Raw genomic sequence first — 85,198 nt, 5'->3', positions numbered from 1 at the left:
GACATTCCGCCTCCCGCAAACGCTTGGCTGATAGTCGTGAGCGCATAAGTATCTGCGTTGATCGGGCACGAACATTGCTTTTTCTTCGACTGCAAACGAACTCTCAAGAAGCAGCAAAAGGCACCAATGTTCAAACCAAAGGCTTTCATTCCGGCGCTGCTTGGGCTCGCGATCGTCGCGGCGCCGGCGCATGCGGCGGGCAATCTCGTCGCGGTGCTCGAGGCGGAAATCGTCACGCTCGATCCGCATTTTTCCACGGCCTATATTTCGCGCACGTTCGGCTACATGGTGTTCGACACTTTGTTCGCGAAGGATTCCAAGGGCGAGATCAAGCCGCAGATGGTGCAGGACTGGAAGGTCTCGGCCGATGGCCTGACCTACAGCTTTACGCTGCGCGACGGCTTGAAGTGGCATGACGGCCAGCCGGTCACGGCGGCCGATTGCGTGGCCTCGCTGCGCCGCTGGGGCACCCGCAGCGCGCTCGGCCGCCGCATCTTCGCCATCACGGCCTCGCTCGAGCCGACGGATGCGAAAACGTTCGTGCTGACGCTGAAGGAGCCGTCCGGCCTCGTCATCGATGCGCTGGGCAATCCCGTCAGCCCCGTCGCCTTCATGATGCCCGAGCGCATTGCCAGGACGCCCGGCGACCAGCGCATCACCGAGATCGTCGGCTCCGGCCCGTTCGTCTACAGCAAGGACGATCACCGCACCGGCGACCGCATGGTCCTGAAGAAATTCGCCGATTATGTGCCTCGCACCGAGCCGGCCGACTTCCTCGCCGGCGGCAAGCGCGTCAACATCGACACGCTCGAAATCCGCGTCATTCCCGATGGCTCGACCGCCGCCTCGGCGTTGCAGAGCGGCGAAGTCGACTTCATGCAATACGCACCGTTCGACCTGCTGCCGAGCCTTGAAAAGAATTCTCGCGTAAAACTCGTCAATTTCACCGGCGGCAACATGTTTGCGGGCGCTTATCGCCTCAACGCCGCATCGAAGCCGTTCGACGATCCCGCCATCAGGCGCGTATTGTGGAAGCTGGTCGATCAGCGCGAAGTGCTGGACGCGCTCGGCCTGGGGGCGAAATACGCGACGCCGTGCGCGACTTACTTCACATGCGGCACCACCTATGAGAGCAAGGCCGGCACCGAGGCGGCGGCCAATCCGTCGATCGAGGCGGCGCGTGCCGCGCTGAAGGCGACGAAATATGCCGGCGAACCGGTCGTCGTCATGCAGGCCAACGATCTCGAAGCCCCGCGCGTCTCGGCGCAGGTGCTGGCCGAGCGGCTGAAGCTTGCCGGGTTCAACGTCGATCTCCAGGTGATGGACTGGGCCTCCGTGCTGGCGCGCCGCGCCAAGAAGGAGGGCTGGAGCGTGTATGGCGTTCACGCCGGCGGCTACGATCTGGGCTCGCCGCTGACCAACGTCATGGTCGCCTTCAATTGCGCCGACTTCACCGGCTGGCAGTGCGACGCGCGCATCACGCCTTTGATGGAAGCCTTCGCCAAGGCGCCCGCCGAAGACGATCGCAAGAAGATCGCCGCCGAGATCCAGACCGTGATGTACGATCAGGCGCCGGCGATTCCGTGGGGCCAGTTCGCCCAGCCGGCCGCCTATCGCGCCATTTGGCGTAATCTGATCCCGTCCGCCATCCCGGTGTTCTGGAACGTTGAGAAGTAACGCGATGTACGATGTCATTGTTGTCGGCGGCGGCTCGGCCGGCGCCGCGGTTGCGGCAAGGCTCTCCGAGGATCCCGCAAGGCGCGTCCTGCTGCTCGAGGCGGGGCTCGACTGGCGCGCCGACGAGGCGCCCTGGGAGGTGATGACGCCGAATCCCATTCCGATCATCCACAAGCGCGAGTTCCAGGAGAAATGGCAGTGGCCCGATCTGCTGACGCGGCGGGTGGCGGGCCAGGAGCCGCGCTTCTACTGGCGCGGCAAGGGGCTCGGCGGCTCATCGATGATGAACGGCCAGATCGCGATCCGTGGCGTTGCCGACGCGTTCGACGAATGGGCGGCCAATGGCTGCACCGGCTGGTCGGCCAGGGACGTGATGCCGTTGTTCTCGGTGATCGAGGATGATCTGGAATTCGGCGGCGTCGAGGGCCACGGACGCGGTGGACCGCTGCCGGTCTATCGCGCGCCGCCCGAAAAATGGGGCCCGATCGATCGCGGCTTGCGCGATGCGGCGCTGGCGAGCGGCTACCCGTGGTGCGCCGACCTCAACGGTCCGGACGGCGAGGGCGTCGCCTGCTACCCGATCAACAGCCGCGACAGCCGCCGCATCACCACCAATGAGGGCTATCTGGAGCCCGCGCGCGGCCGCGCCAATCTGGAGATCCGTGGGCATGCGCTGGTCGACCGTGTGCTGATCAGCGACGGCCGTGCGACCGGCCTCCGCGTCCATGTCGAGGGGCAGGGCATCAGCGAGATCAGCGCACGCCAGATCGTGCTCTGCGCCGGCGCCATCCACAGTCCGGCGATCCTGCTGCGCTCGGGCATTGGGCCCGCCGACGAGCTGAAGGCGATGGGGATCGCGGTCGCGCAGGACCTGCCGGTCGGCCGGCACTTCTTCGACCATCCGCTGTTTCGCGCCACCATCCAGCTCCGCGAGGATCTCCGGCCGACCGATCAAGACACCCGCCACACCAATTGCTGCGTGACCTATTCCTCGGGCCTCGCCGACGGCGGCAAGCGCGACATGATCCTGATCGCCTTCAACCACCGCGGCATCGGCGTGCCCGGGGCGATCGGCGCCGGGCTGTTCAACGCCTACTCTCGTGGAACGCTTAAATTGGCCTCGATCGACCCCGCGATCGATCCAATCGTCGAGGAGAACATGCTGGCCGATCCGCGCGACATGCTGCGCATGATGGATGCGGTGAAGCGATTGGCCGTCATCACCTCCCAGCCGGCGCTTTCCGGCATCGCCGACTGGATCCGGCTGACCGACACCGATCTGACGCTGCCGCAAGCAGCGGCGCTGCCGGATCACGAGCTCGATGCGCTGCTGCGCCGTGAAACCGGCGACATCCAGCACGCCGCCGGCAGCTGCCGCATGACTGGCTTCAAGGCGGCCGATGGCGTGGTCAATCCCGACGGCACGGTGAAGGGCATCGCCGGCTTGCGCGTCGCCGACGCCTCGATCATGCCGTCCGACTGCCGGGCCAACACCCACTTCACGACAGTGGTGATCGGCGAGGCGATCGCGCGGATGATGATGCGATAGCCGTCGCGCGGGTAGCAGCCGACCATTGCTCACCCGCGCCGATCGAGATCGACCTTTGCTAGGGGACTTATCCCGCTTTCTGCTTCGCCCTCGACGGATGGCACAAGGTTCGCGGCGAGAAAGTCCACGAAAGCTCTGAGCTTGGGAGCGAGTTGCCGGCTCGACGGCCACAGGACCCGTAGCGGTCCCGAACGATCGGTGTAATCGTCGAGCACGGGGACGAGCAGACCTTCGCGAAGCTGGCGGTTGATGGCGAAGTCCGGCAGGTAAGCGATGCCCATGCCCTGTTCCGCCATATAGATGAGCGGCTCAAGCGTACTCGCCACGACCGTTTTTGGCAGCTCGCTCTCGATGTCGGCATGCTCTCCCCGCAGCGGCCATCGCTCGAACCTTCGGCTGGTCGGAAACATGTGGCGCAGACAGGCATGAGCCTTGAGGTCGTCGGGGGTCTGAGGAACGCCTTTGGCCGCCAGATAGGCCGGCGATGCCACCAGGCGTCGGCGATACATGACCAAAGCCCGGGACATCAAGCGCGTGTCGCCGGCGTCGGCGAAGCGCACGACGGCGTCGAAGCCTTCCTCGATCACATCGACGACCCGATCGCTGAAATCGAGATCCAATGTTATGTCCGGATATGCCCGCATGAACGCGACCAGAGTGGGCATCATCAGCATGCCGGCCAATGGCAGGGCGACACGCAGCGTGCCGCGCGGAGTTTCGTGCGTCTGCGACAGCTCAAGCTCGGCCGCTTCAATCTCAGCAAAGATGCGACGGCAACGCTCCAGAAACCGGGCACCTTCCGCGGTGAGCGTGATGCTGCGCGTGCTGCGATGGAGAAGGCGCACGCCGAGCCGTTCCTCCATCCGCGCTACCGCCTTGCCGATCGCTGACGACGACACGCCAAGCTGCCGTCCTGCGACCGTGAAATTTCGGGCTTCCGCCGCCCGTACGAAGGCATTGAGCGACCCCAGACTGTCCATAGGCGAGCCTCCATTTCGGACATTATAGTCCGATATGTTTGGAATTGCGGCCCAATTTTCAAAACGTTCAGGTGCGCTCATCTTCGGCCCAACGCCGCGGTCTCTTTCTGCTCACTCAAGAGATGGAGACGACGGGCGGTCCAGGGCGGAGGGAGCCACCTCTGCTCAAAATCTTGCTTTTTCAAGGAGATAGTCATGTCATCGTCAGTCGTATTGATCACGGGGGCCCTCACTGGCATCGGCCGCGCTGCAGCAGTCGCGTTCGCAAAAGCAGGCCATCGCGTCGTTGTTTCCGGCAGAAAGCCGGATGCCGGGGAGGCCTTGGTCCGCGAACTCCGTGCGTCCGGTGCCGAAGCCGAGTTCGTCCAGGCCGACGTGCGCAAGGAAGACGATGTCCGTCGCCTTGTCGACCGCACGGTCAAGCGCTTCGGGCGTCTCGACGTCGCGGTGAACAATGCCGGCACCGAAGGCAAACCGGGCCCGATTACGGACCAGACCGCGGAAAGCTACGCCGCGACGTTCGACACCAATGTTCTCGGCGTGCTGCTGAGCATGAAGCACGAAGCCCGCGTCATGAAGGGACAGGGCAGCGGCAACATCATCAACATCTCCTCGACCTACGGGCATGAGGGCGCGGCTGGAGCGTCCATCTATGTCGGCAGCAAGCACGCCGTCGAAGGCATCACCAAGTCGGTGGCGCTCGAACTCGCGAAGTCGGGCGTCCGTGTGAACGCCGTGGCTCCCGGTCCGACCGACACCGGCATGTTGACCCGCTTCACCGGCACGCCCGAGAACAAGGCGGCTCTGGTGACGACCGTGCCGATGGCCCGCCTCGGCCTCTCGGAGGAGCTTGCCAATGCGATCGTCTTCATCGCGTCGGAAGGCGCCTCATACATCACCGGCCATGTCCTCCAAGTCGATGGCGGCAAGAGCCACTGACTGTCGGGGCTTTCCATGACCCAACACAATCACCAGACCGCTCCCACGCGGTTCATCGAGGCCAACGGCACCCGCTTCGCCTATCGCCGCTTCGGCAGGGCAGGTGGCGTGCCGCTGGTCCTCAACCAGCATTTCCGCGGGACCATGGATCATTGGGACCCGGCCGTCACCGACGGTCTGGCCGGGAACCGCGAGGTGATCCTCTTCAACAATGCGGGCGTCTCGAGCAGTTCAGGCCGGGTCCCGACGAGCTTTCAGGAAATGGGTGCAAATGCGATCGCCTTCATCAAGGCTCTCGGGCTTACCAAGGTCGACGTGCTCGGCTTTTCCATCGGCGGCATGGTCGCCCAGGAAATTGCAATCCAGGCTCCCGATCTCGTTCGCCGGCTCATTCTTGTCGGGACCGGGCCGCGTGGGGCTGACATGGCAACGAGCAGATCAGCAGAGATATTCGCCGCCACCTACGACTCGCCGGAGTATCTCTGGCTCGCCGTTCACTTCTCGCCGTCCCCGTCGAGCCAGGCCGCAGGCCTCGCCTTTCTGGAACGCAAGCTTTCCCGCGACGATCGCGATCCCGAGGTGAGCGGAGAAGCTGCATCCGCACAGCGCGAAGCCATCGGCAAATACATCGCGCCGGCTGAGATCGACCGTCTGAAAAATATCCGTCAGCCGACGCTGATCGTGCAGGGCAGTGACGATGTCATCATACCTACGGTGAACTCTTACATCCTGCAACAAAACCTGCCGAATGCGCAGCTGATCCTTTATCCRGATGCAAATCACGGGTCGTTCTACCAGTACCCGGAACTCTTCGTGTCGCAAGCCGACCAGTTCCTCAGATCGTCACTGCAAGGCGACGATGCGAACCTGCAACCCGCCGAGCGGCTGCCATTCCCCTCCATCGTCTCGGGAGGAATTTAGCTGGCTGGGACACGGAGCTAGATCACCCCCGCCAGCCGCAGCGCCACGCCCGCCGCGCAACTGCCGGCCAGCACCGTCAGCATGCCGAGCTTGAAGCGGAAGATCGCGGTGGCGGCCGCGATCGACAGCAAGAGCGCTGGGACATCGACGCTGGTCAGCACCGGCCTGTCGAACGCGAACGGAAAAGCGTGCACCGGCGCGGTCTCGCGGAACAGCGTGTGCAGCGCGAACCAGATCGAGAGGTTGAGGATCACGCCGACGACGGCGGCCGTAATCGCGCTGAGCGCGCCGGCAAGGCCGATGTTGCCGCGCAGCCGCTCGATATAGGGCGCTCCGACGAAAATCCAGAGGAAGCATGGCGTGAAGGTCACCCAGGTCGCGAGCAATCCGCCGAGCGTCGCAGCTAACATCGGCGACAGGCCGCTCGGGTCGCGGTAGGCCGCCATGAAGCCCACGAACTGGAGCACCATGATCAACGGGCCCGGCGTGGTCTCGGCCATGCCGAGGCCGTCGAGCATCTCGTGCGGCTTCAGCCAGTGATAATGCTCGACCGCCTGCTGGGCGACGTAGGCCAGCACCGCATAGGCGCCGCCGAAGGTGACCAGCGCCATTTTCGAGAAGAACAGCGCGATCTGGCTGAACACGTTGGCCTCTCCGAACGCCGCGAGCAGCGCGATCACCGGCACCAGCCACAGCGCGAGCCATATCGCGCCGACGCGGACCGCGCGCGCCAGGTCGGGGCGGACGTGATCGGGCACGGCCTCGCCAAGCATGCTGTCGATCGCGGCGCTGCTGCCGCCATGGCCGTGACCGGCCGGCGCGAACTCCGGGCGGCCGCTTCGTGCGCCGGCATAGCCGATCAGGCCGGCCGCGATGATGATGATGGGGAAGGGCACGGCGAAGAAGAAGATCGCGACGAAGGCGATCGCGGCCAGCGCGATCATGATGCGGTTCTTCAGCGCGCGCTTGCCGACACGCACCACGGCTTCGACGACGATGGCGAGCACGGCGGCCTTCAGGCCGAAGAACAGTGCCTCGACGAAGCTGACATTGCCGAAGGCGGCGTAGACGTAGCTCAAGCCCATGATGGCGATGATGCCGGGCAGGATGAAGAGCCCGCCCGCCATCAGACCGCCGGCGGTGCGGTGCATCAGCCAGCCGATATAGGTCGCAAGCTGCTGCGCCTCGGGTCCCGGCAGCAGCATGCAGTAGTTCAGCGCATGCAGGAAACGGCCTTCGGAGATCCAGTTCTTCTCCTCGACCAGGATGCGGTGCATCACCGCGATCTGGCCCGCGGGGCCGCCGAAGCTCAGCACGGCGACCCGGAGCCAGACACGAAATGCCTCGTTGAAGCTGATGCCGTGACCGGCATCAGCTCCGTCCGCCTGAGTGGCGCGGGTATCCATTACGCCTTCACCTTGTTGGTCGGCCAGTTGTGGGTCTCGGTGGTGGCGTCCCGGCACCAGCGATAGAAGGCGTCGTAGAGCAGCATGCCGGCCTCGAGCTGTTCGAGGTCGTCATCATACATCCGCGACAGCCCGAGCGAGGCCGCGAGCAGGCCGGGCGCCTCGGGGGCGAGGTCCGGCCGCGCCGTGTCGGCCCCGCGGACCAGGGTTGCGAGCCGCTGCAGGGGCGGGATGGCGAGGCCGAACTCCTCGACCATGACGTCGAACGTGCAGAGCGGGCCGCGATGGCTCCAGAACACGTTTTCGACATCGAAGGGCGCCGCGTTGAAGCGCTCGCCGACGGCGACCACCTCGGAGGGTGCCACGAACAGGAACACCGCGTTGGGGTCCACGAAGCGGCGGATCAGCCAGGGGCAGGCGATGCGGTCGACCTTGGGCCGCGCGCGCGTTACCCAGACGGTGCGTCCCTTGGCGTCGCGCGGCGGCAGCTTTGTTGCATCGACCAGCGGCAATTTCGCCGCCTTCCAGCCCTCGAAGCCGCCTTCCAGCGCCTCGGCCTGCGCGCCGAGTTGCCTGAGCCAGGCCGCGGTGCCCTGTGCGAGCTTTTCGCCGCGCAGGCAGGAGACGATCGCGGAACGGCCGGCGAATTCGCCGCCCCAGTCCGGAACGTTGTTGTGGCTCAGCTTGATCGAGCCGGGGATCAGCCGCTGGTCGGCGGCAAAATCCTCGTCCGTGCGCACGTCGATCAGGGCAGGGGCGTTCGCCGTGCCGATCAACCGTGCCAGCTTGTCAGATGATATCGTCGCAAAAGAAGACATGATGCGCCCTCGTAAAAGAACAACGGGACGCGATTCTTGGGCTTGTCGCCTCGTGGGGAGATCGCTCAATCCCCATGAGGTCGATTACAACGAAACCGCGCCGGACTGTCAATCGCCTCGTGCCACCGATTTTGCCCACACGCTCCGCAGGTCTATATTGCCGGCCAACGGACCTGACCTTTCGGAGCCCCCCGATGCATTCACATTCCATCGACCAATGGACCCATGACCATGCCTTCCTCGGCGAGAAGCACGAGGAGAACGAGCGGCGCACCTGGTTCGTGGTCATCCTGACCCTGGTCATGATGGTCGGCGAGATCGTGGCCGGCTCACTGTTCGGGTCGATGGCGCTGCTAGCCGACGGCTGGCACATGGGCACGCATGCGGCAGCGCTTGGCATCGCCGCGTTTGCCTACCGCTTCGCCCGCCAGCACCTCGGCAATGCGCATTTCACCTTCGGCACCGGCAAGTTCGGCGACCTCGCCGCCTTTTCCAGCGCGATCATTTTGGGATTGATCGCGGTCGAGATTGCCTATGAGAGCGTGCTGCGGCTGTTCACGCCGGTGCCGATCGTCTACGGCGAGGCGATCGCGGTGGCCGCCCTCGGGCTGTGCGTCAACCTCGCCAGCGCGTGGCTGTTGCGCGGCAGTCACGATCATCACCACCACGGCCATGGGCATGATCATGGGCATGATCACGACGACGATCACGACCATCACCACCATCATCACGACAACAATCTCCGCGCCGCCTATGTCCATGTCATGGCGGATGCCGCGACCTCGGTGCTGGCGATCGCAGCGCTTGCCGTCGCGATGTATTCGGGATGGGTCTGGGCCGACCCGGCCGTCGGGCTGATCGGCAGTGCCGTGATCGCGAGCTGGGCGTTCGGCCTGATCAAGAGTTCAGGCGCGGTGCTGCTCGACGTGCGCGCCGATGAGAAGCTGGAGCGGGTCATTCGCGCCCGCATGGAGGTGGGCGACGACCGCGTCACCGATCTGCACCTCTGGCAGGTGGGGCCCGGGCATTGCGCCGTGCTGGTCTCGGTGGTGTCGGACCAGCCGAAGCAACCGGCGGTCTACAAGAAGCGCCTCGCGGGCCTGAAGGGGCTCAGCCACGTCACGGTCGAGGTCGAGACCTGTCCGCATTGAGATCGTCCGCGGGAATTCCGCGGACCGGCCGGGGTTGATCCCCGGTCTTCGTCGCGCACGGCTGTCACAAAGGAATAAGAATCATGCCCCGGATCAAGCTCGCTCTCGCCGTCGTCGCACTCGCTCTGTCCGGCCATGCGGCCGTGGCGCAGTCGGAGAAAGGCGGCGTCGAGAAGCTCTATGTCCTCAATTGCGGCGAGGGCACCGCCGGCGATATCTCGCGCTGGACGCCCGGCCTGAACGAGGGCAAGACGATGGACTTCGTCGACAGCTGCTATCTCATCAAGCACAGCAAGGGCTGGTTCCTGTGGGACACCGGCATCGCCGATTCCGTTGCGGCCATGCCCAATGGCCTCGCGCCCGCCGATCCCAAGGCTGTCACCTGGCGGCGCCCGAAGACGCTTGCCGCCCAGCTTGAGCAGCTCGGCGTCAAGCCGGTCGACGTCAAGGCGATGGCCGTCTCGCACACGCATCCCGACCACACCGGCAATGTCGAGCTGTTTCCACAGGCCACGCTCTACGTGCAGAAGGCCGAATATGACTGGCCTGGCGCCAACAATGAGCCGCGCTTCAAACCCTCGCATCCCGTCGAGCTGCTCGCGGGCGACAAGGACGTGTTCGGCGACGGCAGCGTGACCATTCTGTCCACGCCCGGCCATACGCCGGGACACCAATCGCTGCTGGTGAAACTGCCGAAGACCGGCGCGGTGGTCCTGTCCGGCGACGCCGTTCACTTTAGGGATAATTGGGACAACCGCCGCGTGCCCAGCATGAACGCCAACAAGGAGCAGAGCGCGGTCTCGATGCAGAAGATCGCCGACACCCTGGCCAAGGAGAAGGCGCAGCTCTGGATCAACCACGACAAGGCCCAGCGCGACAGCCAGAAGATGTCGCCGGAGTTTTACGACTAGCCCGGCATTGTTCTGCTGCCACGTCCCTGCTGCCACCATGCTGGCAGCAGGGACGTGCTAACCGCCCCGGCAAGCTCCGCGACAGGAGACGATTGTGGGGGAATGGCTCGGGGTTGCGATCGCGCTGGCGTCCAGCAGCCTTGGCGGTACGGCGGCGGCGATCACGCGCTATCTCGTCGGCGGCGCCGATCCGGTCCTGCTTGCGATCCTGCGCTGGGGGATCGGCTTTCTCTGCCTGCTGCCGTGTGCGCTTCTGCTGGGCGTGCGCTGGCCGCAGCGGCCGGATTGGCCGGCCGTGGTGTTGCTCGGCATCTGCTTCTTCGGTTTGTTCTTCATCCTCTACAACATCGCGGTGTCCTACACGACCGCTGCGCGGGCCAGTCTCGCGCTGGCGACGCTGCCGCTCCACACCATGGTGGTCGGTGCGATCCTCGGCGTAGAACGGCTGACCGCGCGCAAGATCGCGGGCGTCGGCATCGCCGTGCTCGGCGTGGCGGCGGCGCTCGCCGCGGGCCTGGCGCAGAGCCCGCCGGGGGCCTGGCGTGGCGAGCTGATCATGACCGGGGCCGTGTTCTGCATGGCGTTCTACAACGTGCTGTCCCGCCCGCTGATGCAGCGCTCGAGCGCGCTCGGCTTTCTCACGGTCGGCATGGGCGCGGGTGCCGCCGTGCTGGTGCTCGCGGATCTGGCCAAGGGCAGCTTTGCCGCGCTCGATCACTTCACGACGGCGCAGTGGGGCGCCGGCATCTATCTCGGCATTGGCGGCGGTGCGCTCGCCTTCATCCTCTGGGTCATGGCGCTGGCGCGCGCGACGCCGACCCGGGTCGCCAATACGATGACGGTCAATCCGATCGCCGCCGCCTTGCTGGCGGCGCTGCTCGTGGGTGAGCCGATCACGCCAAATCTTCTCATCGGGCTCATCGCGGTGTTCGCCGGAATCTGGATTGCGACCGGCGAAACGAAGACGGCGTGACCAGCTCCGCACAGCGCGACAGTTTGAAATTGTCGCCGGCAATTTACCGATAGTTCACGTCACACGCCGCCGTTCGCCGTGCCGTCCAATGCAGGTGGAAGCGGAGTGCGGGCGTTGCCGTGCCTATAGTTTCAGCAAGGCAGTCATCAGCGATCCGACAGGCATGCCGTTCGCAGAGGCGGGTCATGCATTTCTGAAATCCCGATCAGGCCTTCACTTAAGCGGACTTTAAAGAGTCGGCCGCTATGCATGCAAACGTGCATAACTCAACAGGACGGCAAGGATATGCGTAATGCGATGGGACGGCGTCAGTTCTTGTGCGGTTGCTGCGCGGTGCTTGGAGCTGCGGCACTGCCGGGACGCGTGAGCGCCGCGGGCGATCCCGAGATCGTCCCGATCGAGTTTGCGAGCTTTCACGACCAGACGTTCAGCAACGAATATCTGCAGTTCATGAATGTCACGATCCCGCCCGGACAGATCGCCGCCTATCACCGGCACACCAGGGACTTTGCCCAGGTGTACATGGCCGTCTCGGATGCCGAGGGCACGCCGCTGGGAGGCAAGCCTGTCATCACGCCGCGCAAGGTCGGAGAAGTGCTGTTCACCAACTACACGAAGCAGCCGGTGGTGCACCAGGTTGCCAATGTCGGCTCCAGCGATTTCCGCATCATGGGGTTCGAGTTGTTCGACTCGCAGCCTGGCCGCTTTTCACCGCTCGCTCGCCCCGAGCCCTACGTCTCGGTCATGGACAACCACCGAGTCCAGGCCTGGCGGTTGATCCTGCGGCCGGGTGAGGTTGCGGCACCGATGCAGCAGGCGGCGCCCGGCGTACGTATCGTCGTGCAGGGTGGCGTGCTGGTCGAGGGCGTGCAGGGGAAGCCGGACCACAAGCTCAACCTGAAGTATGGCGATTTCGCGTGGCAGAATGCGGGTCCCGTACGGACGATGCGCAACGCAGGCCAATCCACCGTCGAGCTTGTCGAATTCGAATTGAAGTGAGGCGCGGCATTCGGGCGAGGGGAGCGTTCCTGCTGAGCGGGCAGCCCTCACTTCCTGGGTTCTGATGCGAATGAGGAGTGGGGCGTGTCTATCAAGCGGTCGGGAATTGCCATTGCAGCGCTGATGTCGGGCGTCGTCGTCCTGACGTCAGGCCTTCAACTGAGCGAGCGCTGGCGCGCTTACCAGAACGCCATCGCGGCGCACGCCCTGGAGACCCGTCTGGCTGCAGGCTTCGATGCCGTCGGCAGCCTGACCATCGAGCGTGGTCCCGTCAATCGGGCGCTGCTCGGGAAATCCGCCGCGGACGATGCGGTGCTCAAGGAGTTTGCCGCCAATCGCCGAACGAGCGATGAGGCACTGGAGAAACTGGAGACGCTTGCCCGCGGCGATGCTGACTTGACGCAACGGGTCAAGGCGGCCGCAGCAAAGATCGCCGCCGCGCGTGAAGAGGCCGCGTCGCAGTGGCAGAAGCCGCTGACTGAGCGTCCCGGCGGCATCGCTGCCAAGGCGATGCGAGACTATGCCGAGGCGATGGCGAGCCTGAATGAACTCCTGGAGTCCGGCATCAAGGCGACGATGCGGCTGAGCACCACGGCGGGAAACCTGCTCGACGTCGCGCAGAAGGGCTGGGTGATCCGCCAGACCGCCGGCCAGGTCTCGCTGTTGATCTCGGGGCTCGTGACATCCGGCCGTCCGGCCACGTTGGCGGAGCGGGACGAATTGAGCGCCGCCAACGGCCAGATGACGCGGCTTTGGGCTGAAATCCTCGATCGCGGCGATGACGTTCACGCCCCCAAGAACACGCGGGCCAGCGTCGCCGCGGCCAGGGATCGCTATTTCGGTTCGGACAAGCCGCTACGCGACGGGCTGACCAAGGCCGCATTCAACGGCACCCCTTACGAGGTATCGGTGGATGAGTGGCGCAAGTCCGCCACGAGCGCGAACGCCTCGCTGCTGGGAATCCGCGATGCCGCCTTGCGCGACGCGCAGGCCGTGGCCGAGCAGGACGAAGCCGACGGGCTCGGCGGCATCTTGTTCGCCGGCGCGGCCATTCTGGTCGTTCTGGGATTGTCCGCAGCTTCGTCGCTGCTGCTCGTGCGCCACCTGCTCACGCCGATCTCGAAGCTGTCGGAGGTGATGACCCGGCTTGCCCGCAACGAGGAGGCCGAGGTGCCGTTTGCCGCCCGCAAGGATGAGATCGGCGGCATGGCTCTCGCAGTGCAGGTCTTCAAGGAGGCCATGGCCACCACCAATCGACTGGCTGGCGAACAGGCCGCCGAGCGGGTCGTCAAGGAGAAACGCGCTGCGCGTCTCGAAGGCCTGGTTCGCGACTTCGAGACCAAGGCGGGAGCAATGGTGGCGCTGCTGGCGTCGGGGGCGACCGAGCTCGAGGCGACAGCGCAATCCATGTCCTCGACCGCGACGCAGACCAAGGGGCGGGCGACCACGGTCGCGGCGGCTGCCGAGGAAGCGAGCGTGGGCGCGAGCACGGTTGCCTCCGCGGCCGAGGAATTGACGGCGTCGATCAGCGAGATCAGCCGCCAGGTCGCACAATCATCGACGATCACCGGCCGTGCGGTGGCCGATGCGCAGCGGACCGACAAGATTGTGCAGACGCTGGCGGAGGGGGCCGAGAAGATCGGCGCGGTGGTCACCTTGATCCAGGCCATCGCCGCTCAAACAAACCTGCTGGCCCTGAATGCGACGATCGAGGCGGCGCGGGCCGGCGATGCAGGGCGAGGCTTTGCCGTGGTCGCCTCCGAGGTGAAGATGCTGGCGACCCAGACCGGGACGGCGACCGCGGAGATCGGGGCCCAGATCGCGCAAATTCAGGCAGCCACCAAGGAGGCTGTCGACGCGATCCGCGGAATTACCGGGACGATCGAAGAGGTCAGCTCGATCTCGAATGCGATCGCGACGGCGGTCCAGGCGCAAGGCGTGGCGACGGCGGAAATCGCCCGCAACGTTCAGCAGACGTCGCAGTCGGTCAAGGACGTGACCGCGACCATCAGTGGCGTGAGCAAGGCGGCAACGGAAACGGGGGTCGCGGCGACCGAGGTGCTGAGCGCGGCAGACGGCCTGTCGCGACAGGCCGAGCAGCTGACAAGCGAGGTGGGCAGCTTTGTCGAGGAGGTCCGGGCCGCCTGAGGCGCGATGGCTTCAGGTTGAAGCGTCATGCGTTAGCGCGGTGTCGTGACCGGCGGCGGGCTCGTGTCCTGCGTCTTCTTCGGCTTCAGCGTGCCGGCATAGAACGAGAGCAGCCAGACCAGGATGATGGCGAGGAGATAGACGCCCCAGGCTTGCGGCGGGGTGGTCGCCCAGCGCAAGAGGCCTTTGAATGTGCGGGGCGGGCCGGTGTCGTCGCTCATGGCCCGCTTGTGCGCGAAAGCGGCTGCGCGGTCAATCCGGCCGCCGTTCCGCGCGGACGAGAAACAGCGCCGCCAGCGCCGAGAGGCTAAGCGCGGACGAGACGATCAGCACCTTGGCTCCCATCACGTCGATCAGCAGGCCGAAGGCCAGCGGCGCCACGGCTTGCGCCATCCGCGCCGGCGCGCCGATGATGCCGAGGCGATAGCCGAAATCCTTCGGGCCGAAGATCGACAGCGGCAGGGTGCCGCGGGCGATGGTCAGGATGCCGTTGCCCGAGCCGTGGAACAGCGCAAACGCGCTCGCCGCGGCGCCGCCGAAGATCGCCACGACCACTGCGCCGATCGGGTGGGTGAGGCAGGCGAGCCGCGTCGACCACAGCGGATGAAAGCGGCTGAGGAAGCCCGCCTCGAGCACCCGCGCGGCCACCTGCGCGGGGCCGATCAGCGCACCGGCCGCGATCGCCTCCACCGGCGTCGCGCCCGTGGTCTCCAGGATGCGCGGGAAATGCGCGGCCATCGCGCCGGTGACGGTCCAGACCGCGGCGAAGATGAAGGCGAGCAGGATCATGGTGCGGTCGAGCGGCACGTGCGGCTTCGCCGCCGTCGCCGCGGCCTGCCTGGCGCCCTTGATCGTCGGCAGCATGAAGAAGTTCAGCGGCAGGCCGATCAGGATATTGGCGGCGGCCCAGGCAAAGCAGGTGTCGCGCCAGCCGATATGGGCAAGGCCCCAGGCAGTGAGCGGCCAGCCGACGGTCGAGGCAAAGCCCGCCATCAGCGTGATGCCGGTGATCGAACGGCGCGCCTCGGTGCCGTAGATCCGGCCGAGCGCGGCGAAGGCGGCATCGTAGAGCCCCATCGCCATGCCGATGCCGAGCACCAGCCAGGCGATCGCCATCAGCGCCACCGATTGCGAGACGCCGAGCAGCACGAGGCCGGCGGCGATGGTCAGGTTCGAGGCCGACAGCACCTGCCGGCCGCCGACCAGATCGATCTGCCGCCCGATGCGCGGGCCGAGCATCGCCGAGATCACCAGCGAGGCCGAGAACGCGCCAAAGATCCAGTTCGAGGAGACGCCGAGGTCGCGCGCCATGGGATCGGCGAGCAGGGCCGGCAAATAGTAGCTGGAAGCCCAGGCCAGGGTCTGCGTGGTGCCGAGCGCCAGGATGATCGGAAGCTGGCGTTGGCTCATGTCCTCGTATTTCTGGTCTGCGGCGGGGTCATTGGTTGCATTTGCGGCCCGCGTGCACAGCGCGTCAACAGCGTCCGCGGCATATTCGATCTGCCGCGGGCGGGAGCCTCGGCGGTGCATGGTCCGCCTTTCGCTCGTCACGAATGCACGCCATAATGGCGCATGCAATTGACCTCGCGCCTCGCGCTGATGAACTGGCTGACCGGCCAGGGGCTCACGGGCCTGCCTGAAAACGAACTGCTCCGAGGGTTCTGCGAGCGCTGCCGCGCCGAAGGACTGGAACTCTCGCGCGGGCTGGTCGTCATCGACACGCTGCACCCGATCTATGAGGGCCGTGGCTTCCGCTGGAGCGACCGGCAGAGCAACGAGAGCGACGTGTTCGAATACGGCTCGACCGCCGAAGGCGATGCGGCCAAGAGCTGGCGCCGCTCGGTGTTCTTCCACATGCTCGAGCATGGCGACGACGAGATGGTGATCGATCTTGCCGACGCGCCGTCGCTCGATTTCTCGCAGATCGGCGAACTCGCCGAAAAGGGCCACCGGCACTATCTCGCCTTCGTGCACCGCTTCGGCGAGAACGGCGCGCTCGGCCTGATGGACTGCCTCTATTCCTGCTGGACCACGCGCCGCCCCGAAGGTTTCGGCGAGGACGGGCTCGCCGCGCTGCGCGATCTCGTGCCGGTGCTGGGGCTCGCGATCAAGTCAGCGCAGCAGATGGACATCGCGCGCACGCTCGGCCGGGTCTATCTCGGCCGCGATGCCTCCGAGCAGGTGCTGCGCGGGCGCATCTCGCGCGGCGTCACCGAGCGCATCAACGCCGTGCTCTGGTATTCGGATTTGCGCGGCTCGACCGGAATCAGCGAGAGCATCGGACCCGACGAGATCATCCCGTTCCTCAACGACTATGCGCAGGCCGTGATCGACGCGATCCACGACGCCGGCGGCGACGTGCTGAAGCTGATCGGCGACGGCGTGCTCGCGATGTTCTGGGGCGAGGATATGGCGGATGCGCGGCGTGCCGCGCTGCGCGCCGAGCATCTGTTCCGCAAGAACGTCGCGGCGCTGAACGCGCGCCGGGCGGCCGTCGGCCGTCCGACCACGTCGGCCTATATCGGCCTGCATGTCGGCGAGGTCCTTTACGGTAATATCGGCAGCGAGGACCGGCTGGATTTCACGGTTGTCGGGCCGACCGTGAACGAGGTCAGCCGCATTGCCTCGATGAGCCGCTCGGTCGACCGCGAGCTGTTGGCGTCGGCGGAGTTCTACAAGGGCCTGGACGCCGCCGGCCGCCGCTATCTCGTCTCCACCGGCCGCTATGCGCTGCGCGGCATCGGCCGCGCGCAGGATCTCTACACGCTCGATCCGGAGGTCGACGCGAGTGAACCGGTGACGGGGAGCTATGAGCGGTATCTGGCGGGGTAGCTCTCGCCGTCGTCCCGGCCTTCGGGACGACGGCGGAGAATTTTGCTAACACCGCACCGCCGCGCCGTCCCCCACCATCTCYGGCTGCCGGTCCAGCGCCACCGCCGGTGACAGCAGGATCACCAGCGCCTGCACGCCGAACACGGCTGCGGCGAGATACAGGCACGCTTCCGCGCTCCAGAAGCCGCCGACGACCGCTCCCAGCGCCGAGCCGAGCGGGCGGGCGCCGTAGCTCATGATGTTGATGGCGGAGACGCGGCCGAGCAGGCGCGGCGGCGTCACCGATTGGCGCAAGGTGGTGGTCGAGATCACCCACAGGATTGGCCCGACGCCGAGCAGGAAGAAGCTGAGGCCCGCGAGCCAGGGCGAGGGGACCAGCACTGTCAGCGCCATCACCACCGCGGCCACGAAGCCGGTGACCGGCCCAAGCCCCACAACGGTGCCAAAGGCGATTGCGCGCATCACCCGCGTTGCGAACAGCGCGCCGATCACCATGCCGACGCCGTACATCGTCAGCACGGCGCCGACGCCGGTCGCCGACAGACCGAGATGGCGTACGGCGTAGGGCACGAACACCGCGATCTGGAGGAACCAGCCGGTGTTGAAAATGAACTGGGTGATGAACACCGGCCGCAGCAGCGGGTGGTGGAACACGAAGGCCGCGCCTTCGCGGATGTCCTGGAACGGATGCCGTTGCGGCGCCGGCGTGCGGGCGGGCTCGTAGATGCCGGAGAGCAGCACCACCGCAATCGCGGAGAGGGCCGCGGCAAAGCCGAAGGCGAGGCTCGCGCCCCACCAGCCGACCAGCGCGCCGCCGAGCGCAGGGCCGCTGGCGAAGGCGATGGTGCGCGCGAGCTCGATCCGGGCATTGGCGGCCGGCAGCAGGTCCGAACTCACCAGCGAGGGCACCAGGGCCGGTGCGGCCACGCTGTAGACGACGGTGCCGCACACAGCGGCGAAGCCGAGCAGCGCCAGCAGCGGCAGATTGAGCCCGCCGAGCGCGAGCAGCAGCACGATCGCCGCGAGCGCGACCGCTCGCAGGGCCTCTGCACCCGCCATCAGCGAACGGCGCGAGATGCGGTCGGCGAGCAGGCCGGCCGGAATCGCGAACAGCACGAAGGGCAGCGTGAGGGCGGTCTGCAACAGGCCGGTCTGGCCTTCCGCGACCCCGAGCGTCAGCACCGCGACGATGGGGGCTGCGGCGAGCGCGATCTGCTCGGCCGATTGCGCCGCGAGGTTGGACCAGGCGAGGCGATTGAACGTCGGCGGGAGGCGAGGGGACGTTGGCATGGCTCATTTCCTGCAAAGTCGATCTGGCGCCAGTATCCGCTCCCCGGGACGCCCAAACCCACCCGCTTCCCGACAAGGGCCGCGACCGGCCGGCGACGGGGAACCGGCGCGGCTAGATGCAGTTGCAAATGAGTTGCAATAAGACCCGACTTCGGTATTCTGGCCTCATGGATGCCCGATCACCCGACCTCACTCGTGATGCCGCCGGCTGGCGCGTCGATGCCCCCACCACCAAGAGCCTCGCCGAGGTCAATGGCACGGTTGCCATTCCCGCCGCGGGCCACTGGGGGCGGCGGCTGCTCGCCTTTGTCGGCCCCGGCTATCTCGTCTCGGTCGGCTACATGGATCCCGGCAATTGGGCGACCGACCTCGCCGGCGGATCGAAGTTCGGCTACACGCTGCTCTCCGTCATCCTGCTCTCGAACCTGATGGCGATCCTGCTCCAGTCGCTGGCAGCACGGCTCGGCATCGTCACCGATCGCGATCTCGCGCAGGCCTGCCGCGCGACCTATTCGCCTGCCGTGAATTTCATGCTGTGGCTGGCCTGCGAGGCGGCGATCATCGCCTGCGATCTCGCCGAGGTGATCGGCACGGCGATTGCGCTCAAACTTTTGTTCGGCATTCCCCTGATCGGCGGCGCACTGATTGCCGCGCTGGATGCCTTCCTGCTGCTGATCCTGATGAACCGCGGCTTCCGTTTCCTGGAAGCCTTCGTCATTGCGCTGCTCGCGGTGATCGCGATCTGCTTCGGGGTCCAGATCGTGGCCGCAGCGCCTCCCGTGGCTGAAGTCCTGCACGGCTTCGTGCCGAAGACCGAGATCTTCACCAATCCTGAAATGCTCTACATCGCGATCGGCATCATCGGCGCCACCGTGATGCCGCATAATCTCTATCTGCACTCGTCGATCGTGCAGACGCGGGCCTATGAGCGCAACGACTCCGGCCGGCGCGAAGCGATCAAATGGGCGACGACGGACTCGACCATCGCGCTGATGCTGGCGCTGTTCATTAATGCCGCGATCCTGGTGGTGGCAGCCGCGACCTTCCACAACAGCGGCCATTCCGACGTCGCCGAGATCGGCCAGGCCTTCGAGCTGCTGTCGCCGTTGCTCGGTCTCGGCATGGCCTCGACACTGTTCGCGGTGGCGCTGCTCGCCTCGGGTCTGAATTCGACGGTGACGGCGACGCTCGCCGGCCAGATCGTGATGGAGGGTTTCCTCGACCTGCGCCTGCCGAGCTGGGCGCGTCGCCTGCTCACGCGCGGCATCGCCATCGTTCCGGTGATCGTCGTCACTGCGATCTACGGCGAGCGCGGCACCGCCGATCTCTTGGTGTTCAGCCAGGTCGTGCTGTCGATGCAACTGCCCTTCGCCGTCATCCCGCTGGTGCGCTTCGTCTCCGACCGCCGCAAGATGGGCCAGTTCGTGATCCCCGCGTGGGTCGCGGCGATCGCGTGGATCGTCGCGGGCGTGATCGTGGTTTTGAACTTGAAGCTGCTGGCGGATACGCTGTTCGGGTGAGGGCGCTTGCGGGTATAGCCGCTAGCAGAGCCCGCTCATGTGCTTGAACTTCCAGAGCGACGGCAATCCCTGCGGGCTGGTTTTCGGCACGTAGCCGCGCAACGTCGTCTTCGGCCCTTTCTGCTTGAACTCCTCGATCCCGCATGATGTCGGGCCTTCGTACACGCTCACTGTCACGACATAAAAATCGGGAAGAACGCCCTCGATCCGGGCGTCGGATTCGACGTCGGCGTTCGGGCGCCGCCATGTGTGAAGGATCTTGCGGCCAGGTTCGGGCTTGTCGAACAAGGGCAGGTCCGGCGCGAAGAGATCGGCGACCTCGCCAACCTTGACGACTGGCTGGCCGTAGTCTTTGAGGAACGTGAGAAGATTCGGGGCGGGAGGCGTCACCGCGATGCAGCGGCCAAAATACTCTTTGTGGCCGGCTTCACAGGCATGAGCATCGATGCTCGACGGGATGATCACCGAGAGTGCGACCATGACAGAACCTGCCGATGGCAAGCGAAGACCTCCGCTCGACGCACGACGTCGAACCACTGCCTCTTAATCCTGCGGCTCGGACGCAGCGTCGCCCTGTGCGTCGATGCGCAGCCAGCCTGATGGCGCGAGGCGCTGCTGCGGCAGGAAGCGGGCCTTGTAGTCCATCTTCTTGGAGCCATCGATCCAGTAGCCGAGATAGACGTAAGGTAGGCCCTGGCGGCGGGCGCGGACGATGTGGTCGAGGATCATGAAGGTGCCCATCGAGCGGCTGACCTGGCTCGGCTCGAAGAACGAGTAGACCATCGACAGGCCGTCGCTGAGCACGTCGGTCAGCGCCACTGCGATCAGCTCCTCGCCGCGGCCGGTGATGCCGCTGTCGGGACCGCGCTTGCGGTACTCGATGATGCGGGTCTCGACATGGCTGTCCTCGACCATCATGGCGTAGTCGAGCACAGTCATGTCGGCCATGCCGCCGTGGCGGTGGCGGGCGTCGAGATAGGCGCGAAACACCGAATATTGCTCGGAGGTCGGGACCGCGCTGCGCTGCTCGCCGATGATGTCGGCGTTGCGCGCGATCACCTTGCGGAAGTTGCGGGAGGGGCGGAACTCGTTGGCGATGACCCGGACCGAAACGCAGGCGCGGCACTGGTCGCAGGCCGGCCGGTAGGCGATCGACTGGCTGCGGCGGAACCCGCCATGGGTCAGCAGGTCGTTGAGGTCGCCGGCGCGCTCTCCCACCAGGTGCGTGAACACCTTGCGCTCATGCCGGCCCGGCAGATACGGGCAGGGCGAGGGCGCCGTGAGGTAAAATTGTGGGGTATCGCGCGAGTGCTGGGTCAAGGGACGTCGTGGGCCTCCAAAGTGAGTATCAGCATCGCGCTACGAAAGCTCCCGGTCAATCGCTCTGCTCGGCGGGGCAGATCGGTCAGTTTAGATGGTCCTGGTTGATAGGTCCTTGATCACCAGGTTCTGGCCGCTTCCGGCACGGGTGCGCGAACGGAATTGTTGACGATGACCGTTCCCAGCACGAAATCATGCAGCAGGCGCCGCCGGCCGTTGAACAGGCCGACCAGCACCACAAAGGGCGACAGGAACGACACCGTCACCCAGAACAGCACGGCATGGGTGGCGCCGAGCACGAAATAGCCGGGTGCGCCGTACCAGGTGCGCAACTCCAGGTCCATTACCCGCATCCCGATCGTCGCGGACGAGGGACCACCGATGCAGGCGCCGTAATAGACGATGGCCCAGACCACGGAAGCGGGCCAGGCGAGCCAGAACAGCGCCCAGCCGATGCCGAGCGTCACCACGCCGAACACGGCGATGAAGAGGTAGCCGAGGATGACCGGCACCGAGATCACGATCATGTCGATCAGGAAGGCGAACACCCGCCGCGTCGCCACGCCGCGGAACAGTTCCGGATGCAAATAAGGATCATAGGCATTCGGCGGAACCCCGCCATCATTGCGCCAGGCGCCCGCCTGGGGACCTGAATTGCCCGAGTCCGAATACGACATGGTCCGTCCTCCCCGAGGGAAACTCCCGTAGCAGGACATGGGAACAGGCCGTCCGCGTGCCAAGGGTGCGCCGACGTCAACAAGCCGAAATATTCCGGCGATTCGGGGGCGGGGGAGGCTCGTGGAAGGTGCGGCACTTCCACCGTCGTCCTGGCGAAAGCCAGGACCCATTACCCCAGGGAGAAGTTTGTCGAAGACTAGAAGTTTGATCCCTTCGCCGGTACGAATACCGCCCGCCATCGATGGATCACACGGTATGGGTCCCGGCCTTCGCCGGGACGACGTTGGGGTTTACCCCTGCGCTCGCAGCTTCTCCGCCGCCTTCGGCGCGAAGTAGCTCAGCACGCCGTCGGCGCCGGCGCGCTTGAAGGCCAACAGGCTCTCCATCATCGCGCGGTCGCCGTCGAGCCAGCCATTGCCTGCGGCGGCCGCGATCATCGCGTATTCGCCGGAGACCTGGTAGGCGAAGGTCGGCATCGCAAAGGTGTCCTTCACCCGCCGCACCACGTCGAGATAGGGCATGCCGGGCTTCACCATCACCATGTCGGCGCCCTCGGAAATGTCGAGCTCGACCTCGCGCAGCGCTTCGTCGGTGTTGGCGCTGTCCATCTGGTAGGTGCGCTTGTCGCCGGTGAGCGTCTTGGCCGAGCCGATGGCGTCGCGGAACGGGCCGTAGAAGGCGGAGGCGTATTTGGCCGCATAGGCCATGATCTGCACGTCGAGCAGGCCGGCGCGATCCAGCCCCTCGCGGATCGCGGCGACGCGGCCGTCCATCATGTCCGAAGGCGCGATGATGTCGCATCCGGCCTCGGCCTGCACCAGGGCCTGGCGCACCAGCACGGCAACCGTCTCGTCGTTCAGGATCCGGCCGTCGGCGATCAGGCCGTCATGGCCGTGGCTGGTGAAGGGATCGAGCGCGACGTCGCAGAGAATGCCGAGATCGGGAAACTCCTTCTTGATCGCGCGCACGGCCTGGCAGACCAGATTGTCCGGGTTGGTCGCTTCCGATCCTTCCTCGTCGCGCAGGGACGGATCGGTGTAGGGAAACAGCGCGATGCAGGGGATCGTGAGCTTCATCGCGCGCTCGGCCTCGCGCACGGCCTGGTCGACGCTGAGGCGGTCGACGCCCGGCATCGAGGCGATCTGCTCGCGCTTGTTGTCGCCGTCGATCAGGAACAGGGGCCAGATCAGATCGTCGGTGGTGAGCACGTTCTCGCGCACCATGCGCCGGGCCCATTCCGCCTTGCGGTTGCGGCGCGGCCGGACGGTCAGATCGAGGGCAGGGGAGGCTGCCGCACCGGGGCGAGCCACCTCGCGCAGTTCGATCGGACGTCCGTATTTGATCGCCATCACTCTTCCTCCGGCTGGAATTATTCTTATACCAGCTCGCATGGTTCCCGCCACCGCGGCTTGACCTGCCGCAAGGCAGAATTGAACTGACGGGGCAGCCGATTGATTTTGCGGGGAGAAGCAGCCAGAAGGGGGCCATGTCCGAGATATCAACCCGCGACGCGGCCCGCGACAGCGCCAATGCCAGGGACGCCGTCAGAGACAATGCCAGAGACAACGCAATGTCGGTGGCTGCGATCTCGTCGGAGCGCGCCGATACCGACGACAATGTCTGGACCCGCCGGCTCGTGCTGTTCCTGCGGGTGATGGCGCTGCTCTCGATCCTCAAAGGTCTCTATCATTGGGCGCAGGTGACCGGCTTCGTCGGCGGCGAGGACGAGGCGTTCGAGAACCAGTCGATGGCCTGGCAGGCCGCGACCGTCTACTTCGCCGTCATCGAGCTCGTTGCCGCCGTCGGCCTGTGGCTCGCGACACCCTGGGGCGCGGTGGTGTGGCTGACCACCGTGGTGTCGATGGCGGTGATCGAACTGATGTTCCCGGGCATCTACGGCGGCAGCCTGGTCGTCGTCGGCGTGGAAGCCTTCATGCTTGCGGCCTATCTCGCGCTCGCCTGGATGGCCGCGCGCGAGCGGCCGCCGTAGCGTGCGCACGCCTCTTGTAGGATGGGTAGAGCGAAGCGAAACCCATCATCGACGTACGCCTGCATCGATGGGTTTCGCTTCGCTCTCCCCACCCTACGATCTGTTCAACTCCGGGACACGCGCGCAGTTGTGCGCGGTTGGTTGACCGTTGGTTGCCTAAAATTTGCGGTAACTTTTCGTTGACTCCGTGCATTCCGCCACAGCTCTTACGCGCGCGTTTCGAAACGGGGCGGCCCTGTACTGGAATGCGACAGGGCCGGCGGACGGAGGGTGAACAGGACCTTGCGACGGTCAACAGACGGTTGCGAAAAGCCCTTGTGGCACAGGCTTAATCCGCAATTCACTGTCTTAAATTCATGATCTCTTTATTCTCTTATTTAAGCGGATCTTCAAACGGCCCCCTTAAGTTGCACCTATCAGACGGAGCACAAGTTTCGTCGAATAAGTGTCGATAAAAACGACAACAGGGGAAGTGTCATGATGAAAGCCGTCGCAACTGCGGCAGATACCGCAGAGCGCGTCTCCGGCCAGCAGGGTTCGGTGCAGTCGCTCTATCTGGAAGCTTTGACTCTGGTGGAGCGGCTGCATCGCCGGCTCCTCGATGTGATCAAGGACGAGTTCGATCGTCGTGGTCGCGCCGACATCAATTCGGTGCAGGCGCTCCTGCTCTACAACATCGGCGACAAGGAGCTGACCGCGGGCGAACTGCGCACGCGCGGTTACTATCTCGGCTCCAACGTCTCCTACAATCTGAAGAAGCTCGTCGAGCTCGGCTTCCTCGATCATCAGCGCTCGCGCGTCGATCGCCGCTCGGTGCGCATCCGCCTGACGCCGCAGGGCCAGGAAGTCCGTCGCATCGTCGACTCCCTCTACCAGAAGCACGTCAAGACGGTGGAGCAGGTCGGTGGCATCTCGGGCGAGGAGTTCTCGACCCTGAACAAGTCGCTGCACCGCCTCGAGCGGTTCTGGACCGACCAGATCCTGTATCGTCTCTGAGCCCTTTTTCGACGGGATCAAGGCCAAGCCGGCCCGCAACAAGACCGGCAAGCCTCCCGAACGTGCCTAACTTCCCCAAGCGCACCGGCCCGGCTCTGCCCGGACCGGTGCGTTTTGTCGTTTCGCGGCTGCGAGAAAATTCGCCGGCCGGGCGGAACCAGTTCCCCGCATCGCCGTTGTGTCTTTCGGATCGGAGGATGCGATGCTGGTCGAACGCGGGTTGCAGGCCATGAACGTCGAGCTCGTGAGCGATGCCTATGCCATCGCCGCCAACTACCTTCGCCGCTCCGGCGCGATCCCCGACACGCTCGTCACCAACGAGCGCCTGCTCGAAATCGTCATCAAGCTGCTCCAGCATGGCGAATTCAACAAGATCAGGCTCGCCAACAAGGCAATCGCCAGGTTCGAGGCGCAGGCCGAGACCCGAGCGGTTGCCTGACCGAAACGCCCGAAATCAGATGACATGAACCAGAGGGGTGACATGGAAGCCGCCATCGACCGCATCATGCAGACCTACGACCTGCTCGCCAACCGCTCCTCCGCGGCGAGCGCGGAGGCCCGCGCCAAGGTGACGAACTACCTCAACACGTTGATGGAAGCCGGCGAGAAGGACACCCACCGGTTGACGGTCTGCGGCCTGACCTATCTGCGCCAGCTCGACGGCAGCGTGGACCCGGTGAAGGCGGGGTATACGGGGTTGTAGCGGGGAGGCCGGCCACCACCGGCGGGCGCTCGCACAAATAGGTCCAAAGCGGGCCTTTCAGAGATCATCGGAGCGGGGCGGTCCATGGAGCGTCCTCGCCTAATCCTCCAATCCCCACCATATCTGGCATAAATCCTGTCCCGGACCCGCAAATGCTTGGCCGGGGGCGGGCGATGTGGTAGATCGCGCTCGCAGCTTCCGATCACCACACCAGACCCGCCCGCAGCCCGCCAAAAGGTTGCGGCGGTGGAGATATTCGCAAGATGACCTTCGCCAAAACCGCCTCCGCGCCCGATTCGTTTTTCACCGCCTCGCTCGACCAGGCCGACCCGGAAATCGCCGCCGCCATCAAGGGCGAGCTCGGCCGGCAGCGCCATGAGGTCGAGCTGATCGCCTCCGAGAACATCGTCAGCCGTGCCGTGCTGGAAGCGCAGGGTTCGGTGATGACCAACAAATATGCGGAAGGTTATCCGGGCGCGCGCTACTACGGCGGTTGTGAATGGGTCGACGTCGCCGAGAACCTCGCGATCGATCGCGCGAAAAAACTGTTCGGCGCGAACTTCGCCAACGTGCAGCCGAACTCCGGCAGCCAGATGAACCAGGCGGTGTTCTTGGCGCTGCTCCAGCCCGGCGACACCTTCATGGGTCTCGACCTCGCCGCCGGCGGCCATCTCACCCACGGTTCGCCCGTCAACATGAGCGGCAAGTGGTTCAAGGCCGCGCACTACACCGTGCGCCGCGAGGACCAGATCATCGACATGGATGCGGTGGCCAAGCAGGCCGAGCAGGTCAAGCCGAAGCTGATCATCGCCGGCGGCTCGGCCTATTCGCGCGCCTGGGACTTCAAGCGCTTCCGCGAGATCGCCGATAGCGTCGGCGCTTATCTCCTGGTCGACATGGCGCATTTCGCCGGCCTCGTCGCCGGCGGCGTGCATGCCTCGCCCGTGCCCTATGCCCACGTCACCACGACCACGACCCACAAATCGCTGCGCGGCCCGCGCGGCGGGTTGATGCTGTGGAATGACGAGACGCTAACCAAGAAGCTCAACTCGGCGATCTTCCCGGGCCTTCAGGGCGGCCCGCTGATGCATGTGATCGCGGCGAAGGCGGTCGCCTTCGGCGAGGCGCTGCGGCCGGACTTCAAGGTCTACGCGAAAAACGTCGTCGAGAACGCCAAGGCGCTGGCCGAGACGCTGAAGAGCCACGGCTTCGATATCGTCTCCGGCGGCACCGACAACCATCTGATGTTGGTCGACCTCAGGCCGAAGGGCCTGAAGGGCAACGCCTCGGAGAAGGCGCTGGTGCGCGCGGCCATCACCTGCAACAAGAACGGCATTCCCTTCGACCCCGAAACGCCCTTCGTCACCTCGGGCCTGCGTCTGGGCACCCCGGCTGCGACCACGCGCGGCTTCGGCGTCGCTGAATTCCAGCAGGTCGGCGGCCTGATCGCCGAGGTCCTGAACGCGATCGCGCAGTCCTCCGACGGCAAGGCGCCGCTGGTGGAAGCCGCGATCAAGGAACGGGTCAAGGCGCTCACCGATCGGTTCCCGATCTACCAGTAAGGCTGGGCTAAACGGATGCGCTGCCCGAACTGCAACAGTCTCGATACGCAGGTAAAGGACTCGCGTCCGACCGAGGACTCTTCCGTGATCCGCAGGCGGCGCGTGTGCGTCGCCTGCAATTTCCGCTTCACCACCTTCGAGCGCGTGCAGCTGCGCGAGCTCACCGTGATCAAGCGCAACGGCCGCCGCGTGCCGTTCGACCGCGACAAGCTGATGCGCTCAGTGTCGATCAGTCTGCGCAAGCGGCAGGTCGAGCCGGAGCGGGTGGAGAAAATGGTATCCACCATTGTGCGCGAGCTCGAGACCGGGGGCGAGGCCGAAATCTCCTCCGAGGTGATCGGCGAGACCGTGATGGAGCATCTGCGCACGCTCGACGACGTCGCCTATGTGCGCTTTGCCTCGGTCTACCGCAATTTCCGCGAGGCCAAGGATTTCGCCGACGTGCTCGGCGAGCTCTCCGGTGAGGAGGAAGCGCGGCTCGCCGCGATCCGCAAATGATCTTCCGCATCCTGGAAGATCAGTTCGCGCAGAAGGCCCGCGAGTCCAAGGACGCCGATCGCCGCTTCATGCAGCTTGCACTGGCGCTCGGCCGGCGCGGGCAGGGCCGCACCTGGCCCAATCCGGCCGTCGGGGCCGTCATCGTCAAGGACGGGGTGATCCTCGGCCGCGGCTGGACGCAAGAAGGTGGTCGTCCGCATGCGGAGCCTGAGGCGCTGCGGCGGGCCGGCGAGGCGGCACGCGGGGCCACGCTCTACGTCACACTGGAGCCGTGCTCGCATTTCGGCAAGTCGCCGCCCTGTGCGGACGCGGTGATCGCGGCCGGCATCAAGCGCGTGGTCGCGGCAATCGAGGACCCTAATCCGGACGTCGCGGGTCAGGGCCATGCACGGCTGCGTGCCGCGGGCATCACGGTGGATGTGGGCCTGTGCGCGGCGGAGGCCGCGTTCGACCACGCCGGCCATTTCCGCCGCATTCGTGACAGGCGTCCGCATGTGATCCTGAAGCTCGCGGTCTCGCCCGACGGCAAGATCGGCGCGGCCGGCGCCAAGCCGGTCGCCATCACGGGCGAAGCCGCGCGCAATCGCGTGCATCTGTTGCGCGCCCAGAGCGACGCCATCCTGGTCGGCATCGGCACGGTGCTGGCGGACGATCCGCTTCTCACCTGCCGCCTGCCGGGCATGGCGGCGCGCTCGCCGGTGCGCGTGGTGCTCGATCAGAGCCTTCGTATTCCGGCATCGAGCAAGCTCGTCCGCTCCGCGCGCGAGACGCCGCTCTGGGTGGTCGGCTCGGAGCTTGCGGAAGCCGCGGCCGCGACACGGCTTGGCGCTGCCGGTACGCAGGTCATCCGGGTGCCGCCGGGCAGCGCATCCGGGCTCGATCTTTCGGCTGCGCTGCATGCGCTGGCCGGGAAGGGCATCACGCGGCTGATGGTCGAAGGCGGCAGCCGCGTTGCGGCATCGTTCGTGGCGGGCGACCTGGTCGACGAGATCTGGCTGTTCCGCGGTGCGGACGCTGTCGGCGCCGATGGCGTGGATGCGCTCGATGCATTGCCCCTGTCGAAAATCACGCAGTCGCAGGCCTTCAAGGTTCATGCTAGCGAAACATTCGACAAGGATACTCTCACCATCTACGAGCGCGCCTAATGTTCACCGGCATTGTCACCGATATCGGCGAGATCGTCAGCCTGAAGCCTGTGGCGCAGGGGCAGCTGCATCGCCTGCGCATCGCCTGCCGCTATGATCAGACCACCATTGCCGACGGCGCATCGATCGCCTGCAACGGCGTCTGCCTGACCGTCGTGGCCTCCGGCGTCGAGGGCGGCAAAGACTCTTCTAAAAGGACTTGGTTCGATGTCGATGCCGCGGCCGAGACGCTGGCGCTGACCACGGCAAAGCGCTGGCAGGGCGGCACCAGGCTCAATCTCGAGCGCGCGCTGAAGATCGGCGACGAGCTCGGCGGCCACATCGTCGCCGGCCATGCCGACGGAATCGCGACCATCGTCAGTCGCGAGGACCTGCCGGACATGGCGCGGTTCGCGTTCAGCACGACGCGGGAGCTGGCGCGGTTCATCGCCACCAAGGGCTCGATCACGCTCGACGGCGTGTCGCTGACGGTCAATACGGTTGCGGACGTGACCTTTTCGGTGCTGATCATCCCGCATACCCTGAGCGTGACCACGCTGAGCGGCTGGAAGGCGGGCGACGAGGTCAATATCGAGGTCGACCTGATGGCCCGCTACGCGGCGCGGCTGACGGAGATGAAGTGACCGGCGCAGCCGGTCATTCCGGGATGGTCCGAAGGACCAGACCCGGAATCTCGAGATTCCGGGGTCGATGCTTCGCATCACCCCGGAATGACAGTTTAAAACTTGGCTTACCGATTGGCGGCGACTACATAACGCCGACCTCTGTGAAACGGATTTGATGATGGCAGACGCGCGGCGCGCACCCCTGAAGGACCAGACCGACATTTCCGGCGCGCGCGCGCTGATTGTCGAGGCACGGTTCTATGATGACCTCCAGGACGCCCTGCTGGAAGGCGCCGTGGCCGAGCTGAAGGCGGCCGGCCTGACGCACGACGTCATCACGGTTCCCGGCGCGCTGGAGATCCCGGCGGCGGTCGCCATCGCGGTCGATGCCGCGGCGGCCAACGGCAAGCCGTATGACGCGGCGATCGCGCTCGGCTGCGTGATCCGCGGCGATACCATCCATTTCGAGATCGTCTCGCAGGAATCCTCGCGCGCGCTGATGGACCTCGCGGTGGCGCGCAAGCTGCCGCTCGGCAACGGCATCCTCACCGTCAACACCGAGGCGCAGGCCTGGGCGCGGGCGCGCGCCAGCGAGCTCAACAAGGGCGGCGACGCCGCGCGCGCGGCGATTGCCATGCTGCGCATCAAGCGCCGTCTGGCGCAGGCTTGATCATGGTCGACAACAGCAAAAAGCCGCCGGCTGGCACAGAGAAGAAAGCGAACCGGCGCGGTGCGGCGCGGCTCGCGGCCGTCCAGGCGCTGTATCAGATGGACATCGCCGGCGCCGGCATCAACGACATCTTTGCCGAGTTCGAGAGCCACTGGCTTGGTAACGAGGTCGAGGGCGACACTTATCTTCCGGCGGAAGCGGCCTTCTTCCGCGACGTCGTCTCGGGCGTCGTGCGCGACCAGAAGAAGCTCGATCCCCTGATCGACGAGGCGCTGTCGAAAGGATGGCCGCTGAAGCGCATCGAGGCGATTTTGCGCGCGGTGCTGCGGGCAGGGGCCTACGAACTGGAACACCGCAAGGACGTGCCGGGCCGCGTCGTCGTGTCCGAATATGTCGACGTCGCCAACGCCTTCGTCGACCGCGAGGAGACCGGCATGGTGAATGCGGTGCTCGACCAGATCGGCCGCCAGTTTCGCGGCGACGAATTCGGGCGGGGGTAGTTATCCGCGAGGGCGGTGAAGTGACGCGATACGGCTGCCGCATTCTCTGTCGTCATCACCCGCGAAAGCGGGTGATCCAGTACGCCGCGACGGTCGTGGTTCATCACTGCCGTCTCGGCGTACTGGATCGCCCGGTCAAGCCGGGCGATGACAGCGGTGTGTTTGGCTGACGCTGATGGCAAACCCGCACGATCCCTCCGGCGAAGACTCCCTGATCGCGCGCTATTTCAAGCCGCTGGCGACCGATCCCGGCGCGCTGGGGCTGGTCGATGATGCCGCGATCCTGTCCTCGTCCGGCGACGACATCGTTGTCACCACCGACGCCGTCGTCGAAGGCGTGCATTATCTTGCCACCGATCCGCCCGACACCATCGCGCGCAAGGCGCTGCGGGTGAACCTCTCAGATCTCGCGGCCAAGGGCGCTGTACCCGCCGGTTTCGTGCTGACGCTGGCCCTGCGCAGCAGGGAGGATCGCTGGCTCAGGCCGTTTGCGGATGCGCTCGGTGAGGACGCCAACACCTTCGCCTGCCCGCTGCTTGGCGGCGATACGGTGTCGACGCCGGGACCGCAGATGATCTCGATCACCGCCTTCGGCCGCGTGCCGCAGGGGCGGATGGTCGGCCGCACCGGCGCGCGGCCGGGCGACCTTATCCTGGTGACGGGAACGATCGGCGATGCCGCGCTCGGCCTCGACGTGCTCACCGGTGGTGCGGTGGCGGATGCGCTGGCCTCCGATCCGATCGCGCGAGAGATGCTGGTCTCGCGCTATCGCGTGCCGCAGCCGCGCAACGTGCTGGCGCAGGCCGTGCGTGACCATGCAACGGCTGCGATGGACGTCTCCGACGGGCTCGCCGGTGATCTGACGAAGCTCTGTGCGGCCTCAGGCGTCTCGGCCACCATCGACGTGGCGCGCGTGCCGCTGTCCGCGGCGGCCGCCGGCCTCGTTGCGCGTGACATCGTTTGCGTTGAGACGCTGCTGGCCGGGGGCGACGATTACGAGGTGCTGTGCACCGTGCCGGCCGCGCACAGCGATGCGCTGATTGCCGCGGGGCGGGCGGTGGGGCTCGGCGTCACGGCGATCGGCACGATCGTGGCGGGCCATGAGCGGCCGCGCTTCCTGGACGGGCAGGGCAAGGAACTGGCCCTGAAGCGGCTTTCGTACAGCCACTTCTAGGAATTGCTCCAAACCGGCGCGCGAGCGCGCTCATAGACCAAGCCTAAATACCTGCCGAGATCGGCCTTTTCGGCCGCTTACGGCGTTGCACCCGCATGCTGATTTTGGCAAGGTTGTGACCGACCAGGGCCACCCCTTCAGGCAAGGAGCGGCCCTGTTCAATATAAAGGCGCCGCACCGCACGACGGAAAAACAAAGGCGCCGGGGGTACGTACATCAAGGATCTGAGGCAAAAAATCACATGACAGCATTATGGTTGATAGTGCTCTGCGGAGTGCTTTCCGTCGTCTACGCGATTTGGGCGACGTCTTCGGTGTTGAGTGCGGATGCGGGGTCGCCGCGCATGCAGGAGATTGCGGGAGCGGTGCGGGAAGGCGCACAGGCCTACCTGCGGCGTCAGTACACCACGATCGGTCTGGTCGGCATCGTCATCTTCGTGCTGCTTGTCTATTTCCTCGGATTCTACGTCGCGATCGGTTTTGCCATCGGCGCCATCCTGTCGGGGGCGGCCGGCTTCATCGGCATGAACGTCTCGGTCCGCGCCAATGTGCGCACCGCCCAGGCCGCGACGACGTCGCTCGCAGGCGGCCTCGAGCTCGCCTTCAAGGCGGGCGCTATCACCGGCATGCTGGTGGCGGGTCTCGCGCTGTTAGGTGTGACCCTCTATTTCGGCTTCCTGGTCTATTCGCTGAAGCTTGCGCCTGACAGCCGTGTCGTCGTCGACGCCATGGTGGCGCTCGGTTTCGGCGCTTCGCTGATCTCGATCTTCGCCCGTCTCGGTGGCGGCATCTTCACCAAGGGTGCGGACGTCGGCGGCGACCTCGTCGGCAAGGTCGAGGCCGGCATTCCCGAAGACGATCCGCGCAACCCGGCCACCATCGCCGACAATGTCGGCGACAATGTCGGCGACTGCGCCGGCATGGCCGCCGACCTGTTCGAGACCTATGCGGTGACCGCGGTCGCCACCATGGTGCTCGCCGCGATCTTCTTCGCCAAGACGCCGATCCTCATGAGCATGATGACGCTGCCGCTCGCCATCGGCGGCATCTGCATCATCACCTCGATCATCGGCACCTTCTTCGTCAAGCTCGGGCCGAGCCAGTCGATCATGGGCGCGCTCTACAAGGGCCTGATTGCAACGGGCGTCCTGTCGCTGATCGGCATCGCCGGCGTGATCTACACCCTGATCGGCTTCGGCAAGCTCGACGGTGTCGAGTACACCGGCATGTCGCTGTTCGAATGCGGAATCGTCGGCCTTGTCGTCACCGCGCTGATCATCTGGATCACCGAATACTACACCGGCACCGACTATCGCCCGGTGAAGTCGATCGCGGCGGCGTCGGTGACCGGTCACGGCACCAACGTGATCCAGGGTCTTGCGATCTCGATGGAGGCGACCGCGCTGCCCGCGATCGTCATCATCGCCGGCATCCTGGTCACCTACAGCCTTGCCGGCCTGTTCGGCATCGCGATCGCGACGGCCACCATGCTGGCGCTGGCCGGCATGATCGTCGCACTCGACGCCTTCGGTCCGGTGACGGACAACGCCGGCGGCATCGCCGAGATGGCGGGCCTGCCCAAGGAGGTGCGCAAGTCGACCGATGCGCTCGACGCGGTCGGCAACACCACCAAGGCGGTCACCAAGGGCTACGCGATCGGCTCCGCCGGTCTCGGTGCGCTGGTGCTGTTCGCGGCCTATAATCAGGACCTCAAGTTCTTCATCGCGGACTCCGCGCATCACACCTATTTCGCCGGCGTCAATCCGGACTTCTCGCTCAACAACCCCTACGTGGTGGTGGGCCTGTTGTTCGGCGGCCTGCTGCCCTACCTGTTCGGTGCGATGGGCATGACCGCGGTGGGACGTGCGGCCAGCGCCATCGTCGAGGAGGTGCGCCGGCAGTTCCGCGAGAAGCCGGGCATCATGCAGGGCACCGACAAGCCGGATTACGGCAAGGCGGTCGACCTGCTGACCAAGGCGGCCATCAAGGAGATGATCATCCCGTCGCTGCTGCCGGTGCTGTCGCCGATCGTCGTCTACTTTCTGATCTACGTGATCGCAGGCGGTGGCGCGGCCGGCAAGTCGGCGGCGTTCTCGGCGGTGGGCGCGATGCTGCTCGGCGTGATCGTGACGGGCCTGTTCGTCGCGATCTCCATGACCTCGGGCGGGGGCGCCTGGGACAACGCCAAGAAGTACATCGAGGACGGCCATTACGGCGGCAAGGGCTCTGACGCCCACAAGTCGGCCGTGACCGGCGACACCGTCGGCGATCCCTACAAGGACACGGCCGGTCCCGCGGTGAACCCGATGATCAAGATCACCAACATCGTGGCGCTCTTGCTGCTGGCGATTTTGGCGCACTGAGCAGCGCCGATGAGGCAAGACAAAACCCCGCGGCGAGAGCCGCGGGGTTTTTGTTTGGTGTCGTCATTCCGGGATGGTCCGAAGGACCAGACCCGGAAGCTCGAGATTCCGGGTTCGGCTCTTTCGAGCCGCCCCGGAATGACGCTGCGCGTCACTGCACGTCCATCTGCAGACCTTCCTTCTGGATGATGCCGGCGAACTTCTTCGTCTCGGCGTCCAGGAAGTCGGAAAACTGCTGCGGCGTGCCGTAGTCGGCGCGGGCCCCCATGGCGGCGATGTTCTTCTTGATGTCGTCGCGTTCGAGCATCGCCTTGACTTGAAGATTGAGGGCTTCGAGGACCGGAGCGGGCACGCCTTTCGGCAGGAACACGGAGAACCAGGACGACACGTCGAAATTGGCAAGCTCCGGCGCGCTCTCGCGCATGGTCGGCAGATTCGGCGCGAGGTCGCTGCGCTCGGCCGTGGTGACGCAGAGCCCGGTGAGCGTGCCGTTCTGGACCTGCGGCAGGCTCGGATAGAGATTGTCGAACAGGATCTGGATGTCGCCGGCGAGCGCGGCCTGGAGCGCGGGCCCGGCGCCGCGGAACGGAATGTGCGTCATCTTCAGCCCGGTGAGCTGCAGGAACCACGCGCCGGTGAGGTGAGGGCTCTGGCCGACGCCGGAGGAGGCGTAGCTGAGCTTGTCCGGATTGGCCTTGAGGAAGGCGATCAGCTCGGCGACCGATTTGATGCCGGTCTTCGGATGCGCCGAGACGATGTTCGGGATCCGGATCATGTTGGAGACGGGCTGCAGCTGGTCCGGCTTGTAGGTGAGGTTCTTGAAGATGCTGTAGGCGATCGCGTTCGGCCCGGGATTACCGATCAGGATGGTGTGGCCGTCAGGCTTGGCGCGGACCACTTCCGCCGTGCCGATCGTGCCGCCGCCGCCGGAGCGGTTCTCCACGACGGCCGACTGGCCCCAGGCGGTTTGCAGATGGGCGGCCAGCAGCCGGCCCATCACGTCGGTCGAGCCGCCGGCCGCGGCCGGCACGACGATGCGCACGTTTTCGGTGGGTTTCCAGTCGGCAAGGCTCGTGCGCGGCAGGATGGCTGCCGCCGAAAGGCCGGCGGCACCGGTGAGCACGCGACGGCGGGACAACAAAGTTCTGAGCACGAATCCACTCCCTGTTTCTTGCTTTGCAGGGAGCGTAGGGAAGGCGGCGTGCAACGGCAAGTCGCACGCGACGGCAAGTGCCGCGCGGGAGGCGGCACGACGCCGCAGGCTGAAGCCTTAGTTAAAGCTCAGCAGCTTGAACAGCGGGGTGAGGTAGCTCATCTCCTGGCCCGAGGTCGGCGTGGTGCGGCTGATGAAGTCGAAGATCTTGCCGTCCTGGAGGCCGTAATTGGCAAGCCGGCGCACGCGCCGGTTCTTGTCGAAATAGACCGCGATCACGCGCTGATCGACCAATTTCTGATTCATGAAGGCGACCATGCGCTCCGAGCGCTGCGAGATGTAATAGAACACCTCACCGTCGAGGGTCGCGACCGTGGAGGGCGTGCCCATCACGATCAGCACCTGGTCCTGGCTCGCGCCGATCGGAATCTGCTCGAGCGCGCCGGGCGGCAGGATGTAGCCCTTCTGGAATTGCTCACCGCCGCAGCCCGCGAGCGTCGCGCCGACCAGGGCCGCGGCCGCAAGCAAGCGCAAGGCGCGCCAGCGCGCGTGAAGGCCGTGCCGCTTGTCTGCGCGCAGGCTGGTCTGGTTCGATATCGTCATTGCGGAACTGATTCCGTCCCCTTGCGTCGCGCGAGGCGCTGAAGTACCGGGCGAGGGCTCTGAATGCAACACACGCGCGCCCGCTTGCGGAAACCACAATGCTTTGGCCGTTCAATCACTTCAGGAAACCCCGCCTAGCCCCGCGCGGCACCATTGAGACCATCTATGGCATGATCGTGACGCAGGCGCGAGAACCCATATTTTACCGCGACTTGGGCGTGCCCGATACGGTTAACGGGCGTTTCGACCTGTTGCTGCTGCATTTGTGGCTGTTGCTGCGGCGCCTGCGCACCGTCCAGGGCGGCGCGGAGCTGTCGCAGGCGTTGTTCGACCGCTTTTGCGAGGACATGGACGACAATCTGCGCGAGATGGGCGTCGGCGACCAGACCGTGCCGAAGCGGATGCGGGCCTTCGGCGAGGCCTTTTATGGCCGGGCGAAGGCCTATGACGAGGCGATGGAAGGTGGCGGCGAGGCGCTGGCATCGGCCATCTGCAAGAATATCTTGAATGGTGCCGGAATGGATCAGGCGCGGCGGCTCGCGGCTTACGCCCGGGCAACGGCGGCCGATCTGGCCGGGACCGGCGAGGCGGCGCTTCTGGACGCCAGTTTCGCGTTTCCACCGGCACCTCCCGAGGACGTCACGCCATGAACCGACCGACTGCCGAATCAGATCCCTGGCGCGTTCCCGTCATCGTCGCGCACATCCCGGACACCGGCCTGCACCGCGAGCTGGAGGCTTCCGCCGCCGAGCGGCAGGCGATGGCCGGGCTCGCGGGCCTGCGCGAAGTCCTGTCCGCCCGGGCCGCCCTCGATGTCACGCTGAAAAGCGGCGGGCGCATCCATGTCACGGGTCACGTCCGCGCCCGGATCGGCCAGACCTGCGTGGTGACGCTCGATCCGATCGAGAACGAGATCGAGGAGGAGATCGACCTGATCTTCGCGCCCGAGGCCGAGGCGCGGCGGCTGACCGACCTGATCGAGGAAGGGCAGGACGACGCGGAGCCGCCGGAGGTCGTCGATCCGCCCGAGGCGATCGTTGGCGGCATCATCGACCTCGGCCGCCTCGCCACCGATGCGCTGTTCCTGGCGATCGATCCTTATCCGCGCAAGCCCGGTGTCGTGTTCGAGACCGAGGTCACCGCCACCGATCCCGGGGATCATCCGTTCGCGGTGCTCAAGGCGCTCCAGGATAAGAAGAAAGACACATAGGCGGCTCTTCCCGGCGGGGTCGATTCCGCGATTGGGTGCGAGGTGGTTGCCTGGATGGTTTGAGAGGACATCTTATCTCTTTGATTTTTATACGTTTCACACCAATTCCGGCGTCTCGGGCCGGGTCGTCCTGAATGCAAAAGACTGGGGGCAAGAGGTTGTTTCGGGATGACAAAACGCTATTGTCGCGCCCCGGCCCGGGTGCGGCGTTGCGCCCGGCCGGTCGCCATGTCCATGGCGAACCCATTTCGCGGCCCCGCTCGTTGACGACCGCGCCAGACCAGGTTTCCGGGATTTTGATGCCAAGCAAGGTTCGCATTGCGCTTGACGCCATGGGGGGCGACGTCGGCGCCGCCGTGGTTATTCCGGGCGCCGCCATCTCGCTCGGCAGGCATCGCGAGACCGAGTTCCTGCTGGTCGGGGACCGCGCCAGGATCGAGCCCGAGCTCGACAAGCACCTCGCGTTGAAGGCGGCTTCCAGGATCCTTCATACCGACGTCGCCGTCAGCATGGAGGACAAGCCGAGCCAGGCGCTGCGGCGCGGCCGCAGAACCTCCTCGATGTGGCTTGCCATCGACGCGGTGAAGAAGGGCGAGGCGGATGTCGCGGTCTCCGCCGGCAATACCGGCGCACTGATGGCGATGTCGCGCTTCCACCTCCGCACGCTGCCGGGCATAGACCGTCCGGCAATCACCGCGGTGTGGCCGACCATGCGCGGCGAGTCCGTCGTGCTCGACCTCGGCGCCACCATCGGCGGCGATGCGCGACATCTGGTGGCGCTCGCGGTGATGGGCGCGGCCATGGCGAGCGTGCTGTTCAACAAGCCGCGTCCGACCGTCGGCCTGCTCAATATCGGGGTCGAGGAGATCAAGGGCCACGAGGAGATCCGCGAGGCCGGGGAAATGCTGCGCGCGATGAACCTGCCGCAGCTCGACTATATCGGCTTCGTCGAGGGCGACGGCATTGGCAAGGGGCTGGCCGACGTGATCGTCGCCGAGGGCTTCAGCGGCAATATCGCGCTCAAGGCCGCCGAGGGAACCGCACGCCACATCGCGGCATTGCTCCGCGAGGAGATGCAGCGGAGCTGGATGTCCAAGCTCGGCTATCTCTTCGCGCGCAGAGCCTTCCAGACCCTGCGCGACAAGATGGACCCCAACAAGTCCAATGGCGGCGTGTTCCTTGGATTGAATGGGGTCGTGGTCAAGAGCCACGGCGGAATCAACGCCGAAGGCTTTGCCTATGCAATCGATGTTGGCTATGAGATGGTCAAATTCGATCTCCTGAACAAGATCAATCAGATGCTTAACCGCGACGGGGGGGCGCTCAGTTCCGTGCCAACCGCGCCGGAGGATGTTTCGTGACCAAGATTCGTTCGGTCGTGCTGGGCTGCGGGGCCTACCTGCCGGAGCAGGTGGTGACCAATGCCCAATTGGCGGCACGCATCGACACGTCCGACGAGTGGATCGTGCAGCGCACCGGCATCCGCGAGCGCCACGTCGCGGCCGAGGGCGAGTTCACCTCGCATCTGGCGATCAAGGCGGCGCAGGCCGCGCTCACTGATGCCGGCGTCGATGCGCAGTCGATCGAGCTGATCGTGCTGGCGACCTCGACGCCGGACAACACGTTTCCGGCGAGCGCGGTTGCCGTGCAGCACGGGCTCGGCATCAATCACGGCGCGGCGTTCGATCTCCAGGCGGTCTGCTCGGGCTTCGTGTTCGCGCTAGCCACCGCCGACAATTTCCTGCGCACCGGCACCTACAAGCGCGCCCTGGTGATCGGCGCCGAGACCTTCTCGCGCATCCTCGACTGGAACGACCGCGGCACCTGCGTGCTGTTCGGCGACGGTGCCGGCGCGGTCGTGCTGGAGGCGCAGGAGCAGCCGGGCCAGGCGGCGACCGATCGCGGCGTGGTGACCACGCATCTGCGCTCGGACGGCCGGCACAAGGCAAAGCTGTTCGTCGACGGCGGGCCGTCCTCGACCCAGACCGTCGGTCATCTGCGCATGGAGGGCCGCGAGGTCTTCAAGCATGCGGTCGGCATGATCACCGATGTGATCGTCGATGCCTTCGAGGCGACCGGGCTCAATGCCGACGACATCGACTGGTTCGTGCCGCACCAGGCCAACAAGCGAATCATCGACGCCTCCGCGCACAAGCTTCATATCGCACCGCAGAAGGTGGTGCTGACCGTCGACCGTCACGGCAACACCTCGGCCGCGTCGATCCCGCTGGCGCTGGCGGTGGCGCGCAAGGACGGCCGCATCAAGCGCGGCGACCTGGTTCTGCTGGAAGCGATGGGCGGCGGTTTCACCTGGGGCTCCGCGCTGGTGCGCTGGTAAGCCACACTCGATAAAATTTTGCCCGAATCAGCGCGGATTATCGATGCTTCTGCATTGATGAGCGCTGTTGACCGTCGTATCGTAACCTCATAATTTCAGACAACAATTGTTCGCCGTGATGTGGGGCAGGGCGATGACCGATACAAGTAAAACCGTAACGCGTGTTGATCTCTGCGAGGCCGTCTACCAGAAGGTGGGCTTGTCGCGCACGGAATCGTCTGCGTTCGTGGAACTCGTGCTGAAGGAGATCACCGATTGCCTCGAGCGGGGCGAGACGGTGAAACTGTCCTCGTTCGGCTCCTTCATGGTCCGCAAGAAGGGTCAGCGCATCGGTCGCAATCCGAAGACCGGCACCGAAGTGCCGATCTCGCCGCGCCGGGTGATGGTGTTCAAGCCGTCGGCGATCCTGAAGCAGCGGATCAACGCCCAGCACCGCACCAATGGCGACGGCAGCAAGGTTCAACCGGAGGCGTAACCGCGCTCCAAAAGGATCAGGCATTTGGACAAGGCGCCGGATGCGTTCCGCACCATCAGCGAAGTAGCGCAGGAACTCGACATTCCGCAGCACGTGCTGCGGTTCTGGGAGACCCGATTCTCCCAGATCAAGCCGATGAAGCGCAGCGGCGGCCGCCGCTACTACCGCCCCGACGACGTCGACCTGCTCAAGGGCATCCGCCGGCTGCTTTACGGCGAGGGCTACACCATCCGCGGCGTGCAGCGGATCCTGAAAGAACACGGCATCAAATCGGTGCAGGGCCTGGCCGACAGCTCGGCCGCGGTCTCGTTCGGGGCGATCGAGGACGCCATCGGGGCGAGCCTGATGGAGCCCGAGGAGGAGACCGGCGTCCGCGGCGCCCTCGACAGCGACGATGACGACTACCAGGGGGAGGAGGAGGAAGGCATCGACTTCCGCTTCTCAGAGACCGACGACGAGGAAATCCTCACCACCTTCCGCAAGGGCGGCACCCCCGCCACGCCCGCCGGCCCCAGCGCGCTGGACCGGGAGCGGCTGGCACGGGCGCTCGCCGACCTCGTCGCCTGCCGGGAAATGCTGCATTTGGCGCTGAAGGACGGCTAGGGGCGGACCCTCGGCTTTGCGGGCAGTTCCGCGGGCGCAGGGCCGATACCGGCGGGGCCGAGACCAAAATGGTGTGCCTCGCCTTGCGCAACGCAGCGATCCTAGCTAATGGAACGACGTTCGGAGCGTGGCGCAGCCCGGTTAGCGCACTAGTCTGGGAGACTAGGGGTCGGAGGTTCAAATCCTCTCGCTCCGACCAAATTATCAAACATTGTCAACGCCGTTTCGGGCTGGCCGGTTTACACCGGTCCGCCCGTTTACAGGCGGTTTACAATTTCCGTTCGTCGCTCGTTCCGGAATCTATAAGGGCCGCAGCCCTTCTCTTGGTTACGCAACCGCCAACGCTCTTGTTTTGGCGCGATTGCCTTTGCCGGTCCCTGGGTGGGCCGGATGGTCGCCGACGAGTGTGCGGTACTTGGCGGGCACGCGAGCGATTGGCTCGGATGCTGGGACAGGTAACCGCCGGGGTGGCAGGAGGACCGGATCATCATCGCGGGCATCTCCACCTAGGAGCTGACAGTCGATCTCGCGAGCAAGAACTTCGGCAGCCAAGGAAGGGACGGCGTTGCCGAGCATCCGTTGAATATGCGTACGACCGCAATCGAACCGAAGACCATCCGGGAACGTCTGCAGACGACAAAGCTCTTCGGTCGATAGGCGCCGGTTAGTCCAATGGAATGGACCTATTGCGGGGCCTGGCTGCGCCTGAATAGTCCAAGATGGCCTGTCCTTCGCGAGCTTTAATAGGAAACTCCAATATCGAGTGCGCCACCCGAAAAGCGGCATTCCTGCGCCACGGCTTGTATGAAAGAGATAGTTCTCTCCCTCCGGGATGGTCGGTAACAGATCCGCCCACTTGCCAGTCATGGCGAGGGATTGATCGTTCGGCTTTTGCGAAAGATCGCCCAATGCGTCCCAAGCTGTCCGGTATGGCTCAAGGCCGACGTTGGCCTGGAGATCGTCAGTTGCAACATGCGTAGGTTCGGGAAACTTGAACTCCTTCCCTTCACGGCTTGCAACGATAAAGACGCGCTCGCGAAACTGGGGGACGCCATAGCTCGCGGCATTGATGACACGCCATGCTGGCCTGTACTTTGTCCCGGCTTCGCGATTGATTTTCTCGATGCCCCTAAGAATGCGGTTCAGCCCCTCACTTTTGCCAGAGTAAGCAAGACCGTAGACGTTCTCGAGAAGAAACGCTTTCGGTTTGGTATCCCGCAGCACGCGCAAATAGGCAGTAAGGGTGTCCGCGCGAGGGTCCTCTAGGCGAAGCGCATCGCCGTTTGCCCAATATCCGGATTTCGAGAATGGCTGACAAGGCGGACCGCCGATCAGCACGTGGGCTTCACCAACGCGAAGCTTTCCAGCCTTGAGAATGTCTCGGGAGGAAACGTCGTGGATATTACCCTCGATGACCGACCAGGCGCGATTCATACGGAGGGTTCGGCAGCAAGTAGCATCGAATTCGACCGCTACCCGCGTCTCGAAGCCCGCCGCTTCAAAGCCATAATCGAGGCCTCCGGCGCCAGTGAACAAGCTAATGACTTTTCGGATGTTCTTGCTCACAGCGGTTATTCTACCTATTGCCGAATCGGGCCTGAGAACGTTCGTAGAACAGAGGGCTTGTATTGTCAATACAAGCGGGCGCTAAGTGATCATCATCAAGCTGCGAGAGATGATGGCAGCACATAAGGTGCGGACCGGCGACAGCTTGACGTACGCTGTCCTTGCTGAGCGAACCGGACTTTCTCGCGCCACCGTCGAATCGATTGCCTCTCGTAAACGGTACAACGCCAGCCTCGCAACTATCGAGCGCCTCTGTGCCGCTCTTCAGTGCGGGCCTGGCGAGCTGCTCGAGATAATACCGGACGGGAGAGGGCGGCGGGCAAAGTAGGATGGTTATCGACAAGAAAAGAGCGAAGGAACTGCTGCTCGAAGAGGCGGCGCGAGCATCGTCCGGTTACATCGACCGAACATGGCAGGCGGAGGCTGAGGCGCTCTCGGAGCTTGCCAAACGCTATCGAACGCACGTTGCGGCCGTTGCCACAGCCACGCTGGCCAAGTGCGTCGATCAGAAGGTCGATGTATTTTCTCTAAAGGCGAGTTCAGGCGAGTTTGGATATTCGGCACGATCGCTCGCGAAAGAAGTGCTTGCGCCGATGGCGCGTGAAATTGGCGTGAACTGGGGCGCGACGGGACCCGAGCCGCTCAACAATGTCCCTTACGTTGGAAAAGTGAGGATCAGTCGCGATTGGCCCGTTAAGGGAGGGGCTGTCGCGGCGCTCAACAAGGTCTGCGACATTCTGGATCGCCTTCAAGCCGTCAAGGACGAAACGCAAGCGAGAGCGGCTCTGCGTGCATTCATCTTCGTTCGTCGACAGCACGGGAAACAATACTCCGCGATGGTCGATGCGACGCTCGATGTGGCAATCGATCAGCTTTGCGAGGCGGTCCAGCACTACGTTGCGGAGAATTCTGAAGGCGGATTCCGCGCTCAAGCGGTTGTTGCCGCGCTTATGGATCTGATGGTCGGAGCAGATCGCACGAGTACAAAGCGGATAAATGATCCGTCTCGGACAGTGCCAGGAGACGTAGTCGTCACACGCGTAGACATGTCAGGAATCGAGCGCGTGCTCGAGGTCAGAGACAAGGTTGTGAAGCATGACGATCTTCTTATTCTCGCGACAAGAGCAGCCGAAAAAGGCGTGAGCGATGCGATCATGGTAGCGGTAGCTGGTGGGCAGCCAGACATTCGCTTCAATGAGGCGCAAGCCTGGGCTGCTCAGAAGGGAGTGGCGCTGACACTCTTTCAAGATTGGACCACCCTGATCCGCCAAGTGCTTCTGTGGTCGTCGACACCGACGCTTGAGGGGGCGCGGCAATTTCCGCAGATTATGTACGAGCGCCTAATAGCGATGGAAGCCTCGGAGGAGGCTGTTGAAACCTGGGCGAAGCGGTTCCAGAAGGACTAGTTAAGAAATTTGCGGAGCCGACGCTCCAGCATCGCCGCGTTGGACAGCTCGCATTCCCAGATGATGAGCGTTTTCCATTTCAAGGCGCGGAGTGCTTTGAGATTGCGCGTATCTCGGTCCTTGTTCCGCTGAAGTTTCGGAAGCCAATATTCCGGCCGTGTTCGCGGCTGCTTCGCGCCCAGTCGGCAGTTATGCTGATGCCAGAAGCATCCGTGGACGAAGATCACTCTGCGGCGTGAAGCAAAGACAATGTCGGGATTGCCGGGGAGATCGCGGCGATGAAGACGATAGCGATAGCCAAGTCCATGGAGCATGCGACGCACAAGCATCTCCGGCTTAGTGTCGACCTTGCGGATGCGCGCCATGCGCTGTGAAATTGTTAAGCGAGCGGCCTTGGGGGAGGCGATCATCTTACTTTTTCGGATAGCTGGCGGCTTGATTTTCTCTGTATAGCTCGAGTTTTCTGATCGCATTCGCCGCTAGCACCCCGCGCCGCGCGAGGTAGAGATCAATCACCTTCTGCGCCTTGTCGACGCTCCAGCACAGCGCCTCAGCGATCTCCGGCGCGGTGGCGCCGGCCTCAGCGAGTAGCGTCGCGGCCGTGCCGCGGTTGTCGTGGAAATTGAGATCGGCAGTTTTGACGTACTCGGCGTCGGCGCCAGTGGCCTCAGCGTTGATCGCATCGACCTTGTCGCAGTCCTCGCGCCAGTGCTCGTTGAAATAGCGTTTGGTGTAGGCCTTTCCGGTCGGCGTCAGCATCACCAGCGCGCCGACCTTCGTTTCCTTGAGCGCATCGAGATGCGCCTTCAGCTCGCGCGTGACGGGGATCCAGAGCAGTTTGCCGGTCTTGGTCGAACGGATCTGCACCCGGCTTCCGTCGTAGCGCGTCCAGGGAAACTTGCGGACGTCGCTGGCGCGCATGGCTGTATTCCGGACCATGATCATCGCCGTCGCCATGGCTGTGCGCGCGTTTGCGATGAATTGTTGCTGCAATTCCTCCGGCCAGGTCAGGTCCGATCTGTGGCTCTTGTAGAGCCGCGCGAACGTGTCGAGCGGGTTGAACTTGATGACGGCCTTTTCCCGCGCGAACGAGAGTACGCGGGCTAGCGCGGCAACCAGGTTATCGGCCGATCGTGGCGAGGACTTGCCGAGCTCGTTGTGCCAGGCCAACGCATCCTTCCGGAATTCCAGTGCGTCGTCAGCATCGTTGAAGGTCGCGACAGGGCACGTGCCCCAGCGCGCCTCTAGGCGCTTCAGCTTCCAGATGTACTGTTTCCGGCTCTCCTCGCTGAGGCCGTCAAAATAGGTGGACTGGTCGAAGTGCCGAATAAGCTGCATGAAGGTGCCTTCCCCCCTCGTGCGCATTTTTTTCTCGGCATCGGCATACATCTCGGCGAGCCTATTCTCGTCAAGCGGGAGGCCCGTGGCACGGTGATAGAGATAGACCTTGATCGACCCATCTGCCTGCCGCTTCTTGACGCGATGGACGCCCTTCAGCTTGAGGGGCCTGTTAGGCAGCCTGGGTCTTCCGCGCATGGTCGGCCTTCCAACGCTGGTACGGGGTTAGCTCGGCATCGGAGACTGTCACAATCCCGGAGGCTCGGTCCAGTGCCCGGTCCAAGGCTTTCCGGTCCCATCGGCTGGTACCGGGGATCGCGTCGGGCACAATGCCCTTGGCCCGCCATTGATCGAACGCTGCTAGCGTCTTGCAGCCGCAATACTCGGCCGCTTCCTGCTTCGTGAGGCAGCGTTTTTCGGTCACGAGCGAGCCCTTGGTGACTTCTTGCAGGCTTCGCCCTGGATCGCGCCGCATGCCATGCAACTGCCGTCCAAGTCGACCTCACTGCTCTCGCAACGCCGGGGCGGCGCCTCGTCGTCTCTGGTCCCGGCCTCGATCCTGCGGGCGCAATCGAACATGCGGGCGATCATCGCCTCGCAATCGGCGAAGCTGATGCCGTCGACGCCGCGGGCCGCCAGATCGCGCCACAGCGCGCCGGCCATGATGACGTTGACGCCGCTCATGCTGCCTCCGCTCGTTTGAAATGCATCTGCTGCCCGATGATCTCCGCGCGGCCGCTGGCGATCAGGCGATCGGCGACGCCGTCACTGATCCGCCGCGTGCCGAACCGCCAGCCGCCGCGCGGCGCCCGCTCAAAGGGGCTGAGTTTGAGCAGGCGAACGAAATAGTAATCGGTGTAGGTGCTGGAGCTGCTCACGCTGCCGCCCCGTTCTGGCGGGAATAGGCCAGCGTGCGGGCTGCGTCGGCGTGCTCGAAAATCTGCGACTTGCGCCAGCCCATACGCACCAGGTCGGGCAGGGCGGCGCCTTCGCTGCGGGTGCTGATGACGATGAAATCGTCGGCGAGCTGCGCGATCGCCGCGGCGCCCTCGAGGCCGGCGCGGGCCGCCGGCAGCGCGCGCGGAGCAATGGTCTCGGCGACGCGCTCTCGCTCGATCTGCACGGCCTCTGCGGCCGCCGCCGCCTCCTGGCGGCCTTTGCGATCCTTGAGCAGGGCGTCGAGCGTCTCCTGACGGTTGAGGCGCCTGCCGCGCATCACAGGCTCGGTGCGCGGGCAGCCTTTGGCGCGAACGTCGGCGAAGCGCCCCTCGGCGCGCAGATGCATGAAGCCGTGCAGCTTGAGCTGCAGGGCGAAGTCGGCGGCGGAGAGGTCGGTTGGGCCTGGCACGGCGGCGGTCTCCCGTGAGTTGTTTCACGGGAAACATATCGTCGGAAATTTCCGACCGTCAACCAGTAAAGTCGGAAATCTCCGACTTTCGGACCTAAAGGTCCAAAATCGTCCGCTTCACCCGACCGATGACCTCGAGGTCGCGCGGCTTGAAAAACACCGGCTTGTTGAGGGGGTTGGTCGAAAAGGGCGAGAGGTGCGGGTTGGCGCCGCCCTGCCACATCTTGTAGGTCGTCTCGCCCTTGATCGAAAACACATAGCAGCGGCCGTGGACCAGGCTGCGCTCGGCGCGGTTGACCACAATGATCGAGCCTTCCGGCGAGTAGCGGTCCATTGAATCGCCGTCGACGGTCAACGCAAAGAACTCGCCCCGGCCAAGATCGGCAAAAGCCAGGAGGGGCACATCATCGATCGGAATCTGGCTGGCGGGGCTTCGCAGGCGTCCGGCAGTCACACGGTCGAGGAGGGGGACCATAGCAAGTTTCGGCGCGCCGGGGCTGGTGCGCCGAGGGGGCGGCCCGACCAGGTCAGCCACCGTCCATTGCAATGCCGCGGCCACCAGAGGCTGCTTGTTGGCACTGAATGACTGCTTCTTACCTTCCAGAAAATCCCGGATGAAGTTCCGCTCGAGGCCCGGAATGGCTTTCGCGGCCTCGATCGGGCTGAGGTCAAGCTCGGCCAGCCGCGTCCTAATCCGTTGTCGGAGTTCGCTTTTCTCCATGGCGGATTTATCCGACGCGCCTTGTCCAAAGGCTAGTGGGATGTTTCCGACGACAAAATCTCGACGAATCGGAAATTTCCGACTATCCGTCGAACCATGGAGCAGGAGCTGATTCTCAACTTGAGGGCCGTCGCCGATGCCTTCCGCATCGAGCGTCCTCTTGCCTTCGGAACGCTTGGGCGGCTTGCAGCCGGCGATTGGCGCTTCTTCGATCATCTCGGCTCCAAGACATTCACGGCCCGCAAGTACGACCAAGTCATCGGCTGGTTCTCGACCAATTGGCCGGCTGCGGCGGTTTGGCCTGAAGGCGTGGCTCGGCCGGAAGGGGTCGAGCCATGAAGGGATGCCGGTTCCCAGACTCGAGGTCGAGCGCCGGTCACGCCGAAACGGCTGATTTTCATCGCTGTGGAACATCACACAACGCGACCGGCGCGGCCTGTGGATACGTGTGGAAAACGCACGCGGAGACTGCATTTCAAGGGGTTTTTGAAAGGGGCGGGGGCAATGGCGGACGTCGTTTCGCGCATCGCAGATCCTGACGATCTGCGCTTTCTGGTCATGTTCAGTGCCGTGCTGATCGTGAGCCTGCTGGCGGCGGTCGCCGCCGGCGCGCAGCCGTTCATGCATCGCCGCGATGCCGGCTTCGGCTTCCGCTTCGTGAGGCGGCAATGACGATCGGCCGGGTCCGCGCCGTCGAGGCGCTGCTTTACGATTTCGAGCGGACCGAGCGGCGCGCGGTGCTGACGCTCGACGACCACGTGCCGCAGCTCGTCACCACGCAGGACGGCGACAGCTACCTGCTCGATCGCGCCTCCCTGCAAAACCTGCCGGGCGGCCCGCTGCGCTTCTACCAGGAAAAGCCCTATCGCCTCGACGCCGGCCTGATCGGGGGCGCGTCATGACTCAGATCGTTTGGGCCGCATGGCATCCGCGGCACGGTTACGAAATCCCCGGCTATTACGAGGGCGCGATCGCCTTCGCTGACATCGACGATGCCGTGCGCCTGGTGCGCAGCCTCAACAGCGACGACAAGACCAACAACCGCAACGGCTGGCGCGCCGTCAAGACCATGCTGGTGAGGGCGCCATGACGCTTGCCGTCACCGTCGAGATGGTCGCCGCCGCCGCCGCGCGCGCCGCGGCGCAGGGCGAGGATCTCAAGAGCCGCACGCCGCATTTCGTCGCGCAGCACCTGGTCGTTTGGGATTCCGAATGCCGCGGCCGTGACTACACGGCGGCGGTCTCGGCGGCGCGGCTCTGGCTCAAGGGGTTTGAGCAATGACCGAGCAGCTCAACCGCACCGAGGCCCGCGAGGAACTCAAATCCTACATCGAGCGCATTGAGCGCATCGTCGAGGACATCGTTGCGCTCAAGGATGATCAGCGCGTGCTGTTCGCCGAGGCGAAGTCCAAGGGGTACGACATCAAGGCGATGCGGCGCATGGTCAAGCGCCGGCAGAAAGACCCGAACGAGATCGCCGAGGCCGAGGCGATCGATGGCGTCTATATGCACGCGCTCGGGATGCAGGCGGATAGCCCGCTTCACGTTCAGGTCGCGCGCCTGGTGCGCGACGGCATGTCTCGCGACCAGGTGATCGAGGCATTCCAGCTGCTGATTCCGCGCAACGGCGAGATCATCGCCAGCGTCGGCGGCACGCCGATGCGGCTCTGGCGCACCGAGGACGGCAAGGCCTGCGCCGAGGAGTACGTCCCGCCGCTGTTCGACAGCTTCATGGCAAAGCGGCAGGCCGACAAATGATGCATGCGCCGGTCGACATCGCCGAGGCGCGCGCGGTCTCTTTCGACCTCCCGGATCTGCCTGACCTGTCGGCCACGCCGTGCCGGCGGATCTGGCTCTCGCAGCGCGACCCGGTCTGGACGCTGGTCGATGCCGTCGACTTCGCCTGGCTCTCGGAAAACATGTGGAACGTCTGGCATGCGGGCAATGGCCGCGGCGATCGCTGGATGAACTACGCCAAGCGCAATGTCGGGCCGCAGCGTTCGACGGTGCGGATGCATCGCGAGATCATGATCGCAGCCGACCCCGGCCGGGATGATGCGTTCCTGGCTGCGCATGTCGTCGACCACATCAACGGCCAGACCCTCGACAACCGCCGCTGCAATTTGCGCTGGGCCACCAAGCGCGACAACGCCATCAGCCGCCGCACGCGCGGCACCGCGCCGGCGCTCGAGGCCATCGTGCGCCAGATCATGGCCGATGCGCTGGCCTCGGCGCAGCTCGAGGAGGTGCCGTTTTGACCCTCTCCTTCCATCCCTATGCCAACCTGTTTCCGCTGATCGAGGGGCAGGAGTTTTACGACCTCGCCGAGGATATCCGTCAGCACGGGCTGCGCTACCGCATCGATCTGATCGAGGTCGCAAAGCAGTTTCTGGTGCTCGACGGCCGCAACCGCTATCGCGCGCTGGTCTGGCTGGTCTCGACCGGCGAGGTGCTCGGCGATGGCTGGGGCGGCCTTGCCGGCGAGCCGTTGTCGGCCGCCGATCTGACCGACTTCGAAAACGGGTCCATCTTCGATACCTATGACCCGGACTACGACGGCGAAAACCCGCTCGATTACGTCCTTTCCAAGAATCTCAGCCGCCGCCACCTGACCGACGACCAGCGCCGCATCATCGCGGCCGAGCTGGTCACCCTGGGCAAGGGGCGTCCGGGGAAAATGCCGCAATCTGCGGGGTTTTCTCGCGAGCACGCCGCCGCGGCGCTGTCGACCGATGTCGCCGGCGTCGAGCGGGCGCGCACTGTCGTCAGACGGGCGGCGCCGGAGGTGGTCGATGCCGTCAAATCCGGAGATCTATCGGTTGCCGCCGCCGCCGAGATCGCGGCGCAGCCGGTCGAGCGCCAGGCCGAGATCGCCAGGGCGCTGACGCGGGACGCCTCCGGCAAGCTGACCGACGAGGCCAAGAAAGCCCTGGCGCCGCTGGTGCGCGAGCTGCGTGCCGACAAGATCGCCGCCAAGCGGGAGCGTCGCGCCGAGCGCGAAGCGGAGACCGGGCGCCGGATCCAGCAACTGCCGGGCAGCTTCTACGGCGTCGCGATCGAGGATTTCGAGTGGCATCACGCGGCCTGGTCGGAAGAGACCGGCAGCGAAAAAAGCCCGTCGATGCATTACGAGACCGCGATCGATGCCCAGACGCCGGAGGCGATCGTCGCGCGTTGCGCCGAGCGCTTCGCCTGCCTCGCCGAGGACTGCATCCTGTTCAAGTGGGTGACGGCGCCGCATCTGTCGATCGGCATCAAGGTGCTCGAGCTGCAGGGCTTCCGCTACGTCACCATGCTGGTCTGGAACAAGGAACGTTCCGGCGAGGCGCGGGGGCCGGGCTACTGGTTCACCGGCGAGCATGAAGTCGTGCTGGTCGGCGTGCGCGGCAAGGTGGTGGCGCCGGCGACCGCGCATTTCCGCAGCAACTTCTCGGCGCCGGTCGGCGGCCATTCCGAGAAGCCCGATAATCTGCACGAGATCATCGAATTTCACTGGCCGACGACGCCAAAGGTGGAATTCAACGCGCGCCGCGCGCGGCCTGGCTGGGCCGCATGGGGCTTTGATGCGCCCGACGCCGAGCCGTCGCCCGATGCTTTGCGTGAAGCCTTCGTGGCCGCGCGGGCCGCCCGTGATGCAGAACGGCTGTGGGAGCATCCCGCCGTTGACGACCAGCACGTCGTCAGCATGACCCGCGACTATCCCGGCGGTGTCTCCTTCAGCGTTGCGACCTGCCGCTGCGGCTGGTCGTTCCGCTGCGAGACAAAGCCCTTCGTGCTCGATCGCGACGACGCCGTCGACAATCACTGGCGCGAGGTCATCGCGCAGCACGATTCCAATCTCGCCGTTGTGTCGCCCTCCGGCGAGGTCGTCGCGTCGCCGCAAGGCGACGTCGATACGGCGGCTGCAGCGGATGCAACATCGGTAGGGGCCAGCGCCGCTGCGGCCGTCGAGGCGCCTTACAACGCCGGCGACGTCATCGCCATCGACCAGCTGGCCGGCTCGGAGTGGTTGACGCCGAACCAAGTCCGCGCGGAGGACCTCAGCGAGCGCGAGCAGCTGAAAATCCTGTCCGACTTCTGCCACCCGCGCCGCGACCTGCAGGGCGTGATCGGCCCGCTCCATGTCGAGCGCGGCTATGCCTACCAGAGCAATGGCCAATGGGCGTTGCGCGGGCAGGGGTGGGATCGCCTGCGCGAGCTGGAGGCGGCCGAGGCCGCGCCGGCGGCGCCAAAGCCTGATCTGACCGAGCCGTACCGCGCGCCGCAGCCGTCGCTGTTCGACGCCGCGCGCCAGCTCGACGATGCGCCGGCGGCCGAGGTGGTCGACGGCGTGCTGCAGACGCGGCTGCCGGTCGATGCCGACGAGCTCGCCGAGCAGCTCGCGCTGATCGGCGTCGATGCCGGCGAGCCAATCGACGGCGAGATGGCCCGGCACCTGGTCGGCCGCGATCTCGTGCACGCCACGACCAAGGCACTCAAGATTACCGCGCGCGGCCGTGCCTTCCTGGCGCAGCTGGCGACGCCGGCATCCGTTCAACAGCAGGGGGCAACGCCGTGAAACAGAGCAAGATCATGTCGCTCGTCGAGAGCGTCATCAACATCGCAGTCGGGTTTGGCATCAGCCTCGCCGCGCAGTCCTTCTTTCTGCCGCTGCTCGGCGTCGCCGTGTCGTTCCGGCAAAACCTTGCGTTTGCGCTGATCATGACCGTGATCTCGATCGCGCGCTCCTACCTGCTGCGGCGCGTGTTTGAGGCGCTGCACATTCGGCGGCCGATGTCGCCGTTTATGCAGGCGGTCATCGCCGAGCGCTTCCGTCAGATCGAGCAGGAGGGCTGGTCGGCGGCGCACGATGACGCCCATCCGGTCGGCGAACTCGCTGCCGCGGGCTCATGCTACGCGATCATGCCAACGTGGCGCCGTCGTGCGGATGATGACTTTGGGCCGGAGCCGCCGATGGTGTGGCCGTGGTCGCTTGGGTGGTGGAAGCCACAGGACAATCGGCGTGACTTGATCCGCGCAGCGGCGCTGGTCGTTGCCGAGGGCGAGAAGTTCGATCGTAATCGCAAGGTGCGGCAATGACCGAGCCGTCACTGGTCGCGCAGACCATCACGATCAGCCACAACGTCGCCGTCGCTGCGGCGTCGGCCATCGCCTTCGCCGGCTTCATGATCGGCTACGCGATTGCTTGGCGCCAGCGCCGCAGCCAGCCGCGCATTACGATCGACCCGGTCAGGAACGTGCTGGCCTGCGACATGCCCATGACGCCGGAGGAAATGGACCGGCTGCGCGATGACGTGGCGCTATGGCGGATTGCGCCGGCGGACCTCGAGGCGGCCGTGCGGAGGTCGCAGGCGTGAACCGTGCGATGCGCGTCCTCGTCGCATGCGAGTTCTCCGGCACTGTCCGGCGCGCATTCGCTGCGCTGGGGCATGACGCGTGGTCCTGCGACCTGCTGCCTGCCGAGGACGGCAGCAACAAACACATTATCGGCGACGCGCGGGACATCCTCGGTGATGATTGGGATCTGTTGATGGTCGCCCATCCGCCATGCACACGTCTGTGCAATTCGGGGGTTCGCTGGCTGTTCAATCCTCCAGAGGGCCGGACGCTGAGATGTGGGCCGCGCTCGACGAGGCTGCCGCGCTTTTCTCGGCCTTTTGGAATGCGCCGATCGAGCGCGTCGCCATCGAAAATCCGGTCATGCACAAGCATGCCAAGGAACGGATCCGGAACTATCAGCCGTTCGCTCAGAGCGTCCAGCCTTGGCAATTCGGTCATGGCGAGGTCAAGCGGACCTGCCTCTGGCTTAGGGGACTCGAGCCGCTGCGCCCGACTCGAATTGTCGATGGTCGCGTCGCGCGGGTGCACCGTATGCCGCCGTCTGCCGATCGGTGGCGCGAGCGCAGTCGCTTCTTTCCAGGCATCGCCGCGGCGATGGCCGAGCAGTGGGGAGGTCTGGCGGTGTGAAACACAAGTGGAGCGAAAAGACCCGCGCCCCGAACGGCGACTCGCGAAAGGTCTGCGAGCGCGAGGGCTGCGAGATCGTTTGCGTATCGTGCCACGACGTCGACAGCCACGGCCGGGCGGATCACTGGAAAGAATGGTTCCGCGGGACCGAGAAAATCCAGCGCGGCGGCAACACGCCGGCGTGTGAAGCGGTCGAGGTATCGAGGCATGACTAGTGTCCCGCTCGTCCTACCCGCGCGAGGCGTCGGCGATAAGCTAGTGGCGCCGATGCTACGTTCTGCGAATGGCTGCGATCTCTTCTTCGAGGGCCTTAATCAGCGCGTCGGCGTGAAGGGCGACTTGTTTCGCGACGCTAACGATGGTTCGGATCTGGAACTTTTGCCACTTTTCATTCTCTTCGTGAGGATTGGCGGACACGTATTCCATCCTCTTCATCTGGTCCCGGAGTGCGTCCAGCGCATCGATTGCTGCAATCGGGATGGCATCGAGATGTTGCCATGCCTCCTCAAGCTCGCTGGGTGCCGCAGGCCAGATCTTCATTTGATCTTCGACTTCTTGGAGCGAAACCCTGGCTTGCTCCATCTCGAGCCAGTCGCTCACAAACTTCGCATACTCGGCTATCGGCCGTGTCCGCAACTTGAGGCGAGTGCAAAGAGAAATCCGCGCAGCGTGTCGCGCCGTTTCCGCCACCGCCTTGTCATAGGAAATCTTGGCCATGACGCCCCAATAAGCAAGGCTAGCTGCGGACAGCGCGATGACTGCCGCGAAGGTCGGCTGGAAGTCCTTCGCAAAATCATAAAATGTATGAACGGTTGTCTGATCTGTCATGGAACAATTTTGGCGTGTGTCTGTGGCTTTGTCGAGTGGCATTCATGACAGACGCATCGCTTCTCTTGCGCACGCTCGCCGCCGGCCGACGACGCGATCAGCCGCGGACTGCTGTGGAGATATCCGGACGAGGAGATCGTTCGGATCATGCTGATGGGGCCGCGATAGCAAAACCAATTCAGTGCAGTTGCTTACCGCGTCCAGTTGAATCGAGAAATTAAGAGCATCACCATGACGACCGCGAAAAGGCGGGCGCGACGCATCGCCGCCGACGAGGCCCATAGCTGGGCGCGTAACCTGCACCTGCGCAACTTGCCTGCGTCCGTCATCCTTCGCACGTTGTCGCTCTACGTTGACGGCGAAGGGTTTGCGTTCGTGGCGATCCCGACGCTCGCCGAGGACTGCGACGGCATGTCGACCGACACCGTGCGGCGTCGTCTGGTCTGGCTCGAGCAGGTCGGCGCGATCGCGCGCCAGCCGCAATGGCTCGACGAGAACGGTGTGCGCAACGGCGAGGGCCGCGGCCGCCGTACGACCGACAAGATCCGGCTGATGTTCGATGCTGATCCTGACGCGATCGAGGCGCGGGCGCAGGGCCGCGAGGTCGACAGCGACATTATCGAAAACGCTGCGGAAACAACGGTGATTAGCCCTAGCAGGCTGCTAGGGCTAAATTCGGGGGTGGCCCTCGGTTTGCCCTCGGTTAACCCTAGCAGTACTTGCGACCAGCTAACCTCTGAACCTGATCCTGAATCTCCCCCAAAAACCCCCTCCGGGGGCGAGGGCGCGCATCAACGGGTTTTGGAAGATGCGCCAGAGCCGGAGCACTTTGCGCCGGCGTGGCAGGCTTGGCCCGGTCGCGAGACGCAGGGCCATCGGCGGGACGCCGCGCTGGCCGCATTCCGCGAGCTGTCACCCGACAAGCAGCGGCTGTGCCGTGCCGCCGTGCCGCTGTTCGCGTCGGCGCTGACCAGAGCCGGGCGGACCAAGCCGCCGAATTTCGATCGCTGGATCCGCCATCACGGCTTTGACGAGTTTCCGAATGCAGTGCTCGGCGAGGATCTGCCCAAGCCGCCGCAGCGTCGCTTCGTGCTGGGCGAGGAGCTGGACGGGCTCAAGATCGCGTCGCTGATCGCCGAACGGCGCGAGCTGCCCGTGCGGCGCGAGCCGGAGCTCGGCGAGGGCGTGTGGCGCACCATGCCACCTCAAGCCGATCTGGTCGCGCTCGCCGCGTGCGGCCGTCCGTCCGATGCCTGGCTGGTCGTCGATCTCGGGTCGCACGAATTTGCCGCGTGGCGTGAACGGCTGCACCGCTGGCTCGGCGCCGAGCCGCGCCCGGAAAAGATCTGGCTTGAGGACCACAACCCGGCCGTCCATGGCCTGCCGTGGAATCATCCCGGCTTCAAATTACGAAAATCGAAAGAAGGCCTTCGCGTGCCGCGCCGCTGGCCGCCGCGGCGCAACGGCACATGGCTCGACGACGACGCATCACAGGCAGGGGGAGACGAATGAACATGGTCTATAAAATCGGCGATTTCGTTGGTTACGTTACGCTCGCTGACGAGGTCACTGCAGCGCCGGTGCAGCCGCAGCGGTGGTTCATGCTGCAGACCTATGCGAACAAGGAAAGCAAGGTCATGCGCACGTTCCGCGATCGCGGGATCAGCGCCTACTATCCGACCTTGCGCCAGCGTAAGAAGTTCGAGCGGCGTCGCAGTGGCTTTGCAGCGGTGTCCTACCGCGACGTAGTTGTGCCGCTCTTTGCCGGCCTGATCTTCATCCCTGATTTTCAGGTCAAGCTTGGCGGTCTCGACGTCGATGGCGTTGCGGGCTTCCTGATGGTTGGTGAATGGCGTCCATGGATCTGGGAGAATGCGCCTGGGATCGAGCGCAAGCCTCACGCGCGTATCGACGAGTTTCCTAGGCGATATCAGGGCACCGTCGACATGGCTGGCGTGCGCGCAATGGTCGCGGACGGCAACATTCCAGTTGCTCGACGGCGTCGGCTTTTCCAGGAAGGGCAGCGCGTTCGGATCATCGACGGTCCGTTTGCCTCGTTTCCCGGAATGGTCGACAGGCTTGACTCGAGAGGCCGACTCAATGTCCTTCTCGACATCTTCAAGCGCATGACACCTGTCGAATTCGACGAGTGTCAGATCGAGCCAGCCTAGGTGTTGCGACCGCGCACTGAATGGCTCGAACGGAGACTGCTCTCCGGCGCATCCATCTTCGCTTAGCGCGAAGTGGAAGTTGCAGAGATTCGGAAATTCGTTCCACGTGAAACAAGCCCGGCCATCGCGCCGGGCTTTTGCATGCCTAGGGTGTGCGGCGACGGTGATGCGTTGCCCGCTGCCCTCCTTGGGCGTTTCCTCCCTAGACTTGTGGCGCGTTGCCAGGCCCGATCATCGCCCCGCGGCATGATCGGGCCTTTCCTTTTGTAGATGCCGAAATTGCCGTGGAAGGCCTGGTACAACACGGCGCGCTGGCAGCGGCTTCGCCTCGCGATCTTCCTGCGCGATCTCTACACCTGCCAGTGCGGATGCGGTCACGTCGAGGGCGAAACGTCGCTGCTCGTCTGTGACCACAAGATCCCGCATCGTGGTGATGAGCGATTGTTCTGGGATGAGAGCAATCTGCAGACGCTGCTCAAGAGCTGCCACGACAAGGCCAAGCAGAAGGCCGAGCAGCAGTCCCTCCACACGCGCGGCGTCTGGCACTGACCAACCCCGAAAGGATCGAGGACATGACCAACCCGAAGTCTCTGCGTGCTGCCTACCTGGCCGGCGCCATGGCAGCCATCATCACCATCGCCCGCGACAAGCGCGAGCAGCAGTCACGTCGTCGCAAGCCCGTGCGCAAGCCGAAGCGCTGACATCAGCAAGGGGAGGGGGTGGTCAAATCCTCGCAGCCCCCCTCTCCACGGACCGGCCCCTCTCTCATTCGTAGGTTTTTTTTCATCGTGGCTGAAGTTTTCGACCTGTTTGGTGATCCTGTGCCGTCCAACTGGGGCGAGCGCGGCCGGCCGGAACATGTCGCATCTCAGCAAAACCGGAATCGTGTCAGCCTGTTAGTCGCGCTCGGCTGGAGCAACGCGCGGATCGCATCGGCGCTGTTCATCACCCAGCCGACGCTGCGGAAGCATTATTTTTCAGAGCTTAGGTTTCGGGACGTCTCGCGCGATCGCCTGGTCGCGCAGCTCGGTGTCAAGCTGCTCGACGGCRTCAACGCCGGCAACGTCTCGGCGATCCGGGAATTCCAGAGGTACCTGGAGCGGAACGACCTGATGCTCTACGGCCAGACGCAGCAGCCGCAGAAGGCCAAGCCGGCCGACAGGGCCGTGAAGCCGGAGAAGGTCGGCAAGAAGGCCGCCGAGATCTCGGCCGCGCATTCGCCCGACGTCGGCTCGCCGCTGGGCGAGCTGATGGCGCGTCGGCAGCAGGGTCTCAATTCTTGATCCCCTGGGACACCTCTTGCCCCGACTGGGAAACCCGCATCCGCGAGGGCCGCTCGCTGATGCCGGACCTGCCGCTGTTCACGGCTGAGGCGGACATGGGGCTGGCGTTCTTCGACGAGTTGCGGCTGCCGGACGTGCCTGGCACCCCGCGGCTCGGCGACGCCTCCGGCGAGTGGTTCCGCGACCTGGTCCGGGCCGTGTTCGGCTCCTGGGACCCGGTCAACAGGGTCCGGATGATCCGTGATTTCTTCGCGCTGGTCCCGAAAGGCTCGTCAAAGACGACCTATTCCGCGGCGCTGATGCTGGTCGCGATGCTGATGAACTACCGGCCGCGCGCGACGGCGCTGTTTCTCGGCGAGACGCAAGCGGTCGCCGATCGCGCCTACGAGCAGGCGGTTGGCATGATCGAGGAGTCGCCGGACCTGCGCCGGCGCTTCAAGCCGCGGGACTACGACAAGACGATCGAGGATCTCGTCACCAAGTCGGAGATCATGATCGCGAGCTTTGACCTGAAGATCTTGACCGGCGCGATGGCGCTGATCTTCGTCCTGCTCGACGAGCTGCATCTGCTGGGCAAGCGAGCCCAGACCTCGCGGGTGCTGCGCCAGATCCGCGGCGGCCTCGACAAGACCGAGGAGGGCGTGCTGGTCATAACCACAACGCAGAGCGACGACGCTCCGGCCGGCGCCTTCAAGAGCGAGCTGAAGTTCGTCCGCAATGTGCGCGATGGGCTCTATCGCGGCAAAACCATCCGCTCGACGCTGCCGCTGCTCTATGAGCTGCCGCGCGACATCGCCACGTTGACGCGCGAGGAGCGCAAGCATGGCGTCGAGCCGCGCTGGATGAATCCGGAATGCTGGCCGTGGGTCATGCCGAACATCAACCGGCCGATCACCGTCGCCTCGATGCTCGCCGACTTCACCAGCGAGCGCGAAAAGGGCGAGGAGGCGATCCGGATCTGGGCCTCGCAGCATCTCAACATCGAGATTGGGACCGGCACCAATGATGACGGCTGGAGCGGCGCCGATCTCTGGGATCAGCAGGTCGACGAGAAACTTGACCTGGAATCGCTGCTCGCGCGCAGCGAGGTGGTCACGATCGGCCTCGACGGCGGCGGCCGCGACGATCTGCTCGGCCTGGCGGTGATGGGCCGCGAAAAAGTAACGCGGCATTGGCTGTCGTGGTGCCATGGCTGGGCTGACCCGATCGTTCTGTTGCGCCGCAAGGAAATCGCCTCGCATCTTGAGGATTTCGAGAAAGAGCACTCGTTCAAGATCCTTGAGATCGGCGAGGCGCATGCGGATATGGCGAGTTACGTCGCGCGCGTCGTCGCCAGCGGCCTTTTGCCGGACAAGAACGCGGTCGGCATCGACCCGAACCGGGCGGCGGCCCTTTTCGAGGCGCTGTTCGGCGCCGGTGTGACCGAGGACATGATCCGCCGGCTGTTGCAGGGGCCGGCGCTGGCCCCCGCGGTCTACGGACTCGACATCAAGCTCGCTGACGGGACCTATTTTCACGCCGACCAGGCGCTGATGACGTGGGTTGTCGGCAACGCCAAGGTCGAGCAGCGCGGCAACGCCGACATGATCACAAAACAGGTCGCTGGCCGCGCCAAGATCGACCCGCTGATCGCGTTGCTGCAGGCCACCATCCTGATGAGCTGGAATCCGGCCGCGCAAGGCATCTCGTTCTGGCAAAAGTCGGCGCCGGCCTCGGCCGAGAAAGCAGCTTAGGGCGCATTCATGGGGCTTTGGTCACGTCTCGACGCGGGTTGGCGCGGTTTCAAGAGCGCTGGCGCGAATCCGGATGGTTCGCTCGCGCTGTTTCGCGAGATCTATGGGCGGCCGCCGTCGCGCTCCGGGGCTGTCGTCAATCTCGACAGTGCGCTGCGGACCGCGACGTTTTTCGCGTGTGTGCGCGTGAAGGCCGAGGATATCGCACAATGTCCGTGCGACCTGTTCCGTGATCGGCCGGACGGCAACGGCAAGGACATCGCCAAGGACCATCCGCTTTATCCGCTGCTGACAGTGCAGCCAAACGACACACAGACCACGTTCGAATTCTTCGAAACGCTGGTCTTTCACCTCGAGGTCGCCTTCAATTTCTATGCGTTCAAGAGCATCGTCCGCGGGCGCATCGACGAGCTGATCCCGATCGAGCCGCATCTTGTACAGGTGAGGCGCCAGCGCGATCTGACGCTGGTTTACGACGTCAACATCGGCGGTCAGGTCAAGACGTTCCCGTCCGACCTGATCTGGCATGTCCGCGGACCGTCGTGGAACGGCTGGCAGGGGATGGATTTCCTCAAGCTGGCCCGCGAGGCGCTCGGCCTGTCGATCGCCATCGAGACCGACCAGGCGCATCTCTACAAGAACGGCCTGCGAACCAGCGGCACGTATTCGGTCGAGGGAACGCTCAATTCCGCGCAATATCAGGAGTTGCGGGCCTTCATCAAGGAATACCAGGCCGCCGAATCCGGCGAGCCGCTGATCCTCGATCGCGCAGCGAAGTACATCAGCGAAACGATGAAGGGCGTCGACGCGCAGACGCTCGAGCAGCGTAAGCACCAGGTCGAGGAAGTCTGTCGCCTGGTCCGTGTGATGCCGATCATGATCGGCCACGCCGGCAACACCTCGCCGACCTTCGCCTCCGCCGAGCAATTTTTCATCGCGCACCGCGTGCACACGCTGCAGCCGCCGAGCCGTCGCGTCGAGACATCGATCGGCAAAAATCTGATCGGCAAGGATGACACGCTCAAGGGCGTCAAGGCCAAGTTCAATCTCGACTCGCTGCAGCGAGGCGCCTTCAAGGACAAGATCGACGCGATCACCAAGATGCTCGGCTCCGGCGGCTCGACGCCGATGGCCGAGGTGAACGAGGTCCGCGAGCTTCTCGACATGAATCCGGTCGATTGGGGCAAGGGCAAGCCAGAGCCCGCGGTCGCGCCGAAATCCAACCCTAACGACAAGCTGCCGGAGGGCTAACGATGCTCAACACGCTCGCCTGCCGGATCGCCGAGCTGAAGTTCGCCGGCTCCGATAGCGATATGACGTTCTCCGGCTACGGCGCCGTGTTCGGCAACGTCGATAGCTATGGCGACGTCATCGCCGCCGGCGCCTTCAAGGATACGTTGGCGCGCGCCAAGTCGCAGAACGACTGGCCGGCGATGCTGTCGCAGCATGGTTCGTTCCTCGGCGGTCAGGACAATGTCCCGGTCGGCGTCTGGACCGACATGCATGAGGACAGCAAGGGCCTCGTCGTCGAGGGCAAGCTGGCGCCGACGCCGCGCGGCCAGGAGCTGTATTCCCTGATGAAGATGCAGCCGCGACCGGCCATCAACGGCCTGTCGATCGGCTACGTCGCCAAGGAGTGGAGCGCGCGCTCGCGGCCGGAGGAGCCGCGCCGCACGCTCAAGAAAGTCGATTTGATGGAAGTCTCGATCGTGACAATGCCGGCCAATCCAAAGGCCCGTATCGGACAGGTCAAGAGCGGCTCCATCCGTGAATTCGAGACCTTCCTGCGGGATGCAGGTGGGTTCTCGCGTGCCCAAGCTGCGGCGATCGCCGGGCAGGGGTTCAAGGCCATCGAGTCCATGCGGGATGCTGGCGATGATGGGCAGGAAGTTGGCGCGTCGATCGACCGCCTGATCTCAACTCTCACAGGGAAGTAAGACACCCATGACGAATCTCTACAAATCCCGCTATGGCGCGCTGTGCGTGGCCATGCTGGCGATCACGACGGTCTCGGCCGTCATGGTCCTCGGCTTCGATGTCCAGCCGGCGCTCGCGTTCGGCGGGCACAACAATCTGGCGCTGCATACGGCCGAATTCGGCGCGCTTGCCGGCGTCCCGACCGAGCTGAAGCAGGTTTTCGACCGTATCGGTGAGGCCTTCAAGGCTTTCAAGGATACGCATCAGGAGGAGATCGCCGGCATCAAAAAGGGTATGGCCGACGTCGTCACCTCCGACAAGCTGGCGAAGATTAACGAGTCGCTCGACAAGGCCGTCGAGGCCAAGGCGGCGCTCGACGCAAAGGTCGAGGCTGAGATCAAGCACGTTGACGAGATCGAGAAGAAGCTCAACCGTCTCGGTCTGCAGAACAACGAGAACGGCCGTTTCCAGCTCGAGTTGAAGGAGTTTAACAAGCTCCTCGAGACCCGCGGCGAGCGCGGGGTGCAGCCGCTCGACGAGGCCGGCTATCGCGCTYACAAGGCGGCAAACGACAAGTACCTGCGCAAGGGCGACAAGCTTCTGTCGGCCGAGGAGCACAAGACTCTCGCGGTTGGCTCCGATCCTGACGGCGGCTATTTCGTCACGCCGGACACCTCTGGCCGCATCGTCAAGAAGCTCTATGAGACGAGCCCGGTCCGCCAGTATGCGAACCAGCAGACCATCTCGACTGACAAGCTGGAAGGCATCGAGGATACCGATGAGGCCGGGGCCGGCTATGCCGGCGAGCGCACTACTTCTGGCGACACCAAGACGGCGCAGGTTGGCAAATATTCGATCCCGGTTTGGGATATCGATACCGAGCCGAAGGCGACGCAGAACCTGCTCGACGATGCCGCGGTCGACGTCGAAGCCTGGCATGCCGACAAGGTCACCAACAAGTTCTCTCGCTTCGAGAACAAGGAGTTCGTCACCGGTGCGGCGAACAAGATCCTGGGTTTTGTCAACGGTTATACCCAGACCGAGGACACCGGTTCGGGCGTCGCGTGGGGCCAGATCGGCTACCTCAAGACCGGCGTCGACGGCGATTGGGCGGCCTCGAACAAGGCTGATGCCTTGATCGACGTCATGGGCCTGCTCAAGAATGGCTACCTGGATGGTGCGGTCTGGTGCATCAAGCGCAAGCTGATCGCCGAGATCCGCAAGTTCAAGAACAGCCAGGGTGACTATCTGTGGCAGCCGTCGCTGCAGGCAGGTACGCCGGAAATGATCCTCGGCTATCCGGTCGCTCGTATGGAGGACATGCCCGACAAGGCCTCGAACAGCTTCTCGATCGCCTTCGGCAACCTCAAGGAAGCCTACACGATCGTCGATCGTCTCGGCATCCGCGTCCTGCGCGATCCCTTCACGGCCAAGCCGTTCGTGAAGTTCTACACCCACAAGCGCACGGGCGGCGGCGTGGTCAATTTCGAGGCCATCAAGCTGGTCAAGTTCGGCACGGCGTAACGGCCTGACGATTTTCCGGCGGCCTGTATGGGGCCGCCGGTCCATCCTTCCCTGCAACCATTTTTCGAAAGGACTCCATCGATGCGCGACATCATGGACAATCTCGACGTCAAGCGCGGCATCTCCCCTGTCGCCGCGCAGACCACCAACACGCCCATTGTTTCCCAGATCGTCGATCTCAAGGGCTACGACGGCTGCATGTTCGTGATCGATATCGGTGCCAACACCGACGCCGACGCGACCTTCACCGTCCTGGTCGAGGATGGCGACGCGGCCAATCTCTCTGACGCTGCGGCTGTCGCGGATGATTACCTCAACGGCCTCGAGACCACGGCGAGCTTTACCGCGGCCAGCGACGACAACAAGATGCGCAAGATCGGCTATGTCGGCATCAAGCGCTACTGCAGGGTGACGATAACGCCCGCGCTCAATGACGCCGGCAATATCTTCATCTCCGGCAACTGGGTGCTGCGCCCGCTGCGCAAGCCGGCAGCGAATCCGCCGACGTAGCGCTGTGAAATTCGGCTCGCGCGGGCGCAGTCCCGCGCGGGTCGCCATTCCTTTCCGCTTGGATCGATTGTCAGCCATGTCGCATCGCGAAAGCCATGCCTTGCCCGTGCCCATCCTGATCGAGCCGCCGGCCGGCGAGCTGGTGTCGCTCGCCGATTGCAAGGCGGCGCTCGGCATTACCGGGACCGACCAGGACGCGGCGCTGACGATGGCGCTCGATGCCGCGATCGACACGCTCGATGCCGGCACCAATGGGACGCTCGGCCGCGCGCTGCGCCCGCAGACCTGGGAGCTGCAGCTCGAAAGCTTCGCGGAAGGCTGGCGCTGCCGGCCGCGACACTATCGCTGCGGCGGCGAGGCAATCGCGCTCAATTATCCGCCGCTGATCGGGATCGTCAGCATCAAATATCTCGATACGGCAGGCGTCGAGCAGGCGCTGGCACTCAACACCGATTACCGGCTGCTGCGCGTCGGCGCCATCGATGGCCGGCAGCTGGTCGAGCCCGCCTATGGCAAGTGCTGGCCAGTCGCGCGCTGCGATGCCGCCTCGGTCCGGATTCGCTACGAGTGCGGCTATGACGGCGCCGACAACGTCGCGCCGCGGCAGTTGATCAATGCGATCGCGCTCGGCGCGCGCGCGCTGCTGACGGCCTCGACCCGCGACCCGATGCTGTTCGAGGACCGGGTCGAGGGGATCGGGTCGCAGCGCTACCAGAGCGACAGCAAGGCCGCCCAGATCGTCACCGACGCGGCCGCCTCGCTGCTGTCGAGCCTTCGCGTTTTCTGAAACCCGTTCAACAGGAGCAGCGGCCATGGCCGGCGGCACCCATCTCACCACCTTCACTGGTGCTGTTGATTGTGCCCGCATGACCAAGGCTGTGTTGTTTCCGTAGCCCGATGTCCATGCGCAGCATCAAGCTCGGCACTCGCCCCGGTCCGGCGATCTGGCCGTCGAAGTCGCCCGACGAGGTCCTCGACTATTCGCTCGACTGGACCTTGCGGCTATGCACGGCGGACGAGGCGGCGCGGCTGCGGCGGGGCGAGGCGATCGCGCCGGCGGATGCGATCGTGGTGTCGGACTTCATCCTGCCGCCCGGGATCGTCGCGGACAAAGCGACCAATTCGCCGGCGGTGACGACGGCCGTCATCTCCGGCGGCGAGGACGGGCAGCGTTATGTGCTGCGCAACCGGATCCGGACCGCGTCCGGCCGGGTGATGGAGCAGGCGGTCCGGCTCAAGGTCGCCGCGAAGTAGGACAAATGGACGTTGACGTCCTGGTCGCGACCGCGCACCGGCGCCTGCGGTTGCGGCGGCTGCTGGTCGCGATCGAACGTCACCCGGAATTGTTGGAGGCTATCGACATGAACCGTTCCATTGGCCGGCCGATCCAGCTGGCCGGCTTCGCCTCGCGCCTGGCGCGGGCCGAGAAGGCCGAGACCGAGCTGGCCGTCACCGGCCAGCGCTATGACACCGTGCTCGACGACATCGACGACCAGCATGCGGCGCTGAAAACGCATGTAGGCGCGCTCGAGGTCACCCGCTCGGCGCTCGACCAGGTCATCAGCCGCATGACCGCGGGGAGCAACGGCGGCCCAAACGATGGTGGGGACTCCTCGACCGTCTCGGCGGGCGAGGTCGGCGCGGTCGGCCAGGTCATCACCTCGACGACCGAGAAGGGCGAGGGCTGAGGCCGTGACCCCGGATCAGGCGCTCGCCAGCCATCGCAGGATGCTCGCGCAGGTCGGCGAGGCCATCACCGTGCGCCGCTACGTCGGGAAGGGCGCGGCGCGCGCGCCGGCGGCCGAGGCGATCGCGCAGGGCCGTGTGATGGGCTACCAGCCGCAGCAGATCGTCGGTGCGGTCCAGCAGGGCGATCGCAGGGTGATCCTGCTCAACGATCCCGCCGCGTCCGTGCCGTCCGGAAAGGTCGCGCTTTCGACGATGTTGCCGCTGACCAGTGATGACAAGCTTGTCGTGCGTGGCGCCGAGATCCAGATCATGGGTGTCGACGACTCAACCCGCCGTATCGCCGGCGTCCTGGTCGCCCTCGAGATCCAGGTGCGCGGCTGATGGGCCAGGTCTTTGACGAGGCGGATTATCGCCGCCGGCTTGATGCGCTGGACTCCTCGAACATCTCTGTCGGCGAGGAAGCCGGGCTGATCGCCAAGGGCGGCGGATCGGGGCCTCTCGACGCGCGAAAGACTATCCTGTTTGCCAAGCAGCAGGCGCTGCGCGCGGCCCGCAAGAAGATGATCAAGGCGATCCGCGCCGAACAGGACAGGATGCGCCAGAACAACCTGCTGCCGACCGAGGTCGAGCAGATCGTAACCGGAAAATCGGACACCCTCGTCAAGGTATGAGGCTGATCTTTCGCTATCTGGCGATGCAGGACATCGTCGATTTCGCGTTGGAGACGCTGCGGTCGCGCTCGCCGGTCGGCTCCGGCGATGATCTTCACCGCGGTCTCTACCGCGACAGTCATCTCGTCTTTCTCAACGGGCAGGTCGTCCAGGACGTCAGGGCGTTCAAGCGTGGCGACCAGATCAACATCTCCAACCCGGTGCCCTATGCCCGCAAGCTCGAGATCGGCAACGCCCGGATGCAGGCGCCGCTGCATGTCTATGAGGATACTGCGTTGATCGTCGCCAACAGGTACGGCAACCGCGCGGCCGTCAAGTTCACCTTCATGCCGGTGCGCTTCGGTGGGATCTCCGCTTACGCGGCATTCTCCAAGCAGCTGAAACGGGGCAGGCGGACCATGTCCGAAAAATCCCGGCAGGACTGGCTGGTGCGCCAGCCCGCCATCCAGATCAGGGCGCGCTGACCATGGCTGATTGGGCTGGAGCGGTTGCCGCCTGCAAGGCGCGCTTCGTCGCAAATTTCTCGGCGACGCAGGTCGCCTACCAGAACGAGGACCCGCCGGCATCGCCTTGGCCGCCGGCGGTGCCCGTGCCGTGGACCTATTTCGAGGTCCTGCAGGTCGAGAGCAAGCTGCGCGGCGCCGGCAAGCCGGGCAGCCAGACCTGGCTGACGCTCGGCAACATCTTCGCGCATGTGTTCGTGCCGAAGGGTTACGGCCTGGAGGATCATCTGGCGATCGCCAATCCGATCGGCGAGATCTTCCGCGCCAAGACGTTCTACAACGCGGACCCCGGCGCCAAGATCATCTGCGGCGCGCCGAGTGTCCGCGGCGGCGATTCCGGCAGCGATGACGGCAACTATTTCGGCCTCGTCGTCGGCGTGCCCTTCGAATTCTACTTCATCGGCTGACCGGCCGGCTTTCCCCTCAAAATCCCGCGGGCTGTGGCCCGCTTCATCCTGGAGGTCCTGATCCATGTATCAGTCGAATTCGAACGCCTATGTCGCATACAAGGTGCAGTCGGCGCTCGGCACGGCTGCCTCCGGCAGCGCCGCCAGCGTCTTCCGCATCTCCGGCGGCAACGGCATCAAGGCCAGCAAGGCCGCGGTCGAGAGTGGCGAGATCCGGCGCGACGGCATGCGTCAGCGCGGCCGCCATGGCACCCAGAAGCTGACCGCGGATTACGATGCCGAGCTGTCGCTCGGCTCGCATGACGCCTTTGTCGAGGCGATCGCGCGCGACACCTGGTCGGCGGCCGATCTCACCAAGACGCAGGCCGACTTCACGTCGCTCACTACGGGCGCCAACTCGATCATCTGCGCCTCCGGCGATCCTCGCACCTGGTTCGGCATCGGCGACGTCATTGAGCTGCTCAACTATGCCGGCGGCAACAATCTGCAGAACATCCGCATCACCAATCTGACTGCGACCACCATCACCACGGCCGAGACGCTGATCGTTAATGCGACGCCGGACACCTCCTGCTCGATCGTCCGCCGCGGCAAGAAGCTGGTGCCCTTCGCCGGCGGCTCGCTGATCAAGCGTTACTTCACGCTGGAGGAGTACGAGGTCGACATCGACCAGTCCAAGGTCGCGCAGGACTTCGTCGCCGGCCAGCTCAAGCTGTCGATGAAGCCGGACGGCATCATCATGGCGGGCCTCTCCGGCGTCGGCACCGGTCGGGTGCTCGGCAACACCACCGGCACCTCGCCCTATTTCACCGCGCCGGTGCTCGGCGCCAATGCGCCGTTCTCGGTGGTCGACGCCACCATCCGGCTCGGCGGCTCCGACCTGGTCTCGCTGACCAACTTCGACCTGACCGCCGACATCACGCCGAACGCACCCTCGGTGTTCGGCTCCGGCGGCATCAAATACTCGCCGGACGTATTCACCGGCCAGATGGGCATCTCGCTCAACCTCGGCATGCTCTACCAGGACCTGACCATCTTCCAGGACTTCCTGGCCGAGACCGTCTACACGCTGCACGTCCTCGCCGTCGACAACGAGGCCGAGCCCAAGGATTTCTTCTCGATCTACATGGGCAATTTCACGCTCGGCGGCGCCGACCCGTCGGCGTTCTCCAACCAGGGCGGCGGCCGCACCCAGACCGTCCAGGTGCCGGTCGCGCTCGCCGGCATTGACGGCGCCGGCGCCGGTCACGACGCGGCGATCATCAAGTTTCAAACGTCGGCACCGTAGCCAATGTGGAGCGATGATCGCCGTTATTACGGCAGCGAGCGGCTCCCGGACGCCCGGGAGCGGATCTTGCTCGACGCGCTTTGCAAGCTGCACTGGCTGCGCATCCGCACGATCTCCAACTTGCGGGCCATCGAAAGGCCTTCCCCCGAATTCCCGACAGAATGATTGCGCGCAATCGGCCCCGCGGTGGTGTCGGCCACCGTGGGGCCATCCTTCCGACAGAGGACATCATGGATACCGAGAAAGACACCTTCGACATCGGCGCGCTCGACGCCAGGGACGAGGCGACGCTCAACATCAAGCACCCGACGACCGACAAGGAGACCGGCTGGATCTGGACCTTCTACGGCCCGGGCCATCCGATCACGATCGAGCTGGCCGACCAGGTCGGCCGTGAGCAGCTGCGCCTGGCGCGCGAGAAGGAACAGGCCCGCGTCAACGGCAAGAAGTGGAAGGCCGACGACGAGTCGATCGACGCCCTGCGCAAGCGCAATGTCGACAGCATCGTCAAGCGGACCAGGACCTTCACGTCCGTCAGCATCGACGGCAAGCTGATCGAGTTCTCGCCCGACAACGCCCGCATGCTGTTGTCGGATCAACGCAAGGGCTGGCTGTTCAAGCAGGTCACCGATTACCTGCGAGAAGACGAAAGTTTTATTCGGCCCTCGGCGACGAGCTGAGGGATTTCGCGGAAGCCACTTTCGCCCTCGATGCCAGGGACAAGGACGGCTTCAGCCTGCGGGAGAAGCTGGAAGGCAAGCTCAAGCGCACGCGGGGCGCCAAGGGCAGGGCGGAGATCGAAGCGCAGCTCGCGGTCCCGCCGTTCCCTATGCCGCTCTTGTACCTCTGGAACGCCTTCCAGCGCCTGTCCAGCCGCCGAACCGGGTCCGGCTTCGGCATCAACCCGATCGCCTATGCCGACATCGAGGCCTTTGCCCGCCTTGGCGGCCGGCGCTTCTCGCCGTTCGAGATCGAGCTGATCGAGGATCTCGACAATCTGTTCCGGATCGAGTTCGCCAAAAAGCGAGACTAAACCAGCATGTCCGACCAGACCGTCACCGAGCTTGTGATCGACGCCGACACCTCCGGCGCCGATCAGTATTCGCAGGCCATGGACAAGGCTGCGGATGCCTCAGAGCGCGGCATCTCCAGCGCGCAGGGCGCGGCGCTGGCGATCGCCGGCGTCGGGATCGCGGCGCTGGCGGCGATCGCCGGCCTGCGCAGCTTCTATGACAACGTCGGCAAGCAGACGCAGGTCCTGGTCGACCTCGAGGACCGCGCCCAGTTGGCCGGCCTCAGCGTCAAGGAGTTTCAGCAGGATCTGTTTGCGGCGATGTCGTCGGGTGTGAAGGAAAGGGACTTCAACTCCGGCATCGACAAGATCACTGATGATCTGACGCAGGCGAGCCAGAAGGCGACCGAGTTCGGCAAGCTGTTCAAGGCCAATGGCCTCTCGATCAAGGACCAGAACGGTCAGCTGATCTCGACCAAGCAGGCGCTGGCCGACATCGCCGGGCTGATGCAGAACGCCTCGCCTCAGGTGCAGCAGGCGATCGCGCGCATCGTCGGGCTGTCGAAAGACTGGATTCCGTTCCTGCGCCAGGGCGCCGACGCGATCGAGGAGCAGAAGCGCAAGGCGCAGGATCTCGGCATCATCATCGACGATGATACCATCGCCAAGGCGCGCGAGTTCAACACGCAATGGAAGGAAGCCGTTGCGACCTGGGATCTCCAGTTCAAGGCGTCGCTGGCCTCGATCCTGCCCCTGCTGACCCAGATGGCCGGCCTGGCTTCGCAGATCCTTGCCGGCATCGGCGCGGCGAGCGGTTCCGTCGGCCGCTGGATGACGCCGGACGAGGACAAGACCAAGTCCCAGCTTAACGACCAGATCAACGATGCCTATCGGCTGCGCGAGATCGTCGCGCAGATCGGCGATCTCAGCCAGCAGTCGTTTGCCGGGTTCAAGGGGCGCAACCTCGCCGGCCTGCTCGGCCTTCCGGAGAATGCCTCGCTCGGTGACGTCGACAAGCTGCTCGACAAGCTGGCGGCGCTCTACGACAAGCAGCCGGACCGGATCCGCGTCACGCCGGACAGCTCGACCACGCAACTGCCCGACATGAGCCAAAAGGATGGTCTCGAGCGTGCGATCGAGTCGGCCAATCGGCATATCGCGGTGATGAAGGCCGACGCCGCGGCGATCGGAGAATCCGATGCTGCGCTGGCCGGCCTGCGCGTCGAGGCAGAGCTCTATGCCGCGGCCGAGCGCGCCGGTTACAAGGATCTCGAGCAGTTCGCCGACAAGTTCTACGATCTGCGCGAGCGGATGGAGCAGGCCAAGTCCGCCTATGACCAGTGGAAGGCGGAGGGCGACGCCAATTTTGCGCGGCAGACGGTCGGCCTGCAGGGCGTCGAGCTGCAGATCGCGCAGATCCAGCGGCGGCTGCACGGCGACGACTGGCGCGCCTATACCGATGATGCGCTGTCCAACACCATGCGGCTCACTGCTGCGCTGCAGGAGGTGAAGGACACTGGGCTCGACTTCACCAAGTCGTTCTTCCAGGGGCTGATGCAGGGCAAGTCCGGCATGGACGCGCTGGCCGGCGCGGCCGAGCAGCTCGCCTCCAAGATGGCCGACAAGGCGTTGACCGACATCTTCTCCGGCAATTTCATCCAGGGCGGCGTCGAGGCCGTCGTGGCGATCGGGGCGCAGCTGTTCGCCGGCGACCAGAAGGCCAAGAAGGAGCTGGACGAGGCGAAGCAGCAATGGGCCAAGATGGCCGACCAGGTCATCAAGTTCAACCAGGCCGCCGCCGGCGTCGACCTCGGCCCGCTGACCAATGAGCTTCAGTCGCTGTTCTCGTCGTTCCAGACCCTCGAGGAAGCGGCGCGCAAGGCCAAGGACGAGGCTTCGCGCGGCAGCCTCGCCGAGACACTGTCCAGCGGCATCAGCCGCATCATCGCCGAGTTCAAGAGCGGCGCCGATGACCTGTCGCCGTTGCAGAAGGCGATCAAGGGCGTCAACGACGAGGCGGCCGGGCTCAAGGACACGCTGACCACGATCGGCGCGGCCAACCACTGGGACGTGACCGGCGAGTTCGCCGGCATCGACGCGTCCGTCAAGGCGCAGATCAAGAAGCTCATGCAGGACGCGGCCGACACGCTGACGTCGAGCCTGGCGGAGCGGCTCAACAGCGCGCAGGGCAAGTCCTATCTCAACGATGCGGCGGCACTGCTCAAGCAGCATCAGACCGACCTCGCAAGCGCGGCCGAGCTCGGCAACGATCCGGGGCTGCTGGCGCAGATCGCGGCGACCTATGCGGCCGAGGCGCAGAAGATCGTCCAGGACTCCGGCTTGGTCGGCGACAGCTTCGACGACTTCATCAAGCTGTTTCCGGATCTTGCCGACGTCGTCAAGCAGGCGACCGTCGACGTCACGGCCTCGATCAAGACCATCAGCGATTATCTCGCGAGCCTGCAAACCGGCTCCAGCTCRATCCTGTCGCCGCAGGATCAGCTTGCGGCAGCTCAAGCGCAGTTCGGCCAGCAGCTCGGCCTGGCGCAGGGCGGTGATGCCGATGCGCTCGGTTCGATCACCAAATACGCCGACACGCTGCTCAACCAGGCCAAGAGCTTTTACGGCTCCTCGGAAGGCTATGCCGGCATCTACCAGGCGGTGTCCTCGGCGCTGGCCGCGCTGATCGGCGCCTCGCCATCGACCGCCACGACGATGGCGTCGACCACGTCCAGCGCCACGCTGTCGACTGCGTCACTGGTGCCGCAGGTCTCGCAGGTATTTTCGTCCGGCGCGGCAAACGACAACGGGCAGTATTTCTCGGCGCTCCAGCAGGGGCTGTCGCAGGCCATCGCATCGGCCGCCAACGCACAGGTGCTGAGCCTCAATGCCGGCTTCGACGGCATGGGCAAGAAGCTCGACCGCATCGCGACCGCGGTCGAGAGCAACCGCGGCCGTGCGCAGCGGCCGTCCGCGAAAACCGGAACTTAAGACCATGTCCGCGACCTCCTACGGACGGCAGAAGATCGTCGACGATCTCACTGGCGTTGCGCCCTACAGCCCGCCGCCGCTCTATCTGTCGGCGCATACGGCCGATCCTGGCGTCGCGGGCTCGCATGCCCACGAAGTCTCCGCCGGCGGTTATGCCCGCGTTCCGCTCGCCGGCGTCATGGGCGCCGCCGATGCCAGCGGCATCAGCGTCAACACCACGGTCATCACCTTGGGCCCGGCCACGGCCGATTGGGGCACCATCACGCATTTCGGCATCGAGGACTCGCTCAGCAGCGGCAACATGCTCTGCCCGGGCGCGCCGACGATGCCGCGGACCATCACCACCGGCCAGCCGCTGCAGATCCCCGTGGGCCAATTGCGCCTGCGCCTTACCTGAGAGGACCACCATGTCGAAGGGCGACACGTTCGAAAACGACCTGCTCAAGCTGATCTTCAACGGCACGGCGATCGCCAACCTGGCGGACAATGCGGCATCCTCGCCGCTGACCAGCCTCTATTTCGCGATGCATACGGCCGATCCCGGCGAGGGCGGCAGCCAGACCACCAGCGAGGTCGCCTATACGTCCTATGCGCGCGTCGCGGTGGCTCGCAATTCGACCGGTTTCATGGTCACCGGCAACAGCGTCTCGCCGGTCAACGACATCAACTTCCCGACCGCGACCGGCGGCAGTGCCACGGCGACCTTTTTCTCGATCGGAACGGCCGCGAGCGGCACAGGCAAGATCCTCTATTCCGGCACGCTGTCGCCGGCGATTTCGATCTCGACCGGTGTTCCGCCGGTGATCACCAACAGCACCACCATCACGGAAGACTGACGCAGGTTGGGCCGGGGCCGCCCCGGAAAGGCTGAGGCATGTTCAGCATCGGGCCGTTCAGCCGGTACCGCTTCTCCGAATCCGACCGGACCTCGACGCGCGCGCCTGGCGTGGCCGCGGGATCGTCGGTCGCGTCCGGCATCGGGGCGGGGGCAGCGAGGGGCGCTGCGGCTGGCGTCACCACCGTCGTCGGCATCGGCGCGGCTGCTGCGAAGGGCGCCGCCAGCGGCACGTCGACAGCTTCCGGCGTCGGCGGCCGTGCGGCCAAGGGCACGGCCGTGGGCTCGTCCAGCGCCTTTGCTTTCGGCGCGCATGCGTCCCGCGGCAGCGCCAGCGGCGGCGCCACCGCGCGCGGGGCGGGCTCGACGGGATGGGATCTGATGCTCGAGGAGGAAGGTGTGCCGATCGCCTATTTCGCCGAGATCGAGCCCTGGGTTTTGACGGATCGCTCATGATGTACGGCGTGGCCCCGATGTGCGCGTTGCCCTGGTCGGCCGACCGGCGGGACATGCGCGTCTATTTCGACATGACGATGGATCTGTCGGCCGATCTGACGCTGAAGATCTACGTCACCACCGCGGCGGGCTATGCCACCGAGCCGACCGACACGCCGGCCAACCAGCCGTTTCGCGGCGTGCTGCAAAGCTTCTCGTTCTCGCGCTCGATCATGCAGAGCGACATCGGCCAGTTCACCACCGGCACCGGCAATCTCACGATTTCCAACGACGATGCCGAGTATGACTTCCTGCCGCAGACTTACGCGATCGACGGCCGTCCGATCGCGATCCGCATCGGCCGGCCCGACCAGCCCTATGCCGACACCTATCCGCTGGCGAAGCTCACGGCCTCCGGCTGGAATATCGACACCGAGGTCATCTCGATCGACCTGGAGGACTATTCCTACAAGCTGGAAGTGCCGTTGCAGCCGAACACCTATGGCGGGACCGGCGGCGCTGATGGCGGATCCGATCTCGCAGGCAAGCGCAAGCCGCTCGCCTTCGGTAATGCGCTCAACGTCTCGCCCGTGCTGCTGGTGCCGAACCTGCTGATCTATCAGCTCCACGACGGGTCGCTGCAGGCGGTCGATGCGGTCTATGACCGCGGCGTGCCGCTGACCGGCGCCGGCAACGTCGCCGACTATGCCACCCTTGCCGCCGCCAGCGTCACGCCGGGGCAGTTCAAGACGTGTCTTTCGGCAGGCCTGGTCAAGCTCAGCTCGATCGCGGCCGGCACGGTGACCGCGGACGTCCGCGGCGACAATTCCGCCGGCTACATCACGACGACGGCCGACATCGTCCGCTGGGCCTTGCGCAATCGCACCGTGCTCGATGATCCCGACGACCTCGACGCTGCATCCTTTGCCGCAGTGAATGCCGCGCAGCCGGCGCCAATCGCCTATTTTTCCGGGCCCGACGACAACCTCACGGTCGCGGCTTTCATCCAGGCGCTGATGGGCGGCATCGGCGGCTGGGGCGGACATCGCCTGGACGGGACATTCGAGGTCCGGATCTTCTCCGCACCATCGGGCACCGCCGCCGCATCGTTCACGCGCGACGACATGATCGGCGGCGACATCAAGCGCGAGCCGCTGCCGGATTCGTATCGGCCGCCGCGGTGGCGCTGGCGCGTGCCCTATGCCCGCAACTGGACCATCCAGACCGATCTCGCCGGCGCCGTGACCGCGGCGCGCAAGGCCTTCGTCGCCGAGCCCTATCGGCTGGCCGAGGCGAGCTCGGCCACGATCCAGCTCGACCATCCCTTCGCGCAGGACCGCGACCCCGTGCAGTCCTATTTCGCCAATGAAGCCGACGCTGCCGCGGAGGCCGCGCGCCTGATCGACCTCTTCAAGACCACGCGCTCGATCTACCGCATGCCACTGCCGCGCCGCGCCCTGCGCCGCGAGATGGGCGACGTGATCATGGTGACGCACGATCGCTTCGACCTTCGCTTCGGCCGCCTGATGACGGTGGTCGAATGGAAGGCGCAGATCAACTTCGCCGCCGGCGGCATCGATACCGTGGAGATCGCCGCCTATGGCTAATGCCGCCCTCGTTCTCGACAATCTGGCGCTGGCCGCCGCCGTTGCGGCGTCGAGCCAGGTCCTGACCATGCCGGCGTCGAAGCTGCTCTCGCCACATCCGTCCGAGCGCTGGCGCTCGCTCAGCGCCGCCGACTGGTTCGTGCTCGACAGTGGCGGGCTCATAACTGCTGACACGGTGATGGTCGGCGGGCTGACCTGCTCGGCGGATGCGACGCTGCGGCTGCGGCTGTCCTCGATCGATGCGACCGGCATCGCCGGCGACATCTTCGACAGCGGGCCGGTCACCAACGGCGACTCCCGTTTCGACATCGACTATGCCTCGTTCGTCGCCGTGCTCGAAACGCCGCTGGCCTGGCGCTATCTCCGCTTCGACATCGCCGATCCGGGCGCGGACTATGTCGAGGCCGGCTTCGTGCTGGAAGGCCTGCGCGAGGAGATGGCGGTCAATTTCGCGCAAGGCGGCTCGGTGCAATACGTCGATCGCTCGCGGGTGTCGTCGGCCTCCTCCGGCCTGACGCTGGTCTGGACCGACAATCACTTCCGTCGCCTCGACCTGTCGTTCCCATGGGTCGAGGAGGTCCAACGCTACGGCCTAATCGAACGACTCGACCGCGCCTGCGGTCGCCGCAGCAACGTGCTCGTGATCACCGAGCCGGCTTCGCCCAATCTGCCGCGGTCGTCGTTCTATGGCCTGATGACCGACGTCACGCCGGTCACCTTCGGTGTGATCTTCGACCTCTACGGCAAGCAGCTCCGTCTCGACGAGAGAATTTAACCATGGCCTTCATTCCGCCCAAGGATCGTGTGCTCGAGCAATCGACCTCGAACAGCCAGAGTGTGTTCACGGTTACGGGCGCGCTGGACGCGGGTTACAACGCCTTCAGCGCGGCGATGAGCGTCGGCGACACCACATTCGGGTCCGTGGTCGAGCCGGGCGTTGCCTTCAAGTCGGGTTTGATCACCTACAGCGCCGCCAACGAAGTCACCGTCACCACGGCCTTCGAGAGCAAGGGCACGTTTGGGGCCGGCACCATCAAGCAGGTGTTCATGGGCTGGCCTGCGGCCGCGGCCGTGGTCGCGCCTGTGTGCGGTCAGTGCAAGCTGGTGAAGTCCGGCGCAAACCTGGTGCTGCTACCGTTCGGCGGCGACCAGCTGACGATCGACGGGCGTCCCCGCACCGTTCCCTCCGGCGGCATTTCGCTCGCGCCGACCGGTCTCACGCCGGGCGTAAACTATTTCATCTATGCCGCGATGTCGGGATCGACGATGATCCTCGAGGCCGCGACGACGATTCATGCGACCGCGAACAACCCCGGCCAGAATGGCCTCGAGGTCAAGAACAACGACGTTACCCGCACCCTGGTCGGATTTGCGAGGGTCATCACCGGGCCGGCGTTCGTCGACACCGCCACGCAGCGTTTTGTCATTTCGTGGTTCAACCGGGACCGTCGCGATTTGCTCGGCGCGACCGACAGCACGTCGACGGAGACCACCAGCGGCTATGTCGAAAAGACGCCCAGCAAGATCGAATTCTTGTGCTGGACGACCGACGTCGTGCTGGCGACCGCAACGGGCACGCTCACCAATACCGTGAACAACGGGGCTGTTGGCATCGCAGTGATGATCGATGGAACGGTGGCGGGTACGCCGTGTGACGGCAACCTGGCTTCGACGTCGAACCGGTGCCCTGTCAGTCCGAGCGTCAACACAAGACTGACCGAGGGCTATCACTACGCCGACTTTGGCATCCGCACGCTGGGCAGCGGCACGGCGTCGGCGCAATACGGCATCACGACAACCGCCTGCGTCGGCTGAAAGGACGCTTTGCATGACCTTCGTTCGTCCCCGTGCGCGCATTCTCGAGATCTCGACCACGTCGGGCGGCGGGCCGCTGGCGCTCGCCGGCGCCGCCGATGGCTCCTACAACAATTTTGCCTCGTTCATGGCGGTCGGCGATCAGACCTATGTCACGATCGTCGAGCCCGGCGTCGCGTTCTGGAGCGGCGTTGCCACCTACAGCGCGGCCAACCAGCTGACGCTGACCACCGTCGAGGAGACCAAGGGCACCTTCGGTGCCGGCTCTAAGGAAGTCATGGCCTCGCCGCTGGCCTCGACTTCGATGTTCCGCGAGGACATCGCCGGCGCGATCGTCACCGGCGGCACGTCGACGGCATACACGGTCGCCTCCTACCGGAAGTACAACACGCTCGCCGAGCTCGACGGCAACATCATCGCATTCACGCCGCATGTGACCAATGGGCTCGGATCGCCCCATGTCTCGCTCAACGTCGATGGCCTAGGGGCCAAGGCGCTCCGCGCCGAGCCGACGCGAGAGCTCTACGCCGGCGTCCTGATCGCGGGAACGCCGTACACCGCGCGCTATGACGGCACCAACGGAATTTTCTATCTGCACGGGTTCTTCGGCGACCCCTACAACGTCCCGCTCGGGGCCGGCCTCGATTATTGGGGGCCGACCACGCCGAGCAGCGCGTTCGCGTTCCCGACGGGGCAGCCGATTTCCAGGGCGACTTACGCCGGCCTCTTCGCGCTGATCGGGACCACCTATGGCGTCGGTGACGGCTCGACCACGTTCAATCTGCCGGACAAGACGGAGCGCGTCTCGGTGATGAAGGCGAGCGCGCCGAGCCGTCTGACCTCGACCTATTTCGGTGGCAACTCGTCTCAGCTCGGCGCAGTCGGAGGTGCGGAGAGTCACGTGTTGACGACGGCGGAGATGCCATCTCATGGTCATGGTGTTACTGATCCAGGGCACTCCCACTTGTATTTCTCGCCGAACAACAGAGATCAGAAACCAAGTTCTGGCGGTTCGGCTCCGTACATCGATACACAGCAGATCAGCACGTCCGGTGCGACGACAGGCATCAGCATTCAGAACACTGGTGGCGGCGGTGCCCACGCGATCGTCCAGCCCACGATCGTCTGCAACTACATCATGCGAGTGTTTTAGGAAATTGGCTGAAGATGCCCACGGGAATGATGTTTTCGAGAGCTTCGGGAGGGAAAAACAGGAAGTCTCGGTGACCACCCAAACCGAACTTGTAATGCGGTACTTGCTCCGGGTTTGAGCAGGGCAGGTAGCGGTCTCCGAGAAACATGACTCCCGAATATCCTAAGGCTCGAAAGAATTCGAACAGCCGGGCACCTTCTGGAGCGGTTGCCTCAAACTGGACGACCGGGCGAAATTTTCGGATTGTCTGCTCTGCTCCGAGAAAGACGTTTAGCTCGTGACCCTCGACGTCGCACTTGATGAACTTCAGGTTTGAGATGTCGCGGAAGCTGTCGAGTTCTCTGGTCTGGACCGAGATGGTCTCGCCAATCGCTCTCGACAACGACGCGCTTCCGTCTCCGGCTCTCTTCCGCGAAAGTTTTGCGACGCGCTGGTTATTCGAAAGCGCCACGTTCAACGTCGCGACGTTGCTCCATCCGAACCGTCCCCGTCGCGCCTCAATATACTCGATCATCTCGGGTTGCGGATCAAAGGCGAGGACCTTTCCTTCAGATCCGACCGCGCGCGCGAGCCAAAAGGAATAGATGCCCTTGTTGGCACCAACATCGAGAACCGTAGCGCCACGCAATCTGAGGTTCGCAAGCGTCTTGAGTTGAAGGCGTTCTGTTCTGAACCGATAGCGGATGCAGCGCATCAGGAAACGTGCATCTTCATATTGAGTTGCGATCCGCTCTAGGGGCGAGCGGGCGCTTGCAAAACGGGCAATTGCCACCTTGGAAAATCCCCAGCTTTTTAAGTTGTGGGGACCGTATCACTGCAACTGCTCGTCGAACAACCCATCCGGGCTGCATTTCCCCATCTCAACCGAAAGTCTAACCACATGCTCGACCTGCATGGCATTTCGCGTGCCGCGTTCGATCTCGTCGTCGCCGCCGAGGTGACGAGCCAGGCCGCCTATGAGCGCAGATATCGCCGCGTGCTCGAATATCCCGGCGAGCAGAGCGGCCCGACCGGCGGCATCGGTTACGATTTCGGCACGCAGACCCGCGCGCAGATCTCGGCCGACTGGGGCGACAAAGTCGAGCCCGGCATGCTCAAGATCCTGCTCGGCGCCTCAGGCAAGCGCGGCGAGGCGGCGGCGGCCTATTCGCGCGCGACGCGCGGGCAGGTTGACATTCCCTGGGATGTCGCGCTCGACGTCTTCGCCAATCACGACCTGCCGCGCTATCTCGCCATCCTGGAGCGCTACTGTCCCGGCGCCGGCGCCCTCGGTCCGGACTGCAAGGGCGTGCTGTGGTCGATCGCGTTCAACCGCGACGCGGCGGGCTTCATCAAGGCCGGGCCGCGCTACGCCGAGATGCGCGAGATCCGCGCCTGCGTCGCCTCCGGCGATCTTGCCCGTATCCCCGGCCAGATCCGCTCGATGCAGCGGCTGTGGCCGAAAACCTCCGGGCTCTACGCGCGGCGCGAGACCGAGGCGCGGCTGTTCGAAAAGGGTTTGGCCGAGCACCATCCCGACCAGCACGCCCGACTCGAGGTGACGCCGCCGGCGCCGGATCCGGACGTCGTCGTCCAGGTCCAGACCCGGCTGCGCGAGCTGGGCTATTACGACGCCGGCGCGGTCGACGGCCAGCTGGTGCCGAAAGGGCGGACCGAGGCGGCAATCCTGGCGTTTCGGCATGAGCATGATCTGCCGCTCAAGCCCTCGATCGACGACGATCTGCTCGCCGCGATGGCGCGCGCCGAGCCGCGCCAGGTCTCGGAGGTCAGGGCCGGTGCGACGACGCAGGATCTGCGCGAGCAGGGCGTGCAGACCATCGCCATCACCGACCAGGTCAAGGGCTGGGCCGGCAGAATGTTCGGCACCGGCGGCGGCCTCGGCGGCGCCGGCGTGCTGGCCTGGATCACCGACAAGGCCACGGCGGTCTCCGGCGCCAAGGAAGCGGTCGGCGGCCTCGGCCTGACGCCGCAGATGGTCGCCGGTCTGGTCGCGGGCGTCGTCGTGCTCGCGCTCCTCGCCGGCCTCGGCGTGCTGGTCTGGAAGTTCGCCGACAAGATCGAGGCCAAGCGCGTTGCCGACTACCGTGCGGGGAAAAACACGTGAGCGCGATCATCCCCATCATCGTCCGGCTGGCCGGGCTTGTCGGCGTCAAGCTGTCGCCGTTCTGGGCTGGTGCGGTGTTTGCCGCAATCGTTGCGCTGATCCTCGGCGGCAGCGCGATCGGCGCCGGCGTCCATCTCTACAACGCGGGCTATGCGGCCGCGGACGGCGCCTGGCGCGAGAAGGCGCTCGAGGCGCAGCTCGCGGCGATGCGTGCCGACCTCGATGCGGCCAGGCGCGCCGCCGGCGACGAGGCGCTGCGCGCGGCAACAATCCAGCAACAGGCAGAGCAGGAAAGGGCGGGGACCGATGCCTATGTCGAGGATCTCGAGAAACGGACGGCGGCGCTCAGCGCGGGCGGCAAGCCTAACGCTTGCGCTCTCACTTGTGACGATCTGCGCGGGATGCGCATCAAATCCGGCGTCTGCGCCGCTGCACCGGGAGTTGCCGGCAGCCCCGGCGCGCCTGCTCAGTCCCGTGGGCGATCCCTCCGCAAAACTGAGTGACGACGCGCGCGAGCGCATGGCGCGCACGCGCGACGCGCTGAAAGAGGCGAACCGCCGCCTCGAGGCCGGACGCGCCTGGTACGACGGCGTGCGGCAGAGCTACGGCGAGGGGAAATAATGACCGAGGCAGAATCAACCCAAGCCGCGCTGCTCAAGATGGCGCAGACGATCGGCGGCCTCGTCGCCTCGGTCGATACGCTGACGCGGCAGTGGCGCGACCAGGACGAAAAAGCCTCGATCGGCCGCCGCGACATGCATCAAAAGATCGACCGCGTCGTCGACGACTTCCGCACGCTCGAGGGCTTGGTCAAGGCGGCAATCTCCGACATCGCCGACATGAAGCCGATCGTCGATGCCGTTGAGGTCGCCAAATTCAAGGCGGTCGGCGCGCTGACGGCCGGACGCTGGTTCTACTGGCTTGTGTTTGGCAGCGGCGGCGGCGCGGCAGCGTTGTGGATCGCCTCGCATTTTTTCCAGGTGACATTGAAATGAAGCTCGAACCGCAGATCCTGCGCCATCCGCTTGACCAGGCCCTATTCGGCACGGCCGCGATCAAGCTCCTGGTCGCGCTCGCGATCGTCATCGCGCTGCTGTCGCTGTTCGCGGCGATCGCCGAGGCGCGGCGGCAGCGCTCGATCTCGGCCGCAGGCTGGCTTGCCGGCGCCGCGGTCGTGGCGGCGATCGTCGCGGCCGTCCTGGTCGGCAGTGTGACGGCGGCATACGCGTGAATCCTGCAAATCGAAAGGAGACCGAGCTGTGAGCAAATGCCTTTTTGCGTTCCGCGGCCTGATTATCCGGGCTATCTCAACTTCACGCGCGAGGATGATGGGACGGTGTCCGTCCATGTGCGCGGCGATCCCGAGCAATTCGAGGGTGAGTATGTCTGCGGCTATGCCGGCCGCGACACCGGCTTGCCGGGCCGCTGCACGCCCGGCGACGATCGCTGCAACAATTACTGCAACATGGCCCCGGAAAAGGGCGCGATGCAGCCGGCGCCGCTGAGTTGCACGCAGGTCCGGGGCAGCGACACCGTCAAGCTGACGTTATCGGCGGCCGATTTCGAGCGACTGGTGGCGTCCTTTGAGGAAATCGGCAAAGCTTAGAATTCGTCCGCGACTGCCTCCCGGACGAACGCGGGGCCGCGGGGGGCGGCCCTGATCGAGCCCGGCGCGCGATGACCCCGCGCGCCGGGCTTTTTCTGAATCTGACAATTTCATCAATTCGGGCCGGTTTATTCGGCATTTCGGTCGCGGCGGGCTCTGTCGTCATCCTCGCGCACGGCCCGCTCAATCTTGGGGCAATCTTCACGGGACTCTAATCGGTGCCACGGGCGGGGCTTCGGTCGCGTGCCTAGTGGCCTAAACGGAACGTTCTCGCGATTGCCCCAATTTGATTTACTAACGACACGTTATTTTTTTGGCGTGTGAGCAGTATTGACCAGCAATTTTGGTGCTGAAATTGTTCCATTGGTTCCATCACCGCACGGCCCATGGCTTTTATCGGTGATGAGAACGCCAGTTGCGCTCCCGCCCTCTCGAGCAGCGGAGAAGCGACATGCAGCGTCGCCGTTTCAAAGAAAACTCAAGTCTCGAATACCGTCTTGACCAGAAAGCAACGAGCTTGCGCCAGCAAGCCAAGTTGCTCCCACCAGGGAGGCTGCGCGAACAAGTTCTTCGTCAGGCCCGCCAGATGGACGTTGCCTCTCACATGAATGCGTGGCTGACTTCCCCCGGTCTGCGCGCGCCCCAGTGAGGCATGCCGCGGCATCAATTCATGCGGCGACGGAGCCGCTTGATGATCTCTCGCAAGTCGTCCGCGTACTCCGCAATTACGCGTCGGGCCTCTTCCAAGCGTGAAGGCTTTGGCTCCGACAGGTCTTTGCCTGCAGGTGGATCGTCAGGATCGCCCATGGCCCGACGGTTTGACCCGAACCGGATGGGACCATTGAGCTACATCAACAGAACCGACCGGACTCCTAGCCGTCGGCCGGGTCGCATGCGAAGCTCTAACTATATTTTGCGTCTCGGAGGGAAACCCGATGCGCCTTGCTTTGCCCTACCTTGGAATTGGCCTCTGCACGTTCCTCGCGGCGTGGCTGTCCCTTACGCTGATCTACTGACCGAGTAGACTCTCGCCGGGCGTCAGCAGCCGCACATAGGTCCCGCTCTCGTGCAGCTCGAGCCAGCCCTTCTCGACAGCATGACGGATGCCGGCGCCGAACTCGCTGCCCTTGCCGCCGAGCGTGAACAGGAACTGCGCGTTGATCTTCTCGATATGGATGCGGCCGTCCTGGACCGGCTCGACGCTGGCGGCGAGTTGAATGAGCTTACGCGCCGCGGCTTCCGGGTCGGCGTAGGGGCGCGCCTCGACGTGTTTCTTCATGCGGCGCCTGCGCTCAACTTGTCGCGCTCGGTGCGGGCGAGTTCCTGCGCCTTCAGGCGCGCTTCTTCGCTGGTCAACAGATCCGGCCGCAAGTGCCGACCGGGCAGGTCATCCCAATAGAAATAGACGCTCGGCCGGCCATCGGCGAAGCGGACTTCGTAGCTGCCGGTGCCGGGSACGGCTTCRTGYCTTTTGATSGTGATGAGTGGGGACATGCCACGTTCTAGCGGGGGTGGAGGAGAGAGGCCGCCAACTGAGGCGGCCCTCTCTTACAGATTGAAATACAACATAGAGGCTAGGACCGTCGAAAAGACGCCCAACCCTACGATGGCAATTTTCAAAACTAGGTTGGCTGCCAAATGCACCTCCCTCAGTTTGCAAATCACCCAGAATCATACGCCTTACTTCGGCGGCTGCAATCCCGGCGAGGTCAGCCACTCGGTCAAATGTGAGCCCGTTTCGGCTTGGCGCGCTCTGCGGATCATCTCCTCACGGGCCGCCCCAGGTGCAAGCTCTTTGGCTTCCTCACGTAGGCGCTTCGCTTCCTCGGTGAGTCTGATTTCGAGCGGGGACGTTTGGATAAGCCGGCGGCGCGATCCCATGGCCTTTCTCCCCATGACGATTGAACCGGCGATTCAACGGCAAATCCTCGAAGCGGGTTCCCCCGCAAATTGAGGCCTTCCGATTATGAATACGTTCGTGTTCACGACATGTTCATGCGCCCAACCTTGCTTCATAGCAAAAACGCCGCCCGCTTAATGTATCGCGGACGGCGGCTTACCAGCCCCGGGAGGGTGAGCAAAACCCCGGCGGCGGCACAAATTGCATACCCACATCGTGGAGTCTGAGCAAAATTGCTCACTCTCCAAAGACCCCGCGCCAACCGAGGCAGCCGTTCTGTTTTTTGACCAGATAGTCATCCAACGAAATCCTGCTGCCTCCCAAGCGCTTGGCCATTTCGCAGGCCAGCGTGCTTTTGCCAACACCATCCATTCCATCAAAGCCGATGCAAATGCCGCGTCCGTTGCTTGGTAGGAGGGCATTAATTCGGGCGGGCAGTTCTTCCTGTAACGTCAGTGTCTCGTAGCTCGTCATCGCTTGCCGACCACCCGTCCGAGGGGCGCTTTTCATTACCGCCGCTGGTCGTCAGCGTGATCTCGGCGGACGGACGTGGTTGGAGCAGCAAAACTGACGCTTTCCGTGAGACAATTTTGTCAGAATTATTGCTTCACTCGGGTGCGAGCCGACCCGACATGGATAAAGTGCAATTGTTCGGCCCGCTCATCGAATTCCAGAGTTCGCAGGACCGCGATGGCGGCCTGCACGCCGTTGTGGGCCTCGACCTCGCTGGTGACAGCCCGTGATGTGTCCTCATGCCACGTCTTGCCCGGCGTGCAGAAGCACACGTTGACCTCGTATTTCGGCATTCCGAACGCTCCATCGATTCGCTCGCGCTGCGGGCCGGATTCCAAGCGTACAACAGCTAAGGGTTGCGCGGGAAGAAGGGCTGGCTTGCCCACCCGATTGAATGCGGGATGCTGGCGATTTTTAAACCTTGAGCCAATTTGAAATGACTTGGCTCGCCGTCGCGCCCGGACCAAGGACAATCCCTTTTTTGCGGCATATGCCACTGCTCAGCTCAAAGGAGTGGCTCACCCACTTTGCGCGCCGCGGCTTCCGGGTCGGCGTATCCATTCTGTCTGCGATACTCCTGATCCATGGTGCTATTGATGAGCGTCAATTCCACTTTGGCACCCCGAATTCCCTGGCCGTAGCCCGACCGGCATGCGAAGCTGATTCATATTTGATGCGTTTCGGAGGGAAGCCCGATGCGCCTTGCATTGCCTTATCTTGGAATTTGTCTCTGCGCGTCTCTCGCGGCGTGGTTGTCGTTCACGCTGATCTATTGACGGAGCAGATCCTCGCCCGGCGTCAGCAGCCGCACATAGGTCCCGCTTTCGTGCAGCTCGAGCCAGCCTTGCTCGATCGCGTATCGGATGCCGGCGCCGAACTCGCTGCCCTTGCCGCCGAGCGTGAACAGGAACGGCGCGTTGATCTTCTCGATGTGGATGCGGCCGTCCTGGACCGGCTCGACGCTGGCGGCGAGTTGAATGAGCTTGCGCGCCGCGGCTTCCGGGTCGGCGTAGGGGCGCGCCTCGACGTGCTTCTTCATGCGGTGCCTGCGCTCAACTTGTCGCGCTCGGTGCGGGCGAGCTCCTGCGCCTTGAGGCGCGCTTCTTCGCTGCTCAACAGATCCGGCCGCAAGCGCCGACCGGGCAGGTCATCCCAATAAAAATAGACGCTCGGCCGGCCATCGGCGAAGCGGACTTCATAGCTGCCCGTGCCGGGAACGGCTTCGTGCCGTTTGATCGCGATGAGCGGGGTCATGTCACGTTCTAGTGGTGGAGAGAGGCCGCCAACGGAGGCGGCCCTCTCTTACAGATTGAAGTACAACATGGAGGCTAGGACCGTCGAAAAGACGCCCAACCCTATGATGGCAATTTTCAAAACTAGGTTGGCTGCCAAGCGCACCTCCCTCAGTTTGCAAATCACCCAGAATCATACGCCTTACTTCGGCGGCTGCAATCCCGGTGAGGTCAGCCACTCAGTTAAGTGCGCGCCGACTTCGTCTTGGCGAGCTTTTCGCAACAAAGCTTCTCGCTGAGTCCCTGGCGGCAGTGTCTTGGCTAGTTCACGTAGGCTTTTCGCTTCTTCGGCAAGGCGCTCTTCAAGAGGGGAAGTTTGGCTAAACCTACGGCGCGATCCCATGGCCTTTCTCCATGACGATTGAAC

103 protein-coding genes, 1 tRNA gene and 1 pseudogene are annotated in these 85,198 nt (G+C 64.7%); 77 read left to right on the top strand and 28 right to left on the bottom strand.

Annotation, left to right across the window (positions count from 1 at the left end):
- Positions 1 to 126: 126 nt before the first annotated feature.
- The gene (locus tag ACXJMY_RS26115) at positions 127 to 1,677 is read left to right on the top strand and encodes an ABC transporter substrate-binding protein (protein ID WP_456622216.1); all 1,551 of its coding nucleotides are present in this window, start codon (positions 127 to 129) and stop codon (positions 1,675 to 1,677) included.
- Positions 1,678 to 1,681: 4 nt separating this feature from the next.
- Positions 1,682 to 3,226 (top strand): GMC family oxidoreductase, encoded by a 1,545-nt coding sequence (locus tag ACXJMY_RS26110; RefSeq protein ID WP_456622215.1) that lies wholly within the window; start codon positions 1,682 to 1,684, stop codon positions 3,224 to 3,226.
- 29 nt (positions 3,227 to 3,255) lie between these two features.
- On the opposite strand, the gene ACXJMY_RS26105 is transcribed toward ACXJMY_RS26110, so the two are convergent.
- The gene (locus tag ACXJMY_RS26105) at positions 3,256 to 4,206 is read right to left on the bottom strand and encodes a LysR family transcriptional regulator (protein ID WP_456622214.1); all 951 of its coding nucleotides are present in this window, start codon (positions 4,204 to 4,206) and stop codon (positions 3,256 to 3,258) included.
- 195 nt (positions 4,207 to 4,401) lie between these two features.
- Between ACXJMY_RS26105 and ACXJMY_RS26100 the strand changes: the two genes are divergently transcribed.
- On the top strand, positions 4,402 to 5,145 hold the full coding sequence (locus ACXJMY_RS26100; RefSeq protein ID WP_456622213.1) for an SDR family NAD(P)-dependent oxidoreductase: 744 nt from the start codon (positions 4,402 to 4,404) through the stop codon (positions 5,143 to 5,145).
- Between the two features lie 15 nt (positions 5,146 to 5,160).
- Positions 5,161 to 6,066 carry an alpha/beta fold hydrolase gene (locus ACXJMY_RS26095; RefSeq protein ID WP_456622212.1) on the top strand — a complete coding sequence of 302 codons (906 nt, stop codon included), beginning with the start codon at positions 5,161 to 5,163 and terminating at the stop codon, positions 6,064 to 6,066.
- 17 nt (positions 6,067 to 6,083) lie between these two features.
- Here ACXJMY_RS26095 and chrA read toward each other — a convergent pair whose 3' ends face one another.
- Both chrA and ACXJMY_RS26085 read right to left on the bottom strand, forming a co-directional pair.
- On the bottom strand, positions 6,084 to 7,472 hold the full coding sequence (gene chrA / locus ACXJMY_RS26090) for a chromate efflux transporter (protein WP_456622211.1): 1,389 nt from the start codon (positions 7,470 to 7,472) through the stop codon (positions 6,084 to 6,086).
- On the bottom strand, positions 7,472 to 8,290 hold the full coding sequence (locus tag ACXJMY_RS26085) for a chromate resistance protein ChrB domain-containing protein (protein ID WP_456622210.1): 819 nt from the start codon (positions 8,288 to 8,290) through the stop codon (positions 7,472 to 7,474). Before ACXJMY_RS26085 ends, chrA begins: the two co-directional genes overlap by 1 nt.
- Positions 8,291 to 8,484: 194 nt before the next feature.
- Here ACXJMY_RS26085 and dmeF point away from each other — a divergent pair, with 194 nt between their 5' ends.
- The 5 genes from dmeF (at position 8,485) to ACXJMY_RS26060 (ending at position 14,472) form a co-directional block, all read left to right on the top strand.
- Positions 8,485 to 9,441 carry a CDF family Co(II)/Ni(II) efflux transporter DmeF gene (gene dmeF, locus ACXJMY_RS26080; protein ID WP_456622209.1) on the top strand — a complete coding sequence of 319 codons (957 nt, stop codon included), beginning with the start codon at positions 8,485 to 8,487 and terminating at the stop codon, positions 9,439 to 9,441.
- An 80-nt stretch (positions 9,442 to 9,521) separates the two neighbouring features.
- Positions 9,522 to 10,352, top strand: coding sequence for an N-acyl homoserine lactonase family protein (locus ACXJMY_RS26075; protein WP_456622219.1), 831 nt, complete (start codon positions 9,522 to 9,524; stop codon positions 10,350 to 10,352).
- Positions 10,353 to 10,446: 94 nt separating this feature from the next.
- Positions 10,447 to 11,325, top strand: a complete 879-nt coding sequence (locus ACXJMY_RS26070; RefSeq protein WP_456622208.1) for a DMT family transporter — start codon at positions 10,447 to 10,449, stop codon at positions 11,323 to 11,325.
- Between the two features lie 285 nt (positions 11,326 to 11,610).
- Complete coding sequence (locus ACXJMY_RS26065; RefSeq protein ID WP_456622207.1) at positions 11,611 to 12,324, top strand: hypothetical protein; 714 nt, start codon at positions 11,611 to 11,613, stop codon at positions 12,322 to 12,324.
- An 84-nt stretch (positions 12,325 to 12,408) separates the two neighbouring features.
- Positions 12,409 to 14,472, top strand: a complete 2,064-nt coding sequence (locus ACXJMY_RS26060) for a methyl-accepting chemotaxis protein (protein WP_456622206.1) — start codon at positions 12,409 to 12,411, stop codon at positions 14,470 to 14,472.
- A gap of 32 nt (positions 14,473 to 14,504) precedes the next feature.
- On the opposite strand, the gene ACXJMY_RS26055 is transcribed toward ACXJMY_RS26060, so the two are convergent.
- Both ACXJMY_RS26055 and ACXJMY_RS26050 read right to left on the bottom strand, forming a co-directional pair.
- Positions 14,505 to 14,693, bottom strand: a complete 189-nt coding sequence (locus ACXJMY_RS26055; RefSeq protein WP_456622205.1) for a hypothetical protein — start codon at positions 14,691 to 14,693, stop codon at positions 14,505 to 14,507.
- Between the two features lie 31 nt (positions 14,694 to 14,724).
- The gene (locus tag ACXJMY_RS26050) at positions 14,725 to 15,882 is read right to left on the bottom strand and encodes an MFS transporter (RefSeq protein WP_456622204.1); all 1,158 of its coding nucleotides are present in this window, start codon (positions 15,880 to 15,882) and stop codon (positions 14,725 to 14,727) included.
- A gap of 162 nt (positions 15,883 to 16,044) precedes the next feature.
- Between ACXJMY_RS26050 and ACXJMY_RS26045 the strand changes: the two genes are divergently transcribed.
- The gene (locus ACXJMY_RS26045; protein ID WP_456622203.1) at positions 16,045 to 17,304 is read left to right on the top strand and encodes an adenylate/guanylate cyclase domain-containing protein; all 1,260 of its coding nucleotides are present in this window, start codon (positions 16,045 to 16,047) and stop codon (positions 17,302 to 17,304) included.
- 45 nt (positions 17,305 to 17,349) lie between these two features.
- Here the strand turns inward: ACXJMY_RS26045 and ACXJMY_RS26040 are convergent, their stop codons facing one another.
- Positions 17,350 to 18,594: an MFS transporter gene (locus tag ACXJMY_RS26040; RefSeq protein WP_456622202.1), complete on the bottom strand. Its 1,245-nt coding sequence runs from the start codon at positions 18,592 to 18,594 to the stop codon at positions 17,350 to 17,352.
- 167 nt (positions 18,595 to 18,761) lie between these two features.
- Here ACXJMY_RS26040 and ACXJMY_RS26035 point away from each other — a divergent pair, with 167 nt between their 5' ends.
- Positions 18,762 to 20,114 (top strand): Nramp family divalent metal transporter, encoded by a 1,353-nt coding sequence (locus ACXJMY_RS26035; protein ID WP_456622201.1) that lies wholly within the window; start codon positions 18,762 to 18,764, stop codon positions 20,112 to 20,114.
- 21 nt (positions 20,115 to 20,135) lie between these two features.
- Here the strand turns inward: ACXJMY_RS26035 and ACXJMY_RS26030 are convergent, their stop codons facing one another.
- The 4 genes from ACXJMY_RS26030 to hemB all read right to left on the bottom strand — a co-directional run bounded on the left by ACXJMY_RS26030 (position 20,136) and on the right by hemB (position 23,461).
- Positions 20,136 to 20,594 carry a hypothetical protein gene (locus ACXJMY_RS26030; RefSeq protein ID WP_456622200.1) on the bottom strand — a complete coding sequence of 153 codons (459 nt, stop codon included), beginning with the start codon at positions 20,592 to 20,594 and terminating at the stop codon, positions 20,136 to 20,138.
- Between the two features lie 63 nt (positions 20,595 to 20,657).
- Positions 20,658 to 21,434 carry an arginyltransferase gene (locus ACXJMY_RS26025; protein WP_456622199.1) on the bottom strand — a complete coding sequence of 259 codons (777 nt, stop codon included), beginning with the start codon at positions 21,432 to 21,434 and terminating at the stop codon, positions 20,658 to 20,660.
- Between the two features lie 119 nt (positions 21,435 to 21,553).
- Entirely contained in the window at positions 21,554 to 22,111 is a 558-nt protein-coding gene (locus ACXJMY_RS26020; RefSeq protein ID WP_456622198.1) for an RDD family protein, read from the bottom strand.
- A gap of 291 nt (positions 22,112 to 22,402) precedes the next feature.
- Positions 22,403 to 23,461, bottom strand: a complete 1,059-nt coding sequence (gene hemB, locus ACXJMY_RS26015) for a porphobilinogen synthase (protein ID WP_456622197.1) — start codon at positions 23,459 to 23,461, stop codon at positions 22,403 to 22,405.
- Between the two features lie 137 nt (positions 23,462 to 23,598).
- Between hemB and ACXJMY_RS26010 the strand changes: the two genes are divergently transcribed.
- The 12 genes from ACXJMY_RS26010 (at position 23,599) to ACXJMY_RS25955 (ending at position 34,317) form a co-directional block, all read left to right on the top strand.
- On the top strand, positions 23,599 to 24,102 hold the full coding sequence (locus tag ACXJMY_RS26010) for a DUF6163 family protein (protein ID WP_456622196.1): 504 nt from the start codon (positions 23,599 to 23,601) through the stop codon (positions 24,100 to 24,102).
- 477 nt (positions 24,103 to 24,579) lie between these two features.
- Positions 24,580 to 25,098 (top strand): transcriptional regulator LdtR, encoded by a 519-nt coding sequence (ldtR, locus tag ACXJMY_RS26005; protein ID WP_011087797.1) that lies wholly within the window; start codon positions 24,580 to 24,582, stop codon positions 25,096 to 25,098.
- A 202-nt stretch (positions 25,099 to 25,300) separates the two neighbouring features.
- A complete protein-coding gene (locus tag ACXJMY_RS26000) occupies positions 25,301 to 25,537 on the top strand; it encodes a hypothetical protein (RefSeq protein ID WP_456622195.1) in 237 nt (78 codons plus the stop codon).
- A 42-nt stretch (positions 25,538 to 25,579) separates the two neighbouring features.
- Positions 25,580 to 25,801, top strand: coding sequence for a hypothetical protein (locus ACXJMY_RS25995; protein WP_247349426.1), 222 nt, complete (start codon positions 25,580 to 25,582; stop codon positions 25,799 to 25,801).
- Positions 25,802 to 26,064: 263 nt separating this feature from the next.
- On the top strand, positions 26,065 to 27,363 hold the full coding sequence (gene glyA / locus ACXJMY_RS25990) for a serine hydroxymethyltransferase (protein ID WP_456622194.1): 1,299 nt from the start codon (positions 26,065 to 26,067) through the stop codon (positions 27,361 to 27,363).
- 15 nt (positions 27,364 to 27,378) lie between these two features.
- Entirely contained in the window at positions 27,379 to 27,861 is a 483-nt protein-coding gene (gene nrdR, locus ACXJMY_RS25985) for a transcriptional regulator NrdR (protein WP_007603426.1), read from the top strand.
- Complete coding sequence (gene ribD / locus ACXJMY_RS25980; protein ID WP_456622193.1) at positions 27,858 to 29,006, top strand: bifunctional diaminohydroxyphosphoribosylaminopyrimidine deaminase/5-amino-6-(5-phosphoribosylamino)uracil reductase RibD; 1,149 nt, start codon at positions 27,858 to 27,860, stop codon at positions 29,004 to 29,006. Before nrdR ends, ribD begins: the two co-directional genes overlap by 4 nt.
- Positions 29,006 to 29,629, top strand: coding sequence for a riboflavin synthase (locus ACXJMY_RS25975; protein ID WP_456622192.1), 624 nt, complete (start codon positions 29,006 to 29,008; stop codon positions 29,627 to 29,629). Before ribD ends, ACXJMY_RS25975 begins: the two co-directional genes overlap by 1 nt.
- Before the next feature lie 160 nt (positions 29,630 to 29,789).
- On the top strand, positions 29,790 to 30,281 hold the full coding sequence (gene ribH / locus ACXJMY_RS25970) for a 6,7-dimethyl-8-ribityllumazine synthase (RefSeq protein WP_456622191.1): 492 nt from the start codon (positions 29,790 to 29,792) through the stop codon (positions 30,279 to 30,281).
- A 2-nt stretch (positions 30,282 to 30,283) separates the two neighbouring features.
- On the top strand, positions 30,284 to 30,781 hold the full coding sequence (gene nusB / locus ACXJMY_RS25965) for a transcription antitermination factor NusB (protein WP_456622190.1): 498 nt from the start codon (positions 30,284 to 30,286) through the stop codon (positions 30,779 to 30,781).
- Between the two features lie 175 nt (positions 30,782 to 30,956).
- On the top strand, positions 30,957 to 31,955 hold the full coding sequence (gene thiL / locus ACXJMY_RS25960) for a thiamine-phosphate kinase (RefSeq protein ID WP_456622189.1): 999 nt from the start codon (positions 30,957 to 30,959) through the stop codon (positions 31,953 to 31,955).
- A 241-nt stretch (positions 31,956 to 32,196) separates the two neighbouring features.
- Positions 32,197 to 34,317, top strand: a complete 2,121-nt coding sequence (locus ACXJMY_RS25955; RefSeq protein WP_456622188.1) for a sodium-translocating pyrophosphatase — start codon at positions 32,197 to 32,199, stop codon at positions 34,315 to 34,317.
- Positions 34,318 to 34,468: 151 nt separating this feature from the next.
- Here ACXJMY_RS25955 and ACXJMY_RS25950 read toward each other — a convergent pair whose 3' ends face one another.
- Both ACXJMY_RS25950 and ACXJMY_RS25945 read right to left on the bottom strand, forming a co-directional pair.
- Positions 34,469 to 35,470 carry a Bug family tripartite tricarboxylate transporter substrate binding protein gene (locus ACXJMY_RS25950; protein ID WP_456622187.1) on the bottom strand — a complete coding sequence of 334 codons (1,002 nt, stop codon included), beginning with the start codon at positions 35,468 to 35,470 and terminating at the stop codon, positions 34,469 to 34,471.
- A 117-nt stretch (positions 35,471 to 35,587) separates the two neighbouring features.
- Positions 35,588 to 36,073, bottom strand: a complete 486-nt coding sequence (locus ACXJMY_RS25945) for an outer membrane protein assembly factor BamE (RefSeq protein ID WP_456622186.1) — start codon at positions 36,071 to 36,073, stop codon at positions 35,588 to 35,590.
- A 98-nt stretch (positions 36,074 to 36,171) separates the two neighbouring features.
- Between ACXJMY_RS25945 and ACXJMY_RS25940 the strand changes: the two genes are divergently transcribed.
- From ACXJMY_RS25940 to ACXJMY_RS25910, 7 genes are all read left to right on the top strand, one after another.
- Complete coding sequence (locus ACXJMY_RS25940; protein WP_456622185.1) at positions 36,172 to 36,723, top strand: ubiquinol-cytochrome C chaperone family protein; 552 nt, start codon at positions 36,172 to 36,174, stop codon at positions 36,721 to 36,723.
- Entirely contained in the window at positions 36,720 to 37,283 is a 564-nt protein-coding gene (locus ACXJMY_RS25935; RefSeq protein WP_456622184.1) for a YceD family protein, read from the top strand. Before ACXJMY_RS25940 ends, ACXJMY_RS25935 begins: the two co-directional genes overlap by 4 nt.
- A 299-nt stretch (positions 37,284 to 37,582) precedes the next feature.
- Complete coding sequence (plsX, locus tag ACXJMY_RS25930; protein ID WP_456622183.1) at positions 37,583 to 38,644, top strand: phosphate acyltransferase PlsX; 1,062 nt, start codon at positions 37,583 to 37,585, stop codon at positions 38,642 to 38,644.
- Positions 38,641 to 39,621, top strand: a complete 981-nt coding sequence (locus tag ACXJMY_RS25925) for a beta-ketoacyl-ACP synthase III (RefSeq protein ID WP_456622182.1) — start codon at positions 38,641 to 38,643, stop codon at positions 39,619 to 39,621. Before plsX ends, ACXJMY_RS25925 begins: the two co-directional genes overlap by 4 nt.
- 133 nt (positions 39,622 to 39,754) lie before the next feature.
- Positions 39,755 to 40,096: an integration host factor subunit alpha gene (locus tag ACXJMY_RS25920; protein WP_247983728.1), complete on the top strand. Its 342-nt coding sequence runs from the start codon at positions 39,755 to 39,757 to the stop codon at positions 40,094 to 40,096.
- 24 nt (positions 40,097 to 40,120) lie between these two features.
- On the top strand, positions 40,121 to 40,699 hold the full coding sequence (locus tag ACXJMY_RS25915; RefSeq protein ID WP_456622181.1) for a MerR family transcriptional regulator: 579 nt from the start codon (positions 40,121 to 40,123) through the stop codon (positions 40,697 to 40,699).
- Between the two features lie 121 nt (positions 40,700 to 40,820).
- Positions 40,821 to 40,898: transfer RNA gene (locus tag ACXJMY_RS25910), tRNA-Pro, on the top strand.
- A 128-nt stretch (positions 40,899 to 41,026) separates the two neighbouring features.
- Here the strand turns inward: ACXJMY_RS25910 and ACXJMY_RS25905 are convergent.
- Positions 41,027 to 42,265 (bottom strand): DNA cytosine methyltransferase, encoded by a 1,239-nt coding sequence (locus ACXJMY_RS25905; RefSeq protein ID WP_456622180.1) that lies wholly within the window; start codon positions 42,263 to 42,265, stop codon positions 41,027 to 41,029.
- A 109-nt stretch (positions 42,266 to 42,374) separates the two neighbouring features.
- Here ACXJMY_RS25905 and ACXJMY_RS25900 point away from each other — a divergent pair, with 109 nt between their 5' ends.
- Positions 42,375 to 42,593 carry a helix-turn-helix domain-containing protein gene (locus ACXJMY_RS25900; protein WP_456622218.1) on the top strand — a complete coding sequence of 73 codons (219 nt, stop codon included), beginning with the start codon at positions 42,375 to 42,377 and terminating at the stop codon, positions 42,591 to 42,593.
- Between the two features lies 1 nt (position 42,594).
- Positions 42,595 to 43,671 carry a restriction endonuclease, SacI family gene (locus tag ACXJMY_RS25895; RefSeq protein WP_456622179.1) on the top strand — a complete coding sequence of 359 codons (1,077 nt, stop codon included), beginning with the start codon at positions 42,595 to 42,597 and terminating at the stop codon, positions 43,669 to 43,671.
- Here ACXJMY_RS25895 and ACXJMY_RS25890 read toward each other — a convergent pair.
- The 7 genes from ACXJMY_RS25890 to ACXJMY_RS25860 form a co-directional block, all read right to left on the bottom strand.
- Positions 43,668 to 44,081: a very short patch repair endonuclease gene (locus ACXJMY_RS25890; protein ID WP_456622178.1), complete on the bottom strand. Its 414-nt coding sequence runs from the start codon at positions 44,079 to 44,081 to the stop codon at positions 43,668 to 43,670. The two genes, ACXJMY_RS25895 and ACXJMY_RS25890, sit on opposite strands and share 4 nt — an antisense overlap.
- Position 44,082: 1 nt before the next feature.
- Positions 44,083 to 45,060, bottom strand: a complete 978-nt coding sequence (locus ACXJMY_RS25885; protein ID WP_456622177.1) for a tyrosine-type recombinase/integrase — start codon at positions 45,058 to 45,060, stop codon at positions 44,083 to 44,085.
- A gap of 121 nt (positions 45,061 to 45,181) precedes the next feature.
- Entirely contained in the window at positions 45,182 to 45,433 is a 252-nt protein-coding gene (locus ACXJMY_RS25880) for a hypothetical protein (RefSeq protein ID WP_456622176.1), read from the bottom strand.
- Positions 45,430 to 45,693: a hypothetical protein gene (locus tag ACXJMY_RS25875; protein WP_456622175.1), complete on the bottom strand. Its 264-nt coding sequence runs from the start codon at positions 45,691 to 45,693 to the stop codon at positions 45,430 to 45,432. Before ACXJMY_RS25875 ends, ACXJMY_RS25880 begins: the two co-directional genes overlap by 4 nt.
- Positions 45,690 to 45,887: a hypothetical protein gene (locus tag ACXJMY_RS25870; RefSeq protein WP_456622174.1), complete on the bottom strand. Its 198-nt coding sequence runs from the start codon at positions 45,885 to 45,887 to the stop codon at positions 45,690 to 45,692. The genes ACXJMY_RS25875 and ACXJMY_RS25870 overlap by 4 nt, the downstream gene beginning before the upstream one ends.
- The gene (locus tag ACXJMY_RS25865) at positions 45,884 to 46,357 is read right to left on the bottom strand and encodes a phospholipase (RefSeq protein WP_456622173.1); all 474 of its coding nucleotides are present in this window, start codon (positions 46,355 to 46,357) and stop codon (positions 45,884 to 45,886) included. Before ACXJMY_RS25865 ends, ACXJMY_RS25870 begins: the two co-directional genes overlap by 4 nt.
- 94 nt (positions 46,358 to 46,451) lie before the next feature.
- Positions 46,452 to 47,294, bottom strand: coding sequence for a S24 family peptidase (locus ACXJMY_RS25860; RefSeq protein WP_456622172.1), 843 nt, complete (start codon positions 47,292 to 47,294; stop codon positions 46,452 to 46,454).
- A 288-nt stretch (positions 47,295 to 47,582) separates the two neighbouring features.
- On the opposite strand from ACXJMY_RS25860, the gene ACXJMY_RS25855 reads away from it, so the two are divergent.
- The 10 genes and pseudogenes from ACXJMY_RS25855 to ACXJMY_RS25810 all read left to right on the top strand — a co-directional run bounded on the left by ACXJMY_RS25855 (position 47,583) and on the right by ACXJMY_RS25810 (position 53,044).
- Entirely contained in the window at positions 47,583 to 47,750 is a 168-nt protein-coding gene (locus ACXJMY_RS25855) for a hypothetical protein (protein WP_456622171.1), read from the top strand.
- Positions 47,747 to 47,980, top strand: a complete 234-nt coding sequence (locus ACXJMY_RS25850) for a hypothetical protein (protein WP_456622170.1) — start codon at positions 47,747 to 47,749, stop codon at positions 47,978 to 47,980. Before ACXJMY_RS25855 ends, ACXJMY_RS25850 begins: the two co-directional genes overlap by 4 nt.
- Entirely contained in the window at positions 47,977 to 48,168 is a 192-nt protein-coding gene (locus tag ACXJMY_RS25845; protein WP_456622169.1) for a hypothetical protein, read from the top strand. Before ACXJMY_RS25850 ends, ACXJMY_RS25845 begins: the two co-directional genes overlap by 4 nt.
- Complete coding sequence (locus ACXJMY_RS25840) at positions 48,165 to 48,359, top strand: hypothetical protein (protein ID WP_456622168.1); 195 nt, start codon at positions 48,165 to 48,167, stop codon at positions 48,357 to 48,359. The genes ACXJMY_RS25845 and ACXJMY_RS25840 overlap by 4 nt, the downstream gene beginning before the upstream one ends.
- The gene (locus ACXJMY_RS25835) at positions 48,356 to 48,835 is read left to right on the top strand and encodes a DUF2312 domain-containing protein (protein WP_456622167.1); all 480 of its coding nucleotides are present in this window, start codon (positions 48,356 to 48,358) and stop codon (positions 48,833 to 48,835) included. The genes ACXJMY_RS25840 and ACXJMY_RS25835 overlap by 4 nt, the downstream gene beginning before the upstream one ends.
- A complete protein-coding gene (locus tag ACXJMY_RS25830) occupies positions 48,832 to 49,335 on the top strand; it encodes an HNH endonuclease (protein WP_456622166.1) in 504 nt (167 codons plus the stop codon). The genes ACXJMY_RS25835 and ACXJMY_RS25830 overlap by 4 nt, the downstream gene beginning before the upstream one ends.
- On the top strand, positions 49,332 to 51,635 hold the full coding sequence (locus ACXJMY_RS25825) for an MT-A70 family methyltransferase (RefSeq protein ID WP_456622165.1): 2,304 nt from the start codon (positions 49,332 to 49,334) through the stop codon (positions 51,633 to 51,635). The genes ACXJMY_RS25830 and ACXJMY_RS25825 overlap by 4 nt, the downstream gene beginning before the upstream one ends.
- On the top strand, positions 51,632 to 52,156 hold the full coding sequence (locus ACXJMY_RS25820; protein WP_456622164.1) for a DUF7220 family protein: 525 nt from the start codon (positions 51,632 to 51,634) through the stop codon (positions 52,154 to 52,156). The genes ACXJMY_RS25825 and ACXJMY_RS25820 overlap by 4 nt, the downstream gene beginning before the upstream one ends.
- Positions 52,153 to 52,434, top strand: coding sequence for a hypothetical protein (locus ACXJMY_RS25815; RefSeq protein WP_456622163.1), 282 nt, complete (start codon positions 52,153 to 52,155; stop codon positions 52,432 to 52,434). Before ACXJMY_RS25820 ends, ACXJMY_RS25815 begins: the two co-directional genes overlap by 4 nt.
- Before the next feature lie 8 nt (positions 52,435 to 52,442).
- Positions 52,443 to 53,044: pseudogene (locus ACXJMY_RS25810) on the top strand (hypothetical protein).
- Between the two features lie 270 nt (positions 53,045 to 53,314).
- Here ACXJMY_RS25810 and ACXJMY_RS25805 read toward each other — a convergent pair.
- The gene (locus tag ACXJMY_RS25805) at positions 53,315 to 53,872 is read right to left on the bottom strand and encodes a hypothetical protein (RefSeq protein ID WP_456622162.1); all 558 of its coding nucleotides are present in this window, start codon (positions 53,870 to 53,872) and stop codon (positions 53,315 to 53,317) included.
- A gap of 231 nt (positions 53,873 to 54,103) precedes the next feature.
- Between ACXJMY_RS25805 and ACXJMY_RS25800 the strand changes: the two genes are divergently transcribed.
- The 29 genes from ACXJMY_RS25800 to ACXJMY_RS25660 all read left to right on the top strand — a co-directional run bounded on the left by ACXJMY_RS25800 (position 54,104) and on the right by ACXJMY_RS25660 (position 77,416).
- Positions 54,104 to 55,384, top strand: a complete 1,281-nt coding sequence (locus ACXJMY_RS25800; RefSeq protein WP_456622161.1) for a hypothetical protein — start codon at positions 54,104 to 54,106, stop codon at positions 55,382 to 55,384.
- Positions 55,381 to 56,043, top strand: coding sequence for a transcription termination/antitermination protein NusG (nusG, locus tag ACXJMY_RS25795; protein ID WP_456622160.1), 663 nt, complete (start codon positions 55,381 to 55,383; stop codon positions 56,041 to 56,043). The genes ACXJMY_RS25800 and nusG overlap by 4 nt, the downstream gene beginning before the upstream one ends.
- A gap of 270 nt (positions 56,044 to 56,313) precedes the next feature.
- Positions 56,314 to 56,592 (top strand): HNH endonuclease, encoded by a 279-nt coding sequence (locus ACXJMY_RS25790; RefSeq protein WP_456622159.1) that lies wholly within the window; start codon positions 56,314 to 56,316, stop codon positions 56,590 to 56,592.
- 23 nt (positions 56,593 to 56,615) lie between these two features.
- Positions 56,616 to 56,744, top strand: coding sequence for a hypothetical protein (locus ACXJMY_RS25785; RefSeq protein ID WP_456622158.1), 129 nt, complete (start codon positions 56,616 to 56,618; stop codon positions 56,742 to 56,744).
- Positions 56,745 to 56,831: 87 nt separating this feature from the next.
- Entirely contained in the window at positions 56,832 to 57,326 is a 495-nt protein-coding gene (locus ACXJMY_RS25780) for a hypothetical protein (RefSeq protein ID WP_456622157.1), read from the top strand.
- Positions 57,323 to 59,059 carry a terminase large subunit domain-containing protein gene (locus ACXJMY_RS25775; RefSeq protein WP_456622156.1) on the top strand — a complete coding sequence of 579 codons (1,737 nt, stop codon included), beginning with the start codon at positions 57,323 to 57,325 and terminating at the stop codon, positions 59,057 to 59,059. Before ACXJMY_RS25780 ends, ACXJMY_RS25775 begins: the two co-directional genes overlap by 4 nt.
- Positions 59,060 to 59,068: 9 nt before the next feature.
- On the top strand, positions 59,069 to 60,310 hold the full coding sequence (locus ACXJMY_RS25770; RefSeq protein ID WP_456622155.1) for a phage portal protein: 1,242 nt from the start codon (positions 59,069 to 59,071) through the stop codon (positions 60,308 to 60,310).
- Positions 60,311 to 60,312: 2 nt separating this feature from the next.
- The gene (locus tag ACXJMY_RS25765) at positions 60,313 to 60,996 is read left to right on the top strand and encodes an HK97 family phage prohead protease (RefSeq protein ID WP_456622154.1); all 684 of its coding nucleotides are present in this window, start codon (positions 60,313 to 60,315) and stop codon (positions 60,994 to 60,996) included.
- Between the two features lie 7 nt (positions 60,997 to 61,003).
- The gene (locus tag ACXJMY_RS25760; RefSeq protein ID WP_456622153.1) at positions 61,004 to 62,500 is read left to right on the top strand and encodes a phage major capsid protein; all 1,497 of its coding nucleotides are present in this window, start codon (positions 61,004 to 61,006) and stop codon (positions 62,498 to 62,500) included.
- An 81-nt stretch (positions 62,501 to 62,581) separates the two neighbouring features.
- On the top strand, positions 62,582 to 63,010 hold the full coding sequence (locus tag ACXJMY_RS25755; RefSeq protein WP_456622152.1) for a hypothetical protein: 429 nt from the start codon (positions 62,582 to 62,584) through the stop codon (positions 63,008 to 63,010).
- A gap of 76 nt (positions 63,011 to 63,086) precedes the next feature.
- Complete coding sequence (locus tag ACXJMY_RS25750; protein WP_456622151.1) at positions 63,087 to 63,797, top strand: phage head-tail connector protein; 711 nt, start codon at positions 63,087 to 63,089, stop codon at positions 63,795 to 63,797.
- A 110-nt stretch (positions 63,798 to 63,907) separates the two neighbouring features.
- A complete protein-coding gene (locus ACXJMY_RS25745) occupies positions 63,908 to 64,264 on the top strand; it encodes a phage fiber-tail adaptor protein (RefSeq protein WP_456622150.1) in 357 nt (118 codons plus the stop codon).
- Positions 64,265 to 64,269: 5 nt separating this feature from the next.
- Complete coding sequence (locus ACXJMY_RS25740) at positions 64,270 to 64,698, top strand: hypothetical protein (RefSeq protein WP_456622149.1); 429 nt, start codon at positions 64,270 to 64,272, stop codon at positions 64,696 to 64,698.
- Positions 64,699 to 64,702: 4 nt separating this feature from the next.
- Positions 64,703 to 65,080, top strand: coding sequence for a hypothetical protein (locus ACXJMY_RS25735; RefSeq protein ID WP_456622148.1), 378 nt, complete (start codon positions 64,703 to 64,705; stop codon positions 65,078 to 65,080).
- Positions 65,080 to 65,370 (top strand): hypothetical protein, encoded by a 291-nt coding sequence (locus ACXJMY_RS25730; protein ID WP_456622147.1) that lies wholly within the window; start codon positions 65,080 to 65,082, stop codon positions 65,368 to 65,370. Before ACXJMY_RS25735 ends, ACXJMY_RS25730 begins: the two co-directional genes overlap by 1 nt.
- Positions 65,367 to 65,834, top strand: coding sequence for a hypothetical protein (locus tag ACXJMY_RS25725; protein WP_456622146.1), 468 nt, complete (start codon positions 65,367 to 65,369; stop codon positions 65,832 to 65,834). The genes ACXJMY_RS25730 and ACXJMY_RS25725 overlap by 4 nt, the downstream gene beginning before the upstream one ends.
- Positions 65,835 to 65,836: 2 nt before the next feature.
- Positions 65,837 to 66,280 carry a hypothetical protein gene (locus ACXJMY_RS25720; protein ID WP_456622145.1) on the top strand — a complete coding sequence of 148 codons (444 nt, stop codon included), beginning with the start codon at positions 65,837 to 65,839 and terminating at the stop codon, positions 66,278 to 66,280.
- A gap of 64 nt (positions 66,281 to 66,344) precedes the next feature.
- Positions 66,345 to 67,568 carry a phage tail tube protein gene (locus ACXJMY_RS25715; RefSeq protein ID WP_456622144.1) on the top strand — a complete coding sequence of 408 codons (1,224 nt, stop codon included), beginning with the start codon at positions 66,345 to 66,347 and terminating at the stop codon, positions 67,566 to 67,568.
- Between the two features lie 3 nt (positions 67,569 to 67,571).
- Positions 67,572 to 67,733 (top strand): hypothetical protein, encoded by a 162-nt coding sequence (locus ACXJMY_RS25710; RefSeq protein ID WP_456622143.1) that lies wholly within the window; start codon positions 67,572 to 67,574, stop codon positions 67,731 to 67,733.
- 65 nt (positions 67,734 to 67,798) lie between these two features.
- Positions 67,799 to 68,248: a branched-chain amino acid ABC transporter gene (locus ACXJMY_RS25705; RefSeq protein ID WP_456622142.1), complete on the top strand. Its 450-nt coding sequence runs from the start codon at positions 67,799 to 67,801 to the stop codon at positions 68,246 to 68,248.
- Complete coding sequence (locus ACXJMY_RS25700; RefSeq protein ID WP_456622217.1) at positions 68,176 to 68,601, top strand: phage tail assembly chaperone; 426 nt, start codon at positions 68,176 to 68,178, stop codon at positions 68,599 to 68,601. Before ACXJMY_RS25705 ends, ACXJMY_RS25700 begins: the two co-directional genes overlap by 73 nt.
- Before the next feature lie 6 nt (positions 68,602 to 68,607).
- Positions 68,608 to 71,571, top strand: a complete 2,964-nt coding sequence (locus tag ACXJMY_RS25695; protein ID WP_456622141.1) for a hypothetical protein — start codon at positions 68,608 to 68,610, stop codon at positions 71,569 to 71,571.
- Positions 71,572 to 71,575: 4 nt separating this feature from the next.
- Complete coding sequence (locus tag ACXJMY_RS25690) at positions 71,576 to 71,968, top strand: phage tail fiber protein (protein ID WP_456622140.1); 393 nt, start codon at positions 71,576 to 71,578, stop codon at positions 71,966 to 71,968.
- 10 nt (positions 71,969 to 71,978) lie between these two features.
- Positions 71,979 to 72,407 carry a phage tail fiber protein gene (locus ACXJMY_RS25685; protein ID WP_456622139.1) on the top strand — a complete coding sequence of 143 codons (429 nt, stop codon included), beginning with the start codon at positions 71,979 to 71,981 and terminating at the stop codon, positions 72,405 to 72,407.
- A gap of 38 nt (positions 72,408 to 72,445) precedes the next feature.
- Positions 72,446 to 72,862: a hypothetical protein gene (locus ACXJMY_RS25680; RefSeq protein WP_456622138.1), complete on the top strand. Its 417-nt coding sequence runs from the start codon at positions 72,446 to 72,448 to the stop codon at positions 72,860 to 72,862.
- Positions 72,859 to 74,448 (top strand): hypothetical protein, encoded by a 1,590-nt coding sequence (locus tag ACXJMY_RS25675; protein WP_456622137.1) that lies wholly within the window; start codon positions 72,859 to 72,861, stop codon positions 74,446 to 74,448. Before ACXJMY_RS25680 ends, ACXJMY_RS25675 begins: the two co-directional genes overlap by 4 nt.
- Positions 74,441 to 75,223 carry a hypothetical protein gene (locus ACXJMY_RS25670; protein ID WP_456622136.1) on the top strand — a complete coding sequence of 261 codons (783 nt, stop codon included), beginning with the start codon at positions 74,441 to 74,443 and terminating at the stop codon, positions 75,221 to 75,223. Before ACXJMY_RS25675 ends, ACXJMY_RS25670 begins: the two co-directional genes overlap by 8 nt.
- 2 nt (positions 75,224 to 75,225) lie before the next feature.
- Complete coding sequence (locus ACXJMY_RS25665) at positions 75,226 to 76,263, top strand: hypothetical protein (RefSeq protein WP_456622135.1); 1,038 nt, start codon at positions 75,226 to 75,228, stop codon at positions 76,261 to 76,263.
- A gap of 13 nt (positions 76,264 to 76,276) precedes the next feature.
- A complete protein-coding gene (locus ACXJMY_RS25660; RefSeq protein ID WP_456622134.1) occupies positions 76,277 to 77,416 on the top strand; it encodes a phage tail protein in 1,140 nt (379 codons plus the stop codon).
- On the opposite strand, the gene ACXJMY_RS25655 is transcribed toward ACXJMY_RS25660, so the two are convergent.
- A complete protein-coding gene (locus ACXJMY_RS25655) occupies positions 77,400 to 78,188 on the bottom strand; it encodes an FkbM family methyltransferase (RefSeq protein WP_456622133.1) in 789 nt (262 codons plus the stop codon). The genes ACXJMY_RS25660 and ACXJMY_RS25655 overlap by 17 nt on opposite strands.
- 108 nt (positions 78,189 to 78,296) lie before the next feature.
- Between ACXJMY_RS25655 and ACXJMY_RS25650 the strand changes: the two genes are divergently transcribed.
- From ACXJMY_RS25650 to ACXJMY_RS25625, 6 genes are read left to right on the top strand one after another with little or no spacing between them, the layout of a single operon-like run.
- Entirely contained in the window at positions 78,297 to 79,520 is a 1,224-nt protein-coding gene (locus ACXJMY_RS25650; protein ID WP_456622132.1) for a peptidoglycan-binding protein, read from the top strand.
- A complete protein-coding gene (locus ACXJMY_RS25645) occupies positions 79,517 to 80,023 on the top strand; it encodes a protease IV (protein WP_456622131.1) in 507 nt (168 codons plus the stop codon). Before ACXJMY_RS25650 ends, ACXJMY_RS25645 begins: the two co-directional genes overlap by 4 nt.
- Positions 79,995 to 80,141, top strand: a complete 147-nt coding sequence (locus tag ACXJMY_RS25640) for a hypothetical protein (RefSeq protein WP_456622130.1) — start codon at positions 79,995 to 79,997, stop codon at positions 80,139 to 80,141. Before ACXJMY_RS25645 ends, ACXJMY_RS25640 begins: the two co-directional genes overlap by 29 nt.
- The gene (locus ACXJMY_RS25635; protein ID WP_456622129.1) at positions 80,141 to 80,515 is read left to right on the top strand and encodes a DUF1515 family protein; all 375 of its coding nucleotides are present in this window, start codon (positions 80,141 to 80,143) and stop codon (positions 80,513 to 80,515) included. The genes ACXJMY_RS25640 and ACXJMY_RS25635 overlap by 1 nt, the downstream gene beginning before the upstream one ends.
- The gene (locus ACXJMY_RS25630) at positions 80,512 to 80,751 is read left to right on the top strand and encodes a hypothetical protein (protein ID WP_456622128.1); all 240 of its coding nucleotides are present in this window, start codon (positions 80,512 to 80,514) and stop codon (positions 80,749 to 80,751) included. Before ACXJMY_RS25635 ends, ACXJMY_RS25630 begins: the two co-directional genes overlap by 4 nt.
- 36 nt (positions 80,752 to 80,787) lie before the next feature.
- Positions 80,788 to 81,126, top strand: a complete 339-nt coding sequence (locus ACXJMY_RS25625; protein ID WP_456622127.1) for a hypothetical protein — start codon at positions 80,788 to 80,790, stop codon at positions 81,124 to 81,126.
- A gap of 1,009 nt (positions 81,127 to 82,135) precedes the next feature.
- On the opposite strand, the gene ACXJMY_RS25620 is transcribed toward ACXJMY_RS25625, so the two are convergent.
- The 6 genes from ACXJMY_RS25620 to ACXJMY_RS25595 all read right to left on the bottom strand — a co-directional run bounded on the left by ACXJMY_RS25620 (position 82,136) and on the right by ACXJMY_RS25595 (position 84,793).
- Positions 82,136 to 82,405, bottom strand: a complete 270-nt coding sequence (locus tag ACXJMY_RS25620) for a hypothetical protein (RefSeq protein WP_456622126.1) — start codon at positions 82,403 to 82,405, stop codon at positions 82,136 to 82,138.
- Positions 82,402 to 82,620 (bottom strand): hypothetical protein, encoded by a 219-nt coding sequence (locus tag ACXJMY_RS25615; protein ID WP_456622125.1) that lies wholly within the window; start codon positions 82,618 to 82,620, stop codon positions 82,402 to 82,404. Before ACXJMY_RS25615 ends, ACXJMY_RS25620 begins: the two co-directional genes overlap by 4 nt.
- Positions 82,621 to 83,263: 643 nt before the next feature.
- The gene (locus ACXJMY_RS25610; protein ID WP_456622124.1) at positions 83,264 to 83,500 is read right to left on the bottom strand and encodes a hypothetical protein; all 237 of its coding nucleotides are present in this window, start codon (positions 83,498 to 83,500) and stop codon (positions 83,264 to 83,266) included.
- A 125-nt stretch (positions 83,501 to 83,625) separates the two neighbouring features.
- Positions 83,626 to 83,832 carry a hypothetical protein gene (locus ACXJMY_RS25605; protein WP_456622123.1) on the bottom strand — a complete coding sequence of 69 codons (207 nt, stop codon included), beginning with the start codon at positions 83,830 to 83,832 and terminating at the stop codon, positions 83,626 to 83,628.
- Positions 83,833 to 84,308: 476 nt separating this feature from the next.
- Positions 84,309 to 84,578, bottom strand: a complete 270-nt coding sequence (locus ACXJMY_RS25600) for a hypothetical protein (protein WP_456622122.1) — start codon at positions 84,576 to 84,578, stop codon at positions 84,309 to 84,311.
- Complete coding sequence (locus ACXJMY_RS25595; protein WP_456622121.1) at positions 84,575 to 84,793, bottom strand: hypothetical protein; 219 nt, start codon at positions 84,791 to 84,793, stop codon at positions 84,575 to 84,577. Before ACXJMY_RS25595 ends, ACXJMY_RS25600 begins: the two co-directional genes overlap by 4 nt.
- Positions 84,794 to 85,198: the final 405 nt, after the last annotated feature.

It is taken from the genome of Bradyrhizobium sp. P5_C12 (assembly GCF_054049735.1).
The sequence above is the reverse complement of the archived record's forward strand: the minus strand, read 5'-3'. Positions and strand labels throughout refer to the sequence as shown.

What these genes read in the sequence shown, in the direction of transcription:
- ACXJMY_RS26065 (WP_456622207.1), top strand. Translation starts at nt 11,611, where the DNA reads ATGCGTAATGCGATGGGACGGCGTCAGTTCTTGTGCGGTTGCTGCGCG.
- ACXJMY_RS26020 (WP_456622198.1), bottom strand. Translation starts at nt 22,111, where the DNA reads ATGTCGTATTCGGACTCGGGCAATTCAGGTCCCCAGGCGGGCGCCTGG.
- ACXJMY_RS25670 (WP_456622136.1), top strand. Translation starts at nt 74,441, where the DNA reads ATGGCTAATGCCGCCCTCGTTCTCGACAATCTGGCGCTGGCCGCCGCC.
- plsX (WP_456622183.1), top strand. Translation starts at nt 37,583, where the DNA reads ATGCCAAGCAAGGTTCGCATTGCGCTTGACGCCATGGGGGGCGACGTC.
- ACXJMY_RS26045 (WP_456622203.1), top strand. Translation starts at nt 16,045, where the DNA reads ATGCAATTGACCTCGCGCCTCGCGCTGATGAACTGGCTGACCGGCCAG.
- ACXJMY_RS25595 (WP_456622121.1), bottom strand. Translation starts at nt 84,793, where the DNA reads ATGACCCCGCTCATCGCGATCAAACGGCACGAAGCCGTTCCCGGCACG.
- ACXJMY_RS25860 (WP_456622172.1), bottom strand. Translation starts at nt 47,294, where the DNA reads ATGATCGAAGAAGCGCCAATCGCCGGCTGCAAGCCGCCCAAGCGTTCC.
- ACXJMY_RS26030 (WP_456622200.1), bottom strand. Translation starts at nt 20,594, where the DNA reads ATGGTCGCACTCTCGGTGATCATCCCGTCGAGCATCGATGCTCATGCC.
- ACXJMY_RS25885 (WP_456622177.1), bottom strand. Translation starts at nt 45,060, where the DNA reads ATGTATGCCGATGCCGAGAAAAAAATGCGCACGAGGGGGGAAGGCACC.
- ACXJMY_RS25845 (WP_456622169.1), top strand. Translation starts at nt 47,977, where the DNA reads ATGACTCAGATCGTTTGGGCCGCATGGCATCCGCGGCACGGTTACGAA.
- ACXJMY_RS25855 (WP_456622171.1), top strand. Translation starts at nt 47,583, where the DNA reads ATGGCGGACGTCGTTTCGCGCATCGCAGATCCTGACGATCTGCGCTTT.
- ACXJMY_RS25790 (WP_456622159.1), top strand. Translation starts at nt 56,314, where the DNA reads ATGCCGAAATTGCCGTGGAAGGCCTGGTACAACACGGCGCGCTGGCAG.
- ACXJMY_RS25840 (WP_456622168.1), top strand. Translation starts at nt 48,165, where the DNA reads ATGACGCTTGCCGTCACCGTCGAGATGGTCGCCGCCGCCGCCGCGCGC.
- nrdR (WP_007603426.1), top strand. Translation starts at nt 27,379, where the DNA reads ATGCGCTGCCCGAACTGCAACAGTCTCGATACGCAGGTAAAGGACTCG.
- ACXJMY_RS25710 (WP_456622143.1), top strand. Translation starts at nt 67,572, where the DNA reads ATGTGGAGCGATGATCGCCGTTATTACGGCAGCGAGCGGCTCCCGGAC.
- ACXJMY_RS25995 (WP_247349426.1), top strand. Translation starts at nt 25,580, where the DNA reads ATGGAAGCCGCCATCGACCGCATCATGCAGACCTACGACCTGCTCGCC.
- ACXJMY_RS26105 (WP_456622214.1), bottom strand. Translation starts at nt 4,206, where the DNA reads ATGGACAGTCTGGGGTCGCTCAATGCCTTCGTACGGGCGGCGGAAGCC.
- dmeF (WP_456622209.1), top strand. Translation starts at nt 8,485, where the DNA reads ATGCATTCACATTCCATCGACCAATGGACCCATGACCATGCCTTCCTC.
- ACXJMY_RS25620 (WP_456622126.1), bottom strand. Translation starts at nt 82,405, where the DNA reads ATGAAGAAACACGTCGAGGCGCGCCCCTACGCCGACCCGGAAGCCGCG.
- ACXJMY_RS25705 (WP_456622142.1), top strand. Translation starts at nt 67,799, where the DNA reads ATGGATACCGAGAAAGACACCTTCGACATCGGCGCGCTCGACGCCAGG.
- ribD (WP_456622193.1), top strand. Translation starts at nt 27,858, where the DNA reads ATGATCTTCCGCATCCTGGAAGATCAGTTCGCGCAGAAGGCCCGCGAG.
- ACXJMY_RS25920 (WP_247983728.1), top strand. Translation starts at nt 39,755, where the DNA reads ATGACCGATACAAGTAAAACCGTAACGCGTGTTGATCTCTGCGAGGCC.
- ACXJMY_RS25770 (WP_456622155.1), top strand. Translation starts at nt 59,069, where the DNA reads ATGGGGCTTTGGTCACGTCTCGACGCGGGTTGGCGCGGTTTCAAGAGC.
- ACXJMY_RS25750 (WP_456622151.1), top strand. Translation starts at nt 63,087, where the DNA reads ATGTCGCATCGCGAAAGCCATGCCTTGCCCGTGCCCATCCTGATCGAG.
- ACXJMY_RS25835 (WP_456622167.1), top strand. Translation starts at nt 48,356, where the DNA reads ATGACCGAGCAGCTCAACCGCACCGAGGCCCGCGAGGAACTCAAATCC.
- ACXJMY_RS25895 (WP_456622179.1), top strand. Translation starts at nt 42,595, where the DNA reads ATGGTTATCGACAAGAAAAGAGCGAAGGAACTGCTGCTCGAAGAGGCG.
- nusG (WP_456622160.1), top strand. Translation starts at nt 55,381, where the DNA reads ATGAACATGGTCTATAAAATCGGCGATTTCGTTGGTTACGTTACGCTC.
- ACXJMY_RS25680 (WP_456622138.1), top strand. Translation starts at nt 72,446, where the DNA reads ATGTTCAGCATCGGGCCGTTCAGCCGGTACCGCTTCTCCGAATCCGAC.
- ACXJMY_RS25955 (WP_456622188.1), top strand. Translation starts at nt 32,197, where the DNA reads ATGACAGCATTATGGTTGATAGTGCTCTGCGGAGTGCTTTCCGTCGTC.
- ACXJMY_RS25850 (WP_456622170.1), top strand. Translation starts at nt 47,747, where the DNA reads ATGACGATCGGCCGGGTCCGCGCCGTCGAGGCGCTGCTTTACGATTTC.
- ACXJMY_RS25740 (WP_456622149.1), top strand. Translation starts at nt 64,270, where the DNA reads ATGGACGTTGACGTCCTGGTCGCGACCGCGCACCGGCGCCTGCGGTTG.
- ACXJMY_RS25715 (WP_456622144.1), top strand. Translation starts at nt 66,345, where the DNA reads ATGTATCAGTCGAATTCGAACGCCTATGTCGCATACAAGGTGCAGTCG.
- ACXJMY_RS25805 (WP_456622162.1), bottom strand. Translation starts at nt 53,872, where the DNA reads ATGACAGATCAGACAACCGTTCATACATTTTATGATTTTGCGAAGGAC.
- ACXJMY_RS25625 (WP_456622127.1), top strand. Translation starts at nt 80,788, where the DNA reads ATGCCTTTTTGCGTTCCGCGGCCTGATTATCCGGGCTATCTCAACTTC.
- ACXJMY_RS25875 (WP_456622175.1), bottom strand. Translation starts at nt 45,693, where the DNA reads ATGAGCGGCGTCAACGTCATCATGGCCGGCGCGCTGTGGCGCGATCTG.
- chrA (WP_456622211.1), bottom strand. Translation starts at nt 7,472, where the DNA reads ATGGATACCCGCGCCACTCAGGCGGACGGAGCTGATGCCGGTCACGGC.
- ACXJMY_RS25940 (WP_456622185.1), top strand. Translation starts at nt 36,172, where the DNA reads ATGCTTTGGCCGTTCAATCACTTCAGGAAACCCCGCCTAGCCCCGCGC.
- glyA (WP_456622194.1), top strand. Translation starts at nt 26,065, where the DNA reads ATGACCTTCGCCAAAACCGCCTCCGCGCCCGATTCGTTTTTCACCGCC.
- ACXJMY_RS26100 (WP_456622213.1), top strand. Translation starts at nt 4,402, where the DNA reads ATGTCATCGTCAGTCGTATTGATCACGGGGGCCCTCACTGGCATCGGC.
- ACXJMY_RS25890 (WP_456622178.1), bottom strand. Translation starts at nt 44,081, where the DNA reads ATGATCGCCTCCCCCAAGGCCGCTCGCTTAACAATTTCACAGCGCATG.
- hemB (WP_456622197.1), bottom strand. Translation starts at nt 23,461, where the DNA reads ATGGCGATCAAATACGGACGTCCGATCGAACTGCGCGAGGTGGCTCGC.
- ACXJMY_RS26115 (WP_456622216.1), top strand. Translation starts at nt 127, where the DNA reads ATGTTCAAACCAAAGGCTTTCATTCCGGCGCTGCTTGGGCTCGCGATC.
- ldtR (WP_011087797.1), top strand. Translation starts at nt 24,580, where the DNA reads ATGATGAAAGCCGTCGCAACTGCGGCAGATACCGCAGAGCGCGTCTCC.
- ribH (WP_456622191.1), top strand. Translation starts at nt 29,790, where the DNA reads ATGGCAGACGCGCGGCGCGCACCCCTGAAGGACCAGACCGACATTTCC.
- ACXJMY_RS26110 (WP_456622215.1), top strand. Translation starts at nt 1,682, where the DNA reads ATGTACGATGTCATTGTTGTCGGCGGCGGCTCGGCCGGCGCCGCGGTT.
- ACXJMY_RS25660 (WP_456622134.1), top strand. Translation starts at nt 76,277, where the DNA reads ATGACCTTCGTTCGTCCCCGTGCGCGCATTCTCGAGATCTCGACCACG.
- ACXJMY_RS26000 (WP_456622195.1), top strand. Translation starts at nt 25,301, where the DNA reads ATGCTGGTCGAACGCGGGTTGCAGGCCATGAACGTCGAGCTCGTGAGC.
- ACXJMY_RS26055 (WP_456622205.1), bottom strand. Translation starts at nt 14,693, where the DNA reads ATGAGCGACGACACCGGCCCGCCCCGCACATTCAAAGGCCTCTTGCGC.
- ACXJMY_RS25975 (WP_456622192.1), top strand. Translation starts at nt 29,006, where the DNA reads ATGTTCACCGGCATTGTCACCGATATCGGCGAGATCGTCAGCCTGAAG.
- ACXJMY_RS25635 (WP_456622129.1), top strand. Translation starts at nt 80,141, where the DNA reads ATGACCGAGGCAGAATCAACCCAAGCCGCGCTGCTCAAGATGGCGCAG.
- ACXJMY_RS25785 (WP_456622158.1), top strand. Translation starts at nt 56,616, where the DNA reads ATGACCAACCCGAAGTCTCTGCGTGCTGCCTACCTGGCCGGCGCCATG.
- ACXJMY_RS25690 (WP_456622140.1), top strand. Translation starts at nt 71,576, where the DNA reads ATGTCCGCGACCTCCTACGGACGGCAGAAGATCGTCGACGATCTCACT.
- ACXJMY_RS25935 (WP_456622184.1), top strand. Translation starts at nt 36,720, where the DNA reads ATGAACCGACCGACTGCCGAATCAGATCCCTGGCGCGTTCCCGTCATC.
- ACXJMY_RS25755 (WP_456622152.1), top strand. Translation starts at nt 62,582, where the DNA reads ATGCGCGACATCATGGACAATCTCGACGTCAAGCGCGGCATCTCCCCT.
- ACXJMY_RS25725 (WP_456622146.1), top strand. Translation starts at nt 65,367, where the DNA reads ATGAGGCTGATCTTTCGCTATCTGGCGATGCAGGACATCGTCGATTTC.
- ACXJMY_RS25650 (WP_456622132.1), top strand. Translation starts at nt 78,297, where the DNA reads ATGCTCGACCTGCATGGCATTTCGCGTGCCGCGTTCGATCTCGTCGTC.
- thiL (WP_456622189.1), top strand. Translation starts at nt 30,957, where the DNA reads ATGGCAAACCCGCACGATCCCTCCGGCGAAGACTCCCTGATCGCGCGC.
- ACXJMY_RS25900 (WP_456622218.1), top strand. Translation starts at nt 42,375, where the DNA reads ATGATGGCAGCACATAAGGTGCGGACCGGCGACAGCTTGACGTACGCT.
- ACXJMY_RS25605 (WP_456622123.1), bottom strand. Translation starts at nt 83,832, where the DNA reads ATGCCGAAATACGAGGTCAACGTGTGCTTCTGCACGCCGGGCAAGACG.
- ACXJMY_RS25800 (WP_456622161.1), top strand. Translation starts at nt 54,104, where the DNA reads ATGACGACCGCGAAAAGGCGGGCGCGACGCATCGCCGCCGACGAGGCC.
- ACXJMY_RS25815 (WP_456622163.1), top strand. Translation starts at nt 52,153, where the DNA reads ATGACCGAGCCGTCACTGGTCGCGCAGACCATCACGATCAGCCACAAC.
- ACXJMY_RS25745 (WP_456622150.1), top strand. Translation starts at nt 63,908, where the DNA reads ATGTCCATGCGCAGCATCAAGCTCGGCACTCGCCCCGGTCCGGCGATC.
- ACXJMY_RS25730 (WP_456622147.1), top strand. Translation starts at nt 65,080, where the DNA reads ATGGGCCAGGTCTTTGACGAGGCGGATTATCGCCGCCGGCTTGATGCG.
- ACXJMY_RS25685 (WP_456622139.1), top strand. Translation starts at nt 71,979, where the DNA reads ATGTCGAAGGGCGACACGTTCGAAAACGACCTGCTCAAGCTGATCTTC.
- ACXJMY_RS25945 (WP_456622186.1), bottom strand. Translation starts at nt 36,073, where the DNA reads ATGACGATATCGAACCAGACCAGCCTGCGCGCAGACAAGCGGCACGGC.
- ACXJMY_RS26035 (WP_456622201.1), top strand. Translation starts at nt 18,762, where the DNA reads ATGGATGCCCGATCACCCGACCTCACTCGTGATGCCGCCGGCTGGCGC.
- ACXJMY_RS25665 (WP_456622135.1), top strand. Translation starts at nt 75,226, where the DNA reads ATGGCCTTCATTCCGCCCAAGGATCGTGTGCTCGAGCAATCGACCTCG.
- ACXJMY_RS25830 (WP_456622166.1), top strand. Translation starts at nt 48,832, where the DNA reads ATGATGCATGCGCCGGTCGACATCGCCGAGGCGCGCGCGGTCTCTTTC.
- ACXJMY_RS25675 (WP_456622137.1), top strand. Translation starts at nt 72,859, where the DNA reads ATGATGTACGGCGTGGCCCCGATGTGCGCGTTGCCCTGGTCGGCCGAC.
- ACXJMY_RS26050 (WP_456622204.1), bottom strand. Translation starts at nt 15,882, where the DNA reads ATGAGCCAACGCCAGCTTCCGATCATCCTGGCGCTCGGCACCACGCAG.
- ACXJMY_RS25630 (WP_456622128.1), top strand. Translation starts at nt 80,512, where the DNA reads ATGAAGCTCGAACCGCAGATCCTGCGCCATCCGCTTGACCAGGCCCTA.
- nusB (WP_456622190.1), top strand. Translation starts at nt 30,284, where the DNA reads ATGGTCGACAACAGCAAAAAGCCGCCGGCTGGCACAGAGAAGAAAGCG.
- ACXJMY_RS25765 (WP_456622154.1), top strand. Translation starts at nt 60,313, where the DNA reads ATGCTCAACACGCTCGCCTGCCGGATCGCCGAGCTGAAGTTCGCCGGC.
- ACXJMY_RS26010 (WP_456622196.1), top strand. Translation starts at nt 23,599, where the DNA reads ATGTCCGAGATATCAACCCGCGACGCGGCCCGCGACAGCGCCAATGCC.
- ACXJMY_RS25610 (WP_456622124.1), bottom strand. Translation starts at nt 83,500, where the DNA reads ATGACGAGCTACGAGACACTGACGTTACAGGAAGAACTGCCCGCCCGA.
- ACXJMY_RS26085 (WP_456622210.1), bottom strand. Translation starts at nt 8,290, where the DNA reads ATGTCTTCTTTTGCGACGATATCATCTGACAAGCTGGCACGGTTGATC.
- ACXJMY_RS25600 (WP_456622122.1), bottom strand. Translation starts at nt 84,578, where the DNA reads ATGAAGAAGCACGTCGAGGCGCGCCCCTACGCCGACCCGGAAGCCGCG.
- ACXJMY_RS25720 (WP_456622145.1), top strand. Translation starts at nt 65,837, where the DNA reads ATGGCTGATTGGGCTGGAGCGGTTGCCGCCTGCAAGGCGCGCTTCGTC.